This window comes from Sphingomonas sp. P4_G2 (assembly GCF_056401155.1).
On sequence record NZ_JBFUJY010000009.1, the window covers coordinates 1 to 104,252 of the forward strand.

A 104,252-nucleotide genomic window follows, 5' to 3' on the forward strand; every position below is an offset into this window, starting at 1 on the left:
GCCCCGATCAGCACGCGGCTCTGCGCGCGCCATCCGCTCCGCGCGCCGCGCCGCGGCGGCACGCGTGTCCCGGACGCCGCCGCTGCGACGATATCGGCGGCCAGCCCCGGCCGCATCGCCGGGACCGTCACGCGGTCGAGCGCGGCACGTTCGGTCGCGGTGAAGTCGGCGCTCATGACGAGATCTCCCCCGCTAGCGAGGTCAGCCCTCGCGCCGCCAGCGCGGCACGCATCGCACCACGCGCGCGCAGCAACAGCGACTCGAACGCTTTCAGGTTCAGCTCCAGCGCGTCCGCGGCCATCGAATTGGGTAACTCCTCGTAATAAGTCAGCACGATCGCGGCGCGATGCCGCTCGCTGAGATCGCCCAGCGCGGCCCGCGCCGCGCCGCGCAAACGTTCTTCTTCGACCAGAGCCTCCGCCCCTGGCGCTTCGTCGGCGCGCTCGGGCGGCTCCTCGTCGCTGGCAAAGCGCCGCCGCCTGAGGCGATCGAGGCACTGGTTGACCGCGACTCGCGTCAGCCACGCCGCGATCCCCGCCTGACCCGGCCGCCAGCGTTCGGCCGACGCCCACAACCGCAGCAACGCCTCCTGCGCGACATCCTCTGCCTCTGCCGCGTCGCCGATCATGCGATAGGCGATGCGGTGGAGCATCGCGGCATGGGCATCGACCACGCGCCCGAACGCCACGGCATCGCGCCCGGCGATGCGCGTCATCAACGCATCGTCGTTGTCAGCCGCCGCGGCCTCCCGCGCGGCGCTCGAAAACCGCATCAACACGTATCCAATCTGGTCCTTGCCAGCTTAACGCGCGATGGCGTCGAACCCTTCGCGCAGATTATGCCGGCCCGTGCCGCACGATCGCAAAGCCTTCGTCGGCGTGCGGCGGCACGAAATGCGCGGTGAACTGGTCGAACTCGGCATCGCTCGCCTGATAGGCGTGGGTGCCGGCGGCGTTGCGCGCATGGAGACGCTGCCGGCAAATCTCATCCGGCAGATCGAGGAAATGCAGCGTCGCGGTAATTCCCGCCTTGTCGGCCAGCCCGCGCATCCAGGTCCTGCTGGCGACGGTATTGGCTGGAAAATCGAGGATGATGGTCAGGCCGCGCCGCAGCAGGTCGACGATCAACGGCGCGATCGCGGCCCGCAGCCGCCCGCTCTCGCGCCGATAATCATCGAGCGACGTGATTTGCGCCGGATAGAGCGTCGGCAGCCAATGGTCCTCGGCCAGCACCAGCCCGCCCGTCTCCACCGCCAGCTTAGCGGAGAGCGTCGATTTGCCCGCGGCGATCTTGCCGGTGATCAGATGGAGGACGCCGGCGCTCACCCCTGCGCCATTTCCATCAGCACCGCCCATTCGTCGTCACGCACCGGCGTCACCGACAGCCGCGACTGACGTAGCACCTCGATTTTCGCGAGGCGCGGTTCGGCCTTCATTTCGGCAAGCGTGACATGGTGCTGCAATGGCCTGACGGGCTTGACCGCGACCGAAGCCCAATCGCCCTTCTCGCCGTCCGGTTTCCAGGTGCGTGTGATCTCCATGATCCCGGCACAGGCCTTTTCGGTGTTCGAATGATAAAGGATCGCCTGATCGCCGACCTGCATGTCCTTGAGGAAATTGCGCGCGGTGTAATTGCGGATGCCGTCCCATTCGGTGCCACCGTCGCGGACCAGGTGATCCCAGCCATAGACTTCGGGCTCCGACCGCAGGAACCAGTACGCCATCCGATATCTCCCTACCTAAATCCCAAGTGAACGCCCGTCTCAGCGGCCATTCAGACCGACTCGCATAGAAGGATGCAACAGGCTCGGACAGTCTGCGTTTAGTGTATGGTATCCGAGTGCTTGACGATGGAGTTTCACATGAACAAGTTCCTGACCAAGGCGGTGCTGGGCACCACGCTCGCAGCCACCGCACTGACCGCCGCCGCTCCGGCCGATGCACAGCGTTATCGCCGCTGGCACCGTGGCCATGACGATACCGGTGCGGTGCTCGCGGGCGGCATCGTCGGCCTGGCGCTGGGCGCGGCGATCGCATCCTCGTCGAACGACCGTTACGACCGTGATTATTATTATCGCAGCCGCGGCTATCGCGCTGATTACGATAATTATTATTATCGCGAGCGCGGCTATTATCCGCCGGACGGCTATTACGCCTATCGCTATCGCGACTATCGCCGCTGCTGGGTCGAGCGCCGCTACGACCCCTATTGGGATCGCAGCGTCCGGGTCCGCGTCTGCAACTGATCCTTTTCAGCTCCGCTGATCGGTGCCGGCCCGCTCCCCCACCCGGCCGCCCATAGAATACCCTGCCGGGTGGCCGGGTGGGGGAGCGGGCCGGCACCGCAACCGTTTCAGCTCTGCTGAAACCATAGAAGCCGACGCAGGCATGATTGGAACGGCGCGGGAGGCATCTCCCGCGCCGTTTGCTTTTTGGGTCGGCTCGCGGCAATAGCCCGCGCCATGACCGATACGCCCCCCGATCATTTGTCGAGCAATCCTCGCAGCCCCTTTTTCGACCAGGACGCGCTGCAGCGCGGCGTCGGCATCCGCTTCAAGGGTGCCGAGCGCACCGATGTCGAGGAATATTCGATTTCGGAAGGCTGGGTCCGCGTCGCGCTCGGCAAGAAGGTCGATCGCCACGGCAACCCGCTGACGATCAAACTGTCGGGTCCGGTCGAGGCCTATTTCCATACCGCTGCGGATTCGGACGAGGGCGCGGACGAGGCCGAGTAAGGCCCGTCATCGAAGCGTAGCAACCGCGTCCTATCCGCCCCGGATGAAGGGGAGACGTCAATGAGGATGCGCGCGCTAATCGGACTTGTCGCCGGGCTTGGCGCCGCGGCGTCCGCCCAGCAATTGCCCACCGGCCAGTCGCTCTCCCCACTCGCCGCGCCCGGCGCGGTGTTCCGTCCATTGGTGTCGCGGGTCGGCCCGCATCCCGATTATGTCGCCGACGGCGCCGCCGCGATCGCGGTCAGCCCCGATCGCCGCGAGATGCTGGTGCTGACCAGCGGGTTCAATCGCTTCAACGGCCCCGACGGCAAGATCGTCGCCGCGCAATCCGGCCAATATGTCTTCGCCTATCGCATCGATCGCGCCGGCGCGCGGTTGGAGCAGACATTGGTCGTGCCCAATGCCTATTCGGGCGTGGCCTGGACGCCCGACGGGCGAGGCTTTGCGGTCGGCGGCGGGGTCGACGACGTCGTTCATCTATTCCGCCGCGGCAAGACCGGTTTCGCGCCCGCCGGCAATCCGATCAAGCTCGGCCACGCGACCGGCAATGGCGTCGACGTCAAGCCGCAGGCGGCGGGCGTCGCGGTCAGCCCCGACGGCAAGCGCCTGCTGGTCGCCAATTATTACAACGACTCGGTCACCCTAATCGATCTCGCTACCCACGCGATTATCGCCGAACAGGATTTGCGGCCGGGCAAGATCGATCCCGCCGCCGCCGGCCAGCCCGGCGGGGAATTCCCCTTCGCGATCGTCTGGCGCGACAATAAGCGCGCTTATGTCTCGGCGCCGCGCGACCGCCAGATCGTCGCGCTCGATGTGGCCGGCCGCGCGATCCGCGTCGCCAAGCGCATCGCCACCACGGGCGAGCCGACCGCGATGCTGATCGCGCCGCGGACGCACCGCCTTTACGCCACCGAGGACAATGCCGATCGCCTGGCAATGGTCGATCTGGCTACGGACACGCTCGCCGGCGAGCCACGGCTTGGCCTGCCCGATAGCTTGTCCACCGGGCCACTCGGCAAGGGGTTGAACCCCAATGGCCTCGCGCTCACGCCGGCGGGGACATTGCTGGTCACTTATGGCGGGATCAACGCGCTGGCGATGGTCACGCCGGGTGCGACCACGGCCGAGGTGGTCGGCATCGTGCCGACCGGCTGGTATCCCAGCGCGGTCGCGACCAGCGCCGATGGCGGACGCGTCTTCGTCGTCAACCGCAAGAGCCCGCCCGGCCCCAATCCCCAAGGCTGCGCACCCAAGATCGCGGTGCAAAAGGCGCAGCCGAGCGCGTGCGGCGCAGCGAACCAGTACATCTTCCAGCTTGAGAAAGCCGGATTGCTGACCTTCGCGATGCCCGATGGCCGCGCGCTGGCGAAGACGACGCTGCAGGTCGCCGACAATATCGGCCTGTCGAACGCCACTGCCCGTCGCGCGGCCGAAGCCCGGATGGCCGAGGTCGCCAAGCGCATCAAGCACGTCGTCTTCATCGTGAAGGAAAACCGCACTTATGATCAGGTGCTCGGCGACCTCGAGATCGGAAATGGCGATCCCCGCCTGGCGATCCTGGGCGAGGCGCTGAGCCCCAACCATCACAATATGGCGCGCAATTTCGTCACGCTCGACAATTTCTACGATTCGGGCGAGCAATCGAGCACCGGCTGGACCTGGACGACTGCCGGGCGCGTCCCCGATCTGCTCGAAAAGACCGCGCCGGTGAATTATTCGGCGCGCGGCCTGGCCTATGAATCGGAGGAAGCGGATCGCAACGTCGCGACCAGCCTGAGCCTGGCAGAACGCCGCAAGGTCGACCCCCGCCATCCCGACGATCCCGACCTGATGCCCGGCCCCGCTCTGCTCAACGCACCCGATGCCGATGACGACAAGCTGCCGGGCCAGGGCTATTTATGGAACGCGGCGATCCGCGCCGGGCTGACCGTGCGCAATTACGGGTTCGCCGACGCCTCGGTCTATGACAGCGAATCGCCCGGTTTCGTCCCGCTGTTGCGCGAGCCGTTCAAGGACAAGCGCACGATCTGGACGCCTGCCGATCGCGACCTCGCCAGCCGCAGCGATCCCTATTTCCGCGGTTTCGACCAGAAATTGCCGGATTATTGGCGCATGCTCGAATGGCGGCGCGAATTCGACCAGCAGGACAAGGCGGGAACGATGCCCGCGCTCACCCTGCTGCGCCTCAGCCACGACCATTTCGGCGACTTCAAGGAAGCGGTCGACGGGGTGAACACGGTCGAGGCCGAGATGGCCGACAACGATTATTCGGTCGGCATGGTGATTGAGCGCATCGCCAACAGTCCGTTCAAGGACTCGACCCTGGTGTTCGTGATCGAGGACGACGCCCAGAATGGCGGCGACCATGTCGATGCGCGGCGCAGCATCGCCTTCGTCGTCGGGCCGTATGTCAAGCAGCACGCTCTGGTCACGACCCGCTACACCACCGTCAGCATGCTGCGGACGATCGAGGCTGTGCTCGGCCTGCCGCCGCTCGGGCTCAACGACGCGCTCGCAGCGCCGATGGCCGATGTGTTCGACCTCAACCAGAAGGACTGGACCTTTCGCGCGACGGCAGCCGACGTGCTGCGCGGCACCAAGCTGCCGATCCCCGCCGACCGCTTCGTTGCTGCGAAGACGGCTGCGAATGTCTGCCCGCCGCGCGACGCCGGCTGGTGGGCGGCGGCGATGCAGGGCCAGAACTTCACCAGCGAGGACCGGCTCGACACGCCGCGGTTCAATGCCGCGTTGTGGAAGGGACTCGCCGATGGGCCCGAGCCACAGGCGCGGAGTGGCGCTGATTTGAGGGCCAACCGGGCGAGCTTGCTGCGAACGGCGGCGGCTGGGCGGGTGTGTCCGGGGTCTTAGGGGGCACCGATTTCTCTACGCTTCCCCGGCGAAGGCCGGCGCCCAGTCCCGATGCGCTCTCAGCCGCGGGACGCGATCGCTAATTCGCCTAAGCTTGGCCGCCTACGCCGCCGAGTAACAGCCGTCACCCCAGCGAAAGCTGGGGTCTCGTGCAGTATATCAATCGCATGAGATCCCAGCTTTCGCTGGGATGACGGAATGCCGGCCTTCGCCGGAGAGGCGTTGGGGAAGCGTTCTACTCTTTATTTTCGGGCGCGGTCGGATTGACCAAAAAAGTCACATACCCCTGAAACCACGGATTCTCCTCCAGCCCCGCCGGCGGCTGCCACTCACCCCCCTGCAGCAGGCCGATCCGGAACGGCAACTTCAACCGATCGAGTTTCGCCAGATACGCCTGATACCCAGGAATGACATGATCCCCCTGGTAGATTTGCAGCACCGCCTCATCGACTACACCAGCCAGCGCATCGAGCCCTTTCGGATCCCCGTTCGCACTCCAGTCGAGCAATCCAGTAATCCCCAGGTGACAGTCACCCGGCAGCCGCACGCGTAGTCCGCGCAGGAAAGCGGCATAGTCCTCCAGATGCCGCGTCCGCGCATCGAAATCGATCTGTACGCCGACGACGCGGTTGCCCGCCGCACGCCACCGGGCCAGCGCCGCGAGCAATTGGTCATAGATGGCGGGCGACCAGGCGAGCGTCTCGACCCGCACCACCATCCAGACTTCGCGATTGCCAAGCCGCGGGATTGCCGCGCGTTGCGCCGCATAGCGGACCGGATCGGTCGCCTCGACCTGGCCCTGCAGCAGATACAACCGCCTGGCCGTCGCCAGCGCCGGCTGCGCCTTCACCCCGGCCCATAACCAGACCGCGTCATAGGCCGGCGCGACGCGCCCCTCCCGCGCGATCGGGACCGGCAGCAGCGCAATACCGATTGCCACGGCGGCGATGGCGGCGCGGATCACCGCCTACCAATAATAACGCAGCTCGCTCGCCCAGCGCGATTTGGGATAATCGCTCTTGAGCCGCGCGAACCACGCTTTGCGCACATTCTTGTCGACATCGGCCCCGCCGCACGAATTGTTGCCCGACGGCGCATAGCAATTGACCGCGCGGAACAAGGCATAGGCCTTGTCGTCGCCCGGCGCCTTGGGATCGGCGACGATCGCCTTATAGACCTCCAGCCGCGAATAGACCGGCCCGGCGAACAGGGTCTTCGTCCCACCCAGATCCTGTTTGGGCGGTTGGGTGTCGAGCACGAACTGGTCGAACCCATTGGCGCGGAAGAAATCGGCCAGGCACAGCCGGGCATGCGCGCTACCCGGCGCCGCAGCGAGATCGAGCGCGAGGCGCTTGAGCGCAGGGCAGTCGATATCGCTCGCCTGGGTGGGCTTGAGGAACAAGCCGAGCGGCAATTGCTCTGACCCCAGCAAATCGTAGAAATTGGTGTCGCTCGCGGCACCCGCCGGCACTAGCGCGAGGTCGGTCCCGAAATCGCGATACGCGCCCCGGCTCAATTCCTTGTAGAGCAAGGTGAACAAGGCGAGTTGGCGTTCGTGCGATCGCTTCGCTCCCGTCGCCTGTTTGCGCAGCAACCCGGCATCGGCGACGTTCGTCAGCAGGATACCGCGCAACGTCGCGTCGTCGACCGGCGAATCGGGCGCGAACACCCGCGCCAGCCCGCCGGTCCGCTCGTCATGCCAGGCAAGCGCGAGTTCGAGCGCCGAATGCTGCGCATCAAGCTTCGCCCCCGGCAGCATCTCCAGCCAGAAGCCGCGCGCATTGCGGTCGCCGACCACCTCCAGCGCCATGCCGCGCAGCATCTGCCGGCTGAACTGCACCTCGTTAAAGCTCGATTGGCGCGCCGCGTCCGGGATCAGCTTGAGCACCTCGGCCGGCTTCCTGCCGATATAGAATTGGTGCGCGGCGACCAGATAATCGAACAGCGGCTGATTGCCGGCGAACGCCGCACGCTGACCATTGATCTCGTCGAGCGTGATCGGATGGGTGCAGCATCCCGCGCTGACCTCGTCGTCCGCCGTCCGCATCCGCCGCAGATCGAGCACCGCGAGCAGAGTCGGATCGCGCGTATCGCCGATCGTCAGATCGGGCAGCAGCTTGGTGTCCATCTCCTCGGCGAGATCGACATCGTTCAGCCCGCGCGCCGCCATCGGCTGTGTGAACAGCGCAACATATTGCTGCGCGAGCAGATCGCGCTTGCTGCCGAACCAATAGACCCGCCGCAACAATCCCCGCGCCGACGCCGCGTAGAGCCCGTTGGGATAGTCCTTTATATAGCCGCGCAAGCCCGTATCGGCCGCGGCGACGGCCTTCTGGTCAACCGTCTTGAGATCCTTGATATTGCCATATTCGTCGAACAGGCCGACCTGGATGCGGTTCACTTCGACCCGCGCCGCCATGTAGCGTGCGGTCTCGCGCAGCCAGGCGTCACGCGCCCCGCTTAGGCTGGCGAACCGCGTCCCCGCCGTGTCGAAATCGCCGTCGTAAAAAGCCTGCGCGCCGGCGAGATAGGTGGCGAACCCTTTGCCCGCGGGCGACTTCACTTGCCCGTCGAGCGCCGCGCTCGCACTCGCGCCAGACTTGGCGCAATCGGGGCTGAGCGCCTTGCGCGCCGCGATCAACGCCGCGCCCTCGCCACCCGGCAGCTTCGCCGCGTTCACCGCCGCCTCGAACGCCGCCGCGCCGCTGCCGTTGGTGCGGCAGCGCGACCCCTCCCCCGACGAATAATCGCTATCGCTATTGTCCGGCCGCACCGCCAGCCAGCCCGACAAGGTGCGCCAGTCGAACAAGGCCCCAAGCGGCTGCGGCGGCGCGCCCTCCCCCGGCTTGGGTAGCGACCCGCGCCGGTCGAATAGCAGCATCGTCAAATTGGTCCGTGTGTCGTTGCCCGGCCCCAGCATCGCCATGTCGTCGCAGCCGGTGAGGTTGGCGTGGCTCAGCCGCCAGCTCGGCGAACACCCGAAATCGCCGCTGGCGTCGGCGGGAAGAGGCACGGCGAAACAGGCAGCGACAGCGGCAAGCGAGACGCAAAGATGGCGCATGGCAAAGACCCCCGGTGATGACGAAGGACAAAAATGCCATGCCGCCAACATCTTGCCTAGGAAGATTGCGCCATCGCCGAAGATTTACAGCAAACGGCGCATGCTCTTGCCGGTTGGGGCGCTCATCGCCATATCTTCGACGCGCTTCCCGGCCCGTCCCGGCAGCGCAGCTTCCCTTTTCGTTCCCCATCCGCTAAGGGCGCGCGTCACGCGGCGCGGCCCGCATACTCATGAGGCATTGTTTGGCTAAAGAAGAACTTCTCGAAATGCGTGGCCAGGTAGTCGAACTGCTGCCCAACGCCATGTTCCGCGTCCGGCTGGAAAACGACCATGAGATCCTGGGTCACACCGCCGGCAAGATGCGCAAGAACCGCATCCGCGTGCTGGTCGGCGACGAGGTTCTCGTCGAGCTCACGCCTTACGACCTGACCAAGGGTCGCATCACCTATCGCTTCATGCCGGGCCGCGGCGGACCGGGGCCGCAATAATGCCCCGTCACCCCAGCGAAAGCTGGGGTCGCTTGCGGCACGAGATGCCAGCTTTCGCTGGCATTACGCCCTGAAAATGAAGCTCGTTCTCGCCTCGACCAGTCCTCGCCGCCGCGAATTGCTCGCGCGGATCGGGATCGTGCCTGCGCGCCTCGCTGCACCCGACATCGACGAGACGCCACTCAAGGCCGAACCGCCGCGTGCCTATGTCGCACGGCTTGCCGAGGCCAAGGCACTGGCGGTCGAGCGCGCGGCAGACGAGATCGTACTGGCCGGCGACACGACCGTCGCGGTAGGACGCCGCATCCTGGAAAAACCGGCCGACGAGGCGGATCTGCGTCGCATGCTCGGGCAGTTGTCGGGCCGGCGGCATCATGTCTTTTCGGGCGTGTGCATAATCGGCCCGGACGGCCGCCCGCGCGTCCGCGTCGCCGATACGATCGTCGCTTTCAAGGCGCTCTCCCCCGCCCAGATCGACTGGTACGTCGCCAGCGGCGAAGGCATGGGCAAGGCCGGCGGCTATGCCATCCAGGGCAAGGCGGAAGCGTTCGTCCGCTATCTGGCCGGCAGCCATTCGAACGTGGTCGGGCTGCCGATCTTCGAGACACGCGCACTCCTGACTTCGGCAGGCCTGCCGCTGCACCAGCCGCAGGCCGATTGAGGTGGATCAACCTCCATATTTCCCCTCCCTGAAAGGGAGGGGATCAAGGGGTGGGTTTAGCGTAGGGCGAGGCTCGATGCCTCGCCCTACGCTTTTCCGGTCCTCGGCCAACGAGTCTTTGGAGGGCGCGCAGACGCGCGCACCCACCCCCAACCCCTCCCTTGCAGGGAGGGGAGTCTGCAAACCCGAGCGCCAATGCTCGTCGGAGATATCGCTTGGCTGAGTGGCTCTATGAGGCCGGGATCGGCGAAGCGCGCGCCGCTTTGGTCGAGGACGGCCGGATCATCGAGGCGCGGATCGAGCGGCCGGGTGGATTGAAGCTCGGCGCGGTGATCGAGGGTCAGCTGATCGAGCGCGTCGCCGCCGGGCTGAGCAGGATCGAAACGCCGTACGGCGGCGCGGTGATCGAGCGCTTGCCGTCCGGTATCACCTTGGGTGCGCGACTGAATGTCGAGGTCGTGCGTGAAGCCATTCCCGAACCGGGCCGCCCAAAGCTCGCCAAAGTAGCGGCAAGCGAGGCCGCGCCGCGCGACGCCGACGACCTGCTGGCGCGGTGCCGGGCAAGCGGTTTTCCGGTCCGCCTGTTGCGCGCGCACGAACCGGACGCGCTCGAGGCCGCGGGCTGGTCCGAAGTGCTCGACGAAGCGGAAGCTGGCGAGATCGCCTTTGCCGGCGGCGCACTGCGGATGTCGCCGACTCCGGCGATGACCTTGTTCGACGTCGACGGCCCCGGCGCCCCTGCCGCGCTCGCGCTCCAGGCGGCGCGCGCGGCGGCGATGGCGATCGTCCGGCTCGATATCGGCGGATCGATCGGGATCGATTTCCCGACTCTGGGCAACAAGGCCGAGCGCCAGGCGGCGGCAGAGGCGATCGACGCCGTCCTGCCCCAGCCGTTCGAGCGCACCGCGACCAACGGTTTCGGGTTTCTCCAGATCGTCCGTCCACGCCGCCGCGCCTCGCTCCCGGAATTGCTCCGCGCCGACCCGGTCGCGGCTGCCGCATTGGCCCTGCTGCGCGCGATCGAACGCACACCGCCGCCGGTGCCACCGGTACAGTTCGCCGGACCGCGCGTCGCCGCCTGGCTGGCCACGCATCCCGATTTGGTCGCCGAGTTGTCACGGCGGACCGGCGCCCCCATCTCGTTCACGTCATGACCAAGACCAATAGCTGCCCACTCTGCGGCAACATCACCGACCCGGCGCACAAGCCGTTCTGCAGCCGCCGCTGCAAGGACCGCGACCTGCTGCAATGGCTGGGCGAAGGATATCGCATCCCGGCGGGACCCGCCGACCCGGAAGCACTGGACAGCGGTGTTTCGAGCGATTAGAGGCCGCGTCTTCCGCGCTTAGCCGGATATGCCCAAGTAGCTCAGTTGGTAGAGCATGCGACTGAAAATCGCAGTGTCGGTGGTTCGATTCCGCCCTTGGGCACCATTTCTTACAGCCTCGGGAACGCAATAATCGTCCAGGCGCAATAGATTCGGGCGGACTTCGGCAGTTTTATTGGACGGCCGCGGTTGTAGAGAGCCTGATCCTAATCCATGTTAGTTGTATAGATGGTAAAACTAATCTAGATTAGGATTATCGCTTGCCATCGAAATAAGGCGCCAGCGACTGAGAGACGCCGAGCTCCCGCCTTAGGCCTGGAGCGAGTCATGCCACGCTATTTCTTCGACATCGTGGACGGCGATGATTTTACCGATCACCAGGGTTCTGAATGGCCCGATCTCGCGGCGGCGCGAATTGAGGCAGTGCGCTATGCGGCAGAAGTGCTCAAGGAGATGCCGGAGCGCTTCTGGAATACCGAGGAATGGGTAATGACCGTTCGGGATGCGCTGCGCAGGCCGATTCTCACCCTCGCATTTACCGCCGTCAACTTGGCACCCTAGCCTTTCATCAGTGAGATTCCGAAGATTTGCCGGGGGGAACTGGCGTCAAGAATCGTGAGCGCGAGCGCGGGGCGGCCCGATTTTATCAAGCCGTTGAAGCATCGCGGCAAAATACTTAGGACACCGGTACCGGCCCAGTAACCGGGGGTGGACGAAGATAGCGGGGAACAGTTTCCGCTACGTAAGTTTCCCGAGCCGACGGTCTCAATGCGGCTCGCTAGCCTTTCGCAGCACCCTTCTATCTGGATGTTGTCGTGCCTCTGGATCTTGTTGTCCTGCAAATCTCCGAAGATGACCTGCGCAGCGCCCTGACGGCCAAGCTGACGATGCTGGGCTTCAATGTGATCACACTGAGGCGTGGTCAGTTGACCGGCGGGCTATCCGGCACGACGATCGAACAAGCAGTGCTGATCACCGACGACGACGCTTTGGCGGCCTGCACCCCGCTTCCGGGTTGGCTTCAGGTCATCCTCCTCAACGGAACGTCAGGTGATGTCACCGACCGGCCGTTGCGATTGTCCAGACGCGACGCGACACGGCGAGTCGCCGACGTCCTGTCCCAATGGCAGGATCCTGGAGCGTGATGACGTGAGTTTGCCGCGTCGTGATTTTGCCCGGGCGTGTTCGCTGGCAAGGAGCGGTGTGCAGCGCGTAGCGGCGCTACGCGCAAGGACCGCGACGCAGACCAGCGGGCGCGCCCGGGCAACTGCAAAGCGGCGGGCGCCTTTTGGCGCATTGCAGCGCCTCTCGTCGGTCACGATGCATTTTGCATCGCTCCGCTCCTCGTTCCTCGCCCTGCGCCAAAATCCGCTCCGTCACGGCGGGGCAAACTCACGTCATCACGCTCTAGCCCGGCGAAATAAGGCCGGCGGCGAACGCCACGCGCAGCGCCTCTGACAGACTGCGCACCCCCATCTTGGTCATCAGGTTCGCGCGATAGATCTCGACGGTACGAGGACTGATCGCGAGGTTGTAGGCGATGACCTTGTTCGACCGACCCTCGATCAGCCCGGTCAGCACATCGCGCTCTCGGGGCGAAAGGACGTCCACTTTGGCGCGCGCGCTTTCGATCTGCGCCGATCCCGCGCTCTCATGCTCCATCCGATCGAAGGCCTTGTTGATCGTTTCGAGCAGCGCGTCCGCCTTGTATGGCTTTTCGAGGAAATCCAACGCGCCGGCCTTCATCGCCTGCACGGCGACGTCGATATTGCCTTCGCCGGTCAGAATGATGGTCAGGAACCGCCCATGTGAAAGCGAGCTCAGTTGCTCCAGGACTTCGAGTCCGTTCTTCCCGGGCATGTGATAATCGAGCAGCAGCACGCCCGATTCGAGGTCGGGGGCCCGCTCCAGAAACTGATCGCCCGAGCGAAAATTGCGCACGACGAGATCGGAGCGCAGCGACAGCAGGCCGTGCAGCGACGCCCGCACGGCATCATCGTCATCAATCAGATAGATGTTCCGGATCATCTTCCAGCTCCTTGAACACCGGCAGGGTAAAGCAAAACGCCGCCCCTCCCCCCGGTTGGTTCTCCGCCGTCAGGACGCCGCCATGCGCCTCGACAATACGTCTCGAAATGGACAGGCCGATCCCCATCGCCGTGCCCGACTTGGTGGTTGAGAAGCGCGCATAGAGCTGTTCGCCCAGCGCGTCGGGAATGCCCGGTCCGGTGTCCTTGATCGAGAGCATGACCATGTCGTCGTCGCGGCATCGCGACTTGATCATGATCCGACGCGGTTGGCCCGCGTCGAGCGACCGCAGAGCCTCGACGGCATTACGCAACAGGTTAACCAGCACCTGCTGGATTTGCACGCGATCGGCGAAGATCGTGTCGCAGGTAGGATCCAGATCGTAACTGAGGTCCATCTCCTCGCGCCCGCTGCCGAAGAATACCAGCGCGACCGCGCCCCTGGTTATATCGTCGAGCGATTCGGGCCGCATTTCGATATCGCGTTTGGCTAGGAAGTCGCGCAATCGCCGGATGATGTCGCCCGACCGCTGGGTCTGCTCTTCCGCCATGTGGAGCAGGTCGGCGACGCGCTCGCCGCTTGCGCCCTGTTCGATCAGCATCCGCGCCGCGGCGATGAAATTGGACGTCGCGCTGAGCGGCTGATTGAGTTCGTGCGCCAGATCGGCGGCGAGTTCGCTCATCGCGCTCTGACGCGAGATATGAGTCAGTTCCGCGCTGAGTTCCGACAATTGCTGTTCCTCGCGGTGGCGGTCCGACATGTCGCGGACGATCCCGGTAAAGATCCGCTCGTTGCCGATTAACGTCTCGCCGACATTCAGTTCGACTGGGAAGAAAGTGCCATCGGCGCGCCGCGCGATGAGCTCGCGAGTCTTCCCGATCACCTTGCGTTCGCCGGTCCGGAGGTATTCGACGATCGCCGCGTCGTGTTGTGCTGCAAGGCCTTCAGGCATCAGCATCTTGAGATTGCGGCCGATCGCGGACTCGCTGGAATAACCGAACATCGCTTCCGCGGCGCGGCTGAAGCTTTTGATCACGCCGTGTTCGTTGATGACGATCGTCGCGTCAGGCACCGTCTCGATCATCGAATCGAGCCGCATTTGCGCCTCGAGGCGGTTGCGCTGCGTGACATCGATAATCGACCCGACCGATCGCACCAGATTGCCTTGCTCGTCGTACAGGCAGCGCGCCGTTCCTTCGAGCGTGCGCGGCGACCCCGCGTCGGGAAGGAAGCGATATTGGAAGGCGAAGCGATCGCGCCGATCTGCGACCGCACTGTCGATCGACGCCATCACATCGAAAACATCCGCGGCCTCGACATGATCGCGCCACATATCGAACGTGTCGATCGCACCGGCGGGCAGCCCCAGCCGCTGCTCCGATCCGGGCGACCAGCTGATGCGCCCGCTCGCGACGTCCCAATCGAACACGCCGATCTCATTGACCTCTGCCGCGATCGCTAGGCGATTCTCACTGACGCGAAGTTCCTCCTCGGCCCGGACGCGCGACGTCAGGTCGAGCATCTTGAGCACGACCACGTCGTCGGGGCCCGAGCGCTGCAAGTATCGCCGCCGCTCCATCACGTTGAGGTCGATCCCGTCGCGGGTGCGCTCGAGGAATTCCGCCTCGCCGTCGGCGGACAATGGTGGCGGATCGGCGCCTCCGGTCGCGCGCGATTGCAACAATTCATGCTTGTTGCGTCCCACCGCTTCGGTGTCGGTCCAGCCGTAAAGCTCGGTGCATCCTCGCGTCCAGTGGAGGATCGTCCCGTCCGGCCGGACCAGCGCAATGGCGGCGCTGTCGAGCGCGTCGCTGAGGTCGCCCAGCGCCGTCCGCTGGCGGGTCAGGCGATCGGATACCAGCGACAGGATCGTGCCCATGATCAGCATATTGACCAGGATCGCGATCAAGGCGGCGCCTTCCGGCGGGACGCCGCTGGCCCTTATCGACCATTGTTCGAAGACAATGGGGATTGCCGGAAGAACGAACAATATGGGGAAGACCAGCCAGCGCAGCGGTTGTCCCATCTGATCGGCGGACAGCAGCCCGGTCCATCCCGCCTCATGCTTCCACCACAGAAAAGAGCAGGAGAGCGCCAGCGATGCGACGCCGGCCGGCAACGGCGCGATGAAGAATTGGTTGAGCGGGGCTCCGGCGCCGATCCACATCAATGATATCGTCGAATATAGACCGAGACACAGGGCCAGCGCGGCAAGCACGTTCCCCGCCTGATCCAGCCAAGTCGACCGTCGCTGGGCGAACAGGATCGCCACCGCGAGAAAAACGAACGACAGCAGCGAATTGAATCCCGGTCGCCCGGGATTCGGCGCCGCCGTGCGTGCGAGTTGATCGGAAAAGAGCAACTGATCGATACCCGGGCGAATGCCGGATACGCTTTCGGCAATCACCAGCATGGCCAGGATCAGGACCGCGGCCACCGCCACTATCGCGCCCCTCCGGCCAAGGACGACCGCGATCATCGCGAAGGACAGCAGCAAATATCCGGTAGTCGTGAGCGGCCAGGCCGGCGCGTAACTCGCGCCGAAAGAGGCGAGCGCTGGCATTTTGAACAGCCAGCCAAATAACGACGCAGATGCAGCCAGCGCGGCAATTCCAGCCAACACCAATGCAACTTTGTCACGCCTCGATGCGTCGTTCCCCCGACGCATTCGACCAGGCATTTTTCCCCGTCCTTATACTACCCACCATGCGGACAGCCGCATTTTTACTAGCGTTTTGTAGCATCACGGAATGTCTCGGGAAATTCAATAACCTCGCCATGTTTATGGGGATAAAAAGAGTCCATTCTGGGGGGAATTACGTCGCCAACGACGCCCTGCCGCCGCGATAGGTGATCATCGAATGACGCCCGAAGCCCAGCCGCAAGGTCATCGAGCGAAATAAGCCCTTCACTGCGTTGGATATCTGCTCGACCAGACTTACACGCCTGGGATCCTCCAATTCGAAATCGCCGAGCCAGAGTTCGTCCATCGTGCAGGCCTTGAGGTTGACCGCCGCAGGCGCCTCGCCACGCGGCGGCGCAGGCATTTGCTGCTCTGCCGGCCGCGGCAGCCGCTCGATCAGGTCGAGCAACGGCGCGTCGCTCGCCGGTTCGACGAGCGCCGCGGTGAGATCGCCGGGGCTGTTCGCCTGCGTCGCGCCGAGTGGCGCCGGGGCTGCGATAAAGGGGGCAGCGACCGCTGGCGGCGCGACGACCATGGCTTCCGCCAGCGCGATAACCGGCGTTGTGGCGACCGGCGGCTCGACTGCAATGGTCATGCTCGGCACGATGGCGACTGGTCCCGGCGCGGCAACCGGCGAGCAGAATGTCGCCATCGGCGCCGACGCCGCGCGAGCGAACGCCGCCTGCGGGCGCACTTGAGGCCGATGGCCCTGCGCGATGAGCGCGACGCGGACGATGCCGTCGAGCGCTTCCGACACCGATGCACCCCAGGCGAGCTCGACATCCGGCGACGCCTGGTCGGCGATCGTCGCGACGATCGCATCGAGTTCCAACAGCGACATGTCGGTGCCGCCGCTGATCGAGATCATCAGCTTGCCCGCCCCCGCGATCTCATCGTCGATCAGCGGACAGGCCATCGCGCGTTCCGCTGCGAGCACCGCGCGGTCCGTGCGCTCGGTGGCCTCGCCGAACCCGATCACTGCCCGACCCATCTCGGCGATCACGTTGCGCATCTCGGCGAAACCGATCTGCTTGAGCCCTGGGGTCACCAGCAGATGGGCGATCCCGCCGACCGCATCAGCCAACACCGCATTGGACTCCAGCATGGCGGATTTGAACGTCATCTCCAGATCGCCGATGCCGAGCAGCCTTTGATTTGGGACGACGATCAAGGCGTCGACCAGCGGCTCGAGCGTGGCGATGCCCTGATCCGCCCTGCCCGCCCGCCGCAATCCTTCGAACTCGAACGGGCGGGTCACCACCGCGATGGTCGGAATGCCGCGTAGCCGGGCGCGCTCGGCGAAGATCGGCGCCGCGCCGGTTCCGGTGCCGCCGCCCATCCCGGCGGCGATGAAGCAGAAATCGACATCCTCGAGCGCTGCATCGATTTCATCCACGACTTCCTGCGCGGCGGCGCGACCGACCTCCGGCCACGCGCCCGCCCCCAGCCCTCTCGTCGCCATCCGTCCGAGTTGCAGCTGCTGGCGAACTCCCAGCATGCGCAGCGCCTGGGCGTCGGTATTGGCAACGATCAATTCGACGTTCGGCAGGTTCTCAGCGACCAGACCGGCAACACCGTTCCCGCCCGCACCGCCGACTCCGAAAACAGCGATCCGCGGCATCACCGCCTCGATAGTGCCCATAAAGCTCATGACCGTTCCCCGACTCGCTGCATCCTGGGGACTCGTATCGCGGCATAAATGGTTAACGCGCCACGCTGGGAATCTACTATCGTAGAATCCCGGCAACTCTCCCCTCCCGCTTGCGGGAGGGGCTGGGGGAGGGCCTGTTTTTAGGCGCCATCGCTGACAGACACGCCCTCCCCTAACCCCTCCCGCAAGCGGGAGGGGGACAGCGACATTGCCGGGAAGACCACGCCACCTTAGGTTGGGCCGGGGGCCGAAAGGATCGCATGCGCAAGGGCTGGATCATTGCAATCGGCGCCGCGTTCGCATTGTTCGCGCTGGCTTACGGCGCGTCGCCTTATGTCGCGGTGCGCGGCTTCGTCGCCGCGGCGAAACAGGGTGACGCGGAAAAGCTGCGCGGCTCGGTCGATTTTCCGGCGGTGCGCGCCGACCTGAAACCGCAACTGACGGCGGCGGTGACCACGCGGATGGAGCGCGATCCGGCGATGCGGGGCAATCCGCTCGCCGGGCTTGGCGCCATGCTGATGCCGTCGATCCTCGACCGCATGATCGACAGCGTCGTGACGCCCGAAGGGATCGCGGCGTTGGTTCGGGCGGGCAAGGTCGGCCATGCTGAAACGGAGTCCGCGGCGCCGCGGCGGGTTGATTATGGCTTTCACTATGTGGCGCTCAACCGTTTCGACGTCATCTTGCGACGCCAGGGCGCGGCTGACGACCCTGTGAACCTAGTGTTCCAACGGCGCGGCCTGTTCGCGTGGAAGCTCGTGCGTATCGCGCTGCCGCAGAGCAGCCTGGCCGGTCCCGCGGACGACAGCGCGCCAGATCCCGACGCGAACGCAGCCTGAGGTTATTCGCCCGGGCGGTAGCGCCGCTCGACATGGTCCTTGAGGTCGTCCGGATAGAAATAAACCGGACGCAGCCGTCCCTCGGCATAGCGGCCGATCTGGTCGGCGAAGTGGCGCGAGGCGGGATCGCCGCTCTGTCCGCCGGCCATCACCGCCATCGCCTTCACTCGCGGGCCGAATTCGACCACCGCGACGAAGCTGTTGCCGCTGGTGCCGTAATAGCGCTTGGTCCCCGGCCAGGTCTTGGCGCCGAAGGAAGCGAGGCTGCCCCATTGCGCCGAGGTGAAGGGTATCGGGGTCGAATCCCGGGCATCGTCGAAATGCGGCGCGATCGCGTCGTCGAGCCGCTGGAAACGGTTGATATTGGCCCACGGCACACGCCAGTCGCCGAAGTCGCGCTTGAGCCGGTCGGTGGCCGCCGCCAATGCGTCGAGCTTGTCGCCCGGTTTGACTCGCGTCGCGATATAATCGGGGACGTTCATCCGCTCGGCCTGGGCGAAACCGCCGACTTCGCGCCACAATTGATCGCCCCAGAACACCGCCAGGCTAGTCGCGGTCGAATCGTAACCCCAGCGGCGATCCCAGCCCCGCAGCAAGGCGATCGGCTCGGCCAGTCGGGCGCGGCGCGGATCGTCGACGGGTAGCGCATTCCATGCCTCGACCAGCCCGGGGATCAGTTCGGCAAAGGCGGGCAAATAGCTGTCGAACGCCGCGACGCGCAGCTTCTCCGGCGTCCAGCCGCTCTTGCCCTTGAGCAGCAGGTCGGCATGTGTGCCGCGGGCATTGGGGCCGGTCTGATCCATGTAGCGCGGATAATCGGCCGCTTTGGGACTGTCCGGCCCCGCCGCATCCCAGGGCCAGTCGTTAGTATTGTGCACCCAGCCGACCCGCGGATTGAGCACGCTCGGCAGGCTGGGGAGCGTGTGCAGTCCCTTCCAGTCGGTCGCCGGATCGGCGCCGTCGACCGGCCGGGTATAGTCGAAGCGGTTATCGCGCAGCGGCATGAATTGCGGCATCAGGAACGCGATCTCGCCCTTGCTGTCGGCGAACAAAGTGTCGTTCGACGAATTGGCTCGGCGCGACGCGACCTGAAGGAAGCTCTTGAGGTCGCTGGTCTTGGTCCTGAGCCAGCTCTGCTCGAGCGCGGGCACCGGCTTCCACATCAGGGCCTCTGCGATCCAGCGCCCGTTCTTCGCCGCGACGATCGGGCCGTGATGCGTGCGCCAGGTGGTGAAGCGGCGTTCGCCTAGCGACCCGTCGGATTTGCGATAGCGCAAGGTCACTGCCACGCTCGTCACCGTCCGCTCGGCACTGCCGTAGCGATAGACGTAGCCGCCGCCGCGCTTCGTCACGCGCTCGGCGAACTCGTCGACATTGTCGACGGTGGATGAGGTGTGCATCCACCCGGCTTTGGCGTTGAACCCCTGGTAGATGAAGAACTGGCCCCAGGTCGACGCGCCATAAGCGTCGAGGCCTTGCGCGCTCGACATCTGCGCCTCGGAGCGGAAGTAGAAACTGGTGTGCGGATTGATCAGCAGCAGCGCCTTGCCGCTCGAGGTCAGTTTGGGCGCGATCGCAATGCCGTTGGAGCCGGAAGGCTCGCGTGGCACCATGCCGAGTTCCTCGGGCGTCGGCGGCGTCGGCTTGCCGTAGAAGGTCTTGAGGTCGCTGAGCGAAATCCGCTCGATATCGCCGCCGATACTGCCCTCGGTGAAGCTCAGCGCCATCCACGGCTCGAAATGCGTGAGCACCTTGGGCTTGGTGCCGGGATGCGTCGCCAAATAGAAATTGAGCCCGTCGGCCCAGGCATTCATCAACGACTTCAGCCATGGCGCGCTGGCGGCATAGTGCGCCTTGAGCTCGGCGGGATCGACATAGAGGCGTTGGCGCAGATCGCCCCAGATCGCGTCTTCCCCCTCTGCCTCGGCGGTGCGGCCGAGCGCGGTCAGGTAATTCGCCTCGACGCGCGAGAAATCGTCCTCGGCCTGGGCATAGATCAGCCCGAACACCGCATCGGCATCGCTCTGCCCGCGGACGTGCGGGATGCCCCAATCGTCGCGCGTGATCGTGACGCGCGCCGCCTGCGCTCGCCAGCGCGCCATGTCAGCGGCAGCGGGGTCGGGCGCGGTCGGCGCCATGGTCAGTACGGCAAGGGCTAGGAGCGGGAGGCGGAGGGCTCTATCCATATCGGGAGCGTAACGCGACACCGGGGAGAAAACCATGCGCTGGGTGGCACTTGTACTGGCGATGTTGCTCGGGCCGGCGGCCGCCCTTCCCGCCGCCGAAGCGCCGAAACAAGTCGTGCTGCTGAAGCCCGCGCGCGTTTTCGACGGCTTGGACGGCAAGACGCATGCCGGCTGGCAAGTATTGGTCGAGGGCGATCGCATCGCCGCGGTCGGACCCAATTTGTCGGCGCCGGCCGACGCCAAGGTGATCGACTTGCCCGGCGAGACGCTGATGCCCGGGATGATCGAGGGCCACGGCCATTTGTTCCTCCATCCCTATAACGAGACGAGTTGGGACGATCAGGTGCTCCACGAGCCGCTCGCGCTCAGGACCGCGCGCGCGGTGGCGAGCGCCCGAGCGACCTTGCTTGCCGGCTTCACCAGCGAGCGCGACCTCGGCACCGAAGGCGCGGGCTATGCCGATGTCGGGCTGAAGGCGGCGATCGACCAGGGCATCGTCCCCGGTCCGCGGCTCAACGTCGCGACGCGCGCGATCGTCGCGCTGGGGGCTTATGGTCCCAAGGGGTTCGAGCCCGGCGTCGCCATCCCGCAGGGCGCCGAGGAAGTGTCGGGCGTCGAGTCGATCGTGGCGGCGGTGCGCCGCCAGATCGCCGGCGGCGCCGATTGGGTGAAGCTCTACGCCGATTATCGCTGGCGCCCCGGCGAGGACAGCCGCCCGACGCTCAGCCTGGAGGAGATGAAAGCCGCGGTCGCCGCCGCGCACGATGCCGGGCGCCCGGTCGCAGTCCATTCCGCCACCGCCGAGGGCATGCGCCGCGCGATCGCCGCGGGAGTCGATACGATCGAGCATGGCTATGGCGGCACGCCCGAAATCTTCGCCGAGATGGCGAAGAAAGGCATCGCGCTCTGCCCGACGCTCGCCGCATCGGACGCGACCTCGCGCTATCGCGGCTGGACCGGGGCCGAGCCGGCGCCCGAAGCCGTCCAGATCAATCGCAAGAGCTTTCAGATGGCGATGAAGGCCGGCGTCCATATCTGCATGGGCGGCGATGTCGGCGTGTTCGCCCACGGCACGAACGCGCGCGAGATGGAGCTGATGGTCGCCGGCGGCATGAGCCCCGCCGACGTGCTGATCGCCGCGACCTGGGGCAATGCGCGTTGGTTCCACCTCGATAACAAGCTGGGCGCGGTCAAACCCGGCCTGCTCGCCGATTTGATCGCGGTCGATGGCGATCCGACCGCCGACATCGCCGCGGTCCGCCAGGTGCGGATGGTGATGAAGGGTGGCACGGTGATCGCGGGCTGATTAGGGACAGGACCGATGGATATGTCGAAACCGGTCCGCGTCCGCGACGAAGCGCTCGATGCGCTGCGCGGGTTTGCCATTTTCGGAATGGTGCTCGCCAACCTCCAGGGGTCGGAGGAGCACGCTTTCTGGTGGATCAACCATGCGCCGTGGAACGGGCTGACCTTCGCCGATCTGGTGTTCCCGATGTTCCTGCTCGCGGTCGGCCTCGCGCTGCCGCTGACGATGGACGGGAAGATGCCGCGGCCGTCGATCGCGAAGATCGTGCGACGCTCGGCGTTATTGTGGTTCATCGGTTTCGCGATCGGCTTCATCGTCCATTTCAGTCTCAAGCTGGAGGAGATCCGCTTCACCGGCGTGCTCGAGCGGATCGGCATCGTCTATCTGGTCTGCGCGATCGCGTGCCGCCAGACGACGACGTGGAAAGCGCCGGCCATCGCCGCCGGCGTGCTGATGCTGGTTCATGGCGTGCTGCTTCATCTGCCAGCGCCGGGCGACCTGATCGCCAGCATGGCGCCGGGCGAAGGGATGAGCGGCTGGCTCGATCATGTCATCCTCGGCGGCACGCGGCTCTATGGCCAGCCCGATAACGGCCCGCCATTCGATCCCGAAGGGCCGCTATCGACGCTATCGGCGATCGCCACGACGATGATCGGGATCGCGGTCCAGCGCATGTCGGTGCGCCGCAAGAAGCCGGTAATCATGATCGCCGCGGTCGCCGTTTTGTGCCTGGGCCTGACGCTCGGCGCCGCCTGGTTCTGGCCGATCAACAAGAATTTGTGGACGCCGACCTTCACCCTGATCAACGCGGCGATCGGGCTTGGGCTCTTGGCCTTGCTCAAGATCGTCTGGCCGCGGATCGGCGCGTCGCGCCTTGCGCAGACGGTCGCCGCGCTCGGCGCGGTGTCGCTGACGCTCTATGTCGTCCACGATGCGGTGGCGATCGTGCTGATGATGGTGCCGATCGGCGGCGTGCATCTGGGCGAAAAGCTGCTGGCGGGGATCGCCGCGACGGGATTGCCGCTGGATTGGACGTCGATGCTGTATGCGGTGATCGCGGGTGGGATTTCGATTGCGATTACGCTGGCGCTGCGGGCGCGGGGGTGGGTGTTGAGGGTTTAGGGCAATTAAAAGCCCCTCCCCTTCAGGGGAGGGGTTGGGGTGGGGCCTATCCACGAGCGACCGGCTTGAGGCACTGCCCCACCCCCAACCCCTCCCCTGAAGGGGAGGGGCTTAAGCTACCCACTCACCCCACCCGCTCGACCGTAACACTCTGCGACAGGCATTCCGCCTCGCCGAAGATGGTCATGAAGCTGATATCGGTGGCATCCCGCCCAACCCCGATCCGCACCAGCCCTTCGACCGGCGCCAGCCCGGTGGGATCGATCAGCCGCCATTCGCCGTCCAGCCACACTTCGACCACCGCGTGGAAATCGGGCGGATCGAGCCGCCAGGCATAGGCCGCGGCCATCCGCGCCGGGATGTCGGCGGCGCGGACGAAGGCGATCAGCAGATGCGCGAAATCGCGGCACACGCCGCGATGCGCGATATAGGTGTCGGCGGCGGTGGTGGTCGCGTCGCTCGACCCGACGACATAATCGAGATGCCCGCGGATCCACGCCGCCATCGCCTCGACCCGATCGCCGCCCGACAGCGCGCCGAACTCGCGCCGGACGAGCGCATCGAACCGGTCGGATTCGCAATAGCGGCTAGGGAACAGGAACGGCACCACGTCGGCCGGCAGCTGCTTGATGTCGTCGGCGGCGAGGCCATGGAGCGTCGCGTCGGTGCGATCGATCTCGACCGTCGCGGTGTAATGCGCGGTCACGCGCCCCTCCCCCCGCGTCCAGGTGCGCCGCCCAAGCCCGTTATCCGCCGGGATCGGGCGCAATGCCTCTACCCCGCCGATCCGCAACAGGTCGGTGACCAGATGCTGATCGGGCGTCTGCGCCACTTCCAGCGCGAACAGCAGGTCGGCCGGCGCGGCAAGCCAATAGTCGAGCCGGGCGTCGATGGAGAGGCGCATGGAGTCTTTCTGGAACGGAGTCGCATCGATCCTATCCGATAACCGCCCTGCTCCGCTATGCTCGGGATCAGGAGAAGGGGAGCAGGCGAGCATGCCGTCCGACGACCCGATGACGGCCCCGATGACGGCCGGCACGCGGTTCAGTTACCGCTGCACGCGCTGCAACAGCTGCTGCGTCGACAAGCGTATCCAGGTCAATCCGTATGAGATCGCCCGGCTGGCGCGCAATCGCGGCGTCTCCACTGCCCAGGCGCGCGACGATTTCACCATCGACGGCGCCTTGCGCCAGCAGGAGGACGGGCGCTGCATCTTCCTGGGCGATCAGGGCTGTACCGTCCATGCCGACCGCCCGCTGGTCTGCCGGCTGTTTCCGCTCGGCCGCGTGATCGATGCCGCGGGCAAGGTGCATTTCGTGCCCTATCCCGATCCCCTGGCCGCGCACGGCGAGTTCGGAAAGGCGGGCGTGGTCGCCGATTATCTGGAGGCGCAGGGCGCGACCGCGTTCATCGCCGCAGCCGACGCCTATTTCGCCTTTTTCTGCCGCGCCAACGCGCAGATGAGCGCAGGCACGCCGGTCGTCGCCGATCCCGACCGCGACCTGCTCGACATCGACAGCGAGATCGCCGCGGCGTGCGCGGCCAGCGGCATCGCGGAGCCCGAGGATCTGCTCGACCGGATGTGGCTGCACATCAGCCTGCTCGATGCGATGCTCGATCCCTAACATGGCGGCCGCGCCGACCGCGCGCCGGCGGCATCCGGACAAAACGAAGGCCGCGCGACCCCATCGGATCGCGCGGCCTGTTGTTCCGGTGGCGGGTCGCCCCGCCGCCGCGCCGATTACTCGGCGACGTTGCTGGCGTTGGCCGTGACGTCGCTGACGTTCTCGTCGGTGATGTTGGTGGTGTCGGTCAGGTTCACGTCGTCGGTGTTGGTGACGACGACGGCGTTGTCGGCCGCCTTGTTGCCGCCGCAAGCCGCGAGGCCGAGCACGACAGGAGCAATCACCGAGAGAACTACGAGCTTCTTCATGGACAAATCTCCGTAAAATCCAGGCCGCGCCCCCGCTCGGCACAGCGCCTCGCGAATTGGTCCTGGGGTAAGTCCGGCGGTGCGTATGGCGCAATTCCCATCGGATTGGTAGGGGAAAATGCACCGTTTGTCGCAAGGAGGAGAGAAACCTCCATTTTGGTGCATTCGGTCTACCCATCGCCCCCATCCTCAGTAAAGGGGCTTGCTTTGCCGTGAACAATAGAAGAACATTCCAGCGTCTCCGCCTATTGCCATCTAGGGCAAATTAAGACACCATGTCATAAATTGTCCCAGAGGTTTTATGCTTAACGATTTCGCCCTCCTCCGTGCCCGCGCGGCCTTGTCGGTAGAGGAACTGGCCCTCATGACCGGCTATAGCCCGCGCCAGATTTATCGTTGGGAGGCTGGGGACGGAACACCCCGGGAAGCGGTTATCGGTTTACTGCGTGCTATGGCAGCGGTGCCTCAATCTCCATCCCAAGGCCGTTTCACCTTTATTGATCTTTTTGCAGGCATCGGCGGCCTCCGGCGCGGGTTTGACGCAGTGGGCGGTCACTGCGTCTTCACGTCCGAATGGAACAAATACGCGCAGCAAACTTACGCAGCCAACTACCGCGACAATCGTTCCATAGAAGGCGATATAACTGCGGTCGCCACCGACGATATTCCCGATCATGACGTCCTCTTGGCGGGCTTCCCCTGTCAGCCATTTTCGATAGCGGGTGTTTCGAAGAAGAATTCCTTAGGCCGCCAGCATGGCTTTCTTGACGAGACACAGGGCACGCTTTTTTTTGATGTTGCCCGGATTATTAAAGCCAAGCGCCCTGCCGCGTTCATGTTGGAAAATGTAAAAAATCTTACCAGCCATGATAAAGGCCGGACCTTTGCGGTTATAGTTAAAACCCTGACCGATGAATTAGGCTATAAGGTTTGGCACAAAGTTATCGATGCTCAACATTTTGTCCCACAACATCGCGAACGAATCGTTATCGTTGGCTTCCGAGACGAAGTTCCCTTCAGCTGGAACGCGCTTAACCTGCCGCAGAAGGGCCGAATTAAACTCGATAGTATTTTACACCCCGAAGATGGATCTGAGGAACCAGAGGCCCATTTCACGCAAGGTCCGAAGGGCGTTGTTAGCGACAAGTACACACTGAGCGACAAACTCTGGCGGTATTTGCAGGATTATGCCGACAAGCATCGCGCGGCAGGAAACGGCTTCGGCTATGGATTGGTTTCATCCCAGGATGTGGCGCGCACCCTTTCCGCCCGCTATTATAAGGACGGTTCCGAAATACTTGTTAGTCAAGGTAAAGATCGAAACCCGCGTCGCCTGACTCCGCGCGAATGCGCTCGCCTGATGGGTTACCCCGACGACTTCCGCATCCCCGTCTCAGACACGCAGGCCTATAAGCAATTTGGCAATTCGGTTGCAGTGCCGGTGTTCGAAGAGGTTGCCCGTATCATGCAGCCCCATATTCAAATGTTGGTCGAGGCAGCAGACCAGCAAAAGGCCGCGTGACGCTTTGGCAGATGTTCACGACAACGCCACGCGCAGGCGGAATATGGCTGCTATTAGGAGCGGCCACACGAAGCCTGAACTGCTTGTCAGAAGAGCTCTGCACGGTATGGGCCTAAGATTTCGTCTGCACGCCAAGAACATGCCCGGCAAGCCCGATCTCGTGTTCATGCGGCATCGCGCCGTGATCTTCATAAATGGCTGCTTTTGGCATCAGCATGATTGCCATCTATTTAAATGGCCGGCGACCCGCAGCGAGTTTTGGCGAACGAAGATCGGTCGCAACGTCGAGAATGACGCAAGAGCCGCTGAGGCTCTTCTGCAGATGGGCTGGCGAGTGGGCACAGTATGGGAATGCGCGCTTAAGGGTCGCACCAGACTGGACGAAGCCGAGGCTATGCACCGCCTCGCAGCTTGGGTACGCTCTAATGAGAAAACCATAACTATACAGGGCGAATAGCTTTGGCAGGAACAGTTGCTAACTTTTCGCAATGGCTCGACGCGAATTCGGGTTCTAACGTCATCTGGTACGTGAAGCGGCTGTCGGGCAACGACACCCTCGCGAGCGGCTCGCACCAAGCGGGCCCTTATGTACCGAAGGAGTTTTTGTTCCGGATTTTTCCGACCATCGATCGTACGGATATCAAGAACCCCGACACGCATTTCGATCTCTATATCGATTCGCATTCCGACCAGCGGCGGGTCAGGGCGATTTATTACAACAATCGCTATCACGACACGACCGCCAGCCGAGGGCGGGATGAAGCGCGATTGACAAATTTTGGCGGAGCCCGCTCGGCGCTGCTTGACCCGGAAAACACGGGCGCTCTTACGATCTTCGCTTTCAGATTAGACGACCGCGGCCATGCTCTCGACTGTCGCGTTTGGGTTTGCGGAAGCGTTTCTGAAGAAGATTTGGCTGAAGAACGGGTTGGCCCCATCGAGCCGGGGCGTTATCTGGTCTGGTCGCCGGGCACTGCGGAAAATGTGCCGCAGCTGATTGAGAAAACGCGCGCTAATTGCTGGCTCAACCCTGCCGAAATGCCAGCTGAATGGCTCCAAACCTTTCCCTCGGGGTCAGACATCATACGTAAGACGATTGAGATGCGTCCGGATCGTAAATTGTCTCCCGACAAGCGTCTGCAACGCCGGCGCGATTGCGAGTTCCAGATTTTTCGCAGCGTCGAGCAGGCAATCGAGTTGCCGAAGATCACTGCCGGTTTCACGTCGGTTGATGAATTCGTCATTCGTGCTCAGACAATCTTGCAGCGGCGCAAAGCCCGCTCGGGTCGATCGCTTGAACTGCACACTCTCGAAATTTTTACAGAGGAGCGCCTGATTGAGGGCCAAGATTTCTCCCATCAGCCAGAATCTGATGCTGGGAAGCGCCCGGACTTCTTGTTCCCTTCAGAAGCGGCGTACAAAGACACCAGCTTCCCGGAAGATCAGTTGCGAATGTTAGCCGTTAAAACTACCTGTAAAGATCGCTGGCGACAAATTCTCAACGAGGCAAATCGGATCCCGGTCAAACACCTTCTTACACTTCAGGAAGGAGTGTCATTGTCTCAGTTTAAAGAGATGACGGAGGCCGGCGTTCGACTAGTAGTGCCAGAGGCTTTAAAAGATTCATATCCGGAAGAGATCAGACCGCAGTTGCAATCGCTCGAAAATTTTATCGATGAAATTCGCCTGCTTGCCGATGAGGCCGGACCGGCCTGAAGGCACTTCGAACGGCAATAGCGCTCGCCAGACAATCGACTGGCCTTGGTTTAACATAAACGTCGTTGTCAATGGGCCGCACTCATTCCCCGGCCACCTACTCCACCACCCAAAATCACCCTCCCCCAACACCCTTTACGCTTCGTTTACCACGCCCGGCGCAAAACACGCTCTGTGCAGGGCGATGTGCGCCCAGGGGACGCTTATGGATTCGCAGCGCGGCTACGAAGAGGACCGGTCGGATGCCGATCGCGTCGTCGCGGATGATGGGATCGACGACACGGTGGCGGCGGCGATCGGCAACGATGAGCGGCGCATGCACGTGCGCGCGTACAATCATTGGGTGTCGTTGCTGCGCGGGCGCGCTTATCCGTCGATCGAGGATCTCGACCCCGCCAACATCGCCGATTTCGGCCCGCATTCGGTGCTGCTCGATTTCACCGCCGGGATCGAGGATCCGGCGATCGCCTATCTCGGCCGCGCGCTGCGCGATGAGACCGCGCTCGATCAGTCGATCACCCATATCTCGCAAGTGCCCAGCCGGTCGCTGCTGTCGCGGCTGACCGACCATTATCTTCAGATCATCGCCAACCGCGCCCCGATCGGGTTCGAGGCCGAGTTCGTCGGCACGCGTGGCTATAATACGATGTATCGCGGCATCCTGATGCCCTTCTCCTCAAACGACGACACGATCGATTTCATCTATGGCGTGATCAACTGGAAGGAACTGGTCGACGCCGACACGCAAAAGAAGCTCGACGCCGAGGTCGATACCGCGTTGCGCGCCGCGCCCAAGCCGCAGGCGGCCGCCCCGGTCTGGGCCGATGGTCCCGCCGCCGACGTCTCGCCGGTCGCCGAACCCGAGGATCTGGCCGGCAAGCTGGAACAGGCGCGCCAGACCGCGCAGGCCGCGACCAATGCCGATACGCGCAGCCGCGCCGCGCTCTATCGCGCGCTGGGCCGCGCGCACGATTTCGGGCTCGCCGCCGAGCAGGATAGCGACACCTATGACCGTTTGCTCGCCGATGCCGGGGTGACCGTGCAGGAGCGCGCGCCGATGACGGCGGTGGCGAAATTGGTGTTCGGCGCCGATTACGACAAAGCGCGGCTGACCGAATTCGCCGCGGTGCTGGCGCATGCCCGCCGCCACTCCATCCCCGCCGGCCAGCTGACGCCGTTGCTCGAAACCGTCAATGGCGGGATCAAGGCAGTGGTCGCGGCCGAGCGGGCGGCGCGCAATCCGGCGAAGGAAGAGGGGCGCGATCCGCTTGCGGATATTGCCGAGCGGCTGGTGCTGGCGAGTGTCGAGTTTGCTACCGGGCTGGAGCCTGGGGAGCTGGTCGTGCTGCTGGGGCGGGCGACGGGTGAAGGGACGGTGGATATCGTTGCTTCGGTGGCGAATGACCGGTCGCTCGCGGCTCGGACGTTGAAGGCGGCGAAGTAGTTCCAAAGCTCGGCGCATCTCCCGCGCTGTCTTACACTCCTGCGTCATCCCGGCCTTGTGCCGGGATCCACGGTGCCGCAAGCGCGGAACCCTGAGCCTCTTGCTTCTCAGCCAGCCTCCCGGTGGATCCCGGCACAAGGCCGGGATGACGGTTGGAATAGGCCGCACCCGCCCGTCTTATTACCCCCACAAACCAAGTTACACCCGAAACTATCCTTGAGCCCGCCGGTCCGCGGGGGCATAGGACGGCGATGGCCAAGACCACGCTGAAATCGCTGTCGGACGCGCTTGCGGACCGGCTGACCAAGGGCGCCTTGCCGGGAGAGCTGCAGGGGTTTGGAAAGGCGGAGCGCGCGGAAGCCGCGAACTTCGTCGCCACCGCCGCGTACAACCGCCCGCCGGGCGGGCCGACCATGGCGATCGAGCCGATCGCGGCCAACGATCCGCGCCGCCGCATGCGCGTGGCGATCGTTAATGACGACATGCCGTTCCTGGTCGATTCGGTCGCGGCGACCATCGCGGCGCAGGGCATTGCGGTGGATCGCATCATCCACCCGGTCATCCCGGTCACGCGCGACCCCTCGGGCGGGCTGATGGGCGTCGGCGACGGCAATCCCGAATCGATGATCTATATCGAGATGGAGCGGGCCGATGCGCGCGAGCGCCGGGCGCTGGTCACCGCGCTCGAAGACAATCTGAAGGACGTGCGCGCCGCGGTGTACGACTGGGTGCCGTTGCAGGAGGCGATGGCGACCGATGCCGCGACGCTGACCGGCACGGGCGCGGAATTGCTCCGCTGGTTCCTCGACCGCCATTTCACGCTGCTCGGTCACGGCAAGTTCGGCCGCGAAGGCGGCGCGCGCGATCCGCTCGGCATCTGCCGCAACAAGCACGAGACCCCGATCCTGGCCGAAGCCTCGCGCGCGCTGGCGATCGAATGGTTCGAAAAGGGCAATGAAGCGCCGTTGCTGCTCAAGTCGAACTTCATCTCCAGCGTGCATCGCCACATCCCGCTCGACCTGATCGTGGTGCCGATCCGCGATGGCAAGAAGGTTTCCGGCCTGTCGATCCATGCCGGCCTGTGGACCTCGTCCGCGCTCAACTCGCCGCCCGACGACGTGCCGGGCCTGCGCACGCGGCTGGGCGATTTGCAGAAGAAATTCGGGTTCGATCCCAAGGGCCATGCCGGCAAGGCGCTCGAACATGCGCTGACCACCCTGCCCCATGATCTGCTGATCGCCTTCACGCCCGAGGCGCTGGAGGACGTCGCGCTGACGGCGATGAGCCTGGCCGACCGGCCGCGGCCCAAATTGGTGTTGGCGCGGTCGATCCTTGGCCGGCATCTATTCTGTTTCGTGTGGCTGCCGCGCGACGAATTCACCACCGCGCGCCGCATCGCGATCGGCGACATGCTGGCCGAGGCGGCCGGCGGCGCCGTGCTCAACTGGGCGATCGCGATGGACGATCTGGTCGCGCTGATCCGCTATACGGTCGATCTGCGCGGCGAGAGCCGGATGCCCGACGTCGCCGCGCTCGATACCCGCCTGGCGCGGATGATGCGCGGCTGGGCGCCGGCGGTCGAAGCGGCGCTGGCCGAAACCGATGTGGCGCGGTCGACGCGATTGGCGCTGCGCTGGGCGAATTGCTTCCCGCAAGGCTATCGCACGGTCAACAGCGCCGACGAAGCGGCGCGCGACATCCTCAGCCTGTCGACGCTCGAAACGCCGGAGCAGCGCGCGGTCCGCCTCTATCGCGACGCGCGCGGCGAAGCGCGGCTGAAACTCTATCGCCTCGGCGGCTCGATCGCGCTGTCGGATGCGGTGCCGGTGCTGGAGAATTTCGGCTTCCGCGTGATCGAGGAAGTGCCGACCGCGCTGACCGACGAGGGTCAGGGCTACATCCACGAATTCCTGATCGAGGCGGCGGGCGGCGTCGGCGCGGTGTTCGACGGCAATACCAGCGTGCTGGAAAATGCGGTCGCCGCGGTGCTGGAAGGCAATGCGGAGAACGATGCGTTCAACCGCCTGATCGTCGACCTCAATATGGCGCCAAGCTCGGCGGTGCTGTTCCGCGCCTGGTTCCGCTATCTGCGCCAGGGCGGACTGAACTATGGCCTGACCACGGTGGTCGACGCGCTGCGCCGGGCGCCGGTGGTCACCGCCGCGCTGATCGACCGGTTCGACGCCGCGCACGGGCCGGGCGGCAAAAGCGAAGCCGGGGTGATCGCCGCCGATGAGGCGATCAAGGCCGGGCTCAACAATGTCTCAGCGATCGACGACGACCGCATCCTGCGCGCGATCCATGGCGTGATCGCCGCGACGTTGCGCACCAACGCTTTCACCCCCGCGGCGGACGAAGCGCTGGCGTTCAAGCTCGACAGCCACAAGGTGCCGGGCCTGCCCGCGCCGCTGCCTTGGCGCGAGATCTGGGTGTACAGCCCGCGGGTCGAGGGCATCCATCTGCGCGCCGGCCCGGTCGCGCGCGGCGGGCTGCGCTGGTCCGACCGGCGCGACGACTTCCGCACCGAGATTCTCGGCCTGATGAAGGCGCAGCGCGTCAAGAACGCGGTGATCGTGCCGACCGGCGCCAAGGGCGGCTTCTATCCCAAGCAGCTGCCCAGCCCCTCGGTCGATCGCGACGCCTGGTTCGCCGAAGGGACCGAGAGTTACCGCATCTTCATCCGCACCTTGCTGTCGGTCACCGACAATATCGTCGAGGGCAAGGTCGTCCATCCCAGGGGCGTGACGATCCTGGACGGCGACGATCCCTATTTCGTCGTTGCCGCCGACAAGGGCACGGCGACCTTCTCCGACGTCGCCAATGCGATCGCGATCGAGCGCGGCTTCTGGCTGGGCGACGCCTTCGCCTCGGGCGGCAGCTATGGCTATGACCATAAGGCGATGGCGATCACTGCCAAGGGCGCCTGGATCTCGGTCCAGCGCCACTTCGCCGAGCGCGGGGTCGACGTGCAGACGCAATCGATCCGCGTGGTCGGCTGTGGCGACATGTCGGGCGACGTGTTCGGCAACGGCATGCTCTTGAGCCAGGCGATCAAATTGGTCGCGGCGTTCGACCATCGCCACATCTTCCTCGACCCCGATCCCGATCCGGCCGCGAGCTGGGCGGAGCGCGAGCGCATGTTCAACCTGCCGCGGTCGAGCTGGGCGGATTACAATCCCAAGCTGATCTCGAAGGGTGGCGGCGTGTTCCCGCGCAGCGCCAAGACGATCCCGCTGTCGAAACAGGTCAAGGCCGCGCTCGACATTCAGGCCGACGAGCTCGAGCCCGCCGCGTTGATCTCGGCGATCCTCAAATCGCCCGCCGACCTGATCTGGTTCGGCGGCATCGGCACCTATGTGAAGGCGGCGAGCGAGAACCATATCGAGGTGGGCGACCCGGCCAACGACCGCTTGCGCGTCAATGCCGAGGATATCCGCGCGACCGCGATCGGCGAAGGCGCCAATCTGGGCGTGACCCAGGCCGGACGCATCGCCTTCGCGTCGAAGGGCGGGCGGATCAACACCGACTTTATCGACAATTCGGCGGGCGTCGATTGCTCGGATAACGAGGTCAATATCAAGATCGCGCTCAACCGCGAGATGATCGAAGGCCGGCTGCAGTTCGAGGCGCGCAACAAATTGCTCGTCCAGATGACCGACGACGTCGCGCATCTGGTGCTCGAGGACAACCGGCTGCAGACGCTGGCGCTGTCGATCATGGAACAAGACGGCGCCCAGGCCTTGCCGAGCTTCGTCCGCCTGATCGAGATTTTCGAGAGCGCCGGCCGGCTCGACCGCGTGGTGGAGGGGCTGGCCGATAATGGCACCCTGCTGCGCCGGGCGCCCGAAGGCCGCGGCCTGACGCGTCCCGAACTCGCGGTGCTGCTCGCCACCGCCAAGCTCGCGCTGCAGGATTCGATCGAGCATTCGGAGCTCGGCAGCGACGACGCGCTGCTCCCCGATCTCCACGCCGCTTTCCCGCACGCGATGCGCAAGAAGTTCGGCGAGGCGATCGACCAGCATCGCCTGCGCAGCGAGATTATCGCGACCAAGCTCGCCAATCGCGTCGTCAATCGCCTTGGCGTGCTCCACCCGTTCGAGCTGGCGGAGGAGGAAGGTGCTGCGATGGCCGACATCGCGGCGATGTTCGTGGTGGTCGAGCGGCTCTATGATCTCGACAAATTATGGGCCGAGATCGAGCGCGCGCCGATGCCCGAAATGGGCCGTCTGGCGCTGTTCGACGAAGTGGCGGCCGCGGTGCGCAGCCAGATCGCCGATCTGTTGCGGGTGACCGCTCCTGGCACGACGCCGTCGGTGGTGATCGCGCGGCTGGCCAAGGGCGTCGCCGCGCTCGACCGCAAGACCAAGGAATTGCTGCTCGAGGAAGCGAGCGCGCAATCGGTCCGCATCTCGACCAGCCTGGAAGCGGCTGGCGCGCCCGCCGCGCTAGCGAAGAAGGTCGTGCGGCTGTTCGAGCTCGATGGCGCGGTCGGCCTCGCCGATCTCGGCGCCGAGCTCGGCATGGACGAGACCGTATTGACGCGCGCCTTCACCCATCTGGGTCAGGCGCTCGGGCTCGACTGGGCACAGGCGACCGCGGCGCGCATCCTGTCGAGCGACCCGTGGGAACGCCTGCTGATCGCCGGGCTCGCGCGCGACTTCCAACAGCTCCGCCTCGAATTCCTCGAACGGCATGCCGGCAAGGATCCCGAGGCCGCGGTCGAGATGTGGCTGGGCGCCAATGCTGGCCGCGTCGCGCAATTCAAGGGCGTGGTCGACCGCGCCCGGACGGCAGCGACGCCGAATGCCGCGATGCTGGCGCAGATCGCGGGGCAAGCGCGAGTGTTGCTGGGGCGGTAATCGCTAACCCTCTCCCGCGTGCGGGAGAGGGAGGGGCCCGCCGCCGAAGGCGGTGGGAGGGTGAGGGTCTTCTTACTTCTTCTGTCCCGGCACCCGCGCCTCGAAGAAGAAAGAAGACCCTCACCCAACCTGCACCGGGTGAACAGCGCCCCGCGCTGTTCAGGTCATGCCGGGGGCATGACCGACCCGGTGCACCCGCTTGCGGGAGAGGGCTTGAGCGCAGCTGCCGTCTACGACTGCAGGTTCAAACTTTAACCTCAATCTTCGCCCTCTGCCGCGCCTTCAACTCACCCTTCCATCCCCGCGCGCGCCACCACATGATCACCCCGGTGACTGCCAGTACGGCCGGCAGCAACCCGCCGAGGAAAATCACCACCTGCCACAGCAAACCCATCCGCGTGCCGTCATGGATGCGGCGCATCAGGCGGGCAGTGTCTTCCCTGGGCGGCGGCGAGGCCTTCGCCGTTCCGGTCGCATCGTCGACCTTGACCTGACGCCCGGCCCCTTCGCCGATCGTCACGGTCCATTCGGGCTTGAGGTCGGTCGGCCAGGCGACCATCGCAACGTCGCCGGGCAATGCCGCCCGGGCGCTGGCGATCGCGGTATCGAGGCTGGTCTTCGGCGCCTCCAAAGGCTTGGCGCGCGCCATCGCGGCGCGGTCGGGGCCCTTTTGCGGCTGCGCGCCCGACATCGCGCCGAAGAATTGCGGAAAGCTGATCCACGCGCCGGTCAGCGACAGTGCGAATAACGGCAAGGCGATCCAGAAACCGAACAGATGGTGCAGATTGGTGTCGAGATTGCGATGCCGCCGCCATCTCAGCCCGCGCACCCATTTGCCGACGGTCGGCCACCACAGCCAGATCCCCGTGAAGCACGAGAACAGCATGAAGACGCCCAGCCAGCCGACGATCGAGCGTCCCCAGACCGGGATCATCAGGCTGCCATGGATCATGTGCATCGCGCGGATCAGGCCGGAATTGCTGTTCGCGTGATCGAGCACCCGCGCGGTGGGCGGATCGAGCCAGACGTTGGTGCGCGTCGGTGGTCCCGCTTGCGATCGGGCGCCACCCGGTATGGCCGCGACGATCACCGGGCCATCGCGCTGGGGCAAGGTGATCGACTGGATACGGTCGTCGGGCTTGAGCACCGATTTCGCCGCCGCGACATAGAGCTGGGAATCGAGCGCCTGCTCGCCGCTTACCGTATAACGCTGCGGGTTAAGGCCATGGTCGAGCGCTTCGTCCCATACCAGCGCAGCGCCGGTCACGCACAAGGGGATGATCAGGATCGCCAGAATCAGCCCGATCCATTTGTGCACCTGGAACCAGAAATTGCGCAGCCCGATCTTGGTCATCGTCGTCCTATGCCTCGGCCCAGCGGCGGAGGAGATTGTGATAGGTTCCAGTCAGCCGCACGACCGCCGGGTCGCCCTGACCGAGCCGCGACGCGGCGTCCTGCACCGCCTGATCGAGCTCGAACAGGATGCGGCGCGCGCCGTCGTCGCGGACCATCGACTGGATCCAGAAGAAGGACGCGACCCGCTCTCCGCGCGTGACGGGTTCGACCCTGTGCACGCTCGACGCCGGATAGAGCACCATGTGCCCGGCGGGCAGCTTGACGCGCTGGTCGCCGAACTGGTCCTCGATCACCAATTCGCCGCCGTCATAGCTGTCGGGATCGGACAGGAAGAGCGTCGCCGACAAGTCACTGCGCACGCGAAAGTCGCTGCCGCGCCGGATGCGGATCGCGCTGTCGACATGCGCGCCGAACGTGTCGCCGCCGGCATAACGGTTGAACAGCGGCGGATAGACTTTGAGCGGCAGGGCGGCAGCGACGAACAATGCCGCTCCCGACAAGGCATCGAGCACCATCGTCCCCGCCTCGCGCGCCGCTGCCGATTCCTCGGGCAGCTGCGCATTCTGTTTGGCGAGCGCCGACTGATGGCCGGACGTTGCGTTGCCGTCGATCCACTCGGCCGCGTCGATGATCGCGCGCAGCCTGGCGACGCCCGCGGCGTCGAGCACATCAGGGATGGCGATCAGCATCGGGCCGCTCCGCGCTCGATCGCGGCGCGACCGCGCGCGCGAAAAGCGGGCACCGGCGAGACGTCGAGAAACGCGGCCGCCTTGGCGACAAAGGCCGGTGTGGCCCGCTCCCCTGCCCGTTCGATCCAGCGAAGCGCTTCCTCCCCGCGTCCCTTGGCGCCGAGCATGCGCGCGTGGTTGAACATGCCGCGGAAATCGCCGCCCTCCGCCGCGCGTTCGTAGAGCCGCGCCGCCTTGGTCAGGTTGCGGGCGACTACCCAGCCATCTTCATGGAAGCTGCCGACGAAGTTGATCGCCTTGGCATTACCCAGCTTGGCCGCCTTCTCGAACCAGGCCAGCGCCGCCGGCTTGTCCTCGGCGACGCCATGCCCGAGCGCGAGCAGGGTCGCGTAATTGTACATCGCCCAGTCGAGCCCGCGCTCGGCGGCGATGCGATAACAATCCGCCGCACGCGCCTTGTCGACCGCGACACCCCAGCCGAGATCGTAACAGCGCCCGACCATGTTGAGCGCCATCAGATGGCCCTGTGCCGCGGCGCGATTGAACCAGGCGAAGCCGGCGGCTTCGTCCTTGGCCACGCCGTTCCCGTCGAGCAGCAATTGGCCATAGAGCGCCTGTGCCTCGGCCTCTCCGCTCTCGGCTAGCTGACGAAGAAACGCCGCGCGCTCGTCGGGATCATCGGGCAAGCGCGCGGCACTGACGACGGTGGAGGGGGGTGCCGTCGTCAGAACTTGAACTCCACCGACCCGAACACCGTCCGCCCGGTGGCGATCGACGCGTAATGGCTGGTATAGACCTGGTTGAAATAGACCTTGTCGGTCAGGTTTTGCGCGTTGACGCTGAGCTGGATGTTCCTGGTCAGCTTGTACGACGCGCGCGCGTCGAACCGCCAATAAGACGGGATCATGCGATAGAGCACCTTGGTCGCCGGCGTGACCGTCACGACTCCGCCGTCGGTCTGCGTCGCCGCGCGATTGTCGGCATAGCCGCCGAACTGCTTGTCCATATAGAGCGCCCCGCCGCTGACCGAGAAGCGCTTGGTCACGTCGACCGTGGTCCAGGCGGTGAACGAGTTCTTCGCGGTTTGCGGCACCTGCTTGCCGGTGTTGACCGACACGACCTGCACCGTCGTCGCCTTGGCCGCGCCGTTGGCCGGCACGGTCAGCGCGGTGAAACCGCCATCGGTGATCTTGGGATCGAGATAGGTATAGCCGCCGAACACCGTCCAGCCGGGCAGGATCGTGCCGTTGACGGTGAGCTCCAGCCCGCGAATGCGCGTCTTGCCCAGGAAGGACGGCAGGCCATCGTTACCCGTCACGCGCGCATTGTCGATATCGGTCTGGAAAATCGCGAGACCCAACCCTAGCCGCTCCTTGAACAGGCTCGCCTTGGCGCCGACTTCGTACGACTTGGTCTTCTGCACCTTCAGCGCGTCGAGGATCGCCAGATTCTGATTAGTGACGGTGGTCGGCAGCGCATTGTCCTCGCGACCCTCCCCCAGCAAAGTGTTGGGCGGGGTCGCGGCGGTGGCGTAGCTTGCATAGAGGCTGGTCTCAGGCGTCGGTTTGAACACCAGGCCCGCCTGCCAATTGAACAATTCGTCGGTGCGACCAAGCCTGAAGGATTGGGTCGCGGCATAGGTCTGGCCCGGCGTGGTCACGGACTTGAAGCGGTCGAACCGTGCGCCGAGGTTCAGGATCAGTTGCGGCGTCAGCGTGATCGAATCGAAGCCATAGACGCTGACGGTATTGGCGTCGTTCTGGGTCTCTTCGAGCGGCAGGGATTTCACGATCGGCGACGGCGTGGTCGAGGTGTCGCTCGCGTAATTGACCCAGGGATCATAGGGATTCGGGTTGAACAGGCTGGTGCAATAATAACGCGAAACCGTCGCCGTGTTGCAGCGCGGGCTGACGGTCGAGCCGGTCGACAGCGTTTCGACGCCGGTGGAGGGATTGAGATAGCCGCGCGTCACGAACGTGCCGCGGCGCGCCTTTTCCCACGAGAATTCCGCGCCCACCGCGATGCTGTGCTTGATCCCGCCGGTGTCGAACGTGCCATACAGATCGATCTGGTCGGTCAGCGCGTCCGAATAGCTGTAGCGCGTATTAGCGCGGCGCCAGACGTAACCGCCGCTGACGAGGTCGCCGCGCGTGCCCGCCGCTCCGGTCGTCGGATTGGTTGGCGCGGTGCCGTAGACGTTGCCGGTGCTGTCGTCCGGCAGCAGGAAAATATAGGCCTGCGTCGAATGCGACCAGCGCGCGGTGTTGCGGATGGTGAGCGTCGGCGACAGATCGTGTTCGAAGCGGATCGTCGCCTGATCGGTGGTCGCGTCGCGGAAGTCGCGGTCAGCCAGCCCGTAGTAAGTGCTGCGATCGACATAGCCGGTCTGGCCGCCCGCGGTGGTGATCCGGCCGAGCGCGGGTTGGGTATAGATGTTGCCCGTGCCCGGCGCGTTGGCGATCGTGTAGAGATAGGGAATGCCGCTATCGGGCAGTTCGTGGCTCTCCAGCCGGTAATAGCTCGCGGTCAATCGCGTCGCCGTGCCGAGGCCGATCGTCAGCGACGGCGCAAAGCCCCAGCGCCTGGCCCAGATTGCGTCGCGGCCCGAAAAGTCCTGATCGTGCCATAACCCCTGGATGCGGAAGGCCACGGTCGGCGTGATCGCGATGTTGAGGTCGGCGGTGACGCGCTTGTAATCGGCCTCGCCATAGCTTGCCGTGACGCTGCCGAACGTGCCGGCCTTGGGCAATTTGGAGATGATGTTGATCGTCCCGCCCGCCGAGCCGCGCCCACCCAGGGTCGAGTCCGAGCCCCGGACGATCTGTACCGAGTCGATCGCAAAGGTCTCGCGCGTCTGCGACGACAGATCGCGCACCCCGTCGACATAGATCGACCCCTGGCTGTCGAAGCCGCGGATGAACGGGCGGTCGCCGATCGGATTGCCGCCCTCGGCCGCGCCGAAGGTGATGCCCGGCATGGTGCGCAGCGCGTCCTGGAGCGAGGCCGATCCGGTTTCCTCGATCACCTTGCTCGGAATGACGACGATCGATTTGGGCGTGTCGACGACGCGCGCCACATCCTTGGGCCCGCTCGGCTCCGCCTCGGCTTTGATCAGCTGACCATTGATGATGATGTCGTGGCGACGATCCTGATCGTCGCCGTCGTCATTGGCGGGCGTCAGATCGGGGCCAWCGGCGGCCAGCGCCGGATGCGTGGCGAAAGCGCCGACGCAGGACAGAGCCAGGAAAGCAGGCTGCGCGACGCGACGCGCGGCATTGTTGCGATTCACTCTTATCTCCCTTGTTGGGAGACCCGCTATTGAGAGTCGTTCGCAGTGTCAACGCTATTGAGAAATATTCTCAACTACTCTTGTCATTCGCCTCGCTGAATGCCCAAGTCCGCAGCGCGCTGGCGAGGTTGGGCGGCTCGTCGGCGAGGATGCGCAATGCGTCGATCTCGGCGACCAGCGCGGAGAGCGGCAAAGCGCGGGCCCTCGCCGCTTGTTCGAGTGCTTGCCAGAATATGGGTTCGAGCGTGATCGAGGTTTCGTGCCCGGCGATGGTGATCGAGCGTTTGACGGGGCCGCGAAAGCCAGTGGGAGGCGGATCGATACTCACGAAAGCCCCTCCCCTTCAGGGGAGGGGTTGGGGGTGGGGCGGTGCCGCGGGCAGATTGCTTGAGGATAGGCCCCACCCCAACCCCTCCCCTGAAGGGGAGGGGCTTGAAGGAAGTCCCCACTCAAGGCTTGTCGAACAAAGCCGCGAGCTGCTCGATGATCGCGCCGCCCAATTGCTCGGCATCCATGATCGTCACAGCGCGCTCATAATAACGCGTGACGTCATGGCCGATCCCGATCGCGACCAGTTCAACCGGCGAGCGGTTCTCGATCCAGTGGATCACCTGGCGCAAATGGCGTTCGAGATACGATCCGCTGTTCACCGACAAGGTGGAGTCGTCGACCGGCGCGCCGTCGGAGATCACCATCATGATCTTGCGTTCCTCGGAGCGGCCGATCAGCCGGCCGTGCGCCCAGAGCAACGCCTCGCCGTCGATATTCTCCTTGAGCAACCCTTCCCGCATCATCAGCCCCAGGCTGGGCTTGGCGCGGCGCCAAGGCTCGTCGGCCTGCTTGTAGACGATGTGGCGGATGTCGTTGAGCCGGCCCGGCTGCGGTGGCCGCCCCGCCGCGAGCCAGCTTTCACGGGCCTGCCCGCCTTTCCACGCGCGTGTGGTGAAGCCCAATATCTCGGTCTTGACCCCGCAGCGTTCGAGCGTGCGTGCCAGGATGTCGGCGCTGATCGCGGCGATCGAGATCGGCCGCCCGCGCATCGACCCCGAATTGTCGATCAACAAGGTGACGACGGTGTCCTTGAACTCGGTGTCGCGCTCGATCTTGTAGCTCAACGACTGCATCGGGTTGATCACCACCCGCGCCAGCCGCGCGGCGTCGAGCAACCCTTCTTCCTGGTCGAAATCCCAGGACCGGTTCTGCTGCGCCATCAGCCGGCGCTGCAGCCGGTTGGCGAGCTTGGTCACCGCACCCTGCAGATGGACCAATTGCTGGTCGAGATACGAGCGCAGCCGGGTCAGTTCCTCGGCGTCGCACAATTCGGTCGCGGCGATCACCTCGTCGAACTGCGTGGTCCACGCTTTGTAATCGAATTGCGACGACGGATCGGCGAACGGGCGATTGGGGCGGACGGGAAGCATCCCCTCCTCGCCTTCGTCGCCGGCCTCGCCGTCGGCATCCTCGAAGGATTCGTCGCCGGCCTCCGAGCCCTCGCCATCGTCGCTGTCCGCCTCGGACTGTTCGCCACGCGCTTCGACTTCGCCCTGGCCCTGCTCGCCCTGGTCGTCGCCTTCCTCGCCCTGATCCTGCTCCTCGTCAGTCCCTTCGTCGTCCGAGCCGCCGTCATCGCTGTCCTCGGGGATCTGGTCGCCTTCGACCAGTTCGAGATCCTCGAGCAATTTGGTCGCCAGGCTGGCGAACGCACGCTGATCGTCGAGCGCGAGGCGGAGCGCGTCGAGATCGCCGCCCGCTTTCTCCTCGATCCACTCGCGGACCAAATCGAGCCCTTGCCGCGCCACGTCGGGCGCCGCCTGGCCGGTCAGCCGCTCGCGCACCAGCAACTGGATCGCGGTCGATAGCGGAACTTCGTCACGGCTGCGCGCCCGCGTGATCGGGTCCGAGCGCAAGCGCATGTCGAGCGCATGGTTCAGATTGTCCGAAATCCCGGCATAGCCGCGCGACCCCAACGCCTCGACCCGCGCCGTCTCCGCCGCATCGAACACCGCGCGCGCGACGGCATCGTGCGGCGCATTCTTGAGGTGGAGCGACGGGTTGTGGAGTTTCAGCCGCAGCGCGAATGAATCGGCAAAGCCGCGCGCCTCAGCGACCTGGTCGGCCGGGAGCGTCCGCGCCGGCATCGGCACCTTGATATGCTTGCCCGACTGCGCCGGCGCGTCGGCGGTGAACGCAAGTTCGACCTCCGCCTCGTCGGCAAGCGCGCGCGACGCGCCGCCGAGCACGGCCTTGAAGCGATCGAGGGGTGTATCCTGCGCCACGCGCTCGCTGTTACGCCTTCGCCACTACGCTCTCGGGCAAATCTTTCCCGAACACGCGCTGATAATATTCCGCCACCAGCGCCCGCTCCGCTTCGTCGCACTTGTTGAGGAACGACAAGCGGAACGCGAAGCCGACATCGCCGAAGATCAGCGCGTTCTGCGCCCAGGTGATCACGGTACGCGGGCTCATCACGGTCGAGATGTCGCCGTTGATGAAGCCCTTGCGAGTCAGATCTGCGACGCGGACCATGTTGTCGACGACCTGCTTGCCGTCGGGCTTGTCATATTCGCCCGACTTGGCGAGCACGATCTGCGCCTCGACCGCGGCGGGCAGATAGTTGAGCGTCACGACGATGTTCCAACGGTCCATCTGACCCTGGTTGATCTGTTGCGTGCCGTGATAAAGGCCGCTGGTGTCGCCCAGGCCGACCGTGTTCGCGGTCGCGAACAACCGGAAATAGGGGTTGGGGCGGATCACGCGGTTCTGGTCGAGCAGAGTCAGCTTGCCCTCGGTCTCGAGCACGCGCTGGATCACGAACATCACGTCGGGGCGGCCGGCATCATATTCGTCGAACACCAAAGCGGTCGGCGTCTGCAGCGCCCAGGGCAGCAGGCCTTCGCGGAATTCGGTGACCTGCTGGCCGTCCTTGAGCACGATCGCGTCGCGGCCAATCAGGTCGATACGGCTGATATGCGCGTCGAGGTTGATGCGGATGCACGGCCAGTTGAGGCGCGCCGCGACCTGTTCGATATGCGTCGACTTACCGGTGCCGTGATAGCCCTGGACCATCACGCGGCGATTGTGCGCGAAGCCCGCCAGGATCGCCAGCGTGGTGTCGGGATCGAACACATAAGCGGGGTCGAGATCCGGCACGCGCTCGTCGGCCTCGCTGAACGCGGGCACTTCCATGTCGCTGTCGATGCCGAACAGGTCACGGACCTTCCTGATCTGGTCGGGCGCGTCGAGCAATGTCGTCTGGCGGCTGTCGGGCTGGATGTTGGGGATATCGGTCATCAACTATTCCTTCGCGGCGCCCTCCCTAGACGCGGCGGTACGGCGAAGTCGAGACGTGATTGCGGACCCGATGTTCGAAAATCCGCCTTCGTCAGATGCGCGCGCTTGCCTCTATTCAAGGAAGTCTGCGAGGTTGGAGAGGGTTGAGGCGAGCCCCCGAGCATGATCCTCGGCCGAGATGCCGGGCGGTACATCGGACGCGGTAATCATGACCACCGTTCCTTCTGGGACGGCGCGAAGCAACCAGGTCATCGTTATCGTGCCGGCGTAAGCGGGGTCGTCCGACTCGAAATCAGCGGTCTGGACGATGCGTTCGCCGGGGATCAGTTCGACCAGCCGCCCGTCCACAGTATCGGCATCGGCCGAACTCTTGCCGGCGGTGGCGTGCTCGCCGGTAAAGGTCAGCGTCAGGCGATAATGCCCGCCAGGCCATGGCTCGAACCGATCGAATTTCCCCGTCATGCCCTCAGGCGGTAACCAACGCGTCTGCGCTTCGGGATCGATGAAGGCGTCGTAAATCGCCTCGGGCGTCGCTCGGATGATCCGGCTGGCGCTGTCGGTCCGCCCAGTCACGATCAATCCTCGGTCCATTTGGGCGGCAGCGGGAACAGCGTGACGAACCGCTCGGCGAGCGCACGGTCCCCTTCGACTGTGACCAAGCCTAATTTCTCGCCTTCCGCGATGGGCACGCCGCCATAGGTCAGCGCGGCAAATCCGCGTGGGGTCGAGGTGAAGACGAGATCGGCATCCACTGGTTCGGTCCGCGCCACTTGAAAGCTGCTATTGGCGAGTTCGGTGGTGAACACCTCATCGCCCAGCCGAAAACCGATCCTCGCGACCATGCCCGCCGAACGTTCGGCCGACAACATGGTGCGGAACGACAGCATCAGCGACGCCGCCGACAAGGGCAAGGACGGATCATGCGCGGGCGAGCGCGTCGCCCAGCGGCCGAGCTCCTGGATCGCGGTTTCGCTTTCATAACCCCAGCGAGTCAGCTCATAGATCTGGACTGAGGCGGGCGGCGGCAGTTTGCGCTTCTGGAGAATGCCGGCGGCCTCCATCCCTTCGAGCCGCTGGGTCAGCACATTGGCGCTGATGCCGTTGAGCGCGCCTTTGAGCTCGCCGAAGCGCCGGCCGCCGAACATCAGCTCGCGAACGATCAACAGCGACCAGCGTTCGCCCACCAATTCGAGCGCCATCGCGGTGCCGCAGGCATCGTCATACCACCGTTTTTCCACCATTTTTTCCAGCTTAGTCACTTTTTCTAACTTCATGGTTGCTTTTTGTAACTGTAGTCGGCATAAAAGTCAAGTCAGCCGATTCGCCAGCCCCCTGGCGGTCCCCGGCTTTAGGGAGAGAACAGATGACCAAGATGATTTTCGTGAACCTGCCCGTCGCCGATGTCGCCAAGGCAACTGCCTTTTATGAAGCGATCGGGTTCGAGAAGAATCCGCAGTTCAGCAACGAACAAGCCTCGTGCATGGTATGGTCCGACGCGATCCATGTGATGCTGCTCGGTCACGATTTCTATCGGACCTTCACGACCAAGCAGATCGCCGACACGCATCAGACCAGCGCCGCGCTGATCGCCTTGTCGCGCGACAGTCGCGCCGAGGTCGACGGGATCACCGATGCCGCGATCGCCGCCGGCGGCCGCCAGACGCGCGACACCGACGACATGGGCTTCATGTACAGCCGCCCGTTCGAGGACCTCGACGGCCACACCTTCGAGCCGATGTACATGGACATGGAAGCGTTCCCCGCAGCGACCACCGATCAGCATGAGGGCGTCGCGGCCTGAGCGCCGCGCCCCTCCCCCCAAAGGAGATTTACGATGCCCGAACGTTTCCGCCCCTGGATTGCCGGCCTTTTCTGGTTCGCCGTGACCGGCATCGTCATCCTCGACTATCCGGCGCTCGCCGGCATGCCGATCGTCGCGTGAGCAACCACCAGCTTTAGGAGAGAAGCCATGGCTACTACCTATCAAGCCGCTTCGGCGGCGCCGACCCCGCGCGCCCTCCAGCTATGGACTGGCCGCATCCTGACTGCGCTGGTCATCCTGTGCCTCGGTGCCGATGCCGCGGGCAAACTGATCGCCCCGATGACGATGATCGCGCACAGTCCGCCGCTGGGGCTACCCGCCACGTCCGGCTTCTACCGGCTGCTGGGAGCAATCCTGGGCGTCGCGACCGCGCTTTATGCCTGGCAGCGCACGGCATTCCTCGGCGCGGTCCTGCTGACCGGCTATCTGGGCGGCGCCGTGGCGACCCATTTGCGGGTCGGAAGCCCGCTGTTCGGCTACACGTTGTTCGGCGTCTATGTCGGGATCATGCTATGGGGTGGATTGTGGCTGCGCGACTCCCGCATCCGCGCATTGCTGCCCCTGAATCGTTGACCAAAACAACAAGAGGAGAGGCATCATGACCTATGTGCAGGGCTTCATCATTCCCGTGAAGGAAGGTGACAAACAGGCCTATCTCGACTTGGCGACAAAGGCAGCGCCGGTGTTCGCCGAATATGGCGCGACCGCTACCGTCGAATGCTGGGGCGACGATGTCCCCGACGGCAAGCGCACCGACATGAAGCGCGCGGTCCAGGCCGAGCCGGGCGAACATATCGTATTCTCCTGGGTCTGGTGGCCCGACAAGACGACCTGCGACAATGCCGCCGAGAAACTGATGGCCGATGAGCGCATGCAGCCCGATGGCGAGATGCCGTTCAATCCGCAGCGCATGATCTATGGCGGCTATGAAGCGGTGTATGATGGCGGCGATGGCGGCAGCTTCGGCTATGTCGACGGCGTCGTCGCGCCGACATCGGTCGATAAGCAGGCCTTTGCCGACCATGCCGCGCGCATTTCCGCTTATTTCCTGAAGAGCGGCGCGACCCGCATCGTCGATGGCTGGGGGACCGATGTCCCGGACGGCAAGGTCACCGACTTCAAGCGCGCGGTCGCGGCCGAGGATGGCGAGACGGTGATTTTCGGCTGGGTCGAATGGCCCGACAAGCCGACCCGCGATGCCGCCTTTGCCGGGATGATGGACGATCCCGACATCCGGGCCGCGCCGCCTGCGTTCGACATGCAGCGCGCGATCTTCGGCGGCTTCGTGCCGATGCTGGATGCCGATCACCAATAACGACCATCAACAGGAGAGAGATGATGGCTACCCGAACCGGAATGCCGATCTGGTATGAATTGATCACCACCGATGTCGAGGCCGCCAAGCGTTTCTATGGCGACATCGTCGGCTGGACCACGACCACCTTTCCTTCCCCCGCGGGCGGCACGCCCTACAACATCCTGAATTATGGGGATACCGGCGTCGGCGGGCTGATGACGTTGCCCGACGGCGCGCCGACCGGTCCCGGCTGGTTCGCCTATTTCCACGTCGCGGATGTCGATGCCGGCGTGGCGCAGACCGAACAGGCAGGCGGCAAGACGCATATGCCCGCGACGGACCTGCCTGGCGTCGGGCGGATCGCGATGATCGCCGATCCGCAAGGCGTGGTCTTCTATTTGATGACTCCCGATCCATCGATGGGCGACCAGGAAAGCACCAGCTTCTCGGCCACATTGCCCGGACGGTGCAGCTGGAACGAACTTGTCACCAGCGACCAGAAAGCAGCTTTACCCTTCTATTCGTCGCTGCTCGGCTGGACCTCGACCGAGGCGATGCCGATGGGCGAAATGGGGGACTATACCTTCGTCGATTGCGGCGACGTGCGACTGGGTGCGATGATGGATCGTGCCAGTCCTGAGCAGCCGCTCAAATGGACCTTCTACTTCGCTATCCCCGATGTCGACGCTGCGGTCGACAAGGTGAAGGCAGGCGGTGGCACCGTCATCATGGGACCGATGGACGTCCCCGGCGGCCAGCGCATCATCGTCGCGGTCGACCCGCAAGGCGCGTCGGTCGGTTTCGTTTCAGGAGAACGGCAATGAACAAGATCACCACCTGTCTGTGGTTCGACCACGGCAAAGCCCGCGAAGCGGCTGAATTCTATGCCGCGACCTTTCCCGACAGCCATGTCGGAAGCCCGCATAAAGCAGCGTCCGATTTTCCGGGCGGCAAGCAAGGCGACGAGCTGACCGTCGAATTCACGGTGCTCGGCCAATCGTTCGTCGGGCTGAACGGCGGCCCGACCTTCACCCCCAACGAGGCGGTGAGCTTTCAGGTCTTCACCGACGACCAGGAGGAGACCGATCGCTATTGGAACGCGATCGTCGACAATGGCGGAGCGGAAAGCGCGTGCAGCTGGTGCAAGGACCGCTGGGGCTTTTCGTGGCAGATCGTGCCGCGTGCGTTGATCGCTGGCATGAGCGATCCCGATCCCGCCGTCGCCAAGCGCGCGATGGACGCGATGATGACGATGAAGAAGATCGACATCGCCACGATCGAGCGCGCCCGCGCCGGGGAGGTGGTGGCATGAGCGGCGCCGAATACGAACTGTCGATCGAACGCCTGATCGACGCGCCGGTCGAGGCGGCGTGGAGGGCCTATACCGACCATCTGTCCGACTGGTTCTGCCCCAAGCCCTGGCGTGCCGAAGTGGTAGCGATGGACTTGCGCGCCGGCGGCCGTGCCGCGACCACGATGCACGGCCCAAACGGCGAAGTGATGCCCAATGAAGGCGTCTATCTCGAGGTCGAGCCGATGCGGAAGATCGTCTTCACCGACGCTTTTCGCGAAGGCTGGATCCCGCAGGGACCGTTCATGGTCGGGTTCTTCGAATACACGCCCGAAGGCGACAAGACACGCTTTCGCGCCGGTGCGCGCCACTGGACCAAGGAAGCGTTCGAGCAGCATCGGGCGATGGGCTTCGAGCAAGGCTGGTCGGTCATGGCCGAGCAACTCGAGGAAGTCGCCAAGCGACTGACGGAGACGGCCGATGCGTAAGATCGTCGGCACCGTCTTCGTCTCGCTCGATGGTGTGATGCAGGCACCAGGCGGGGTGAACGAGGATATCACCGGCGGCTTCGCGCATGGCGGTTGGCAGTTCAAATTCCCCGACCCCGCGGCCGACGCAACGCTGGGCGCCACGTTCGATGGTTATGATCTGCTGCTCGGGCGAAGGACCTACGACATCTTCGCCGCTTACTGGCCCTATGTCGAAGGTGAGGAAGCCACATTGGGCGAGACCTTCACCAACGCCGGCAAATATGTCCTGACGCGCGGCGATCAGCCGCTCGAATGGGAAAACAGCCACCGGTTGAAGGGCATGGACGATGTCGCGGCGTTGAAGCAGGGCGACGGCCCCGATCTGATGATCTGGGGGTCGAGCGAAGTCTATCCCGGCCTGTTGTCGGCCGGACTGCTCGATCGGCTGACGGTGATGATCTACCCCCTGACCCTGGGCGACGGCAAAAGGCTGTTTGGCGACGGCACGCCCGCCGGTGCACTGAAGATGGTCGATCACCAGGTCACGCCGTCCGGTACGATCATCGCGACCTACCAACCCGCTGGCCCGATCCCCGAAGGCGCGTCGGTGCCGCCGATCGCTACCGCGCGCGAGGCGGAGCGGCAGCGTCGGATGCAGGAAGGGACGTGGTGATCCCCACCTGATCGGACGTAAATTGCCGTCGCCGAAGCGCGAACGGCACGCTAAGCGGGCGGGGATGCATGGTCGTCCCCGCCCGTTTCTCGTCGCGATCCTGATCGGGCTGGCTGCGGAAGCCTTGTTCCTGTGGGGCGTCACGATCCCGTCGAAGATCGTGTTCGACGAGATCCATTACGTGCCCGCCGCCCGGGCGTTGCTTTCCCTGTCGGGGCCGGTCAACACCGAACACCCCCTGCTCGCCAAGGAGTTCATCGCCGCGGGGATCGCATTGTTCGGCGACAACAGCCTGGGCTGGCGCTTCTTCTCGACGATCGCCGGCGCGGCGACGGTGATGGCGGTGTTCGCGATCCTGTGGCTGCTCTACCGCCGCATGCGCCCGGCAGTGATGGGCGCGATCTTCGCGCTGCTCAACTTCACGATCTATGTCGAAGCGCGGATCGCGATGATCGATCCGTTCCTGGCCGCCTTCACCCTGTGGGGAATCGCGGCGATTCTGTGGGCGATGCGTGCGCCCGCCGGAAAGGTCTGGCCGCGCTGGATCCTGTCGGCCGTGCTGTTCGGCCTGGCCGTTGGTACAAAATGGGCGGCCGTCCCTTATGTCGCTTGGGCAGGGATGGGCTTCCTGGCGGTACGCTGGCGCGACACGGCGAGAGCGAAACGGCCGCTCGCGACTTTGTGGTCGGGCCGCGATCAGCCGCACTGGCCGGGACTTCCCGCGATCCCGGCGCTCGCCGTCTTCGGACTGGTATCGATCGCGATCTATTTCCTGACCTTCGCGCCGGCCTTTTTCTACCACGACCAGCCGCTGACGCTCGCCGATCTGCTACCCTTCCAGGACATGATGTACCGCGAGCAGACCCAGGTCCTGCCGCACCACACCTACCAGTCAGCGTGGTGGAGCTGGCCGCTGATGATCCGGCCGATCTGGTATTTCTACGAGCCGTCGGACGGGGCGATGCGCGGCGTGCTGATGATCGGCAATCCGGTGATTCTATGGGGCGGATTGCTGGCAGTGCTCGCTTGCCTATGGGGTTGGCTGCGGTCTCACGATCCCCGGCTGTTGTTCGCCGCCGGGCTGTGGCTGGCGAGCTATCTGATCTGGGCGATCATCCCCAAGTCGCTGGGGTTCTTCTATTATTACTATCTGCCCTCGATCTTCCTGTGCATCGCGCTGGCGGCCGCGTTCGAGCATTTCGGCAAGGGCAAGCTGCAGCATTGGGATGAGGGGTTCGCGATCCTGGCGTTCGGCATCGCGGTCTATTTCTTCCCGATCATCTCCGCCGCGGCGCTGCCCGGCGAGCAGGCGTTCATGCACTGGATGTGGTTTTCCACTTGGCCCTAGCGGAATAGCGGATGCTATTCCGCGCCCGAGGCCAAGTCGGCCGGCGGCGCGCGGCGCCGACCGACGGCGCGGATTTACTCCGCGCCGTCCCCGGCTTTCCCACTATTTTACATCGTTCGCCTGCGTGAACACCACGCGCCAGCGCCCGCCGCGTTTCGCCCAGACGTCGACGAAGCGAGCATGCGCCGTAATCGGCTTGCCGCGATCGAACCCCTTGGCATCGACCATCCCGCCGAGCACGGCGCCATCCGACCACACTCGGCGGACCTTCAGCGAGAGCGCGACATAGGTCGTCCTGCTGCCCGGCGCGGTCGCCTCGGCGATATATTGCGCCTTGGTCTGGTTCTTCCCGTTCGACCCCGCGAGGATATAATCGTCGGCGAGCAGCCGTTCGAGCTCGGCGCGGTTGGCCTTGAATTGCGCGAGATCGTAGGCGGTTGCCGCGGCAGCGAGATCGCGTGGCAACCCGCGATAATCGGCACCTTGAGGACCCGTCTGCGCCGAAGCTCCGGTCAAGGCCATAACCATGCCGATGACCCAGATTGCCGACCGCATGATATGACTCCCCCGCAATGTGCGGGCAAGAGTAGCCGGACGGCTAACCGCGGCAATGACCTGCCAGGTCATGGCCAACGATGCACCACTAAGCCTCCATCGCGCTCGCCGGACGAGTGAGTACCTCGAGAAAATGCGTGCATGGCAGCGTCAGGTCGGCGGCGTGATGGACCAGCCACAGCATCATCGTCACGCCGGTCAGTGGGCGATAGGCCAATGCCGCCGATTGCAGATTGCACAAGGATTCCGCCAGTACCATCACGCCGATCCCAGCCGCGGTCAGCCCGAACAGGGTCGACACGTCGCTCACCACCTGCGCGACATTGGGCTCGACGCCGCGTTCACGCATCAACGCCATCAACTCGCCGGTGAACAGGCTGCGTTCGGTCGAGTAGAAGACCATTGGTTCGTCCGTCAGATCGACGAGGTCGACCGTTTCCTGCGCGGCCAGCCGATGATCGGGCGGCACCCCGACGAACAGGCGCTCGCGGAGGAAAGGCTGCGCGATCAGACCGCGCGGCAGGACGGGTTTCTCGCGGCTGCGCATGAAGCCGATGTCGAGCAGCCGGTCGTCGATATCCTCGACCTGGGCGCGTCCCGACGCCTCGCGCAGCACCAGCTTCACATCGGGATAGAGCCGGCGGAATTCGGCGATCGCGCGCGCGATCTCGGGAATGAAGGGGGCCGAAGCGTTGAACCCGATCGCCAGTTCGCCAAGCTCGCCGCGCGCCGCGCCGCGCGCGACCGCCATGGCGTGCTCAGCCTGGCGCAACGTCGCCCGCGCGGCATCGAGGAACAGTTTGCCGGCAGGAGTCAGCGCGACGCTGCGGCTGGTGCGGTCGAGCAAGCGCACCTGCAGTTCGTCTTCCAATGCCCGGATTTGCTGACTGAGCGGCGGCTGCGAAATGCCGAGATGCTTCGCCGCGCGTGCGAAGTGCAGATCCTCCGCGACGCGGACGAAATAGCGCAGGTGACGTAACTCCATGATCGATATGTAAGAAATATCAATCATGCCGTAAACAATATTGGACAGGCGCGATTGCCGCGCCCACTTCGCCGCAACGCAGCATCGGCTTGCCACCGGTGCCATCACCAGATCGCCGACGGCGCCTCCCAGCCCGCCATCGGCAATCGAGCATGGGAATCGCCGATGATCGGAATCGTCCGCATAGCGCTGACGCGACCGCTGACCTTCGTGGTCATGGCCATTCTAATCGCGCTGATCGGCGTGTTGACGGCGATCCGGACTCCGGTCGACATCTTCCCCAATATCCGCGTGCCGGTGATCGCGGTCGCCTGGCAATATAGCGGCCTGCCGCCCGACCAGATGTCGGGGCGTATCATCACGCCGTTCGAACGCGTACTGACGACGACGGTCAACGATATCGACCATATCGAGAGCCAGTCGATGCCCGGCATCGGCGTGACCAAGATCTATTTCCAGCCGGGCGCCGATATCCGCACCGCCACCGCGCAGGTGACCAGCGTGTCGCAGACCGTGCTCAAGCAGCTGCCGCCGGGCGTCACCCCGCCGCTGATCCTGAACTACAACGCCTCGACCGTGCCGATCCTGCAGCTCGCTTTGTCGGGCAAGGGTCTGTCCGAAGGCAAGATGTTCGACCTGGCACAGAACCAGGTCCGCCCCGGCCTGGTGACGGTACCGGGCGCGGCGATCCCCTATCCTTCGGGCGGGCGTCAGCGCCAGATTCAGGTCGATCTCGATCCCGCCGCGCTGCAGTCCAAGGGCCTGTCGGCGCAGGATGTCGGCAACGCGATCGCCGCGCAGAACCAGATCAACCCGGTCGGTTTCGCCAAGATCGGCAGCTTCCAATATAGCGTCGCGCTCAACAACGCGCCGGGTTCGGTCGAGGAACTCAACAACCTCCCGGTCAAGGTGGTGAACGGCGCCACCATCTATATGCGCGACGTCGCGCACGTCCGCGACGGATCGGCGCCGCAGACCAATGTCGTCCATGTCGACGGGTCGCGATCGGTGTTGATCACCGTGCTCAAGAACGGTGCCACCTCGACGCTGGCGATCGTCCAGGGGATCAAGGACGCACTGCCCAACATCCAGGCGACATTGCCCGGCGCGCTCAAGATCGTGCCGATCGGGGACCAGTCGCTGTTCGTCAAGGCGGCGGTCGAAGGCGTCATCAAGGAAGGCGCGATCGCCGCCGCGCTCACCTCGGTGATGATCCTGCTGTTCCTGGGTTCGTGGCGGTCGACCGTGATCATCGCGATCTCGATTCCGCTGGCGATCCTGGGCGCGATCATCGCGTTGGCGGCGACCGGCAATACGCTCAACATCATGACCTTAGGCGGCCTGAGCCTCGCGGTCGGCATCCTGGTCGACGACGCCACGGTGACGATCGAGAATATCAATTGGCACCTCGAACAGGGCAAACCGGTGTTCGCCTCGATCATGGACGGCGCGGCGCAGATCGTGACACCGGCGTTCGTCTCGTTGCTGTGCATCTGCATCGTGTTCGTGCCGATGTTCTTCCTGCCCGGCGTCGCCGGTTTCCTGTTCGTGCCGATGGCGCTCGCCGTGGTGTTCGCGATGATCATGTCGTTCATCCTGTCGCGCACTTTGGTGCCGACCATGGCGAACTATCTACTGAAGCCACATGCCGGCGACATGCACGCGGCCGGGACGCCCGCCTCGCGCAACCCGCTGGTCCGCTTCCAACGCGGATTCGAACAGCGCTTCGAACGGTTTCGCAAAAGCTATGGCGCCTTGCTCGAACGCGCGCTGGCCAAGCCGCGCCCGTTCGTCATCGGCTTCCTGGCGTGCGTCGCGCTGTCTTTCCTGCTGGTGCCGTTCCTCGGCGAGAATTTCTTCCCGTCGGTCGATGCCGGGCAGATGGCGCTCCATGTCCGTGCCCCGGTCGGATCGCGGATCGAGGATACGTCGGCGCAATTCGACCGGATCGAGCAGCGCATCCGTCAGATCATCCCGGCGGACGAATTGGTGTCGGTAGTCGACAATATCGGCCTGCCGGTCAGCTCGATCAACACGACCTATAACAATTCGGGCACGGTGGGCCCGCAGGACGGCGACATCCTGATCCAGCTGACCAAGGATCATAAGCCGACCGACGATTATGTCCGCATGCTGCGCGAGCAATTGCCGCACGATTTCCCCGGCTCGACCTTCTCGTTCCTGCCCGCCGATATCACCAGCCAGATTCTCAATTTCGGCGCCCCTGCCCCGATCGACGTCGCAATCTCCGGCAAGGATGGGGACGGCAATGCCGCTTTCGCGCGCGAGGTGCTGCGCCGGATCACCGCGATCCCAGGCGTGGCCGACGCGCGCATCCAGCAATCGGCGCGCTATCCGCAGCTCGACGTCGATGTCGACCGCAGCCGGATCGGTCAATATGGCCTGACCGAGCGCGACGTCACCAACAGCCTGGGCAGTTCGCTCGCCGGCACCTCGCAGACCGCACCGGTCTATTTCCTCGATCCCGCCAGCGGCGTCTCCTATCCGGTCGTGGCGCAGACGCCCGAATATCAGGTCGGATCGATCAGCGATCTCGCCAACGTGCCCGTCACCGGCTCGGCCGGCACCGGCCAGATCGTCGGCGGCATCGCCACGATCGGCCGCTCCTACGCGCCGACGGTCGTATCGCACTATAATATCGCACCGGTGGTCAACGTGTTCGCGACCACCAACGGGCGCGATCTCGGCGCGGTGGCCGGCGATATCAATCGCGTGCTCAAGGATATGAAGGCGAAGGCGCCGAAGGGGACGACCGTCACGTTGCGCGGCCAATATGCGACGATGAACAGCGCGTTTTCGGGCCTCGCCTTCGGCCTGCTCGGCGCGATCGCGCTGATCTACCTGCTGATCGTGGTGAACTTCCAGTCGTGGCTCGACCCGTTCGTGATCGTCACCGCGTTGCCTGGCGCGCTTGCCGGCATCGTCTGGATGCTGTTCGCGACCGGCACGACCTTGTCGGTCCCCGCTCTCACCGGCGCGATCATGTGCATGGGTGTCGCCACCGCCAACTCGATCCTGGTGGTCAGCTTCGCGCGCGAACGCCTGGCCGAACTCGGCGACGCGACCGCGGCGGCGCTCGATGCCGGCCTGGTCCGCTTCCGCCCGGTGCTGATGACCGCGCTGGCGATGATCATCGGCATGTTGCCGATGGCGCTGGGCCTGGGCGAAGGCGGCGAGCAGAACGCCCCGCTCGGCCGCGCGGTGATCGGCGGCCTGATGGTCGCGACCTTCGCCACCCTGATGTTCGTTCCCGTAATCTTCAGCCTCGTCCATCGGCGCCACGCCGAAAAGACGGACGCGGCTCCCAAGCTGGAGGAAGCCTATGCCTGACGGCGACGGCCCCAATCTGAAACGCACCGGCATCATCGCCGCGGTCGCCGCCATTGCAGTGGTCGGCATCGGCATCGGCACCCGCGTCCATTCGCAAGCGCAGCTCGCGACCTGGACGCACGACCAGTCGACCCCGACGGTCACGGTGATCCATGCCAAGCCGAGCGCCGCGACCACGGCGCTGACGCTCCCCGCGACGCTACAGGCGCTGCAGAGCGCGCCGATCTATGCGCGAACCAGCGGCTATGTCCGCAAATGGTTCGTCGATATCGGCGATCCGGTGCGCCCGGGTCAGTTGCTGGCGGTGATCGACGCGCCCGAGGTCGACCAGCAGCTCGCCGCCGCGCGCGCCGACCTGCAGACCGCGCGCGCCAATCAGCAGCTGGCGGCGACCACCGCGACGCGCTGGCAGACGATACTCGGCAAGGACGCGGTGTCGAAGCAGGAAACCGACGAGAAGGTCGGCGACCTGGCGGCCAAGTCGGCGGTCGCCAACGCCGCGCGCGCCAATGTCAGCCGACTGCAATATCAGCAGGGATTCACCCGGCTGACCGCGCCGTTCGCCGGCGTGGTGACGACGCGGTCGACCGATATCGGCGCGCTCGTCACCGCCGGCAGCGCCGCCAGCGCGCCACTGTTCACCGTATCGGACGTCAGCAAGATCCGCGCCTTCGTGAAAGTGCCCCAGGCTTATTCGGCGCAGGTCCATCCCGGCATGGAAATCCAGCTGAGCCTCCCGGAATATGCCGGGCGCGCGTTCAAGGCGGTGATGACCCGCTCGGCCGGTGCCGTCGATACCAGCTCGGGCACCGTTTTGGTCGAATTGCTCGCCGACAATAGCGACCGCGCATTGAAGCCCGGCGCCTATTCGCAGGCGACCTTCCCGATCGGCGGCGCGGGCAATGCCGTCGAGCTTCCCGCCAGCGCGATGATCATCGGCAAGAATGGCACCCAGGTCGCGGTGCTGGATGCCGGCGGCAAGGTGCAGCTCAAGACGGTGACGATCGGCCGCGACCTGGGCGACCGCGTCCAGATCAGCGCCGGCCTGACACCTGCCGACCAGGTAATCGATAACCCGCCCGATTCGATCCAGTCGGGCGACAAGGTGCAGGTCGCGCGCGGTGGCAAATAGGCGTCTTCTCGCGCTCTCGCTGGCGCTGCTTGGCGGGTGCTCGCTGGCGCCGACCTATCAGCGCCCGGCGATCAGCACGCCTGTAGCCTTCAAGGAAGCGCCGTGGCAGCCGGCCGGCAGCAATGTCGCCCCATCCGGCAAATGGTGGGAAGCGTTCGGCGACCCGGCGCTGACGGCGCTCGAGGACCGGATCGACAAGGGCAATTTCGACCTCGCCGCCGCGTCCGCTCGCTATCAACAGGCGCTCGGTGCCGCGCGCCAGGCCCGCGGCGACCTGTTCCCGCAAGTCGGCGCCTCGACCAGCATCGAGCGCCAGCGCCAGTCGGCGAACCGGCCCAACAGCCCGGGCAGGTCCAGCACCTTCACCGACAAGGCGATCGGCGCCTCGCTGTCCTACGAACTCGATTTGTTCGGCCAGGTACGCAACCGCGTCGCCGCGGGCGATGCGTCGGCCAAGGCCGCGGCGTTCGATGTCGATGGCATCCGGCTGGGCCTCCAGACCCAACTCGCCTCGACCTATTTCGATTTGCGCGGGCTCGATGCGAGGATCACGCTGCTCAAGCAGACCGTCGCGTCGTACCAGCGCGCCTTCGACCTCACTGATACACGCCATTCGGGCGGGATCGCCTCCGGGATCGACGTCAGCCGAGCGCAGACGCAGCTGTCGAGCGCCAAGTCCGAATTGTCGACGGTCGAGATCGACCGCGCACAGGACGAGCACGCCATCGCCGTGCTGGTCGGCGAGGCGCCAGAGACCTTCTCTATCCCGGTGGCCGATCAACAGACGAAGCCGCCCACGATCGCCGCGGGCATTCCCTCGACCCTCCTCGAGCGGCGCCCCGATATCGCCGCCGCCGAACGCCGCGTCGCCGCGGCCAACGCCGAGATCGGTGTGGCGCGCGCCGCGCTGTTTCCCAACATCACCCTGGGCGGTGCGGCCGGTTACGAGGCAGCCGGCGGCAGCTGGCTGAGTGCGCCAAGCACCTTCTGGGCGCTCGGCCCACTCCAGGCCGTCCTGTCGATCTTCGACGGCGGCAAGCGTCGCGCCGGCGTAAAGATTGCGCGCGCGCAATATGACGAAGCGGCTGCCAATTACCGCCAGACCGTCCTCACGGCGTTCCGCGAGGTCGAGGACGACCTTGCGGCGCAGCGCTTGCTGATCGCCAGCGAAGCCGATCAGGCAGAGGCGACGCGCGCTGCCGAGCGGACGCGCGACCTGGCGCTGACCCGGTATCATGACGGAGCGTCGGATTATCTTGAAGTGGTACTCGCTCAGACCGCGGCGTTGGATGCGGAACGTAGCTTGTTGCAGCTGCGGGCGCGGCAGTTGCAGGTGGCTAGCGATACGTTCCGGGCGTTGGGCGGGGGATTGGGGGCCAGCGCGTCGCAGTGATCCGCGGGCGAGCCGGCGCGAAGTGAATTCGCGCCGTCGGTCGGCGCTTTGCGCCGCCGGCCGGGCTCGGCGTCGAGGCGCGGAATAGCGTCCGCTATTCCACTGCGCCGAGCCTAATACCTCCCCCAAACAAACTTCGACGACAGCGCGTAATTCCACACCGCGCCGATCAACACGCCGACCATCGCCGACGCCGCCCAGCCGCTGTCGCGGAAATCGTGCAGGAACCCGGCAACGCCGATATTGGCGACTAGACCCACCGCGCAGACCGCGCAGAACGAAATCCAGCCGTCGATCAGTTGACGCACGCCTTTCAGCCGGCGGTCGCGATAAGTCAGCGCGTTGTTGAGGAAGAAGTTGCCGGTCATCGCCGCGACCGCGGCGATGATCTGGCTGGTCAGGAAATGCACGTTCAGTACGAACATCGCGAAGGTCAGCACCGCCATGTGCACGCCGACGCCGATCGCGCCGATCGCCGAAAACATCGCGAAGCGCACCGGGATGACGTTCCCGAACATGCGGTCGTAGAGCGCGATCAGATATTCCATCGCGACGACGTGATCGAGCTTGCTTTCGCCCTCGGTGCGGACGCGGAACGTGTACGGCAGTTCGCGGAAATGGAGCGGGCGCGGCGACCCGGTCATGATGTCGAGCAGGATCTTGAATCCGATCGCGGCGAGGCGCGGCGCGAGTTTGCGCACGATCTCTGTGCGGATCATGAAGAATCCGCTCATCGGATCGCTGAGATCGGCTTCGAGCACATGCCGGGCCAGCCTGGTCGCCAGCGCCGATTTGGCGACGCGGTCCTTGTCCCATTCGCCCGTCCCGCCGCCATCGACGAAGCGCGACCCGATCACCACGTCGAGCGTGGCATCCTCGTGCAGCGCTTTGACCATGGCCGGCAGGATCGTCTCGTCATGCTGCAGATCGCCGTCGATCACCGCAACCAAGGGCGCGGCAGTCGCCAGCATTCCTTCGATACACGCCGAGGACAGCCCGCGCCGCCCAATCCGCTGGATCACTCGCACGCGGCGATCGACCCTCGCTAGTTCGCGCGCCGCATCCGCGGTACCATCGGGACTGTCATCATCAACGAAGATCGCTTCCCAGGCGACGTCCTTCAGCGCCTCGTCGAGCTTGGCGACCAGCACGGGCACATTGCGACGCTCGTTGAACGTCGGAATGACGACCGCGAGGTCGAGCAGGTCGCTCACAGGCCGGCGAGGATCGCGTCGCCCATCGCCGAGGTCGACAGCGTACCGCCCAGATCCGCGGTGCGCGCGCCGCCCGCAATCGCCTTGCCCACCGCCGCCTCGATCCGGTCCGCCGCTGCCGCCATGTCGAGCGAATGCCTGAGCATCATCGCCGCCGACAGAATCGTCGCGCAGGGATTGGCCTTCCCTTGGCCGGCAATGTCGGGCGCCGATCCGTGGATCGGTTCGTACATACCGAGGCTCGAGCGCCAGCTCGACAGCGAGGCCGACGGCAACATGCCGATCGATCCGGCGCACATGCTCGCCTGATCGGACAGGATGTCGCCGAACAGATTGCCGGTGACGATGACGTCGAACTGGCCCGGATTGCGCACCAACTGCATCGCGGCATTGTCGACATACATATGGGTCAGCTCGATATCGTCATAATCCTCGGAGACCTCGTTGACGATGTCGCGCCACAATTGCGAGGTTTCGAGCACGTTCGCCTTGTCGACCGAACACAATTTGCCGCGGCGGCGGCGCGCGGTTTCGAACCCGACGCGGGCGATGCGTTCGACCTCGGTCTCGTCATAGCGCATCAGGTCATGGCCCTCGCGCACGCCGCCCAAGCCGACACGGCGGCCTTTCTCACCAAAATAGACGTCGCCGGTCAGTTCGCGGACGATCACCATGTCGATCGCGCCGGCGATCTCGGGCTTGAGCGGCGAGGCGTCCTCCAGCCCCGGGGTCAGCTTGGCCGGGCGCAGATTGGCGAACAGGCCGAGCTCGCGGCGCAGCCCCAGGATCGCGGCTTCGGGGCGCAACCGGCGTTCGAGCGCATCGAATTGCGGATCGCCGACCGCGCCGAACAGGATCGCGTCGGCGCGTTTGGCGAGCTCAAGCGTCGATGCCGGAAGCGGGTTGCCCGCCTGCAGATAGGCCTGGCCGCCGACCGGCGCCTCTTCGAACGTCAGACCGAGCGCCAGCGCGTCGAGCACGCGGCGCGCTTCCGCAATGACTTCGGGTCCGATCCCGTCTCCGGGCAGCAAGGCGATCAACGGCACGCGGCTTCCTTTCATTCGACGCGCTCGCCTTTGCCGGGACGAACGCCGTCACGCAACCGCGCGCTTGAGCCTTTCGACCAGGCGCGCGCGCGCGGCCAATGCCTCGGCGCGGCGATCGGTCAACAGATGCGCCTCGATCTCGCGGCCCGTCAGCGTCAAAGCAGCGATGATTTCGGGCCAGCCGGACTCGCCGCTCACCGTCTGCGACTGGCCGAGGCCATAGCCAAGCTCGGCCAGCAGCAGATCCTCATACCGCACCAATGCCACCGCCCAGCCGCGCGCGGCGGGCGCCGCCTCGATCGCCCCGATCATGCCGTCGAGTGCACCATAAAGCCGTGGGTAAGCCTGGTTTTCGGGCAGCGCGATCGCGGTCAACGCGGTCACCCATTCCAGCGCGGCACTTGCCAATGGCTCGGAATAAAGTGGGGCGCGGCTGTGGATCAGTTCGACGGTCAGCCCGGCAAGCTGATCCTCGGTCCGCGCCCGCCACTCCCCCACCACGAGATTGGCCGGCTGCAACACCGGCCGCAGCGCCCGCGACCGCCCGCCACGAACATAGCCCGCGATCATCCCCGCCTCGCGCGTCAGGCAGCGCACCACGGCATTGTGCTCGCCATGCTGGCGGACCGACAGGACCAGGGCTTGCGCGCGAAGGTGCATGAGGCCGGGGTAGAGCGCGCGGCGGCGCTATGCCACCCCGAGCCTCAGGCAGTCCACGTTATTCCGCCGCCGGCCGCAGCACCGGCCCGGTCGCACGGCGACCGATTTCGTTCACATCATCCAGCGCCTGGACCAAGTCGCGATAGCGCGGCCTGGTGCGGCTTTGCTGCATCAAGGTCACGGTGTGGACGCGGCCGTTGACACGGCGCGTCAGCGCGCAGTCGATGCCGTCCATCACATAAGGCTTTTCCGGCGGCACCGTGCGTTGCTCGAAGCGCGCGAAGTCGAGCTCGCGCCAGATCTTGCTCACCTCGGCCTTGGTCGCCCGCGCCCGCAACACGCCATCCGACCGGCGAGTCACTTTCATCACCTGGCCATTGGCCAGAATCCGCGTCTGCTCATAGCGCCCGTCGAATCCACCGGTGCAGACGCTTTCGACATAATCGATTCCGCGCGGCGCGAACGGGAGAACGGGTTGCACGCGCTGCGCCGTCGCGGGGACGGCAAGTGGAACGATCAGGGCGGCAATCAACAAGCGACGCATCATCATCTCCTTAGAGTCCCTTGCAGCTACGCTGAGACGGTGCCGGGCCGGTGCCGCAACCGTTTCAGTTCCGCTGAAACAGAGCCGTCGCGGTTAATCAGGACTCCCTGAACCGAAGCTTGCGACAAAACGAATCGGAGCAGCGACGAGCCGCCTTGCGCCCGCGAGTCGCGAGGCCGTATTCTGTATCCGCAAGGCGGTTCGTCTCATTCTGGTGAATCATTAACCACCTTTCTTGGTAAAGCCGCTTTTCATCACGTCCCACTCGATTCATAGTGCGTTCCAGAGGCCGGATGGACCGGCGTCTGAGGGGACATATTCGTCGGTGACCGCGCCATTTCGTTTTCCGCGCTTTTTCGTGACATCGCCGTCGCCATGTCCCTATTTGCCGGGCCGGCAGGAGCGGAAGGTCTTCACCGAACTCAACGGCCCGCACGCCAGCGAACTTAACGACGCGCTCGGCCGGATCGGCTTCCGCCGCAGCCAGTCGGTCGCCTATCGCCCGAGTTGCGCGGGATGCTCGGCCTGCGTCTCGGTCCGCGTCGTCGCGCCCGAGTTCAAACCCAATGCGAGCCAGCGCAAATTGCTGCGCCGCCATGCCGATCTCGAAATCACCGCCTGCAATCCCTGGGCGACCGACGAGCAGTTCCAATTGCTTCGCCGCTATCTCAGCGCGCGGCACCCGGGCGGCGGGATGACGATGATGGACGACAGCGATTATGCCGACATGGTCGAGCAATCGCCGGTCAATTCGGTGGTCGTCGAATATCGCGAGCCAAGCCTGCATGGCGAACGCGGCCGGTTGATCGGCGCGTGCCTGACCGACCAGCAGGCCGACGGCCTGTCGATGATCTACAGCTTCTTCCTGGCCGATGAGGAAAGCCGCCCGGGCTTGGGCAATTTCATCATCATGGACCACATATTGCGCGCCCGCGCCGCCGGCCTGCCCTATGTCTATCTCGGCTATTGGGTGAAGGGATCGGCACGCATGGCGTACAAGACGCGCTATCGCCCGATCGAGGTGCTCGGTCCGTCGGGGTGGTCGTTGCTCGAAGACGAAGAGGCGAATTACGCTCCGCCAATCCACCCTGCCGAACAGGCGTTGGCGATTACCAGCGAGTTCGTCTGAAACCCTCCCTTTCGGGGGAAGAGCTAAAGCCTAATACGGCCCCCAATCACTGTCGCCACGCCGCTGAGATCGATCGCGCTGGCGACCCGTGCATGATCCTCGCCCGCGGACAGGCCAATCGCGGGATCGAAGCCAACCCAACCAACATCGGCGACATAGGCTTCGGCCCAGAAATGCGGCGTCGCGCCGCCATCGCGCGCGAAATAGCCCGACACGCATCGCGCCGGATAGTTCAAGCGCCGCGCCGCCGCGACGAACATCGCAGCCAGAACGTCCGCACCGGACTCCTCCGCACGGCGATGGAGCGCCACGTTGAGCAGATGCAGGCGATCGATATCGCCCTCCGCTTCGTCGATCGCGTCGATCGCGAGGGCGGCAAGGTCGGGCGCCTCCGCATTGCCGGACGATTGGCGCAGGAACAGCGACGGCGGCAAGGGTTCGGGGTGCGCCGCGCTGAGGATGCCGCTCGATGGACCGGTGAACACTTCGCCGCCGACATGGATCTCGATCCGGTTGAGCGGACCGTCGGCGTAGAGCATCGTCAGGATATTGCCATAACCGTCGCGCCCGACGTTGAGGCGGGCGTCGCAATCGGGACCGATCCGCCAGCCGGCGACGGTCTGGTCGTGATTGTCCTCCGGGGTAACGCGCAGCGCCAAGGTGACGCGCGGCAACGAAACGGGGAAGTCGACGATGATGGTGTGATCGACGACGATCCGCATCAGGCGAACTTGAACTGCCGCCCGATCGCGAAGTGCAGATCGGCATTTTCGGCAATGAAGGTCTCGAGATATTGGTGCAGCCCGCCCAGGATCACGTCGGCCGACCGCGTCTTCATCATCCGCGCGTGCCGCCCCCGCGCCATGCGATCGGCCTCGCCATGGTGCCCGGTGCGCTTGGCGAGGAGCGACAGCAATTCGACCGATTCCTCGACCGAGGCGGCCAGGCTGCGCGGCAGCTCGTGGCGCGCGATCAGCAAGTCGATGACGTTGGCCGGCGACAGGCCGTCCGAATAGAGCCAGCGATAGGCGGTCACTGCCGACACGGTTTGCAGGATGGTGGTCCATTGGTCGCGATCGACCACGCCGCCGACCGTCTCATCCTCGGGCAGCAGGATATGGTATTTGACGTCGAGCAGCCGCGCGGTGTTGTCGGCGCGCTCGATTGCCTGACCCAGCCGGATGAACCAGGTCGTCTGGTTGCGCAGCATACGGTGGATCGCGCCCTCGAACCCGCGCGTCTCCGCCTTGACTGCCTCGGCCAGATTGAGGGTCGCGGTGGCGCCGCCGGGCGACGAGCGGCTGTCGAACAACAGCCAGGCGCGATTGATTCCGGTCCAGGCGTCGCGGGTCAGTGCGGTTCGCACTGCGCGCGCATTGGTCCGCGCCTTGTCGAGGCATCGCACGATCGACCCGGGATGGCTGGCGTCGAGCGTCAGGAAGCGCGCCACCGACTGCTGCCCGATCGTCGCCCCCGAGGCCTCGAACGCTTCTTGCGCATCGATCACCGCGAGCGCGCTGGCCCACGCTATATCGCCAGCGGGCCGGGGGGAGAGGACGTCGAGGCGGACTGTTGCCTCGACCAGGCGGGCGATAAAGTCGGCGCGCTCGACATAGCGGCCGAGCCAGTAGAGCGAGGAAGCGGTGCGAGAGAGCATCAATGGTACCCTCGTCCAATCCCGAACGCTTCCCCGGCGAAGGCCGGGGGCCAGTTCCGCTGCGTTTCGTTGGCGAGGACAATCCGGGCTAACTCAAGTCGCCGAAGCTGGGCCCCGGCCTTCGCCGGGGAGGTGTTGAGGAAGGTCATGCCGCCCCTCCCTGTACCTGAAAATGCGCCGGGCCGTTGTCGAGCAACACGAAGCTATCCTTGGTCCCGCCGCCCTGCGACGAATTGACCACCAGCGACCCCTCACGCAGCGCGACACGGGTCAATCCGCCTGGCACCACCTGCACGCCCTTCGATCCGGTCAGCACGAAAGGTCGGAAATCGACGTGGCGCGGGGCGAGGCCTTGCTCGACCAATGTCGGCACGGTGGACAAAGCCAAGGTCGGCTGCGCGATGTAGCGATGCGGTTCGGCGATCAACGCCGCGCGGAACCGTTCGATCTCATCCCTCGACGCGGTCGGCCCGACCAGCATGCCGTAACCGCCCGATCCGTCGACCAGCTTCACCACCAGTTCGTCGAGATGCTCGAGAACATATTTCAGCGCATCGGGTTCGCGGCAGCGGAAGGTCTGGACATTGGGCAGCTTGGCCTCGGCGCCAGTATAATAGCGCACGATTTCTGGCATATAGGAATAGATCGCCTTGTCGTCGGCGATGCCGTTGCCCGGCGCGTTGAGCAAAGCGACATTGCCCGCCGCATAGGCGGCGATCAGCCCCGGCACGCCCAGCATCGAGTCCGGACGAAACACCAGAGGATCGAGATAATCGTCGTCGATCCGGCGATAGATCACGTCGACTTTCACCCGCCCGGCGATCGTCCGCATCCACACGATGTCGTCGTCGACCACCAGATCCGCCGCCTCGACCAGTTCGACGCCCATCGAGTCAGCGAGGAAGCTGTGCTCGTAATAAGCCGAATTGAAATGGCCCGGCGTCAGCACGACACAGACCGGGTTGCTCCCCGTTCCCTGCGGCGCGACCGACTTCATCGTTTGGAGCAGGCGGTCTGGATAGGAATCGACCGCGGCGACGCGGAACTGGCGGAACAGCTCCGGGCACAGCCGCAACATCGCCTCGCGGTTTTCAAGCATGTAGCTGACGCCCGACGGCGTCCGCGCATTGTCCTCGAGCACGAAGAAATCGTCGGGTCCGGTCCGCACCAGGTCGATCCCGCAAATATGCGCCCAAATGCCGTGCGGCGGCCGCATCCCGGCGATTTCGGGGCGGAATTGCGGATTGCCGAAGATCAAATCCTCGGGAAGGACGCCGTCCTTCATGATCCGACGGGCGCCGTAAATGTCGTCGAGAAAGGCGTTGATCGCCTCGACCCGCTGCACCAGCCCCGCGGACAGGCGCGACCATTCGTCGGCCAGGAACACGCGCGGTACGATGTCGAACGGGATGATCCGTTCGCTCGCATCCTCATCGCCATAGACCGCGAAGGTGATGCCGAGCTGGCGGAAGGTGACTTCGGCCGATTGCTGGCGGCGCTTGAGTTCGGCGGCGTCGGTGGTGTCGAGCCATTCGCCGAGCGCGGTCAATTCGGGACGAACGAGCGCAGCACCCGAAGTGCCCATGATCTCGTCAAACGCCGGCCCAATTCCCACCAAATGCCAAAGCCCCGCCAGGTGTCAGAGTTCCATGCTGCAATGGAATGCTGCGGCGCACAAGCATCACCGACAAGAAATCTGCGCGGGGCGCAGATTTCCGGTGATGCTCGGCGAACGAAGAGAGCCGCGGGGGAGCTACAGCCAAGCGCGCCCTCGAAGAATGCAGCCTTATTTCGCGATCGCCTCCTGCTTGAGCAGTTCCTTGTCGAACGCCGCCTTGGACTCCGCGACCATCTTGGGCAGCAGGTCCGGCGTCAGCCACTTCCCGCTCGCCTTACGCCCCATAACGTCCGACAGTTCGGGATGCGCCGTCAGCACGATATCCGCCTTCATCGCGCCGAGCCGTTTGAAGCTCGCGCGGTAATCGGCGACGATGCCGGGATAGGTCCTGTTGCCGTAGAGCTTGTTGCCGGCAACCGACAGGCTGCACGGGAACACTACACTCTTTACGCCCACCTTCAGCTTCACCGTCGTGGTCCAGGTCGTGCATCCGCGTGTATGCCCGGCGGTCACCAATGCGGTCATGGTCACCCCGCCCAGCGCCACTTTGTCGCCGTCCTTGAGGTGACGATCGACCTTAACCGGCGCGAAGGTGCCGACATAATTCTGATCGCCGAAATGCTTGCCGTTCTCCAGCGCCCAGACGTCGCCTTCCATCGCGTCGAGCTTGGCGCCGGTATCGCGCTTCATCGCCGCGAGCCCGCCGGCATGGTCGAAATGCGCATGGCTGTTGAGCAGGATCTTGATGTCGGACAGCTTGAAGCCGAGCGCTTTGATGTTCGCCTCGATCGCCGGGACATTCTCCTCCATCGTCGCGTCGAGCAGGATCAGTCCCTTGGGCGTGGCGATTAGATAGGATGCGAGGCCTGCGGTCCCGACATAATAGATGTTGCTGGCGATGCGGAACGGCGCCGTCGGCTGAGTCCAGGCCGGCGGATCGTTCGCTGGCGCTGCCGCGACGAGCGCGAGCGCGGCGATGGTCACGCCCAGCATTCTGACGATCATCACAACTCCTCCAGCAGCGACTGGCTCAACACCTGTGGCAGGATACGCGGTTCGCCGCCGCCCGCGGGATAATAAAGATAGAGCGGCACGCCCGCGCGATTATGCGCTTCGATGAAGCGGCCGAGCACCGGATCGCCATTGGTCCAGTCGCCGACCAGGACCGCGACGTTCTTCGCCTTGAACGAGGCATGGACGACATCGGTGTCGATCGCGACGCGCTCGTTGACCTTGCAGGTCAGGCACCAATCCGCGGTGAAATAGGCGAAGACCGGACGCCCTTCCGCGCGCAACTGGGCGAGCCGCGCCTCGCTGAACTTCTCCTCGCCCGCGCCGACGACAGCCGCTTGGCTGGGATGATCGCGCACCAACCATACGCCCGCCACCGCGACCAAGGCCAGCATCACCAAGGCTACCGCGCCAAAGCCCAGGCCCTTCGCCTGCCGCCGTCCCGCCGCCCACAAAACGATGCCGGCACTCAGTGAGACGAGCAGCGCCAGCGCCATGCCGTCGACGCCAGCCTGCTTGCCCAGCACCCAGGCAAGCGCGACCGCGGTCAACCACATCGGGATCGACAGGATGCGGCGTAGCGTATCCATCCACGCACCCGGCCTTGGCAGGCGCTTGCGCAGCGCCGGTGCGAACCCGAGCAGCAAGAAGGGCAGCGCAAGGCCCAGCCCCAGGCCTCCGAACACCGCCAACGCGGCGGGCCAGGGCAAGATCAACGCAGCGCCAAGTGATGCCGCCATGAACGGCCCGGTGCACGGCGTCGCCACGAACGCGGCGAGCGCACCGGTGACGAACGCGCCGCCTGCGCTGCCGGTCCGGTTGACGAAGCCGGGCACCGGCACTTCGAACACGCCGGCGAGGTTGAGCGCGATCGCGACGGTTAGCAGCAACAGCAGCATGACGACGTGCGGGTCCTGCAACTGGAACGCCCAGCCCACCGCGCTGCCGCCGGCTCGCAGCGCCAGGATCGCCGCACCAAGCGCGAGGCATACCGTGATCGCGCCGCCGGCATAAGCCAGCGCCTCGTGCCGCGCCGCGCGCTCGTCGCCGCCGGCACGCGCCAGACTCAATGCCTTGAGGCTCAGGATCGGGAACACGCAAGGCATGACGTTGAGGATCAGGCCGCCGAGCACGGCGCCGAGAAACGCGAGCAAGGCGGTCGACCAATCGCTCCCACCGGCAGTCGCAGTCGGCGCCGGAACGACGCCGGGGGCCGCCGTCAGTGCCAGTGCATGACCGTCGATGCTCAGCACGCCCTCGATCGGGCCCGGCGCGCCCTTGCCCTTGGTCGTGACGATCAGCCGATCGCCGTCGCGCACCACTTTTTGCGGTTCGGCATAGTCGATCGCATTGGCAGTAATCGGATAGAAATAGGCCCCTGCCCCGGCGGCGCCCGCCGGATAGGGGATCGCGATCCGCACCGCGCCGCCTTGCGCCTGATAGGTCGCGCGCGATCCCAGCGGCTGCGGCAATGCGCGCCTCCATTGCGCGAATTGCGGCGCCAGCGCCTGGTCGGGCTGCCCGTCGCCGACGGCCAGCTCCGTCGCGAGATCGGCCTGTTCGGGAACGCACAAGGTTTTGGTACAAACGAGATATTGGAGGTGCAGCTTGATCGGCAGCCGGGTTCCCGTCGCCAATCCCTGGGGCACGGTCAGCGGTACGATCACCGCATAAGGCTGCTCGAACACATAGTTCATCAACCCGGCGACGATCAGTTGCTGCGGCGCCGGATAGCGCGGATCGGCCGCGGTCACATTGCTTGGTAGCGTCCAGGCGAATTTCGCCGGAAATCCGGCGTCGCCCGGATTCTGCCAGTATCCATGCCAACCCTGCTGCGGCCGGCTATCGAGCGCGAGGTTGATCGTGCTGCCCGCTTTGGGCGTGCTTGTCTCCGCGACGAGCTGGATTTTCAGATGCGGCGGCGGATCGTTCGCCGGATCGCCTTGCGCGGACGCCGGAGCGGCCCAGGCGAAGATCGCCAGCATCATCGTCAGCATCATTGTCACGGGGACGAAACCGAACGCGCGCATGCGACCTCTTGTACCTGACACGTCCGCCCCTTAGCGGTCCTTCATCGCCTCGCCCAGCCCGCCAGCGGAGTTTCCCCCGATGCGCCTTGCCAAATTCGTCCCGCTCGCCCTCGCGCTCGTTGCCGCGCCGCTCGCCGCAGAGGACGCCCCGCCGGCCGCCGCACCCGCCAAGGCGCCACCGCCGAAGCTCGTCGTGGTGATCTCGGTCGACCAATTCTCCGCCGATCTGTTCGCCGAATATCGCAATCGGTTCACTGGCGGGTTCAAGCGCCTGCTCGACGGCGCGGTTTTCCCCGCCGGATTCCAGAGCCATGCCGCAACCGAAACCTGTCCCGGCCATTCGACGATCATGACCGGCGATCGCCCGACGCGGACCGGGATCATCGCCAACGAGTGGTACGAATGGACCGGCCCGCGCCCCGGATCGATCTATTGCGCCGAGGATCCGTCGAAAGGCTCGACCAAGGACTATGTCGCCTCCGACATTCACCTGCGCGTGCCCACGCTCGGCGAACGAATGAAGGATGCCGACCCCGACGTCCGGACGGTGTCGATCGCGGGCAAGGATCGCGCCGCGATCATGATGGGCGGGCACAGGGTCGACCAGCTCTGGTTCTGGCGCGACGGCAAGGGCTTCATTTCCTATGCCGGCCGCGCCGAGCCTGCCGCGGTGACCGCCGCCAACGCCGCGACGAAGGCCGAGATCGCCAAGCCCGGCGCCGCGTTCGCCGAGCCCGATTGGTGCAAGCCGGTCGACCGCGCAATGGTCGCCAACGGCCAGACCGTCGGCGCCGGCCGGTTCGAACGGGCCGCCAATGTCGAACCTAAATGGAAAGCCTCGCCCGCCTTCGACAGCGCGATCGTCGGGCTCGCCACCACCATGGTCCGCGACATGAAGCTCGGGCACGGCAAGTCGACCGACATACTGACGATCGGCGCTTCGGCGACCGATTATGTCGGGCACACCTACGGCACCGAAGGGTCGGAGATGTGCATCCAGCTCGCCAATCTCGACCAGACACTGGGCAAATTGTTCGCCGCGCTGGACAAGACCGGCGTCGACTATGTCGTCGCGCTGACCGCCGATCATGGCGGCAACGACATTCCCGAACGTGAACGTGAACGTGCGATGCCGATGGCCGACCGTGTCGCGCTCGCACTGACGCCCAAGACCGTTGGAGAGGTGATCGCCAAGGACATGGGGCTGACCGGTCGCATCCTGTACGGCGTCACCAATGGCGACGTCTGGATCGACCCCAAGCTGACCGGCGACCAGCGCGCCAAGGTGCTCGCCGCCGCCGTCGCGCATTACCGCGCCGATCCGCAGGTTGCCGCGGTCTATACCCAGGCGGAGATCGCCGCCGCGCCGCTGCCCGAAGGCCCGCCCGAGGGCTGGACGTTGCTCCAGCGCGAGCGCGCCTCGTTCGATCCTTCGCGGTCGGGCGATTTCGTCGTGTTCCTGAAGCCGCGCATCACCGCGATCCCGCCCGGCGATTATCCCGGCGCGGTGGCGACGCACGGATCGCCCTGGGATTATGACCGCCGCGTGCCGATCCTGTTCTGGCGCAAGGGGATGAAGGGGTTCGAGCAGCCGCTGTCGATCGAAACGGTCGACATCATGCCCAGCCTGGCCGGCGTACTCGGCTTCGCGCTCAAGCCGGGCGATGTCGACGGCCGCTGCCTCGATCTCGACGGCGGCACGGGGAGCACCTGCCCATGAGCTACGCGATGCGCCGCGTGATCATCTTCACGCACAATTTCGCCGCGATGCGCGATTTCTATCGCGACATGTTCGGGCTGGAGGTCGTCGAGGGGGACGATGGCTGGGCCGATCTGGCCGCAGGCGGCTGCAACATCGCGATCCATGCCGCAGGCAAAGGCGTCAAGATCGGTCCCGATTTCGAGGGCCCGCACAAGATCGTCTTTCACGCCGACGATGTCGCCAAGGCACGCGAGGATCTGGTGTCGCGTGGAGCCAAGATGGGGCCGGTCAAGGTGTTCGGCGATCTCCATCTGTGCGACGGCGACGATCCCGACAAGAACCGGTTTCAGCTGTCTAATCGGCCTTAAAACGATCCGCTTTCAGTGCTCCTGCGAAAGCAGGAGCCTAGGGTCGCAAGCGATTCCCTCTGTAACCCTGGGCTCCTGCTTTCGCAGGAGCACTTAGAGTAACGACCTTCAGCGCTCCTCGTATTTCCGGATGCCCGCCGCCAATTGGTTCTCGCCCACCTCCAACCGATCACGTCCGACATTGGCGACGAACGCCGGGCTCTTGGCGAAATTGGGCGCGAGGGTCGCGACATTGTCGACGACTTTCAGCCCGGTGGACGGATAGGTCCGCCCTTCCGCCGCGACGACGATGAAGCCGGTCCAATTCTCCTTGTTCGGTCCGTCGGCGAAGGTGTTGCGCGCGATCAGTCCGGTGCCGCCTTCCGACAAGTCGATCATGTAATTGGTCTTGCGGCCCTGGCTGTCGTCGAAGCTGTTGTCGGTGATCGACAGATTGGGCACCCGCAATTTGACGTAATGCCCGCCGGTGCCGCGCTCGAAGCGCGAGCGCGTGATCGTCACCGATCCCTTGTTCGCGAGATAGATCGAATGCGAACAATCGACCGTCTCGTCGCACTGGCCGAGCCCGGAAAAGGTCGAGCGGTCGATGACGATCTGCTGGCCCGCGGGCTGGCCGCCGAGAATGCCTTCCTGACTGTCGAGGAACATCGAGTTGCGCACGGTCAGGTTGCCCATCTCGGTGCGGATGCCGGCGCCGTTGCCGTCCGACACGCGCATGTTGCGGAAAACGATGCCGTCGACGACCGACGACAGTCCGCGCAGCACGAACGCCGCTTTGCCTTCGCACGCCTCGCCGTCGAAGATCACCTTGCCCGGTTCGGCCGCCTTGAAGGTGATGTTGCCGCCCGCCTGGACGGTGCATTGGTGATAGACACCGGGCGCGATCACGATCGTCGCGGTGCCCATCCGGATCGACTGCACCGCATCGTCGAGATTGGCGAAGCCTTGCCCGGTTTCCTGCACGGTGAACGGCGCGGCACCCGGCTCGGCCTGGAGGGGTGTTGCGGCGAGTAACGGGAGCAGGGCGAACAGGGCAGGGCGCATTGGGAGACTCCTTCGCGCGTGGCTATTCTACGCTCGGCGTGCCGACAGAAGGGCGAATGACGGTTAATTCCGCCTTTCCGCTGCGCGTGATCGCCTCAGATGTGAATCACGTCGAGCGATGACCCAATGGGAGACAAATTCCTTCTCCCCTTGTGGGAGAAGGAGGGAGCGCCGAAGGCGCGGAAGGATGAGGGGGGGTCTGCGAGGTGGCTGAGAGTCCCCCTCACCCTTCCGCCGACTACGTCGGCTCCCTCCCTCTCCCACAAGGGGAGAGGGAAAGAGTTGCGCAATCCCCGCGCACTACCCAGCCGCCATCGCACTCGCGGCCATCTGCGCCATCGTCGCGGTATCGGCGAACTCGACCAGCGACACCGCCTTCAAGTCGTCGTCCAGCGTCCAGATGTCGCATATTTCGGTGACGTCTCGCTCACCGCCGCGTGCGGAGACATCGATACGCCAGTGCATGAAGACGGTATGATCATTCACCGCGACGTGCAGCCGCTCCATCTCGTGGAAAGTGAAGAGGTCGATCAACTCGTTGATCGCGCCCAGCGCGTCGACCGGCCCCACATCGAATCCCATGACATCGCTTCGGCCGACGAGCCGAAAGGTGGCGCCCGGCGCAAAACGCGTGGCGAGCGCTTCCTTGTCGCCCCGTTTGCGCGCGGCATAAGCGGCGTCGATTGCTGCGAGCACGGCATCACGATCGGCCATTAGTCCCTCCCCATTTCTATCGGGGGAAGGTTACCAGCCGAGGACCTCCGCATCCACGCGAGATGCCTCCGTTTCGGACGCGATCTCAGTCGAGATTGGGCCGCAGCCACCGCTCGGTCGTCGGCAGGTCCGTCCCGCGCCGCGCGCCATAATCCTCGACCTGGTCCCGGCCGATCCGCGCGACGCCGAAATACTCCGCCTGCGGGTGACCGAAATAGAAGCCGCTGACCGCCGCGGTCGGCAGCATCGCGAAGCTTTCGGTCAGGCTGATACCCGTCGCATGATGCGCGTCGAGCAGCTTGAACAATATCGGTTTCAGGCTGTGGTCGGGGCACGCGGGATAGCCCGGCGCTGGACGGATACCGCGATATTGCTCGCGGATCAGCGCCTCGTTGGTCAGCTGCTCGCCTTCGGCATAGCCCCAGAGCGTGGTGCGGACATGCTGGTGGAGCCGCTCCGCCAGCGCCTCGGCGAAGCGGTCGGCAAGCGCCTTCAGCAGGATATCGGAATAATCGTCGATCGCCGCCTTGAACCGCGCGAGATGCGGTTCGATGCCGTGAATCGACACCGCGAAACCGCCGAGCCAGTCGCCCGCCGGGTCGACGAAATCGGCGAGGCACATATTGGGCCGGCCTTCGCGCTTGGCGATCTGCTGGCGCAGGAACGGCAGACGGACATGGCTCTCGTCGTCGGCCATGTTGAGGAAATCGAAGCTGCGCAACTGCTCGGCGGTCCAGTCGCCCTCGGGTGCGACCACGACATCGTCCTCATAACGCGCGCACGGCCACAGTCCGACCACAGCTCGCGCGGTCAGCCACTTTTCCGCGACGATCTTGTCGAGCATCTTGTTGGCATCGGCAAACAACGACCGCGCGCTTTCGCCGACGATCTCGTCATCGAGGATCTTGGGATAAGTGCCGGCAAGTTCCCAGGCGCGGAAGAACGGCGTCCAGTCGATGCATTCGCGCAGGTCGCTCAGATCCCAATCGGCGAAGACATGGCGGCCGGGTTGTTTCGGCGCCGACGGTTTCAGCGCCATGTCGGCCTTGAAGCCATTGGCACGCGCCTGCGCCAGCGGCAGCAGCTCATTCTGCCCCTTATTCTCGCGCGACTTGCGCACGGCGGCATAATCGTCGGCGATCTTGATGACATAATCGTCGCGTTGGGTGTCGGACACCAGCGTGGTCGCGACGCCGACCGCGCGACTGGCGTCGAGCACATGGACGACCGGACCGTCATAGGCGGGCGCGATGCGCAGCGCGGTGTGCACCTTCGACGTCGTCGCGCCGCCGATCAGCAGCGGCATCGTCATCTTGGCGCGTTTCATTTCCTCGGCGACGGTGACCATCTCGTCGAGGCTCGGCGTGATCAGGCCCGACAGGCCGATCATGTCGGCATCGTTCTCGTTCGCCGCCTCGAGGATCTTCGACCACGGCACCATCACGCCCAGATCGACCACGTCGAAGCCGTTGCACTGGAGCACCACGCCGACGATGTTCTTGCCGATATCATGGACGTCGCCCTTGACGGTCGCCATGATGATCTTGCCCTTGCCCTTGGCGCCCGGCTCCTTCTGCGCCTCGATGAAGGGCAGCAGATGCGCCACCGCTTTCTTCATCACGCGCGCCGACTTCACCACCTGGGGCAGGAACATCTTGCCCGATCCGAACAGGTCGCCGACGACGTTCATCCCGTCCATCAACGGACCTTCGATCACTTCGATCGGGCGCGCGGTCTGTAGCCGCGCTTCCTCGGTATCCTCGACGACATATTGGTCGAGGCCCTTGACCAAAGCGTGTTCGAGCCGCTTGTCGACGGTCCAGCTACGCCATTCCTCGGCCGCCTTTTCGGCCGCCACATCGGTACCGCGGAACTTCTCGGCAAGCGCGACCAGCCGTTCGCCGGCATCGGGATCCTTGTTGAGGATGACGTCCTCGCACGCCTGGCGCAACTCGGGATCGATCGTGTCGTAAACGTCGAGCTGGCCGGCGTTGACGATCGCCATGTCCATGCCCGCGGGGATCGCATAATAGAGGAATACCGAGTGCATCGCGCGGCGCACCGGCTCGTTGCCGCGGAACGAGAAGCTCAGGTTGGACAGGCCGCCCGAGATATGGACGTGCGGGCAGCGCTGCTTGATCTCGCGCGTCGCCTCGATGAAGTCGACGCCGTAATTATTGTGCTCCTCGATCCCGGTCGCGATCGCGAACACGTTGGGATCGAAGATGATGTCCTCGGGCGGAAAGCCGATTCCGGTGAGCAATTTGTATGCGCGCTCGCAGATCTCGACCTTGCGCTCCCTTGTGTCGGCCTGGCCGACCTCGTCGAACGCCATGACGACGGCCGCGGCGCCATAAGCCATGCACTTGCGGGCATGGTCGAGGAACTGCTCCTCGCCTTCCTTCATGCTGATCGAATTGACGATCGGCTTGCCCGACACGCACTTCAGCCCCGCCTCGATCACCGACCATTTCGAGCTGTCGATCATCACCGGCACGCGCGCGATATCGGGCTCGGCGGCGATCAGCTTGAGGAAGGTGGTCATCGCATGGACCGCGTCGAGCAGGCCCTCGTCCATATTGACGTCGACCACTTGTGCGCCATTCTCGACCTGCTGGCGCGCAACCTCGACCGCCTTGGCATAATCGCCGGCCATGATCAGCTTCTTGAACGCCGCCGACCCGGTGACATTGGTGCGCTCGCCGACATTGACGAAATTGGCGGAGGAAGGCGTGGTGGTCGTCATTATTTTCCCAATTCGTCATCCCAGCGAAAGCTGGGATCTCACGCAGCAGACGCGCGCTATCAATCAAAGACCCCAGCTTTCGCTGGGGTGACGGTTGCGCTCAGGCGGCCATGATCATCGGTTCGAGGCCCGCGAGCCGCGTCCGTACCTCGGGCGTGACGATCTTGCGCGGGGTCAGTCCCTTCACCCCATCCGCGATCGCCTTGATGTGCGCCGGCGTCGAGCCACAGCAGCCGCCGAGGATGTTGACCTGTCCGGCTTCGGCCCATTCGCCGACCAGCCCGGCAGTGGTCGCCGGCTCCTCGTCATAGGCACCGAGTTCGTTGGGCAGGCCGGCATTGGGATAGACCATGATCAGCGTGTCGGCGATCCCGCTCAACGTCTTGACGTGCGGCCGAAGCTGCTCGGCGCCGAACGAGCAATTGAGCCCGATCGTCACCGGCTTGGCATGGCGCACCGCATGCCAGAACGCCTCGACCGTGTGCCCCGACAGGTTGCGGCCCGACAGATCGGTCAAGGTCATCGACAGCATGATCGGCAAGTCGCGGCCAAGCGCCTCGCCCGCCTCGATCGCTGCCATCACGCCGGCCTTGGCGTTAAGCGTGTCGAACACCGTCTCGATCAGCACGAAATCGATCCCGCCTTCGACCAAAGCGTCGATCTGTTCGCGATAAACGTCCTTGAGATAATCGAAGTCGATCTCGCGATAGCCGGGATCGTTGACGTCGGGCGACAGCGACAATGTCTTGTTGGTCGGCCCGATCGCGCCGGCGACGAAGCGTGGACGGCCGTCCTTGGCCTCGAACTCGTCGGCGATGGCGCGCGCCATCTTGGCGCTTTCGAGGTTGATCTCGCGGACCAGATGCTCGGCGCCGTAATCGGCCTGGCTGATGCGGTTGGCCGAGAAAGTATTGGTCTCGGCGATATCCGCGCCCGCCTCGAAATAAGCGCGATGAATCGATGCCGGCACCTCGGGCTTGGTCAGCGCGAGGATGTCGTTATTGCCCTTCTGGTCGTGGCTCAGGCCAAGCGTGCCGGCATAATCGGCTTCCGAGAGCTTCCAGTTCTGGATCTCGGTGCCGAACGCGCCGTCGGTGATCAGGATGCGCTTCGCGGCTTCCGCGAGCAGTTTTTCACGTGGTGTCATAGTTCTTCCCGTCGCCCCGGCGGAGGCTGGGGCCGTTAAGTTATCTCGCGCCAGTCAACTCGGCGGCCCCGGCCTTCGCCGGGGCGACGACCTAAGCCGCTTCCGCTTTCGCCGCGTCCTTGGGCCGGATCCCCAGCAAATGGCAGATCGCGTAGCTGAGCTCGGCGCGGTTGAGCGTGTAGAAATGGAAATTGCGCACGCCGCCCGCATAGAGCCGCCGGCACAATTCCGCGGCGATCGTCGCCGCCACCAATTGGCGCGCCGCGGGATGATCGTCGAGCCCGTCGAACAGGCGGCCCATCCAGCTCGGCACCGCGGTGCCGCACATCGCCGACATGCGCTGGACGCTGGCGAAATTCATCACCGGCATGATGCCCGGAACGATCTCCGCGTCGACGCCCGCCGCGGCGAGCGCATCGCGATAGCGGAAGAACGTCTCCGCCTCGTGGAAAAACTGGGTGATCGCACGGCTGGCGCCGGCATCGAGCTTGCGCTTGAGATTGTCGATGTCCGCCGCCGCATCGGGCGAGTCCGGATGGCATTCGGGATAGGCCGCGACCGAAATCTCGAACGGATGGAGCTTGCGAAGCCCCGCGACGAGATCGGCGGCATTCGCATACCCGCCAGGATGCGTGGCATATTTCTCGCCCGCGCGCGGTGGGTCGCCGCGCAGCGCGACGATGTGGCGCACGCCGGCATTCCAATAATCGTCGGCGACCTGATCGATCTCTTCCCTGGTCGCCTCGACGCAGGTCAGGTGCGCGGCGGCCGGGATATTGGTCTCGCGCGCGATCCGGGCGACGGTCGCGTGCGTCCGCTCGCGGGTCGAGCCGCCGGCGCCATAGGTTACCGAGACGAAGCGCGGGGCGAGCGGGCTCAATGTCTGCAGCGACTCCCACAGGGTCTCTTCCATCTTCTCGGTCTTGGGCGGGAAGAATTCGAAGCTGACCTGGGCATCGCCCGCGACATCCGCGAACAACGGACTCGCCAGCGCCAGCCGCGCCTCCGCCATCTGCTTGACCGAAACCATTACGCTGCCTCCGCTATACGCGCCGGCGCGCCTGCCTTGCGCGCCAGCCACAATTTCACCGTCAGTTCGCCGCCCTCGAGCGTCTCGGTCCGCACCGGCGCGAGCCCCGAATGCTCGAACCAGCCAAGCATCTGCTCGTCCGAAAAGCCGAGACGCGCATGCGCGTCGCGAATCCGCAATTCCTCGCGCCCGTGCGGCGCGAAATCGACGATCAGCAACCGGCCGCCGGCATTGAGCACGCGCGCCGCCTCGGCGATCGCCGCGTCGGGCGTCTGCGCGAAGTGAAGAACGTGATGCAGGATCGCGAGGTCCGCCGTGCCGCTATCGAGCGGCAGCGCGTAGAGATCGGCCTGGCGCAATTCGGTATTGTCGAGCCCGCGCTCGGTCAGTTTGGCGCGCGCCAGCCGGAGCATTTCGGAGCTGCGGTCGATGCCGAGCGCATGATCGGCCTGACCGGCGAACAATTCGAGCATGCGGCCGGTGCCGGTGCCGATATCGACCAGCCGCTCGACCCGGGCATCGCCGAGCACCGCGGCCATCGCCGCTTCGACCTGTTCCTCGGCGATGTGCAGCGAGCGGATCGCGTCCCACTCGCCGGCATTACTCTCGAACCAGCCCGCCGCGTGCGCCGCACGGTCGGCGCGCACCGCCGCCAGCCGTGCCGCATCGGCCTCGGCACGAGCATGCGCGCGGTCGCCTTCCCAGGCATCGAGCGCGATGCAGAGCGGTGCGGCGACATCGCGCGCGCCCATCGCGACGAACACCCAGCTGCCTTCCTTGCGGCGCTCGACGATGCCCGCATCGGACAATATCTTCACATGCCGGCTGACTCGTGGCTGGCTTTGTCCCAGCACTTGCGCGAGTTCGCCGACCGACAGCTCCATCGAGCGCACCAGCGCGACGATCCGCAGCCGCGTCGAATCGGCAAGCGCGCGGAAGATGTCGAGAGCGTTCGGCATGTCAGATAGAGATATAAAGATATCTTTATATGCCGTCAACGCGTTGCGCGCGGAACGGGGCGGCGGTAGCGGTGTGAGGGTGCGGACCCATTATTAATGAGGATCGAGACAGTCATGTCCGGGATGCTGTGGGAGGAGGAGGGCGAAGAACGGGGGGTTTCCCCCGTTCGAGCGCTCCGACGCGCCACAGCGCCCGGACATGGCTGCCGCGAAGCGGTGGGACGAAAAGGGCCGCTGGAGCGGTCGGACGCTTGCCAGATAGACACCGCTATCTGGCTGCGCGCCCTCTCTCCCAGCAGCCCTTTTCGTCTCCATCTCGACCTCATTAATAATAGGTCCGCACCCTAATCGATCAATTCCGCAGGAGAGTATAGATGACCAAGGCTCCCAAGACACTCGCCGTGTCGCTCGCGATCGTCGCCATGCTCGGCATCGCCGCGTGCAGCCAGAAGGCACAGAACGAAGCGGCGCAAGCGGCCAACACCATGGCCGGTGACGCCAATGCGACGATGGCGCGTGCGGTCAACACCACCGACGCCGCGGTCGATTCGGCGCTGGGCGCCGCCGAGAACCACATGGATGCCGCATCGAACAAGATGGACAAGGCGACCAAGGATGCGAAGAAGGATGCCGGTCAGGCGCTGAAGGATGCCGGCAACGAGATCGAGGATTGATGCGCGCTCGCCTCGCTTTCGCCGGCCTCGCCCTCATGATGGGCATGGCGGCGTGCTCGAGCCGTGACGATACCGGCGGCGTATCGGCCGACGACCAGCGCGCGTTGAATGACGCCGCGGCGATGCTCGACGCCAACACTGCCGTGCCGGCCCAGCCATCCGATCCGACGCCGTCCGACCAAGGAAACGCGCAATGACCGATCTTCGCCGTCTCGGCGCCAGCCATCTGCATACGCCCAAGCTCTGCCTCGGCGGTAACGTGTTCGGCTGGACCGCGGACAAGGCGACCAGCTTCGCCGTGCTCGACGCCTTCGTCGATGCCGGCGGCACGCTGGTCGACACAGCGGACGTCTATTCGGCTTGGGTGCCGGGCCACAAAGGCGGCGAATCGGAAAACGTGATCGGCGAGTGGATCAAGTCGAGCGGCAAGAAGATCGGCGTCGCCACCAAGGTCGGCATGTTGCCGAGCGCGGCGGGCGAGAAGCTCGCGCCGGCGCGGATCGCGGAGGCGTGCGACGCGTCGCTTCAGCGGCTCGGAGTCGAGCAGATCGCGCTCTATTATGCCCACCAGGACGACGAAGCGACGCCGCAGGAAGCGTATATGGAGGCGTTCGCCAAGCTGGTCGCGGCGGGCAAGGTGGCGGTACTGGGCGCGTCCAATTTCCACGCCGTGCGGCTCAAGTCGGCCAACGACGTCGCGCGCGCCGCCGGTCTGCCGCATTTTCAGGTGCTGCAGCCCGAATACAATCTGGTCAGCCGGCACAAGTTCGAAGGCGAACTGCAGGATTATTGCGTCGAATATAATATCGGCCTGCTGCCTTATTACGGCCTCGCCTCGGGCTTCCTGACCGGCAAATATCGCTCGGCCGACGATCTCGGCAAGAGCGTGCGCGGCGGGCGGATGACCGCCTATCTCGAGGGCAAGGGCCCCGCGGTTCTGAAGGCGATGGATGAGGTGGCGGCGGAAACCGGCGCGACATTGGCGCAGATCGCGTTGGCCTGGCTCGCCGCGCAACCCGGCGTCACCGCGCCGATCGCCAGCGCGACCAGCGTGAAGCAACTCGAGGAATTGCTCCCGGCGATGGACTTGACGCTCAGCGCGGCTCAGCTGGACAAGCTCGACGCCGCCGGCGCCTGACTCCCGCAAGCTAAAGGGGGCACATGCACCTCGATCTGATCCAGTCGCTGTCGATCGCCGGCGATTCCTCCAAGGCGAATGACGACCGCGCCGGCGCGGGCCACGCTTGTGCCTGGGTGATCGACGGCGCGACCGATCTCGGCGAACCGGGGCTGCTCGGCAATCGCGGCGGCGCGGCGTGGATCGCGGCAGAGGCGGACCGCGCCTTCGCCGCCGCCCCGGAGGACGGATCGATCGAGCAGATGTGCCGGACGGTGTTCGAGCGCGTCGCCGCCGCTTTTGCCGAGCAACGCACACGTGCCCCCGAAACCTGGGAACTGCCTTCGGCCTCGTTCCTCGCGGTATCGATTGCCGAGAATGTGATCGATTGCGCCTGGCTGGGCGATTGCGCGGCCCTGCTGATCCGCGACGGCCAGGCGACCCGGATCGGACCGCAGCGCGATATCCGCGACGACGAGACCGATCTCGCCCGGAGCGTCGCGCATCACGGCCTGGGATCGGTCAAGCGCGCGGCGCCGGTGCTCGACGTGCTGCGGACGGCGCGCAGCCGCCCCGACCGGCTGGTGCTCGGGGTCGACCCGGCGGGTGCCGAGCACATCTATTATTCGAGCCAGCCTTGTGTGGCCGGCGACGAATTGCTGCTGATGAGCGACGGTTTCGCCGCGGTCACCGATCTCTATCGCCTGATCGATCAAGCGGCGCTGCCCGGCCTGCTCGCCGAAGGCGGGCTATCCGGCATCGCCGCGCAACTGCGCGCCGCCGAGGCCGACGATGCCGAATGCCTGCGCTGGCCGCGGTTCAAGCAGGGCGACGACGCCACCGCGATCTGGCTGCGCGTCGCCGCGTAATCCTTGGTCACGACCAAACCCGTCGTCGCCGGGCCTTGACCGGCGGCGCAAGCTCGCGCGCTAGTCACAGGTAGGAGGTCACGGCCGGCGGTTCCCACCAGGCATTGTCGCGCCCGTTGGCGAAATTGACCGGCGTCTCCGCCAGTTCCTGATCGCTGACGTCGTCGAGGCAATTGACGTTGACCGATACGTAATCGCCGCCGATCGCCTCGACATAACCATCGCCGAACGACGCGACGCCGCAGGTCTTGCAGAAGCGGTGATGGCCGGATTTCGTCCCGAACTGATAATCGGACAGATTGTCGGCGCCCGACAGCAGCCGGAACTGGTCGGGCTTGAGTAGCGCACCCCAAGCGCGGCGCTTGGTGCAGATCGAGCAATTGCATTTCCCGGTGCCGGCGGCGAGATTGATATCCGCCTCGAAACGCACCGCGCCGCAATGGCAGCTGCCGTGATAGGTCTTCAACATCCCTGGTCTCCTGTCGTTCGCAGGAATCGACTTACTGCCACCCTGCTGCCACCATGCTGTCAGCATCGTGCAGCTAAAGAGCCGAAATGCGACGCGCCGACCGCCTGTTCCAGATCGTCCAGATCCTCCGTCGTGAGCGGCGACCGATCACCGCCGAGACGATCGCCATCGAGCTCGAGACCTCGAAACGCTCGGTCTATCGCGATATCGCCGCGTTGATGGGGCAGCGCGTGCCGGTGCGCGGGGAAGCCGGGATCGGCTATGTACTCGACGACGGCTATGACCTTCCGCCGCTGATGCTGACACCCGAAGAGGCCGAGGCCGCCGCGCTTGGCGCGCAATGGGTCGAAGGGCATGGCGATCCCGCTTTGGCGCGCGCCGCCCGCGACCTGCTCGCCAAGATAGCCGCGGTCGTGCCGAACGAGATGGTCCCGCTGATCACCGATGCCGTGGCGCGCACCGCGCCGGGCTGGCGGATCGTGCCGGATAGCGTCGATGCTAGCCGATTGCGCACCGCCATTCGAAGCGGCAGCAAGATTCGCCTCACCTATCGCGACGAGCAGGATCGGGTCAGCGAGCGCATCGTCTGGCCGGTAGCGATCGGCTATCTCGACGCCGCGCGGCTGCTTGCCGCCTGGTGCGAGCTGCGTGAGGATTTCCGGTCGTTCCGCCTCGACCGCATCGTCGCGGCCGATGTCCTGAAGGATCGTCATCCGGTGCGGCCGGCTGCGCTCAGGGCGCAATGGCTCGATCGCTTCCGCGACGGCGCGGCGTAAGTCGGCGCGGTGTCGCCTTGCCCTTCCGGTCTCTCTTTAAAAAACGAAACGGCCCGGAGGGGCTACTTCCTCCGGGCCGTCCCTGGTTCGCCGCATGCGGGGGCTGACGCGGCGAACGTCGCGGCCAGGCCGCGATTATATTGTTGCCGGTAACGCCGCGGCAAAGCCGCGTCGTCAGTCGGGGTTGTGGCCCCGCCGGCCGGGCGCGAGCGCGAGCGCGGAATAGCCTGCGCTATCCCGCTCGATCACGCCGCGAACTGGTTCATCGTATTGTGCGCGCCGCCCGCCTTGAGCGCCGCCTCTCCTGCGAAATACTCCTTGTGATCGTCGCCCAGGTCGCTGCCCGACATGTTCTGGTGCTTCACCGCGGCGATGCCCTGACGGATTTCCTCGCGCTGGACGTTCTTGACATAGCCCAGCATCCCGGCCTCGCCGAAATATTCCCTGGCCAGATTGTCGGTCGACAAAGCAGCGGTGTGATAGGTCGGCAAGGTGATCAGGTGGTGGAAGATCCCCGCCCGCTTGGCGGCATCCGCCTGGAAGGTGCGAATCCGCTCGTCGGCCTCGGCCGCGAGATCGGTCGCGTCATAATCCACGCTCATCAGCTTCGCGCGATCATAGCCCGACACGTCGCGGCCGGCTTCGACCCAGGCGTCATAGACTTGCTGGCGGAAATTGAGCGTCCAGTTGAAGCTGGGCGAATTGTTGTAGACCAGCTTGGCGTTGGGCACGGCCTCGCGGATGCGGTCGACCATCGAGGCGATCTGCTCGATATGCGGCTTCTCGGTTTCGATCCACAACAGGTCGGCACCGTTCTGCAGCGAGGCGATGCAATCCATCACGCAACGATCGGCGCCGGTCCCTTCGCGGAACTGATAGAGGTTGGACTTCAATCGCTTCGGACGGACCAGCTTGCCGTCGCGCTCGATCACGACGTCGCCGGCCTTGAGGTCGCCGATCGCGATCTCCTCGCAATCGAGGAACGAGTTATACTGGTCGCCAAGATCGCCGGGCGCGTGGCTGATCGCGATCTGCTTGGTCAGGCCCGCCCCCAATGAGTCGGTGCGCGTGACGATGATGCCGTCCTCGACGCCGAGCTCGAGGAAGGCGTAGCGGCACGCGCGGACCTTCGCCAGGAAGTCCTCATGCGGCACGGTGACCTTGCCGTCCTGATGCCCGCATTGCTTTTCGTCCGACACCTGATTCTCGATCTGCAGCGCGCAGGCACCGGCCTCGATCATCTTCTTGGCGAGCAGATAGGTCGCCTCGGCATTGCCGAAGCCGGCGTCGATGTCGGCGATGATCGGCACGACGTGCGTCTGGTGATTGTCGATCGCGTGGAGCAATCGCTGTTCGGCAACTTCGTCGCCCGCCTCGCGCGCCTTGTCGAGGTCGCGGAACATCATCCCCAGTTCGCGCGCGTCGGCCTGACGCAGGAAGGTGTAGAGTTCCTCGATCAGCGCGGGAACACTCGTCTTCTCGTGCATCGACTGATCCGGAAGCGGTCCGAAATCGGAGCGCAATGCGGCGACCATCCAGCCCGACAGATAAAGGTAGCGGCGTTCGGTCGAGCCGAAATGCTTCTTGATGCTGATCATCTTCTGCTGACCGATGAACCCGTGCCAGCAGCCGAGCGACTGAGTGTAGTTGGCCGGATCGGCATCATAGGCCGCCATGTCGCGGCGCATGATCGCTGCCGTATAGCGCGCGATGTCGAGCCCGGTGCGGAACCGGTTCTGGATCTGCATCCGCGCCACCGCCTCGGCGCCGATCCCGTCCCAGGTGCCGTTGTGGCTCTTGATGAGCTGGCCGGTAGCAGCGATCGAATCTTGGTAGGTCACGGTACGTCCTCGCTTGTAGTGATACGAGGTTATGTACAGCTATTTACATGATTCGCCGTCAGCAGCCCGAGGACGATAGTGGTCATGATGTGACTACGAGCGCAGAATCGTCCGATAATATGTAATCTAATTTACAGTCTAATCGACCTTCCGCCAGACCGAAATCGGGATGTCGCCATTGGGGCGCGCGGCGACGGTGTAGCGCAATACCTTGCCCTGCAACTCGTACTGCCTGACCTGCCTCGTCCCGTTCCAATTGGCGAAGCTCGCTTGCTCGATCGCGAAGGTCAGCGTGTGCGCCTTCACGTCCGCGCTCAACGTCCCATAATGCACGCTCATCCCCAACGCGGTCTCGCGATATTCTTCGGGCGTGCCGGTGGCTCGGTCGCCCGAGGCGAAGCGGGGCCGTTCGCTCTTGTAGATCATCAGCGCGTAGCGGCCGGCAGCATCCACCATCATGCTGCCGCGCGGCGCCGCCCCATAGTCACGGCCGATACTGCCGTCCGGATGCCGGACATCCGCCGCGACAAGCGACCAGGTACCGACCAGCGCGCGGGGCAGCGACGGGCGCTCATCCGCGGCGGATGCCGTGGCGAGTGACCCGCCAATCAGGACAGCAGCGACAGCCACTTCGATCGTGCGCGGCGGTAGCAACAGTCTGAACATCTTTATTCTCCTTCCTCTTCGTCGCTACCCGACCCCTCCAATCCACAAAAACGAATAGTTTTTATGCCTCACTTCAGTTATTCTGAAGTATGCAATTGCCCAATCTCGACATGGACGTGCTCCGGACGCTGGTGCTGGCCGAGCAATTGGGCGGTTTCGGCCGCGCCGCGGAGCGCGTCGGGCGATCGCAATCGGCGGTCAGCCAACAAATCCGCAAGATCGAGGACCAGGTCGGAGAGCCGCTGTTCGCGAAACAGGGCCGCGGCCTGGCGCCGACGCCGGCCGGTGAAATCCTGCTCGCTTATGCGCGCCGCATCCTCGACCTCAACGACGAAGCGCTGATCGCGGTCCGGGGTACGGCCGCGCAGGGTCAGGTGCGCTTCGGCCTGCCCCCCGATCTCGCCGAAACCTGGCTTCCCGACGTGCTCGGGCGATTCAATCGCGCGCATCCGGGCGTGCGCCTGGAAACGATCGTCGATCGCAATCGTGCGCTCGTCGACCGACTGGACCGCGGCGAGCTCGACGTCGCGCTCGCCATGAACCAGACCGACCGCGCCGATGCCCGGCCGCTGGTCGCATTGAAGGCAGTGTGGATCGGACCATCGCCCCGCCGCTTGCATTGGGATCCGGAGGGCGGCGAGCCGCTGCCACTCATCCTGACCGAAGCGCCCTGCTTCTTTCGTCAGCGTGCACTTGCCTTGCTGGAAGCCGCCGGCATCCCGTGGCGCGTCGTGCTGACCAGCGCGAGCGCGCGCGGCCTGTGGGCCGCGGTCGAAGCCGGGCTCGGCGTGACCTTGCGCATTCCGGTCGGCGTCCCGGCGGATCTGCACGTCCTTGGCATCGAGCAGGGACTTCCCGATCCGACCGGCGAGCCGTTCGTCCTGTCGATCCATGATGGCGGCCGCATCCTCGAGCCCGCCGCTCGGCAACTCTACGATATTCTTGCCGCCGCGATGACCGACCGGCCCGGCGGCTAAGCTTCAGTCGAGATCGATATCGAAGTGCAGCACATCCTCGCGCCTGCCCAATCCCGAGTAGAGGGCAATCGCGGGATCGTCGCCCAAATCGGCCTGGACGAAGATGACATAAGCGCCGCGCGCTTTCGCCACGCGCTTCAGTTCCTCGATCAGCGCGGTCGCGATGCCGCACCGGCGATAAGGCTCGGCAACGGCCAGATCGTAGAGATAGATCTCGCGGCGCGCCTGTCCGAACTTCTCGAGGACATAGGCGGCGATCCCGCCCACCACAGCGCCATCGGCCAACGCCGCCAGCGCAATGAAGCTTTCGCCGCCGAGCAGGCGCGCGAGCCAGGCGTCGTCAGGTCGCGCATCATCATAGCCAGCCGGATCCTCGAACGCCGCGCCGAACATGCCGAGCATCTGGTGCATCAGCGACAAATCGGCGGGCCCGAGCGATCTGATCTCCGCCGCGGCCATCTCAATCGCCGCCAAAGGTGAACGGACTGACCCCGCGTTCGCGTTCGTTGACCAGCAAGGCGCGGCCCGCCGGCGCGGCGCTGCGTTGCGGGCAGGATGGGCGCGCGCAGGCGCGGCATCCCAGACCGATCGGGGTCGCCTCGCCTTTCAGGTCGATTCCCCGTGCCGCCGCCATGCCGCCCGCCACGTCCGCCGCGACGCCGAGTCCGACCGCGAATTCCGCCTGCACCGCGCCGTAACGGCGGCCCTGCGGCGTCACGGTGCGCGAGAGCGTCAGCCAGCGCGCGCCGTCCTCGAGTTCGACCAGCTGGACCGCAAGGTCGCCCGGCCGATCGAACGCCGAATGCACCCGCCAGAGCGGGCAACGCCGGTCGCTCTCGACCAACGGCGAACCGCTCGCGCCCGAAAAGCGCTTCGAGACCTGACCGGCGCGGTCGATCCGCACCATGAAGAAGGGCAGCCCGCGCGCGCCCACGCGCTGGAGCGTGGTCAGCCGGTGCGCGACCTGCTCGAAGCCCGCGCCGAAGCGCCGCTGCAGCAGTTCGAGATCGTAGCCGGTCGCCTCGCAGGCGCGCAGGAAACGGGCATAAGGCATCATCACGGCCGCGGCGAAATAGCTGGTGAGATAGCGGCGATAGAGTCGCTCGCCCGCCCGGTCGGCGAACGCTGCACCCTGAACCAGCGCCTCGACCATCGATCGCGCCTCGATCTGGCCGAGTTGATAGGCCGCGGCGAAAGTACGGCTGGCGGCATCGAGCGTCTCGGACACTTGCAGCTGGCGGGCGTGGAGATCGGTCCGCCGCAGCAGATCGGGCATCACGTCGACCGGCAGGATTCGGATGGTCAGTTGGTGCTTGACCCGCAGGCGCTCGGCGATCGCGCCGTAAAGGTCGCCGGCGCCCATCCGCAACTCGTCGGCCAGCGCCTCTGCCGCCGCATCGAGATCGGCGTAATGGCCGCGCCAGCGCTCGATCTCCTTGCGCAATTCGGCGATCGCGTCAGTCGACCCACCCGCCTCCCCCGTCGCCGCGCCTTGTCCCAGCCGATCGAACACGCGCGCAAAGGCCTCGGCGCCGCCGGGCGCGCCTGCCAACCATTCCTCCACTTCGTTACGGTCGATCTCAAGGTCGGCGAACATCGGATCGGCGAGCCGACGCCGAATCGCCGCCGCGCCGCCGCCGGGCTCGCCCGCCGCCAGCGCGCGCGGATCGAAATCGAATGTCTCGGCAAGCTTGACGAGCAACGCCGCTGATAGCGGGCGCTGATTCTTCTCGACTAGATTAAGATAGCTGGGCGAGATGACGAGCATCTCCGCCATCGCCGCCTGAGTCAGTCCAGCGCGCCGACGCAACCGTCGGACCGCGTGCCCTGCCAGCAATTTGCGATCGGCCATGCTAGTCCCCGAATAGAATTGCCCGGCGGCAGCGATCCGGCGGCGGCGGTCAATTGTCAATACTTTACATACCGACTGGCAATGTCGCCCGATCGGTCGACAGCCCGACCTCGGCACGGACCGATGCGATATCGCCCAACGCGCGAAATTCGGCCAGTTGCCCGCTCAGAGACGAGCGTCTGCGCTTCAGTCTTGTAAGGTTTCCGACTTTCCTGGGGAGGAAAGGATGCCCGCCGGGTCGATCTCGGCGGGCATTTTCTTTGTCAAAATCCTGCAGCGGCGGGTGCGGAGGGCTGACCCGTGCCGCGGCACGCCGAGGATCAGTCGATCGGCACCAATTCGACCACGTCGAGCAAAGATTCGAAATGCGGATAGGGCAGCACCAGCCGCCAACGCCGCGGCCCGATCCGCTGGACGATCCCCGCCATGTCGCGATTGGCATCGCGGCCATAATCCATCGGATTCTCTTCGTCGCCGAGCGATAGTGTGCCGAGAAATATCTGGCGATAGCGGTCGTCGTCGAACACCAGCCCCGCGGGGCGCTGCGACCCGCCGATCTTGTAGAAACTCAGCATCTCGCCTTCGGGATCGATGCGGCAGCGGAAGGCGGGATAGGCAGTGAAGTCGCGATTGCCCGGCCGCTGTCCGCCGAGCTTGAAGACGCGGCAGCGATAATCGCCGGCGGGTGGCTTGGCACCTACCAGAGCTCGATCAGGATCGAACAACACGCCTTGCGCGGCGATCGTCTTACCCTGGCCCGCCGCGCGTGCTTTGGCGAGCGCATCCAGCCACGCTTGACGCGTATTGCGCAACCGCACGCGGTCGTCCGCCGTCGCCACGCGCCGCCAGTCCGCCGGTATGTCGTCTTTCGCCATCGCCGGAGCGACCGCGACCACGAACAGGGCACCTATCAGCGCCCCGAAATGCGCCCTTTTCATGCCGAGACAACCAACCACCGAAGGGATGGTTGCGCAGGCGATACGTTAGAGTCGGTTTCAGCAAGCTGAAAAGACGTCAGGCCGCGGTCCAGCCGCCGTCGACGGTCATATTGGCACCGGTGATCGACTTGGCTTCGTCGCGGCACAGGAACAGCGCGAGCGCCGCGACTTGCTCGGGCGTGACGAATTCCTTGGTCGGCTGAGCGGCGAGCAGCACGTCGTTCATCACTTGCTCGCGCGTCAGACCGCGCGCCTTCATCGTGTCCGGGATCTGGTTCTCGACCAGCGGCGTCCAGACATAACCGGGCGAGATCGCATTAACGGTGATCCCGTCGGTCGCGACCTCGATCGCCGCGGTCTTGGTCAGGCCGGCGATGCCGTGCTTGGCGGCGACATAGGCCGATTTGTTGGGGCTGGCGACCAAGCTGTGCGCCGAGGCGGTCGAGATGATCCGCCCCCATTTCGCCGCCTTCATGTACGGGATCGACGCGTGCATCATGTGGAACGCGCTGGTCAGATTGATGGCGATGATCGCGTCCCATTTGTCGGTCGGGAATTCGTCGATCGGCGCGACGTGCTGGATGCCGGCATTGTTGACGATGATGTCCGGCCCGCCAAGCTCGTCATGACAGCGCTTGACCATCGCCTCGATCGCCTCGGCCTTGGTCATGTCGGCGGCATCGTACAGCGCCTTCGCCCCGCTCGTCGCCTCCAGCGCGACGCGTTCCTTCTCGATCGCGGCAGCGTCACCAAAGCCGTTGATCATCACGCTCGCGCCCTCGGCGGCGAACGCCTTGGCATAGGCCAGTCCGATGCCCGAGGTCGAACCGGTGACGATGGCGCTCTTGCCCTTGAGGAACATGCGGGTCTTCTCCTTAACGGGGGGTGAGGTCGAAGGCGGCGGTCTTGCCGTCGATGATGTTCTCGGCGACCAGTTCGGCATTGGCCATCGTCGCGGCGACGTCTTCGCTGCCCGCCTGCCAATGTTCGCGCATCGTCCGCGCCGAGAATTCGAAATCGCGCGCGCCGCCTTCCCAGGCATTGGCGCGATAGATCAGATGGACCAGATTGACCGGATATTCGGCCGATCGCTCGGCCAGCGCGCGAACGTCGGGGTCGTTGCCCATTTCGGGCGGCAACTTGGCGAGCACGCGCCGCGCGATCTCGCGATCCTTGCGCAGCCGCATCAATTGCGTCGAGATTTCGCGCGAGCGGCTCGAGAAGCGGATTTCCTTTTCGCGCGCCATTACGTCCATGATCGTTCGCGGCCGCACCGCGATCGACGGGAACAGGTCGACCTGGAACACCAGCAGGGCTTCGGCCTGGTGATCGAGCACATGGCTGAGCGGGGTATTGGAGACGAGCCCGCCGTCCCACCACAGCCGACCCTCGATCTCGACCGGAGGAAGCCCCGGCGGCAGCGCGCCCGAGGCCATGATGTGGCGCGCGTCGATCCGATCGAGGCGATTGTCGAAATAACGGAAATTGCCGCTTTCGACATCGACCGCGCCGACCGACAGCCTGACCGGCCCGTCGTTGAGCAAATCCCAGTCGACCAGCTCGTTGAGCGTGTCGCGGAGCGGCGCGCTGTCGTAGAAGCTGAGCGCGGCGTCGGTCCCAGGCGCCGCCATCACCGGCGCCAGGCCGCGCGGCGAGAAAAAGCCTGGGACGCCGGCCAGCATCACAAAGCCCGCCGACCATTCGTGCAACGCCTCGCGCACCATGTCGTCGGGGAAGATCGGGAAGCTCGGCAGCGAACTCGTCACCTTGTCCCAGAATGCGGTCAGCCGTTCGACTCGCCGCTCGGGCGGGTTGCCCGCGACGATCGCGGCATTGACCGCGCCGATCGAAATGCCCGCGACCCAGTCGAGCTCGATGCCATTGGACTCCAGCCCTTCGATGACGCCGGCTTGATAGCTGCCGAGCGCACCACCGCCCTGAAGCACCAATGCCACCTGTTCGGGCAAGGGGAGCGCCTTGGCGCGGCGGCGGGCTTTGGTATCGGCCATCGCGAGCCCGCATGGGCCAAGAGCCCGAGTCGATCAATCGGGCGATTGCAACCATGGGCGTTGGAGCGCATTTTGATACGCGACGAAAACGACAAAAGGGGCAGCCGATGCGGCTCGACGACTTCGATCCCAACATCAATGTCGAGGATCAGCGTGGCCAGGGCGGCAGCGGTTTCGGCGGATTCGGCGGCGGTGGAGGGGGCGGTGGACTGCTGTTCGCCTTCCTGCCCTTCATCTTCAACCGGTTCGGCTGCCTCGGCGTCGCGGTCGTCATCGGGCTGTTCTTCGTGTTCAGCGGCGGCCTGCAATTCGCCGACACCGGCAGCACCGGCGGCAGTCGCGCACCGACCGAAGCGAGCCGCACCGCCGGCGGCAGCGACGTCCGGTCGAGCTGCACCCTCGACGCGTCGTCCAAGGTCGCGTGCAATGCCTTCAGTTCGGCGGACAAGACTTGGGCGGCGATCTTCCAGCAACAGGGTCAGCGCTTCGTCGCCCCCAAGCTGGTATTCTATTCGGGCAACGGCCAGTCGGGCTGCGGCGCCGCGCAATCGGCGATGGGGCCATTCTATTGCCCCGGCGACCAGGGCATCTATCTCGACACCAGCTTCTTCCAGGAATTGTCGCAGCGCTTCGGCGCGCCCGGCGACTTCGCGCAGGATTACGTCATCGCGCACGAATTCGGCCATCATATCCAGAGTTTGTTGGGCATTTCCGATCGCGTAACGCGGCTGCAACGCAGCTCGAGCGAGGCCCAAGGCAACCGCTTATCGGTGATGCTCGAGCTCCAGGCCGATTGCTTCGCCGGCGTGTGGGCGGCGCAGAACCGCAATCGCATGGATCCCGACGATCTCCAGGAAGGCATGACCGCGGCCAAGGCGATCGGCGACGACACGCTGCAAAAGGAAACGCAGGGTCGCGTAGTCCCCGACAGCTTCACACACGGCACCTCGCAGCAGCGGATGACATGGCTGAAGCGCGGCCTCGACAGCGGAGACTACCATCAGTGCGATACCTTCGCGGGGGCGATCTAGACTTAGCCCTCGACCGTCACCCCGGCCTTGTGCCGGGGTCCACTGAGTAACGCCCGGCGTGACGTTGATGTGGAGGATGTCACCCCTCCACCCGCGCCACGCCGTCATCGACGCGGATCAGCGTGTCGCACAGCCGCAAGCTCGAATCGCGATGCGCGACGATCAGGATAGTCGGGCGCGGGTCGAGTGCGGCCAGACGCTTTAGCAAATCGCCCTCGCTGCCCTGGTCGATCGCGTTGGTCGCCTCGTCGAGCACCAGCAGGCGCGGCTTGCGCAGCAGCGCGCGGGCGATGGCGAAGCGCTGGCGTTCACCGCCCGACAGCAGCGCACCCCGTTCGCCGACGATGCTATCGATCCCCCTGGGCATCCGCGCCACGATTGCGGTCGCGCCGACCATCTCGATTGCTGCGTGCATCATCTCCTCGCTGATCGTCTCGTCGCCCCAATCGAGATTGCGGCGCACGCTGTCATGGAACAGGAAGCCGTCCTGCGGAACATAAGCAATCGCCCCGCCCCAGCCGCTGCCAAGCGCGCGGCCGCCGACGGTGATCGTGCCCTGTTGCGGTTCGAGCAGGCCGGTGATGATGTCGACCAAGGTGGTCTTGCCGCCCCCGCTCGCGCCGGTCAGCCCGGTGATCGATCCTTCGGCGATGGTCAGCGTCGCGTCGCCCACGCCACCGCCGCCGTGATGGCGATAGGTCACGAGCGACAGCTCGATCGGTCCGCGGGGTGGCACGTCGGCCTCGGCCTGCGCGAACGCGCCGAAATGCCGTTCCGCCTCGCGCACCGCTTCGAACGCGGGGACGCCATAAGCGACTTGCTGGATCGATTGCTGGATCGCCTGGGCCGGCCCCACCATCCGCCCGAACACCAGGACGACGATGATCAGCCGCGCCGGCGGCACGCCCAGAAGGTTGACGCCCGCGAGCACCACGCCCGCCAACGCCACCGCCGATCCCAAGGTAAACCACAAGCGCGCCCGCGCCTGGTCGCGCTGGAACCACAATTGCCGCCGCCGCGCGACCGATTGCGATGCGGCAAATTCGTCGACGAAACGATCGCGCATCTGCTGCGCGGCGGCGATCTTGAGCCCGCCCAGAAAGCTGCTGGCGTTGCTCATCATGTTCTGGCCCGCGCGCATCGCCAGTTCGCCGCTACTGTGGTTGCGCGCCTGGTTGAGCGCGATCAGCACCGCCCCGATCACCATCGCCACGCCCGCGATCAACGCCAGTACGGGCGCGAGCGCGGCGACGACGGCAAGCTGCACCAGCGTGGAGATCAAGGCGACAGTCATCTGGATCAGCTGCTGTGCCGTGACGCCGATCCGCATCACGTCGATTCCGATCAACGTCGTCGTCCGCGAATGATCGAGCGCAGCGATTTCCCGCCACGGCGCGACCGCCAGCGCGCGCAGGACGCGCAGGCGCTGGGCATCGACGAAGCGCGCCTGGAGCGCCTGCATCGAAAGATCGCGCGCATAGAGCACCAACCCGCGCACGACCATCATCACCATGAAGGCGATCATCATCCACGCGATCAGATGCGGGGTGCCGGCAATGCCCCATTTCGCGGCATAGCGATGCACCCAGCCGGGGCCACCGCCCGTCACCACAGTCAGGATAGGCACGAGCAGCAACAGGCCTGCACCTTCGACCGCGGCGCCGCTAAGCGCGAGGCCCAAGGCGGTCGCCGTCCGTCGCGGGCTCATCGCGGCCAGGGCACGCGTGATCGCCAGCATCATTCGCAGCGTTCTTGTGGCGTCGCCCCCGGTCACCGCGCCTTGTTAGGGGCGAAGCGCGCCGCTGTCACCGCTGCGTGATGGGTATCGCAAGACATGTTTTGAGCTTGGCAATCCAGTGCGGGGCGACGTTCAAATTTCCCCTCCCTGCTTGCAGGGAGGGGATCAAGGGGTGGGTTTAGCGTCGGGCGAGGCTCGATGCCTCGTCCGGCGCTGTTTTGCCGGTAGGTCGATGAGTCTTTTTGGGCGCGCAGACGCGCGCACCCACCCCCAACCCCTCCCTTGCAGGGAGGGGAGTCTGAAAGCCGGACTATCGTTACCCTAATCGACCAGCGAGAGCAGCCGTTCCTGTTCGATGGGCGCCGGCGCCGGACTCGTAAAAGCATCGCCGCCAAGCGTCGCGAGCAGGTCGACCAGCCTTTGCTCGGCATGGGTGCCGGTCGCGCTGCGATTGCTCGGGTGACCGGGCATGAGACTGCTGGCGTCGACGAAGCGGCTTCCCCAGCTGTCGGCCAGCGCCAGCACCTGTTCGACCGCGGGCGACGGATCGCAGGCGACGATCGACGGAAACGGCAGCTTGGTCGCGGGGCTCAGCCGCACGTTGCGCGCGATCGCCGACTGGCCGAAGCCATAGCTTAGCGGCGACAATAGCACCGCGCCGCGGATGTTGCGCAGGTAGGAGCGCGGCGAGAGCTGCGCCCACCACGCCACCGCCAGGCACGCCACGCCCTGCGCCAGGATGACGGCGGGCTCGGCGCGATTGGCCATCACAGCATCGAGCTGCAATGCCCAGCGCCCGCTGTGGAAGCGGGAAAGATCGAGTTCGACGCGCTGCAAGCGCGCCGCGATCTGGGTATCGCCCTTGACCGAGACGATAATCGGAACAGGCTTGTCGAACGACGTATCGAAGTCGCGATCCATGACAGCTCTCCCAAGCGGGCGCGTCGCCTCTGTTCTTGCGAGCGCCTCCGACTCGGCGGCGCCTGATGCAAAGCTATTCCGATCGATTTGATGTACAAACGCCTTGCGACGAATTGAGGTGCGGCAGAGCCGGACCGGAAAAAAACCGGTTACACGGCGAAGGCCAGCGAGAACTCAGCCCCGCCATCGGGGTGATTGCGGGCGGCGATACCGACCTGCATCGCTTCGGCGAACCCCTTGGCGATGGCGAGGCCCAACCCGCTACCGCCGCTGCGGTCGCTGCCGCGCCCCTGCGCGAAGGTATCGAACACGCGTTTTTCCGATCCCGGCTCCAGTCCGGGACCGTGGTCACGCACCGCCAGCAAGACGGCGTCCGGCATCCGCTTGCCGATGATCGCGACGCGTCCGTCGCCGCCATGGATCGCGGCATTGGCGAGCAGGTTGATCAGCACATGGTGAAGCAGAGTCGGGTCGGCACGGACCAGCGGCAAGTCCACCGGCACCTGTAAATCGATATGCACGCCACGCAGCAAGTCTTTGAGATCGTGGACCGCACTGGCCACCGCGTCGGTCAGGTCGATCGCCTCTGGGGAGATCACCAGCGCCCCCGTATCGAGCCGCACCATGTCGAGCAGATTGTCGAGGAAGCGCCGCAGCCGCGCGATATCGGCGCGCGCCAACGGCACTGCCGCGGCATCGGGATATTGCCGCGCCAGGGCGTCGACCGAGGCGGCGACCGAGGTCAGCGGGGTGCGCAGATCGTGTCCGATCGACGACAGCAATGCCGCGCGCAACCGGTCACGCTCGCGCAAGACCGATACGTCGCGCAACTGGTCCTCGAGCTTCAGGCGCTCCTGTGCGAGCGCGGCCTGGCCCAGCAAGGTGGTCAGCAGCACCGCGCGATCCGCACCGACCGGGTTGCCGCCATCCTCGGCGAGCAAGCCCACCACGCCGAGCACGCCGAGCGATGTCTTGAGCGGCTGGAACTGCCAATCGGCGGAGACCAAGGTTGCGGTGCCGACTCCGGTCGCCTCGCCCCTGCTCCACGCCCAGTCGGCGGCGGCGCGATCGACCGTGCCGAGTTCCGGCGTCGGGCCGGGTGCCGAAGCGATGCACTCGAGTTCGCCGTCGCGCTGGTCGAGCAGGATCACGGTCACGCCGAGCAATCGCGCCGCTTCGCTGCAGATCGTCTCGCTGGTCGTCCGCCAATCCGACGCGCGGGCCAGCGCCTGGCCGAACCCCGCCACCGCGGCGTTCTCGTGCGCGCTGCGTGCACCGATCGTCGCGCGCACTCGGAGCCGGCCGGTCAGATTGGCGGTGAAGGTGGCGATGCCGATCAGGACGAACATCGTCAGCACACTCTGCGGATCGGCGATGGTGAAGGTGTAGAGCGGCGGCAGGAAGAAGAAATTATAGGCCAGTCCCGCCAAGATGCCGGTGCCGACGCCAGGCCACAGTCCGAGGCGCGCCGACGCCACGATCACCGGCAACAGATAGATGAGGTCGATCCCGCCGGGTCCGATCCACGGCTCGGCCGCCCGGGCCAGGATCGTCGTCATGGCCACCAACATCAGCGGCACGAACGCGTCGATCGCGAGGCTCCAGTCGCCGCGTGGAACGCTGGTCCTGATCCGCTGCGGCGCATCGCCGGCCGGAATGACATGGACTGCCAGGCCCTCGCCTGTCGCCAGCATCGCTTCGACCACCGAGCGATGGCGCAAGGCGAACCACCAGCTGCGGCTCGATTTGCCGATCACCAATTGCGTGATCCGTGCCTCGGCGATCTGGTCGCGCAGGCCGGCGGTGACGCTTTCGGCCGGTACGGTGGCGATCGTCGCGCCCAGGCTGGAGGCGAGCCCCAACATGTCCGCGATCTGGCGCCGCTGCTCCTCGCCGAACCCGGCGGCACGCGGCGTTTCGATGAACACCGCTTGCCATGGCGCCTTCAACGCATCGGCCAAACGCTTGGCGGCGCGAACCAATGTGTCCGCGCCCGGCAGCTCGCTGACCGCCACCAGCACGCGCTCGCCGCCGGCATAGGTTCCCGTCACGGCATGGGTATCGAGATGCTCGGTCAGTGCCTGATCGACGCTCTGCGCCGCGCGGCGCAACGCCATTTCGCGCAACGCCGACAGATTGGCCTTGGAGAAGAAGCGGTCGAGCGCGCGGGTCGCCTCGGCCGGAATGTAAACCTTGCCTGCTTTCAACCGCTCGATCAGCTCGTCGGGCGGCAGATCGACCACCTCGACCTCGGCGCCGTCGAACACGCTGTCGGGGACGGTTTCGCGCACCCGCACGCGGGTGAAGCTCGCAACGACGTCGTTGAGGCTATCGACGTGCTGGACGTTGAGCGTGGTATAGACGTCCATCCCCGCATCGAGCAGCTCCATCACGTCCTGCCAGCGCTTGGGGTGACGGCTGCCCGGTGCATTGGTGTGGGCGAATTCGTCGACGAGGACGAGCTGCGGCCGGCGCTCCAGCACGGCGTCCAGGTCCATTTCCTCGAGTTGGTGCCCTTGATAGTCGATCGGCCGGCGCGCGATAATCTCGAGCGGTTCGACCAGCGCCTGGGTCTCGGCGCGGCCGTGCGTCTCGACCACCGCGACCACCACGTCGATTCCGGCGCGCTGGCGCTCGGCGCCTTCGCGCAGCATCTCGAACGTTTTGCCGACCCCGGGCGCGGCGCCGAGGAAGATCTTCAGCCGCCCGCGCTCTTCGGCTTTCGCGGCGCGGAGCAGCGCGTCGGGGGAAGGGCGATTATCGTCGGGCAAGTGCGCAAAACTCCAGTGTCGAAAGCAGAGCACGGGATCGGCATGAACCGCGGATAAGGCAAGTCACGACGGCTCGATTCTAATGGCTTCTTAATGCCGCGGCCACGCTTTCGCCCGCGCACCTTAATGCCCTACCCTCCTATCTCGCCGGCCGACCAATAGGAGGCCGATCATGCCCGACATCATCTGGCTCGCCATACTCGGCGGGCTGTTCCTGGCGACGCTCGCCTTCGTGCGCCTGTGCGACAACGCCTGAAATGAACCTGCACCTCGCGCTCGCTGGGCTGACCGCATTCGGCCTGCTGATCTACCTCGTCGCCGTTCTCGTGCGGCCCGAACGCTTCTGAGGATATTTCCATGACGCTTCAGGGATGGGCGCTGATCGCGCTCTTCGTCGCCGTGCTGGCGGCATTGGCCAAGCCGATCGGGCTGTGGCTGTTCGCGCTTTACGAGGGGCGGCGCACGCCGCTTCACGTCGTGCTCGGCCCGGTCGAGCGCGGATTCTACCGACTGTCGGGGATCAATCCCGACACCGACCAGAGCTGGCGTCGCTACGCCGTTCATATGCTGGTCTTCCAGCTGATCACGGTGTTGCTGACCTATCTGATCCTGCGCGCGCAGGGCTTCCTGCCGTTCAATCAGAGCAAGCTACCCGGGGTCGGCGCGGATGGCTCGATGAACACCGCCATCGCCTTCGTCACCAACACCAATTGGCAATGGTATGTCGGCGAATCGACCATGTCGAACCTCAGCCAGATGATGGCGCTGACGATCCACAATTTCCTCAGCGCGGCGACCGGCATCGCCATCGCGTTCGCGCTGTTCCGCGGGTTCGCCCGGCGCCCCTCCCCCAACCCGGGGTCGGGCGGCACCGCGTCGCCCGGTATCGGCAATTTCTGGGCCGATATCACCCGGATCACGCTCTATCTGCTGCTGCCGATCAGCGTCGTTTACGCGCTTTATCTGCTGTTGAGCGGCGTGCCGCAAACCTTCGCCATGTCGATCGAAGCGACCACGCTGGAAGGCGTCAAGCAAACCATCACGATGGGTCCGGTCGCCAGCCAGGAAGCGATCAAGATGCTCGGCACCAATGGTGGCGGCTTCTTCAACGCCAATTCGGCGCATCCGTTCGAGAATCCCTCGGCGATGACCAACATGGTGCAGATGCTGTCGATCTTCGCGATCGGCGTCGGGCTGACCTATACGTTCGGCAAGGCGGTCGGTGATACGCGCCAAGGCTGGGCGATCCTGGGCGCGATGACCATCCTGTTCCTCGCCGGCGCCATCGTCGTCTATTGGCAGGAAGCCGCGGGTAACCCGGTCCTCCATCATCTCGGCCTCGCGGGTCCGAACATGGAAGGCAAGGAAGTCCGCTTCGGTACCCCCGCGAGCGCCTTGTTCACCGCGGTCACCACGGCCGCCTCGTGCGGTGCAGTCAACGCGATGCACGACAGCCTGACCGCGTTGGGCGGCCTGGTCCCGCTGTTCAACATGCAGTTGGGCGAGATCGTCGTCGGCGGGGTCGGCTCGGGGATGTACGGCTTTCTGCTGTTCGCGATCCTGGCGGTGTTCGTCGCCGGGCTGATGGTCGGCCGCACGCCAGAATATGTCGGCAAGAAGATCGAAGCGCGTGAAGTCAAGCTCGCGGTGCTGGCGATCGCGGTGCTGCCGCTGTCGATCCTTGGCTTCACCGCTTTGTCGGCTGTGATGCCCGACGGCCTCGCGGGCCCGCTCAACAAGGGACCGCACGGCTTTACCGAGATCCTCTACGCGTTCAGTTCGGCGACCGGGAACAATGGCTCCGCCTTTGCCGGCCTGACCGCGGGCACGCCCTGGTATAACGGCCTGCTCGGGGTTGCGATGTGGGTCGGACGGTTCTTCGTGATCGTCCCCGTGCTCGCCATCGCCGGCAGCCTGGCGGCCAAGAAATACACGCCGGCCGGCGCGGGATCGTTCCCGACCACCGGCGGCCTGTGGGTCGGCCTGCTGGTCGGGATCATCCTGATCCTGGGCGGTCTCACCTTCCTGCCGAGCCTCGCGCTCGGACCGATCGCCGATCATCTCGCGATGATCCACGGCCAGCTCTTCTGAGAGTAACCCAAGATGACAACCGCTACCTCGATGTTCTCGGCGAACCTGGTCGTCCCGGCGATCGGCGACTCCTTCAAGAAGCTCGATCCGCGCCAGCTGATCAAGAACCCGGTGCTGTTCACTACCGCGGTGATCGCGTTGCTGCTGACCGTCCTGCTCGCGCTCGGCGGCGAGCAGCTGCCCGTCGGCTTCCAGGCCCAGCTGATCGTCTGGCTGTGGCTGACCGTGTTGTTCGGCACCTTCGCCGAAGCGCTGGCCGAAGGTCGGGGTCGCGCCCAGGCCGCATCCCTGCGCGCCACCAAGTCGGAGCTCCAGGCCAAGCGCCTGACCGGCGTTGGCGACACCTGGGGCATGGTCGAGGCCTGGCGCCTCCAGAAGGGCGAGATGGTGCTGGTCGAAACCGGCGACCTGATCCCCGCCGACGGCGAAGTGGTCGAGGGCGTCGCCAGCGTCAACGAAGCCGCGATCACTGGCGAATCCGCTCCCGTCATCCGCGAGGCGGGCGGTGATCGCTCGGCGGTGACCGCGGGCACCCGCGTCATCTCCGACCGGATCAAGGTCCGCGTGACGCAGGAGCCGGGTCAGGGATTCCTCGACCGCATGATCGCTCTCGTCGAAGGCGCCGAGCGGCAGAAGACGCCGAACGAGATCGCGCTCACCATCCTGCTCGTCGGACTGACGATCATCTTCCTGATCGCGGTCGGCACGATCCCCGGTTTCGCCAGCTATGCCGGCGGCAGCGTTCCCGTCGCGATCCTCGCGGCGCTGCTGATCACCTTGATCCCGACCACTATCGCCGCCTTGCTGTCCGCGATCGGCATTGCCGGCATGGATCGCCTGATCCGCTTCAATGTGCTCGCCAAATCGGGCCGCGCGGTCGAGGCGGCAGGCGACGTCGATACCTTGCTGCTCGACAAGACCGGCACGATCACGATCGGCGACCGCCAGGCGAGCGAGTTCCGCCCGCTGACCGGCGTCGATGTAAAGACGCTGGCCGAGGCGGCGATGGTCGCCAGCCTGGCCGACGAGACGCCCGAAGGCCGCTCGATCGTCACGCTCGCTCGCGAGAAGTTCGCGCTCGCCACCACCTTGCCGGCAGACGCCGAGATCATCCCCTTCACCGCGCAGACGCGCAGCTCGGGCGTCAAGGTCGGCGACGACAAGGTGTTGAAGGGCGCGGTCGATTCGATCCTCAGGATGCTCGGCGCCGACACTCCCGGCGCGGTCGAGATCAAGCGCACGACCGACGAGATCGCCCGCGGCGGCATGACTCCGCTCGCCGTGGTCCGCAACGGCCGGCTGCTGGGTGCGGTGGCGCTCAAGGACGTGGTCAAGGCGGGCGTCCGCGACCGTTTCGCCGAGCTGCGCCGCATGGGGATCCGCACGGTGATGATCACCGGCGACAACCCGCTGACCGCCGCCGCGATCGCCGCCGAAGCTGGCGTCGACGACTTCCTCGCCGAGGCGACACCCGAGGACAAATTGGCGCTGATCCGCACCGAACAGACCGGCGGCAAGCTGGTCGCAATGTGCGGCGATGGCACCAACGACGCCCCTGCTCTGGCGCAGGCCGATGTCGGGGTGGCGATGAACACCGGCACGCAGGCGGCACGAGAAGCCGGCAACATGGTCGACCTCGACAGCGACCCGACCAAGCTGATCGAGATCGTCGGGCTGGGAAAACAGCTGCTGATGACTCGGGGCGCACTGACCACTTTCTCGGTCGCCAACGATGTCGCCAAATATTTCGCGATCATTCCGGCGATGTTCGTCGTGCTCTATCCGGGGCTCGGCGTGCTCAACGTGATGGGGCTCGGCAGCCCGCGCTCGGCGATCCTGTCGGCGATCATCTTCAACGCGCTGATCATCCCGTGTTTAGTCCCGCTGGCGCTCAAGGGCGTCAAATATCGAGCGATCGGCGCCGGGCCGCTGCTCGCGCGCAACCTTGCCGTCTACGGCCTCGGCGGCCTGCTCGCGCCGTTCGTCGGGATCAAGCTGATCGACCTGGCGGTGGGCGGGCTGGGGCTAGCCTAGCCGCAACAAAGCCCCTCCCCTTCAGGGGAGGGGTTGGGGGTGGGGGATGCCTCGCAGAGCACATTGCCCGCGGCACTGCCCCACCCCAACCCCTCCCCTGAAGGGGAGGGGCTAGAAAGGAAGAAAGACATGCTCAAGGATTTCACCACCGCCCTCCGCCCAGCCCTCGTGCTGACCTTGCTGTTCGCCGCCCTGCTCGGCCTCGCCTATCCCGCCGCGATCACCGGAGTCGGTCAGCTGATCGCCCCCGGCGCCGCAAACGGCAGCCTGATCCGCGATGCCAAGGGCACTATCATCGGCTCGTCGCTGATCGGCCAGGGCTTCACCTCGGACCGCTATTTCCACGGCCGCCCCTCGGCCGCGGGCAAGAATGGCTATGACGCCACCGCCTCGTCCGGCTCCAATCTCGGCCCGACCAGCCAGGCGCTCGTCGACCGCGTCAAAGCCGACATCGCGTCGGCCAAGGCATCCGCTCCCGCACCAGGTTCCAATGTACCCGCCGATCTGGTGACGGCCTCCGCCTCGGGGCTCGATCCCGATATCAGCCCCGAGGCGGCTTTGTTCCAGGTGTCGCGCGTCGCCAAGGCGCGCGGGATCGACCCCGCCAAGCTGCGCCAGGTCGTCGCCGACAACACTGCCTATCCCTTGCTCGGATTCCTCGGCGAGCCACGCGTCAACGTCCTTGCCCTCAATCTTGCCCTCGACCGGATCGCGCCGCGCCCGTAACGTTGCTAGGGTGCAGACCGATTACCAATGAGGATCGAGACAGCCATGTCCGGGATGCTGTGGGAGGAGGAGTGCGAAGAACGGGGGTTTTCCCCCGTTCGAGCGCTCCGACGCGCCACAGCGCCCGGACATGGCTGCCGCCCTTTGTCGTTGAATTGGGCGGTGGGACGAAAAAGGCCGCTGGAGCGGTCGGACGCTTGCCAGATAGACATCGCTATCTGGCTGCGCGTCCTCTCTCCCAGCAGCCTTTTTCGTCTCCATCTCGACCTCATTGGTAACCGGTCTGCACCCTAAATGGCCGCCCAGCCCCGGATCCTGATCGTCGAGGACGATGCGCATATCCGCCGCCTGCTGCGCGTGGCGGTTGAGCGCGCCGGTTATGCGGTGACCGAGGCCGCGACCGCACGCGAAGCGCTGTCGGCCGCCGATATCGACAAGCCCGCACTCGTCCTGCTCGACCTCGGCCTGCCCGACCGCGACGGGCTCGAACTGATCCAGTTGTTCCGCGTCCGGGCCGGCGCGACGGTCATCGTCGTGTCGGCGCGCGAGGATGTTTCGGAAAAGGTCGCCGCGCTCGATCTCGGCGCCGACGATTATCTGACCAAGCCGTTCGACACCGAGGAATTGCTCGCACGCGTCCGCACGGCGCTGCGCCACCGCATCGCGGGCGAAGCAGGGCAGACGATCGTCATCGCAGGCGAAATCGAGATCGATCTCGAGCGCCGCCGCGTCCGGCGTGACGGTGAGGAAGTCCACCTTTCCCCCAAGGAATATGACGTTCTCGCCGAACTCGCCAGGCGGCCCGACCGCGTGATCGGACATCGCCAGCTGCTGCGCACGGTCTGGGGCCCGGCGCATGAGGACCATGTCGATTATCTGCGCATCGTCGTGCGCAACCTGCGCCAGAAACTGGAAGCCGACCCCGCGCGACCGCGGCTGATCACCAATGAGCCCGGCGTGGGCTATCGGCTGACCGGCGTCCGCTAGCGGACGCGGCATACTGGCGCTCCCCCTCGCCACCATTGCTTGCGCTTCTGATCGCGCGAGGTCGAATTTTAGAGACAGGTCCGCCGGCAACGTCGATAATTGCATCCCGATGCAAACCGAATTCGACGAGGAGAGGACCAGCGAGCGGGCGCATCGCCCTACCTCGTTCGACGTCGCATCGCTTGCCCAGGTGTCGCAATCGACCGTGTCGCGCGCCTTGCGCGGTGACGCCTCGATCACGGCCGAGACGCGCGACCGCGTCGCCCGCGCGGCGGCAGAGCTCGGCTATCGCCCCGACAGCCGGGCGGTCAGGCTCCGCGGCGGTGCGGTCGGGACGGTGGCGGTGGTTCTGTTGACATCATCGGAACTCGAGCGGCGCGCGCTCAATCCCTTCTATTTCGACATATTGGGCGCGGTCGAGGCGGCGGCGGCGCGGCGCGGCATGGGTATCCTGCTATCGTATCAGAGCACGCAGGACTCGCTGCGCAGCGACTTCGAACAACGGCGCGAAGCCGACGGCCTGATCGTGATTGGCACCGCCGCGAACCGCTCGGCCTGGGACTATTTCGCCCGCGCGCGGCAGGCCGGCAGCAACCTCGTCGCCTGGGGCGCGCCGGATGACTCTCTACCGATCGTCCGCGCCGACAATCATGCGGCGGGCGTGCTGGCGGTCGAGCATTTGATAGGTGCCGGCCGCCGGCGGATCGCGTTCGTTGGACCCGGCTGGGAGGCGCATCAGGCGTTTCGCTTGCGGCGGCAGGGGTATCTCGATGTGCTGGCGAAACACGGCCTGACCCCGATCGAGGCGACGGCACCGCCGATCGACGACCGCCACGCGCAGGGAGAAGCGGCGGCCGCGCAATTGCTGGCAATAACCCCCCCGATCGACGCCGTGTTCGCGGCGTCGGATACGCTTGCCTCGGGCATCATGCGCGGCTTGCAGGAAGCGGGCATCCGCATTCCCGCGGACGTCGCGATTGTCGGCTTCGACGGTGGTTTCGGCGCGCGCCAATCCACGCCAGCGCTGACGACGATCGAACAGGACGTGGCAAGCGCGGGCGAGATGTTGGTCGAGGCGCTGTTCGGACCGACAGAACCGGCGGGCGGAACCGGAAAGGCGTTCGTTCCCGTGCAATTGGCGGTTCGGGGAAGCAGTTAGAGTCTGAGCCGGCGGGTGATACCGCGCCCGTCGCAAGATTTAAGCGGTGCGTCAGAAACTCCAGCCCGCGCTCGCCGTCAGCGCGGCTTCCCCGCGAGCCGGTGGTCGATCGCGCACGAGCAATCACAGCCCGGCGATGTCCCGACCAGGGTCGCGCAGGCGTCGATCGCGCCGCCCGCCATGCGGTTGAGCGCGATCCGTGTCGCGCGACCGCTGGACTGGCGCACCAGCGCGATCAGCCCGCTGACATGCGCGACCGCATAGGAACTGCCATTGACGAGGTACCATTTACCCCCCGGTTGTGTCGTCGGCACGTCGCGGCCGGGAGCAATGTACACGCGCGCGGGCAAAGACTGCAAAGATTCGTCGGCGACGGCGATGACACCGGGCAAGGATGCGGGGAATCCGCCCTGGGGCAAGGACGGATCGAATGCCGCGACCACCGAGACGTTGCGCGATATCGCGATGGCGATCAGCCGGGCGAGTAGCGGGTCTGCCGGCCCGGCGAGGCTGAGGTTGATCACCTCGGCATTGTGGTCGATCGCGAATTGCAGCGCGCGCGCCAGGCTAAGGCTGTTGCAAAGCGTAGGGCCGGCGGCGGTCTGCCAGCACGC

94 protein-coding genes and 1 tRNA gene are annotated in these 104,252 nt (G+C 65.3%); 46 read left to right on the forward strand and 49 right to left on the reverse strand.

Annotation, left to right across the window (positions count from 1 at the left end; genetic code table 11):
- Positions 1–172: 172 nt before the first annotated feature.
- The 3 genes from AC1DRD_RS19955 to AC1DRD_RS19965 all read right to left on the reverse strand — a co-directional run bounded on the left by AC1DRD_RS19955 (position 173) and on the right by AC1DRD_RS19965 (position 1,723).
- Entirely contained in the window at positions 173–772 is a 600-nt protein-coding gene (locus AC1DRD_RS19955) for a sigma-70 family RNA polymerase sigma factor (RefSeq protein ID WP_478042759.1), read from the reverse strand.
- A gap of 64 nt (positions 773–836) precedes the next feature.
- On the reverse strand, positions 837–1,325 hold the full coding sequence (locus AC1DRD_RS19960) for a P-loop nucleotide/nucleoside kinase family protein (protein WP_478042760.1): 489 nt from the start codon (positions 1,323–1,325) through the stop codon (positions 837–839).
- On the reverse strand, positions 1,322–1,723 hold the full coding sequence (locus tag AC1DRD_RS19965) for an EVE domain-containing protein (protein WP_478032173.1): 402 nt from the start codon (positions 1,721–1,723) through the stop codon (positions 1,322–1,324). Before AC1DRD_RS19965 ends, AC1DRD_RS19960 begins: the two co-directional genes overlap by 4 nt.
- A gap of 138 nt (positions 1,724–1,861) precedes the next feature.
- Between AC1DRD_RS19965 and AC1DRD_RS19970 the strand changes: the two genes are divergently transcribed.
- The 3 genes from AC1DRD_RS19970 to AC1DRD_RS19980 all read left to right on the forward strand — a co-directional run bounded on the left by AC1DRD_RS19970 (position 1,862) and on the right by AC1DRD_RS19980 (position 5,605).
- Positions 1,862–2,245: a hypothetical protein gene (locus AC1DRD_RS19970; RefSeq protein WP_478032171.1), complete on the forward strand. Its 384-nt coding sequence runs from the start codon at positions 1,862–1,864 to the stop codon at positions 2,243–2,245.
- Positions 2,246–2,461: 216 nt separating this feature from the next.
- A complete protein-coding gene (locus AC1DRD_RS19975; protein WP_478032169.1) occupies positions 2,462–2,734 on the forward strand; it encodes a DUF3297 family protein in 273 nt (90 codons plus the stop codon).
- 60 nt (positions 2,735–2,794) lie between these two features.
- Positions 2,795–5,605, forward strand: coding sequence for a bifunctional YncE family protein/alkaline phosphatase family protein (locus tag AC1DRD_RS19980; protein ID WP_478042761.1), 2,811 nt, complete (start codon positions 2,795–2,797; stop codon positions 5,603–5,605).
- Between the two features lie 235 nt (positions 5,606–5,840).
- On the opposite strand, the gene AC1DRD_RS19985 is transcribed toward AC1DRD_RS19980, so the two are convergent.
- Positions 5,841–6,569 carry a DUF3142 domain-containing protein gene (locus AC1DRD_RS19985; protein WP_478042762.1) on the reverse strand — a complete coding sequence of 243 codons (729 nt, stop codon included), beginning with the start codon at positions 6,567–6,569 and terminating at the stop codon, positions 5,841–5,843.
- Positions 6,570–6,572: 3 nt separating this feature from the next.
- Positions 6,573–8,666, reverse strand: a complete 2,094-nt coding sequence (locus AC1DRD_RS19990) for a PA5441 family protein (protein WP_478042763.1) — start codon at positions 8,664–8,666, stop codon at positions 6,573–6,575.
- 242 nt (positions 8,667–8,908) lie between these two features.
- On the opposite strand from AC1DRD_RS19990, the gene infA reads away from it, so the two are divergent.
- From infA to AC1DRD_RS20025, 7 genes are all read left to right on the forward strand, one after another.
- Entirely contained in the window at positions 8,909–9,154 is a 246-nt protein-coding gene (gene infA, locus AC1DRD_RS19995; protein ID WP_026325702.1) for a translation initiation factor IF-1, read from the forward strand.
- 76 nt (positions 9,155–9,230) lie between these two features.
- On the forward strand, positions 9,231–9,815 hold the full coding sequence (locus tag AC1DRD_RS20000) for a Maf family protein (RefSeq protein ID WP_478042764.1): 585 nt from the start codon (positions 9,231–9,233) through the stop codon (positions 9,813–9,815).
- 215 nt (positions 9,816–10,030) lie between these two features.
- Complete coding sequence (locus AC1DRD_RS20005; RefSeq protein WP_478042765.1) at positions 10,031–10,969, forward strand: ribonuclease; 939 nt, start codon at positions 10,031–10,033, stop codon at positions 10,967–10,969.
- On the forward strand, positions 10,966–11,142 hold the full coding sequence (locus AC1DRD_RS20010; protein ID WP_478042766.1) for a DNA gyrase inhibitor YacG: 177 nt from the start codon (positions 10,966–10,968) through the stop codon (positions 11,140–11,142). The genes AC1DRD_RS20005 and AC1DRD_RS20010 overlap by 4 nt, the downstream gene beginning before the upstream one ends.
- 30 nt (positions 11,143–11,172) lie before the next feature.
- A tRNA-Phe gene (locus AC1DRD_RS20015) sits at positions 11,173–11,248 on the forward strand.
- Between the two features lie 221 nt (positions 11,249–11,469).
- Positions 11,470–11,703 (forward strand): DUF6894 family protein, encoded by a 234-nt coding sequence (locus tag AC1DRD_RS20020; RefSeq protein WP_478032163.1) that lies wholly within the window; start codon positions 11,470–11,472, stop codon positions 11,701–11,703.
- Positions 11,704–11,957: 254 nt separating this feature from the next.
- Complete coding sequence (locus AC1DRD_RS20025) at positions 11,958–12,287, forward strand: hypothetical protein (protein WP_478042767.1); 330 nt, start codon at positions 11,958–11,960, stop codon at positions 12,285–12,287.
- A 262-nt stretch (positions 12,288–12,549) separates the two neighbouring features.
- Here the strand turns inward: AC1DRD_RS20025 and AC1DRD_RS20030 are convergent, their stop codons facing one another.
- From AC1DRD_RS20030 to ftsZ, 3 genes are all read right to left on the reverse strand, one after another.
- Complete coding sequence (locus tag AC1DRD_RS20030; RefSeq protein ID WP_478042768.1) at positions 12,550–13,170, reverse strand: response regulator transcription factor; 621 nt, start codon at positions 13,168–13,170, stop codon at positions 12,550–12,552.
- Positions 13,145–15,733 (reverse strand): PAS domain-containing sensor histidine kinase, encoded by a 2,589-nt coding sequence (locus tag AC1DRD_RS20035; RefSeq protein WP_478042769.1) that lies wholly within the window; start codon positions 15,731–15,733, stop codon positions 13,145–13,147. Before AC1DRD_RS20035 ends, AC1DRD_RS20030 begins: the two co-directional genes overlap by 26 nt.
- Before the next feature lie 253 nt (positions 15,734–15,986).
- Positions 15,987–17,504, reverse strand: a complete 1,518-nt coding sequence (ftsZ, locus tag AC1DRD_RS20040; protein ID WP_478042770.1) for a cell division protein FtsZ — start codon at positions 17,502–17,504, stop codon at positions 15,987–15,989.
- A gap of 260 nt (positions 17,505–17,764) precedes the next feature.
- Between ftsZ and AC1DRD_RS20045 the strand changes: the two genes are divergently transcribed.
- Positions 17,765–18,343 carry a DUF2939 domain-containing protein gene (locus AC1DRD_RS20045; protein WP_478042771.1) on the forward strand — a complete coding sequence of 193 codons (579 nt, stop codon included), beginning with the start codon at positions 17,765–17,767 and terminating at the stop codon, positions 18,341–18,343.
- 2 nt (positions 18,344–18,345) lie between these two features.
- Here the strand turns inward: AC1DRD_RS20045 and AC1DRD_RS20050 are convergent, their stop codons facing one another.
- Complete coding sequence (locus tag AC1DRD_RS20050; protein ID WP_478042772.1) at positions 18,346–20,529, reverse strand: penicillin acylase family protein; 2,184 nt, start codon at positions 20,527–20,529, stop codon at positions 18,346–18,348.
- 34 nt (positions 20,530–20,563) lie between these two features.
- On the opposite strand from AC1DRD_RS20050, the gene AC1DRD_RS20055 reads away from it, so the two are divergent.
- Together AC1DRD_RS20055 and AC1DRD_RS20060 are read left to right on the forward strand one after the other, a co-directional pair.
- Complete coding sequence (locus AC1DRD_RS20055; protein ID WP_478042773.1) at positions 20,564–21,835, forward strand: metal-dependent hydrolase family protein; 1,272 nt, start codon at positions 20,564–20,566, stop codon at positions 21,833–21,835.
- A 21-nt stretch (positions 21,836–21,856) separates the two neighbouring features.
- On the forward strand, positions 21,857–22,957 hold the full coding sequence (locus tag AC1DRD_RS20060; protein WP_478042774.1) for an acyltransferase family protein: 1,101 nt from the start codon (positions 21,857–21,859) through the stop codon (positions 22,955–22,957).
- 124 nt (positions 22,958–23,081) lie between these two features.
- On the opposite strand, the gene AC1DRD_RS20065 is transcribed toward AC1DRD_RS20060, so the two are convergent.
- Positions 23,082–23,861, reverse strand: coding sequence for a transglutaminase-like domain-containing protein (locus AC1DRD_RS20065; protein WP_478042775.1), 780 nt, complete (start codon positions 23,859–23,861; stop codon positions 23,082–23,084).
- A 91-nt stretch (positions 23,862–23,952) separates the two neighbouring features.
- Between AC1DRD_RS20065 and AC1DRD_RS20070 the strand changes: the two genes are divergently transcribed.
- Positions 23,953–24,582: a YkgJ family cysteine cluster protein gene (locus AC1DRD_RS20070; protein WP_478042776.1), complete on the forward strand. Its 630-nt coding sequence runs from the start codon at positions 23,953–23,955 to the stop codon at positions 24,580–24,582.
- Between the two features lie 116 nt (positions 24,583–24,698).
- On the opposite strand, the gene AC1DRD_RS20075 is transcribed toward AC1DRD_RS20070, so the two are convergent.
- On the reverse strand, positions 24,699–24,890 hold the full coding sequence (locus AC1DRD_RS20075; protein WP_478042777.1) for a hypothetical protein: 192 nt from the start codon (positions 24,888–24,890) through the stop codon (positions 24,699–24,701).
- A gap of 301 nt (positions 24,891–25,191) precedes the next feature.
- Here AC1DRD_RS20075 and dcm point away from each other — a divergent pair, with 301 nt between their 5' ends.
- From dcm to AC1DRD_RS20100, 5 genes are all read left to right on the forward strand, one after another.
- Entirely contained in the window at positions 25,192–26,412 is a 1,221-nt protein-coding gene (dcm, locus tag AC1DRD_RS20080; RefSeq protein WP_478042778.1) for a DNA (cytosine-5-)-methyltransferase, read from the forward strand.
- Positions 26,413–26,455: 43 nt separating this feature from the next.
- Complete coding sequence (locus tag AC1DRD_RS20085; protein WP_478042779.1) at positions 26,456–26,869, forward strand: very short patch repair endonuclease; 414 nt, start codon at positions 26,456–26,458, stop codon at positions 26,867–26,869.
- Positions 26,870–26,871: 2 nt separating this feature from the next.
- Positions 26,872–28,128, forward strand: a complete 1,257-nt coding sequence (locus AC1DRD_RS20090; protein ID WP_478042780.1) for a type II restriction endonuclease — start codon at positions 26,872–26,874, stop codon at positions 28,126–28,128.
- A gap of 205 nt (positions 28,129–28,333) precedes the next feature.
- Entirely contained in the window at positions 28,334–29,572 is a 1,239-nt protein-coding gene (locus tag AC1DRD_RS20095) for a PAS domain-containing protein (protein ID WP_478042781.1), read from the forward strand.
- A 251-nt stretch (positions 29,573–29,823) separates the two neighbouring features.
- Positions 29,824–34,431, forward strand: a complete 4,608-nt coding sequence (locus AC1DRD_RS20100) for an NAD-glutamate dehydrogenase (protein ID WP_478042782.1) — start codon at positions 29,824–29,826, stop codon at positions 34,429–34,431.
- Between the two features lie 244 nt (positions 34,432–34,675).
- Here AC1DRD_RS20100 and AC1DRD_RS20105 read toward each other — a convergent pair whose 3' ends face one another.
- The 9 genes from AC1DRD_RS20105 to AC1DRD_RS20145 form a co-directional block, all read right to left on the reverse strand.
- Positions 34,676–35,785 (reverse strand): PepSY-associated TM helix domain-containing protein, encoded by a 1,110-nt coding sequence (locus AC1DRD_RS20105; RefSeq protein ID WP_478042783.1) that lies wholly within the window; start codon positions 35,783–35,785, stop codon positions 34,676–34,678.
- A gap of 7 nt (positions 35,786–35,792) precedes the next feature.
- The gene (locus AC1DRD_RS20110; RefSeq protein ID WP_478042784.1) at positions 35,793–36,476 is read right to left on the reverse strand and encodes a Fe2+-dependent dioxygenase; all 684 of its coding nucleotides are present in this window, start codon (positions 36,474–36,476) and stop codon (positions 35,793–35,795) included.
- Complete coding sequence (locus AC1DRD_RS20115) at positions 36,470–37,162, reverse strand: tetratricopeptide repeat protein (RefSeq protein ID WP_478042785.1); 693 nt, start codon at positions 37,160–37,162, stop codon at positions 36,470–36,472. Before AC1DRD_RS20115 ends, AC1DRD_RS20110 begins: the two co-directional genes overlap by 7 nt.
- Positions 37,163–37,200: 38 nt before the next feature.
- Entirely contained in the window at positions 37,201–39,765 is a 2,565-nt protein-coding gene (locus AC1DRD_RS20120) for a TonB-dependent receptor (protein WP_478042786.1), read from the reverse strand.
- Positions 39,766–39,835: 70 nt separating this feature from the next.
- The gene (locus AC1DRD_RS20125) at positions 39,836–40,093 is read right to left on the reverse strand and encodes a ribbon-helix-helix domain-containing protein (protein ID WP_478042787.1); all 258 of its coding nucleotides are present in this window, start codon (positions 40,091–40,093) and stop codon (positions 39,836–39,838) included.
- Positions 40,094–40,214: 121 nt separating this feature from the next.
- Complete coding sequence (gene cobT / locus AC1DRD_RS20130) at positions 40,215–42,041, reverse strand: cobaltochelatase subunit CobT (RefSeq protein ID WP_478042788.1); 1,827 nt, start codon at positions 42,039–42,041, stop codon at positions 40,215–40,217.
- Positions 42,042–42,051: 10 nt separating this feature from the next.
- Entirely contained in the window at positions 42,052–43,056 is a 1,005-nt protein-coding gene (cobS, locus tag AC1DRD_RS20135; RefSeq protein ID WP_478032131.1) for a cobaltochelatase subunit CobS, read from the reverse strand.
- Between the two features lie 111 nt (positions 43,057–43,167).
- A complete protein-coding gene (locus tag AC1DRD_RS20140; RefSeq protein ID WP_478032130.1) occupies positions 43,168–43,629 on the reverse strand; it encodes an SRPBCC domain-containing protein in 462 nt (153 codons plus the stop codon).
- Positions 43,630–43,631: 2 nt separating this feature from the next.
- The gene (locus tag AC1DRD_RS20145; RefSeq protein WP_478042789.1) at positions 43,632–44,297 is read right to left on the reverse strand and encodes a winged helix-turn-helix transcriptional regulator; all 666 of its coding nucleotides are present in this window, start codon (positions 44,295–44,297) and stop codon (positions 43,632–43,634) included.
- 122 nt (positions 44,298–44,419) lie between these two features.
- On the opposite strand from AC1DRD_RS20145, the gene AC1DRD_RS20150 reads away from it, so the two are divergent.
- The 8 genes from AC1DRD_RS20150 (at position 44,420) to AC1DRD_RS20185 (ending at position 49,957) form a co-directional block, all read left to right on the forward strand.
- Complete coding sequence (locus AC1DRD_RS20150) at positions 44,420–44,857, forward strand: VOC family protein (RefSeq protein ID WP_478042790.1); 438 nt, start codon at positions 44,420–44,422, stop codon at positions 44,855–44,857.
- A 168-nt stretch (positions 44,858–45,025) separates the two neighbouring features.
- The gene (locus AC1DRD_RS20155; protein WP_478042791.1) at positions 45,026–45,451 is read left to right on the forward strand and encodes a DoxX family protein; all 426 of its coding nucleotides are present in this window, start codon (positions 45,026–45,028) and stop codon (positions 45,449–45,451) included.
- A gap of 25 nt (positions 45,452–45,476) precedes the next feature.
- Positions 45,477–46,193 (forward strand): DUF1428 domain-containing protein, encoded by a 717-nt coding sequence (locus AC1DRD_RS20160; protein WP_478042792.1) that lies wholly within the window; start codon positions 45,477–45,479, stop codon positions 46,191–46,193.
- 23 nt (positions 46,194–46,216) lie between these two features.
- Complete coding sequence (locus AC1DRD_RS20165) at positions 46,217–46,999, forward strand: VOC family protein (RefSeq protein ID WP_478042793.1); 783 nt, start codon at positions 46,217–46,219, stop codon at positions 46,997–46,999.
- Entirely contained in the window at positions 46,996–47,487 is a 492-nt protein-coding gene (locus AC1DRD_RS20170) for a VOC family protein (protein WP_478042794.1), read from the forward strand. Before AC1DRD_RS20165 ends, AC1DRD_RS20170 begins: the two co-directional genes overlap by 4 nt.
- Positions 47,484–47,954 (forward strand): SRPBCC family protein, encoded by a 471-nt coding sequence (locus AC1DRD_RS20175; RefSeq protein WP_478032117.1) that lies wholly within the window; start codon positions 47,484–47,486, stop codon positions 47,952–47,954. The genes AC1DRD_RS20170 and AC1DRD_RS20175 overlap by 4 nt, the downstream gene beginning before the upstream one ends.
- Positions 47,947–48,609, forward strand: a complete 663-nt coding sequence (locus AC1DRD_RS20180) for a dihydrofolate reductase family protein (RefSeq protein ID WP_478032115.1) — start codon at positions 47,947–47,949, stop codon at positions 48,607–48,609. Before AC1DRD_RS20175 ends, AC1DRD_RS20180 begins: the two co-directional genes overlap by 8 nt.
- A gap of 64 nt (positions 48,610–48,673) precedes the next feature.
- The gene (locus AC1DRD_RS20185) at positions 48,674–49,957 is read left to right on the forward strand and encodes a phospholipid carrier-dependent glycosyltransferase (RefSeq protein WP_478042795.1); all 1,284 of its coding nucleotides are present in this window, start codon (positions 48,674–48,676) and stop codon (positions 49,955–49,957) included.
- 102 nt (positions 49,958–50,059) lie between these two features.
- Here the strand turns inward: AC1DRD_RS20185 and AC1DRD_RS20190 are convergent, their stop codons facing one another.
- Positions 50,060–50,512: a nuclear transport factor 2 family protein gene (locus AC1DRD_RS20190; protein ID WP_478042796.1), complete on the reverse strand. Its 453-nt coding sequence runs from the start codon at positions 50,510–50,512 to the stop codon at positions 50,060–50,062.
- An 88-nt stretch (positions 50,513–50,600) separates the two neighbouring features.
- Positions 50,601–51,524 carry a LysR substrate-binding domain-containing protein gene (locus tag AC1DRD_RS20195; RefSeq protein ID WP_478042797.1) on the reverse strand — a complete coding sequence of 308 codons (924 nt, stop codon included), beginning with the start codon at positions 51,522–51,524 and terminating at the stop codon, positions 50,601–50,603.
- 138 nt (positions 51,525–51,662) lie between these two features.
- Between AC1DRD_RS20195 and AC1DRD_RS20200 the strand changes: the two genes are divergently transcribed.
- The 3 genes from AC1DRD_RS20200 to AC1DRD_RS20210 are packed head-to-tail and all read left to right on the forward strand — an operon-like array spanning position 51,663 to position 57,373.
- The gene (locus AC1DRD_RS20200; protein ID WP_478042798.1) at positions 51,663–54,848 is read left to right on the forward strand and encodes an efflux RND transporter permease subunit; all 3,186 of its coding nucleotides are present in this window, start codon (positions 51,663–51,665) and stop codon (positions 54,846–54,848) included.
- Complete coding sequence (locus AC1DRD_RS20205; protein ID WP_478042799.1) at positions 54,841–55,980, forward strand: efflux RND transporter periplasmic adaptor subunit; 1,140 nt, start codon at positions 54,841–54,843, stop codon at positions 55,978–55,980. Before AC1DRD_RS20200 ends, AC1DRD_RS20205 begins: the two co-directional genes overlap by 8 nt.
- On the forward strand, positions 55,970–57,373 hold the full coding sequence (locus tag AC1DRD_RS20210; protein ID WP_478042800.1) for an efflux transporter outer membrane subunit: 1,404 nt from the start codon (positions 55,970–55,972) through the stop codon (positions 57,371–57,373). Before AC1DRD_RS20205 ends, AC1DRD_RS20210 begins: the two co-directional genes overlap by 11 nt.
- A gap of 113 nt (positions 57,374–57,486) precedes the next feature.
- Here AC1DRD_RS20210 and AC1DRD_RS20215 read toward each other — a convergent pair whose 3' ends face one another.
- Genes AC1DRD_RS20215 through AC1DRD_RS20230 form a run of 4 tightly spaced genes read right to left on the reverse strand, consistent with a single transcriptional unit; the run spans position 57,487 to position 60,837 of the window.
- Positions 57,487–58,587 (reverse strand): glycosyltransferase family 2 protein, encoded by a 1,101-nt coding sequence (locus tag AC1DRD_RS20215; protein ID WP_478042801.1) that lies wholly within the window; start codon positions 58,585–58,587, stop codon positions 57,487–57,489.
- Positions 58,584–59,648, reverse strand: a complete 1,065-nt coding sequence (leuB, locus tag AC1DRD_RS20220; RefSeq protein ID WP_478042802.1) for a 3-isopropylmalate dehydrogenase — start codon at positions 59,646–59,648, stop codon at positions 58,584–58,586. Before leuB ends, AC1DRD_RS20215 begins: the two co-directional genes overlap by 4 nt.
- 33 nt (positions 59,649–59,681) lie before the next feature.
- Positions 59,682–60,293, reverse strand: a complete 612-nt coding sequence (recO, locus tag AC1DRD_RS20225; RefSeq protein WP_478042803.1) for a DNA repair protein RecO — start codon at positions 60,291–60,293, stop codon at positions 59,682–59,684.
- Between the two features lie 58 nt (positions 60,294–60,351).
- Positions 60,352–60,837 carry a hypothetical protein gene (locus tag AC1DRD_RS20230; protein ID WP_478032099.1) on the reverse strand — a complete coding sequence of 162 codons (486 nt, stop codon included), beginning with the start codon at positions 60,835–60,837 and terminating at the stop codon, positions 60,352–60,354.
- A gap of 325 nt (positions 60,838–61,162) precedes the next feature.
- Here AC1DRD_RS20230 and AC1DRD_RS20235 point away from each other — a divergent pair, with 325 nt between their 5' ends.
- Positions 61,163–61,966 (forward strand): arginyltransferase, encoded by an 804-nt coding sequence (locus AC1DRD_RS20235; protein ID WP_478032097.1) that lies wholly within the window; start codon positions 61,163–61,165, stop codon positions 61,964–61,966.
- 23 nt (positions 61,967–61,989) lie between these two features.
- On the opposite strand, the gene AC1DRD_RS20240 is transcribed toward AC1DRD_RS20235, so the two are convergent.
- From AC1DRD_RS20240 to AC1DRD_RS20260, 5 genes are all read right to left on the reverse strand, one after another.
- On the reverse strand, positions 61,990–62,688 hold the full coding sequence (locus AC1DRD_RS20240) for a transglutaminase domain-containing protein (protein WP_478032095.1): 699 nt from the start codon (positions 62,686–62,688) through the stop codon (positions 61,990–61,992).
- Positions 62,688–63,623 (reverse strand): alpha-E domain-containing protein, encoded by a 936-nt coding sequence (locus AC1DRD_RS20245; RefSeq protein ID WP_478032093.1) that lies wholly within the window; start codon positions 63,621–63,623, stop codon positions 62,688–62,690. Before AC1DRD_RS20245 ends, AC1DRD_RS20240 begins: the two co-directional genes overlap by 1 nt.
- 145 nt (positions 63,624–63,768) lie before the next feature.
- Positions 63,769–65,208, reverse strand: coding sequence for a circularly permuted type 2 ATP-grasp protein (locus AC1DRD_RS20250; protein WP_478042804.1), 1,440 nt, complete (start codon positions 65,206–65,208; stop codon positions 63,769–63,771).
- 201 nt (positions 65,209–65,409) lie between these two features.
- Positions 65,410–66,246 carry a subclass B3 metallo-beta-lactamase gene (bla, locus tag AC1DRD_RS20255; protein WP_478042805.1) on the reverse strand — a complete coding sequence of 279 codons (837 nt, stop codon included), beginning with the start codon at positions 66,244–66,246 and terminating at the stop codon, positions 65,410–65,412.
- A complete protein-coding gene (locus tag AC1DRD_RS20260) occupies positions 66,246–68,282 on the reverse strand; it encodes a protein-disulfide reductase DsbD family protein (RefSeq protein WP_478042806.1) in 2,037 nt (678 codons plus the stop codon). Before AC1DRD_RS20260 ends, bla begins: the two co-directional genes overlap by 1 nt.
- Before the next feature lie 79 nt (positions 68,283–68,361).
- Here AC1DRD_RS20260 and AC1DRD_RS20265 point away from each other — a divergent pair, with 79 nt between their 5' ends.
- Positions 68,362–70,002: an alkaline phosphatase family protein gene (locus AC1DRD_RS20265; RefSeq protein WP_478042807.1), complete on the forward strand. Its 1,641-nt coding sequence runs from the start codon at positions 68,362–68,364 to the stop codon at positions 70,000–70,002.
- Positions 69,999–70,352 (forward strand): VOC family protein, encoded by a 354-nt coding sequence (locus AC1DRD_RS20270; protein WP_478032084.1) that lies wholly within the window; start codon positions 69,999–70,001, stop codon positions 70,350–70,352. The genes AC1DRD_RS20265 and AC1DRD_RS20270 overlap by 4 nt, the downstream gene beginning before the upstream one ends.
- Before the next feature lie 108 nt (positions 70,353–70,460).
- On the opposite strand, the gene AC1DRD_RS20275 is transcribed toward AC1DRD_RS20270, so the two are convergent.
- The 6 genes from AC1DRD_RS20275 to AC1DRD_RS20300 all read right to left on the reverse strand — a co-directional run bounded on the left by AC1DRD_RS20275 (position 70,461) and on the right by AC1DRD_RS20300 (position 77,992).
- A complete protein-coding gene (locus AC1DRD_RS20275; protein ID WP_478032083.1) occupies positions 70,461–71,396 on the reverse strand; it encodes a right-handed parallel beta-helix repeat-containing protein in 936 nt (311 codons plus the stop codon).
- A gap of 300 nt (positions 71,397–71,696) precedes the next feature.
- Entirely contained in the window at positions 71,697–72,110 is a 414-nt protein-coding gene (locus AC1DRD_RS20280) for a nuclear transport factor 2 family protein (RefSeq protein WP_478032081.1), read from the reverse strand.
- An 85-nt stretch (positions 72,111–72,195) separates the two neighbouring features.
- Positions 72,196–74,856: a methionine synthase gene (metH, locus tag AC1DRD_RS20285; protein ID WP_478042808.1), complete on the reverse strand. Its 2,661-nt coding sequence runs from the start codon at positions 74,854–74,856 to the stop codon at positions 72,196–72,198.
- A gap of 100 nt (positions 74,857–74,956) precedes the next feature.
- Positions 74,957–76,003 carry a homocysteine S-methyltransferase family protein gene (locus AC1DRD_RS20290; RefSeq protein WP_478042809.1) on the reverse strand — a complete coding sequence of 349 codons (1,047 nt, stop codon included), beginning with the start codon at positions 76,001–76,003 and terminating at the stop codon, positions 74,957–74,959.
- 91 nt (positions 76,004–76,094) lie between these two features.
- Complete coding sequence (metF, locus tag AC1DRD_RS20295) at positions 76,095–77,033, reverse strand: methylenetetrahydrofolate reductase (protein ID WP_478042810.1); 939 nt, start codon at positions 77,031–77,033, stop codon at positions 76,095–76,097.
- Positions 77,033–77,992 (reverse strand): ArsR/SmtB family transcription factor, encoded by a 960-nt coding sequence (locus AC1DRD_RS20300; RefSeq protein WP_478042811.1) that lies wholly within the window; start codon positions 77,990–77,992, stop codon positions 77,033–77,035. Before AC1DRD_RS20300 ends, metF begins: the two co-directional genes overlap by 1 nt.
- Before the next feature lie 374 nt (positions 77,993–78,366).
- On the opposite strand from AC1DRD_RS20300, the gene AC1DRD_RS20305 reads away from it, so the two are divergent.
- The 4 genes from AC1DRD_RS20305 to AC1DRD_RS20320 are packed head-to-tail and all read left to right on the forward strand — an operon-like array spanning position 78,367 to position 80,652.
- Entirely contained in the window at positions 78,367–78,666 is a 300-nt protein-coding gene (locus tag AC1DRD_RS20305; protein WP_478032074.1) for a hypothetical protein, read from the forward strand.
- The gene (locus AC1DRD_RS20310; RefSeq protein ID WP_066821613.1) at positions 78,666–78,863 is read left to right on the forward strand and encodes a hypothetical protein; all 198 of its coding nucleotides are present in this window, start codon (positions 78,666–78,668) and stop codon (positions 78,861–78,863) included. The genes AC1DRD_RS20305 and AC1DRD_RS20310 overlap by 1 nt, the downstream gene beginning before the upstream one ends.
- Positions 78,860–79,804 (forward strand): aldo/keto reductase, encoded by a 945-nt coding sequence (locus AC1DRD_RS20315; RefSeq protein ID WP_478042812.1) that lies wholly within the window; start codon positions 78,860–78,862, stop codon positions 79,802–79,804. Before AC1DRD_RS20310 ends, AC1DRD_RS20315 begins: the two co-directional genes overlap by 4 nt.
- Positions 79,805–79,827: 23 nt before the next feature.
- A complete protein-coding gene (locus tag AC1DRD_RS20320; protein ID WP_478042813.1) occupies positions 79,828–80,652 on the forward strand; it encodes a protein phosphatase 2C domain-containing protein in 825 nt (274 codons plus the stop codon).
- A gap of 64 nt (positions 80,653–80,716) precedes the next feature.
- On the opposite strand, the gene AC1DRD_RS20325 is transcribed toward AC1DRD_RS20320, so the two are convergent.
- Positions 80,717–81,121 (reverse strand): GFA family protein, encoded by a 405-nt coding sequence (locus AC1DRD_RS20325; RefSeq protein WP_478042814.1) that lies wholly within the window; start codon positions 81,119–81,121, stop codon positions 80,717–80,719.
- A gap of 86 nt (positions 81,122–81,207) precedes the next feature.
- On the opposite strand from AC1DRD_RS20325, the gene AC1DRD_RS20330 reads away from it, so the two are divergent.
- The gene (locus AC1DRD_RS20330; protein WP_478042815.1) at positions 81,208–81,897 is read left to right on the forward strand and encodes a helix-turn-helix transcriptional regulator; all 690 of its coding nucleotides are present in this window, start codon (positions 81,208–81,210) and stop codon (positions 81,895–81,897) included.
- A 245-nt stretch (positions 81,898–82,142) separates the two neighbouring features.
- Here AC1DRD_RS20330 and AC1DRD_RS20335 read toward each other — a convergent pair whose 3' ends face one another.
- Both AC1DRD_RS20335 and AC1DRD_RS20340 read right to left on the reverse strand, forming a co-directional pair.
- Positions 82,143–83,738: an isocitrate lyase gene (locus tag AC1DRD_RS20335; protein ID WP_478042816.1), complete on the reverse strand. Its 1,596-nt coding sequence runs from the start codon at positions 83,736–83,738 to the stop codon at positions 82,143–82,145.
- Positions 83,739–83,876: 138 nt separating this feature from the next.
- Entirely contained in the window at positions 83,877–84,404 is a 528-nt protein-coding gene (locus AC1DRD_RS20340; protein ID WP_478042817.1) for a lipocalin-like domain-containing protein, read from the reverse strand.
- Between the two features lie 89 nt (positions 84,405–84,493).
- On the opposite strand from AC1DRD_RS20340, the gene AC1DRD_RS20345 reads away from it, so the two are divergent.
- Positions 84,494–85,381: a LysR substrate-binding domain-containing protein gene (locus AC1DRD_RS20345; protein WP_478042818.1), complete on the forward strand. Its 888-nt coding sequence runs from the start codon at positions 84,494–84,496 to the stop codon at positions 85,379–85,381.
- 3 nt (positions 85,382–85,384) lie between these two features.
- Here the strand turns inward: AC1DRD_RS20345 and AC1DRD_RS20350 are convergent, their stop codons facing one another.
- From AC1DRD_RS20350 to AC1DRD_RS20370, 5 genes are all read right to left on the reverse strand, one after another.
- Complete coding sequence (locus AC1DRD_RS20350; protein WP_478042819.1) at positions 85,385–85,840, reverse strand: AAC(3)-I family aminoglycoside N-acetyltransferase; 456 nt, start codon at positions 85,838–85,840, stop codon at positions 85,385–85,387.
- A 1-nt stretch (position 85,841) separates the two neighbouring features.
- Positions 85,842–87,233 (reverse strand): helix-turn-helix domain-containing protein, encoded by a 1,392-nt coding sequence (locus AC1DRD_RS20355; protein WP_478042820.1) that lies wholly within the window; start codon positions 87,231–87,233, stop codon positions 85,842–85,844.
- Between the two features lie 320 nt (positions 87,234–87,553).
- Positions 87,554–88,171, reverse strand: coding sequence for a DUF4893 domain-containing protein (locus AC1DRD_RS20360; RefSeq protein WP_478042821.1), 618 nt, complete (start codon positions 88,169–88,171; stop codon positions 87,554–87,556).
- A gap of 76 nt (positions 88,172–88,247) precedes the next feature.
- Complete coding sequence (locus AC1DRD_RS20365; RefSeq protein ID WP_478042822.1) at positions 88,248–89,033, reverse strand: 3-hydroxybutyrate dehydrogenase; 786 nt, start codon at positions 89,031–89,033, stop codon at positions 88,248–88,250.
- A gap of 13 nt (positions 89,034–89,046) precedes the next feature.
- Positions 89,047–90,180 carry a patatin-like phospholipase family protein gene (locus AC1DRD_RS20370; RefSeq protein WP_478042823.1) on the reverse strand — a complete coding sequence of 378 codons (1,134 nt, stop codon included), beginning with the start codon at positions 90,178–90,180 and terminating at the stop codon, positions 89,047–89,049.
- A 107-nt stretch (positions 90,181–90,287) separates the two neighbouring features.
- On the opposite strand from AC1DRD_RS20370, the gene ypfJ reads away from it, so the two are divergent.
- On the forward strand, positions 90,288–91,211 hold the full coding sequence (gene ypfJ, locus AC1DRD_RS20375; RefSeq protein WP_478032053.1) for a KPN_02809 family neutral zinc metallopeptidase: 924 nt from the start codon (positions 90,288–90,290) through the stop codon (positions 91,209–91,211).
- Positions 91,212–91,290: 79 nt separating this feature from the next.
- Here the strand turns inward: ypfJ and AC1DRD_RS20380 are convergent, their stop codons facing one another.
- From AC1DRD_RS20380 to AC1DRD_RS20390, 3 genes are all read right to left on the reverse strand, one after another.
- Positions 91,291–92,952 carry an ATP-binding cassette domain-containing protein gene (locus AC1DRD_RS20380; protein ID WP_478042824.1) on the reverse strand — a complete coding sequence of 554 codons (1,662 nt, stop codon included), beginning with the start codon at positions 92,950–92,952 and terminating at the stop codon, positions 91,291–91,293.
- Between the two features lie 318 nt (positions 92,953–93,270).
- Positions 93,271–93,870 (reverse strand): alpha/beta hydrolase, encoded by a 600-nt coding sequence (locus AC1DRD_RS20385; protein ID WP_478042825.1) that lies wholly within the window; start codon positions 93,868–93,870, stop codon positions 93,271–93,273.
- Between the two features lie 149 nt (positions 93,871–94,019).
- Complete coding sequence (locus tag AC1DRD_RS20390; protein ID WP_478042826.1) at positions 94,020–96,641, reverse strand: DUF4118 domain-containing protein; 2,622 nt, start codon at positions 96,639–96,641, stop codon at positions 94,020–94,022.
- 257 nt (positions 96,642–96,898) lie between these two features.
- On the opposite strand from AC1DRD_RS20390, the gene kdpF reads away from it, so the two are divergent.
- From kdpF to AC1DRD_RS20420, 6 genes are all read left to right on the forward strand, one after another.
- A complete protein-coding gene (gene kdpF, locus AC1DRD_RS20395) occupies positions 96,899–96,988 on the forward strand; it encodes a K(+)-transporting ATPase subunit F (RefSeq protein ID WP_066809408.1) in 90 nt (29 codons plus the stop codon).
- Between the two features lie 10 nt (positions 96,989–96,998).
- Positions 96,999–98,732 (forward strand): potassium-transporting ATPase subunit KdpA, encoded by a 1,734-nt coding sequence (gene kdpA, locus AC1DRD_RS20400; RefSeq protein ID WP_478042827.1) that lies wholly within the window; start codon positions 96,999–97,001, stop codon positions 98,730–98,732.
- Positions 98,733–98,744: 12 nt separating this feature from the next.
- A complete protein-coding gene (gene kdpB, locus AC1DRD_RS20405; protein WP_478042828.1) occupies positions 98,745–100,766 on the forward strand; it encodes a potassium-transporting ATPase subunit KdpB in 2,022 nt (673 codons plus the stop codon).
- A 129-nt stretch (positions 100,767–100,895) separates the two neighbouring features.
- A complete protein-coding gene (gene kdpC, locus AC1DRD_RS20410; protein WP_478032043.1) occupies positions 100,896–101,492 on the forward strand; it encodes a potassium-transporting ATPase subunit KdpC in 597 nt (198 codons plus the stop codon).
- Between the two features lie 294 nt (positions 101,493–101,786).
- Positions 101,787–102,479, forward strand: coding sequence for a response regulator (locus AC1DRD_RS20415; protein WP_478042829.1), 693 nt, complete (start codon positions 101,787–101,789; stop codon positions 102,477–102,479).
- A gap of 109 nt (positions 102,480–102,588) precedes the next feature.
- Complete coding sequence (locus AC1DRD_RS20420) at positions 102,589–103,638, forward strand: LacI family DNA-binding transcriptional regulator (RefSeq protein ID WP_478042830.1); 1,050 nt, start codon at positions 102,589–102,591, stop codon at positions 103,636–103,638.
- A 77-nt stretch (positions 103,639–103,715) separates the two neighbouring features.
- On the opposite strand, the gene AC1DRD_RS20425 is transcribed toward AC1DRD_RS20420, so the two are convergent.
- Positions 103,716–104,252, reverse strand: a 537-nt coding sequence (locus AC1DRD_RS20425) for a S8 family serine peptidase (RefSeq protein ID WP_478042831.1), incomplete at its 5' end; no start/stop codon positions are given.

What these genes read in the sequence shown, in the direction of transcription:
- AC1DRD_RS20240 (WP_478032095.1), bottom strand. Translation starts at nt 62,688, where the DNA reads ATGCGGATCGTCGTCGATCACACCATCATCGTCGACTTCCCCGTTTCG.
- AC1DRD_RS20060 (WP_478042774.1), top strand. Translation starts at nt 21,857, where the DNA reads ATGTCGAAACCGGTCCGCGTCCGCGACGAAGCGCTCGATGCGCTGCGC.
- AC1DRD_RS20320 (WP_478042813.1), top strand. Translation starts at nt 79,828, where the DNA reads ATGCACCTCGATCTGATCCAGTCGCTGTCGATCGCCGGCGATTCCTCC.
- AC1DRD_RS20145 (WP_478042789.1), bottom strand. Translation starts at nt 44,297, where the DNA reads ATGGTGGAAAAACGGTGGTATGACGATGCCTGCGGCACCGCGATGGCG.
- AC1DRD_RS20105 (WP_478042783.1), bottom strand. Translation starts at nt 35,785, where the DNA reads ATGACCAAGATCGGGCTGCGCAATTTCTGGTTCCAGGTGCACAAATGG.
- AC1DRD_RS20350 (WP_478042819.1), bottom strand. Translation starts at nt 85,840, where the DNA reads ATGGCCGCGGCGGAGATCAGATCGCTCGGGCCCGCCGATTTGTCGCTG.
- kdpA (WP_478042827.1), top strand. Translation starts at nt 96,999, where the DNA reads ATGACGCTTCAGGGATGGGCGCTGATCGCGCTCTTCGTCGCCGTGCTG.
- AC1DRD_RS20175 (WP_478032117.1), top strand. Translation starts at nt 47,484, where the DNA reads ATGAGCGGCGCCGAATACGAACTGTCGATCGAACGCCTGATCGACGCG.
- AC1DRD_RS20330 (WP_478042815.1), top strand. Translation starts at nt 81,208, where the DNA reads ATGCGACGCGCCGACCGCCTGTTCCAGATCGTCCAGATCCTCCGTCGT.
- AC1DRD_RS20200 (WP_478042798.1), top strand. Translation starts at nt 51,663, where the DNA reads ATGATCGGAATCGTCCGCATAGCGCTGACGCGACCGCTGACCTTCGTG.
- AC1DRD_RS20230 (WP_478032099.1), bottom strand. Translation starts at nt 60,837, where the DNA reads ATGCGTCGCTTGTTGATTGCCGCCCTGATCGTTCCACTTGCCGTCCCC.
- AC1DRD_RS20045 (WP_478042771.1), top strand. Translation starts at nt 17,765, where the DNA reads ATGCGCAAGGGCTGGATCATTGCAATCGGCGCCGCGTTCGCATTGTTC.
- AC1DRD_RS20190 (WP_478042796.1), bottom strand. Translation starts at nt 50,512, where the DNA reads ATGCGGTCGGCAATCTGGGTCATCGGCATGGTTATGGCCTTGACCGGA.
- AC1DRD_RS20305 (WP_478032074.1), top strand. Translation starts at nt 78,367, where the DNA reads ATGACCAAGGCTCCCAAGACACTCGCCGTGTCGCTCGCGATCGTCGCC.
- AC1DRD_RS20380 (WP_478042824.1), bottom strand. Translation starts at nt 92,952, where the DNA reads ATGATGCTGGCGATCACGCGTGCCCTGGCCGCGATGAGCCCGCGACGG.
- AC1DRD_RS20035 (WP_478042769.1), bottom strand. Translation starts at nt 15,733, where the DNA reads ATGCCAGCGCTCGCCTCTTTCGGCGCGAGTTACGCGCCGGCCTGGCCG.
- AC1DRD_RS20385 (WP_478042825.1), bottom strand. Translation starts at nt 93,870, where the DNA reads ATGGATCGCGACTTCGATACGTCGTTCGACAAGCCTGTTCCGATTATC.
- AC1DRD_RS20055 (WP_478042773.1), top strand. Translation starts at nt 20,564, where the DNA reads ATGCGCTGGGTGGCACTTGTACTGGCGATGTTGCTCGGGCCGGCGGCC.
- kdpF (WP_066809408.1), top strand. Translation starts at nt 96,899, where the DNA reads ATGAACCTGCACCTCGCGCTCGCTGGGCTGACCGCATTCGGCCTGCTG.
- AC1DRD_RS20310 (WP_066821613.1), top strand. Translation starts at nt 78,666, where the DNA reads ATGCGCGCTCGCCTCGCTTTCGCCGGCCTCGCCCTCATGATGGGCATG.
- ypfJ (WP_478032053.1), top strand. Translation starts at nt 90,288, where the DNA reads ATGCGGCTCGACGACTTCGATCCCAACATCAATGTCGAGGATCAGCGT.
- AC1DRD_RS20345 (WP_478042818.1), top strand. Translation starts at nt 84,494, where the DNA reads ATGCAATTGCCCAATCTCGACATGGACGTGCTCCGGACGCTGGTGCTG.
- metF (WP_478042810.1), bottom strand. Translation starts at nt 77,033, where the DNA reads ATGGTTTCGGTCAAGCAGATGGCGGAGGCGCGGCTGGCGCTGGCGAGT.
- AC1DRD_RS20365 (WP_478042822.1), bottom strand. Translation starts at nt 89,033, where the DNA reads ATGTTCCTCAAGGGCAAGAGCGCCATCGTCACCGGTTCGACCTCGGGC.
- AC1DRD_RS20155 (WP_478042791.1), top strand. Translation starts at nt 45,026, where the DNA reads ATGGCTACTACCTATCAAGCCGCTTCGGCGGCGCCGACCCCGCGCGCC.
- AC1DRD_RS19975 (WP_478032169.1), top strand. Translation starts at nt 2,462, where the DNA reads ATGACCGATACGCCCCCCGATCATTTGTCGAGCAATCCTCGCAGCCCC.
- AC1DRD_RS20325 (WP_478042814.1), bottom strand. Translation starts at nt 81,121, where the DNA reads ATGTTGAAGACCTATCACGGCAGCTGCCATTGCGGCGCGGTGCGTTTC.
- recO (WP_478042803.1), bottom strand. Translation starts at nt 60,293, where the DNA reads ATGCACCTTCGCGCGCAAGCCCTGGTCCTGTCGGTCCGCCAGCATGGC.
- AC1DRD_RS20095 (WP_478042781.1), top strand. Translation starts at nt 28,334, where the DNA reads ATGGATTCGCAGCGCGGCTACGAAGAGGACCGGTCGGATGCCGATCGC.
- AC1DRD_RS20360 (WP_478042821.1), bottom strand. Translation starts at nt 88,171, where the DNA reads ATGAAAAGGGCGCATTTCGGGGCGCTGATAGGTGCCCTGTTCGTGGTC.
- AC1DRD_RS20245 (WP_478032093.1), bottom strand. Translation starts at nt 63,623, where the DNA reads ATGCTCTCTCGCACCGCTTCCTCGCTCTACTGGCTCGGCCGCTATGTC.
- ftsZ (WP_478042770.1), bottom strand. Translation starts at nt 17,504, where the DNA reads ATGAGCTTTATGGGCACTATCGAGGCGGTGATGCCGCGGATCGCTGTT.
- kdpC (WP_478032043.1), top strand. Translation starts at nt 100,896, where the DNA reads ATGCTCAAGGATTTCACCACCGCCCTCCGCCCAGCCCTCGTGCTGACC.
- AC1DRD_RS20050 (WP_478042772.1), bottom strand. Translation starts at nt 20,529, where the DNA reads ATGGATAGAGCCCTCCGCCTCCCGCTCCTAGCCCTTGCCGTACTGACC.
- AC1DRD_RS20355 (WP_478042820.1), bottom strand. Translation starts at nt 87,233, where the DNA reads ATGGCCGATCGCAAATTGCTGGCAGGGCACGCGGTCCGACGGTTGCGT.
- AC1DRD_RS19965 (WP_478032173.1), bottom strand. Translation starts at nt 1,723, where the DNA reads ATGGCGTACTGGTTCCTGCGGTCGGAGCCCGAAGTCTATGGCTGGGAT.
- AC1DRD_RS20000 (WP_478042764.1), top strand. Translation starts at nt 9,231, where the DNA reads ATGAAGCTCGTTCTCGCCTCGACCAGTCCTCGCCGCCGCGAATTGCTC.
- AC1DRD_RS20180 (WP_478032115.1), top strand. Translation starts at nt 47,947, where the DNA reads ATGCGTAAGATCGTCGGCACCGTCTTCGTCTCGCTCGATGGTGTGATG.
- AC1DRD_RS19970 (WP_478032171.1), top strand. Translation starts at nt 1,862, where the DNA reads ATGAACAAGTTCCTGACCAAGGCGGTGCTGGGCACCACGCTCGCAGCC.
- AC1DRD_RS20315 (WP_478042812.1), top strand. Translation starts at nt 78,860, where the DNA reads ATGACCGATCTTCGCCGTCTCGGCGCCAGCCATCTGCATACGCCCAAG.
- AC1DRD_RS20065 (WP_478042775.1), bottom strand. Translation starts at nt 23,861, where the DNA reads ATGCGCCTCTCCATCGACGCCCGGCTCGACTATTGGCTTGCCGCGCCG.
- AC1DRD_RS20280 (WP_478032081.1), bottom strand. Translation starts at nt 72,110, where the DNA reads ATGGCCGATCGTGATGCCGTGCTCGCAGCAATCGACGCCGCTTATGCC.
- AC1DRD_RS20030 (WP_478042768.1), bottom strand. Translation starts at nt 13,170, where the DNA reads ATGATCCGGAACATCTATCTGATTGATGACGATGATGCCGTGCGGGCG.
- AC1DRD_RS20290 (WP_478042809.1), bottom strand. Translation starts at nt 76,003, where the DNA reads ATGACACCACGTGAAAAACTGCTCGCGGAAGCCGCGAAGCGCATCCTG.
- AC1DRD_RS20170 (WP_478042794.1), top strand. Translation starts at nt 46,996, where the DNA reads ATGAACAAGATCACCACCTGTCTGTGGTTCGACCACGGCAAAGCCCGC.
- AC1DRD_RS20340 (WP_478042817.1), bottom strand. Translation starts at nt 84,404, where the DNA reads ATGTTCAGACTGTTGCTACCGCCGCGCACGATCGAAGTGGCTGTCGCT.
- AC1DRD_RS20300 (WP_478042811.1), bottom strand. Translation starts at nt 77,992, where the DNA reads ATGCCGAACGCTCTCGACATCTTCCGCGCGCTTGCCGATTCGACGCGG.
- AC1DRD_RS20185 (WP_478042795.1), top strand. Translation starts at nt 48,674, where the DNA reads ATGCATGGTCGTCCCCGCCCGTTTCTCGTCGCGATCCTGATCGGGCTG.
- metH (WP_478042808.1), bottom strand. Translation starts at nt 74,856, where the DNA reads ATGACGACCACCACGCCTTCCTCCGCCAATTTCGTCAATGTCGGCGAG.
- AC1DRD_RS20415 (WP_478042829.1), top strand. Translation starts at nt 101,787, where the DNA reads ATGGCCGCCCAGCCCCGGATCCTGATCGTCGAGGACGATGCGCATATC.
- AC1DRD_RS20085 (WP_478042779.1), top strand. Translation starts at nt 26,456, where the DNA reads ATGGCTGCTATTAGGAGCGGCCACACGAAGCCTGAACTGCTTGTCAGA.
- kdpB (WP_478042828.1), top strand. Translation starts at nt 98,745, where the DNA reads ATGACAACCGCTACCTCGATGTTCTCGGCGAACCTGGTCGTCCCGGCG.
- AC1DRD_RS19990 (WP_478042763.1), bottom strand. Translation starts at nt 8,666, where the DNA reads ATGCGCCATCTTTGCGTCTCGCTTGCCGCTGTCGCTGCCTGTTTCGCC.
- AC1DRD_RS20150 (WP_478042790.1), top strand. Translation starts at nt 44,420, where the DNA reads ATGACCAAGATGATTTTCGTGAACCTGCCCGTCGCCGATGTCGCCAAG.
- AC1DRD_RS19980 (WP_478042761.1), top strand. Translation starts at nt 2,795, where the DNA reads ATGAGGATGCGCGCGCTAATCGGACTTGTCGCCGGGCTTGGCGCCGCG.
- AC1DRD_RS20260 (WP_478042806.1), bottom strand. Translation starts at nt 68,282, where the DNA reads ATGCGCGCGTTCGGTTTCGTCCCCGTGACAATGATGCTGACGATGATG.
- AC1DRD_RS20110 (WP_478042784.1), bottom strand. Translation starts at nt 36,476, where the DNA reads ATGCTGATCGCCATCCCTGATGTGCTCGACGCCGCGGGCGTCGCCAGG.
- AC1DRD_RS19955 (WP_478042759.1), bottom strand. Translation starts at nt 772, where the DNA reads ATGCGGTTTTCGAGCGCCGCGCGGGAGGCCGCGGCGGCTGACAACGAC.
- AC1DRD_RS20020 (WP_478032163.1), top strand. Translation starts at nt 11,470, where the DNA reads ATGCCACGCTATTTCTTCGACATCGTGGACGGCGATGATTTTACCGAT.
- leuB (WP_478042802.1), bottom strand. Translation starts at nt 59,648, where the DNA reads ATGAAAGGAAGCCGCGTGCCGTTGATCGCCTTGCTGCCCGGAGACGGG.
- dcm (WP_478042778.1), top strand. Translation starts at nt 25,192, where the DNA reads ATGCTTAACGATTTCGCCCTCCTCCGTGCCCGCGCGGCCTTGTCGGTA.
- AC1DRD_RS20160 (WP_478042792.1), top strand. Translation starts at nt 45,477, where the DNA reads ATGACCTATGTGCAGGGCTTCATCATTCCCGTGAAGGAAGGTGACAAA.
- cobS (WP_478032131.1), bottom strand. Translation starts at nt 43,056, where the DNA reads ATGACCGATATCCCCAACATCCAGCCCGACAGCCGCCAGACGACATTG.
- AC1DRD_RS20420 (WP_478042830.1), top strand. Translation starts at nt 102,589, where the DNA reads ATGCAAACCGAATTCGACGAGGAGAGGACCAGCGAGCGGGCGCATCGC.
- AC1DRD_RS20270 (WP_478032084.1), top strand. Translation starts at nt 69,999, where the DNA reads ATGAGCTACGCGATGCGCCGCGTGATCATCTTCACGCACAATTTCGCC.
- AC1DRD_RS20070 (WP_478042776.1), top strand. Translation starts at nt 23,953, where the DNA reads ATGCCGTCCGACGACCCGATGACGGCCCCGATGACGGCCGGCACGCGG.
- AC1DRD_RS20195 (WP_478042797.1), bottom strand. Translation starts at nt 51,524, where the DNA reads ATGATTGATATTTCTTACATATCGATCATGGAGTTACGTCACCTGCGC.
- AC1DRD_RS20165 (WP_478042793.1), top strand. Translation starts at nt 46,217, where the DNA reads ATGGCTACCCGAACCGGAATGCCGATCTGGTATGAATTGATCACCACC.
- AC1DRD_RS20010 (WP_478042766.1), top strand. Translation starts at nt 10,966, where the DNA reads ATGACCAAGACCAATAGCTGCCCACTCTGCGGCAACATCACCGACCCG.
- AC1DRD_RS20275 (WP_478032083.1), bottom strand. Translation starts at nt 71,396, where the DNA reads ATGCGCCCTGCCCTGTTCGCCCTGCTCCCGTTACTCGCCGCAACACCC.
- AC1DRD_RS20370 (WP_478042823.1), bottom strand. Translation starts at nt 90,180, where the DNA reads ATGGCCGATACCAAAGCCCGCCGCCGCGCCAAGGCGCTCCCCTTGCCC.
- AC1DRD_RS20100 (WP_478042782.1), top strand. Translation starts at nt 29,824, where the DNA reads ATGGCCAAGACCACGCTGAAATCGCTGTCGGACGCGCTTGCGGACCGG.
- AC1DRD_RS20250 (WP_478042804.1), bottom strand. Translation starts at nt 65,208, where the DNA reads ATGGGCACTTCGGGTGCTGCGCTCGTTCGTCCCGAATTGACCGCGCTC.
- AC1DRD_RS20265 (WP_478042807.1), top strand. Translation starts at nt 68,362, where the DNA reads ATGCGCCTTGCCAAATTCGTCCCGCTCGCCCTCGCGCTCGTTGCCGCG.
- bla (WP_478042805.1), bottom strand. Translation starts at nt 66,246, where the DNA reads ATGATCGTCAGAATGCTGGGCGTGACCATCGCCGCGCTCGCGCTCGTC.
- AC1DRD_RS20075 (WP_478042777.1), bottom strand. Translation starts at nt 24,890, where the DNA reads ATGAAGAAGCTCGTAGTTCTCTCGGTGATTGCTCCTGTCGTGCTCGGC.
- AC1DRD_RS20205 (WP_478042799.1), top strand. Translation starts at nt 54,841, where the DNA reads ATGCCTGACGGCGACGGCCCCAATCTGAAACGCACCGGCATCATCGCC.